A 113,636-nucleotide genomic window follows, 5' to 3' on the forward strand; every position below is an offset into this window, starting at 1 on the left:
ACCTCGACCGGCTATCTCGTCGCGACGATCCCGATCCTCATGTTCTGCATCGCCTTCGGTCTGTCCATGGACTACGAGGTCTTTCTCCTCGGACGTATCCGCGAGGAGTGGCTGGCGTCGGACGGAAGCCGGGCGGCGAGCGACCATGCGGTGGCGGTCGGCCTGGCCCGGACCGGTCGGGTGGTGACCGCGGCTGCGCTCTTGATGAGCATCGTGTTCGCCGGCATCGCGGCGTCCGAGGTCTCGTTCATGCGTATGTTCGGTGTGGGGCTGACCTTGGCCGTCCTGATGGACGCGACCCTGATCCGGATGGTGCTCGTGCCCGCGTTCATGCGACTGGCCGGGCGCGCCAACTGGTGGGCCCCGGGCCCGCTCCGGCGCCTGCACGATCGGATCGGGTTGTCGGAAGCGGTCGTTCCGCAACCGGCCGACCCGACAGGACTCAAGTCGACCCAGGAGAGCAGTGCGCAGCACGACGAAACGAACCCGGTCACCCCGCGGGTCCGGTGAGCTCCTCGCCGAGGAGATCATCGCCTCGGCCACCGCGCTCCTTCTCGAAGAGGGGGATGACGCGGCGGTGTCGATCCGTGCGGTCGCCGGCCGGGTCGGGGTGACCCCGCCGTCGATCTATCTGCACTTCGCCGACAAGGACGCCTTGCTCGACGCCGTGTGCGCGCGTTATTTCGAGCAGCTCGACGGCGTGCTCGGCGAGGTGTCCGAGGGCATCGTCGATCCGCTCGAGCGGGCACTGCAGCAGGGTCTGGCCTACGTGCGATTCGCCGTGGAGACGCCCGTCCTGTACCGGTTGGCGTTTCGGCAGGCGCCGCCCGGCGGGGCCGGGGCCTCGATGGTGGACGAGGTGTTGGCGGCCTCCGCGTTCGCCCGGATGTCGGCGACCGTGACCGAGCTGGCCGACGAGGGGTTCTTCCCGGTGTCCGACGTCACCGAGGTGGTACTCGAGTTCTGGTCGGCAGCACACGGGGTGGCGTCCCTGATGCTCGCCAAGCCGGGTCTGCCATGGGGCGATGACCTGGTTCTCGCCGAATCCCTGATGCGTTCGGTCTGCCTCGGACGTGCTTCGATGGGCGTCCTCGGGGCGGCGAGCGAGCCGTGCGACGTGCGTGCATGGTTGGGCAGGCAACGTTTCGGCAATGCTGACAATGAGGCTGTCGCACGACATGAAAGTCAAGAGAAGGTAAAGTCGGAACTCGATAGCAGTCGTACCCGTTGACAGGGCAGACACCACAAGCAAAAGGAGCACGTACGTGCGAGAGAGCAGCAATCCGGTTATGCGCGGCGTCGTCCGCGATAACCAGACCGGCTACGCCGGTTTCGGCGCCGGAGCGGCCGCCGCCGGTCAGGGTGCCATGTGGAATCAACAGGGGCAGCAGACCGATCCATACACGCGTCCGGCCGCGCCGGTCACCCGCCAGCTGACGATCGACGATGTGGTCACCAAGACCGCGATCACCCTCGGCGTGCTGACCATCTCGGCCATCGCGACCTACTTCCTGGTCGACCAGAACGTCGGACTCGCCTCCCCGCTGATGCTCGTGGGTGCGCTCGGTGGCCTCGCACTGGTGCTGGTCGCCTCGTTCGGCCGCAAGCAGGACAACCCGGCGATCGTGCTCGGGTACGCGGTCTTCGAAGGACTGTTCGTCGGCTCCATCTCGTTCGTCTTCGCGAACATGGTGGTCGCCAACGACACCTCCGCCGGGGCGCTGATCGGGCAGGCCGTGCTCGGCACGTTCGGAGTGTTCTTCGGCATGCTGCTGGTCTACAAGGTCGGCGCGATCCGCGTCACGCCCCGGTTCACCCGCATGCTGTTCGCCGGCATGATCGGCGTCATCGTCTTGATGCTGGGCAACCTCGTGATCGGGCTGTTCAACGGCGGAGAGGGCTTCGGCCTCCGCAACGGCGGACCGCTGGCGATCATCTTCTCGCTGGTCTGCATCGCGCTCGCCGCATTCAGCTTCCTGCTCGACTTCGACGCCGCCGACCGGCTCATCCGGGCGGGTGCACCGGAGCGCGCCGCCTGGGGTGTCGCGCTGGGCCTCACCGTCACGCTGGTCTGGCTCTACGTCGAGATCCTGCGCCTGCTCAGCTACTTCAACTCGGACTAGCCTCACAGACCGGAGACCCCGCGCCGCATGTATTGCGGTGCGGGGTTTTTGTGTGGGGTCGGTGGGATTCGCTGAAAAAACCACTCGCCAGGCCCGATCAGCGTTGATAGCGTTCTGAAACATGTGGTGAGCAGTGGGAGCGCGGCCGATGAATTCCGCCGCCGTAGCCGGTCAAACAATCCATCGCCATCGACCCGTCGGTCGATGGCTTCTTTCCGGAAAGGACTCTCTGTGACTGCCACCGACACGTCGTCACCCACCGACGACCGACTGTCGCGTCAGAACCTGCTCCTGATCGGCGTCCTGCTGGTCGCCTCGTTCGTGGTGATCCTCAACGAGACCGTCATGAGCATCGCGATCCCGGTGCTCCAAGAGGATCTGGGCGTCGATCCCAGTGTGGGTCAATGGCTGACGACGGCCTTCCTGCTGACCATGGCGGTCGTCATCCCACTCACCGGCTTCCTGATCCAGCGCGCGGGAGCCCGGGTGTTGTTCATCGCCGCGATGTCGGCGTTCACCGTCGGTACCTTCATCGCGTTCGCGGCGCCGGGATTCGAGGTGCTGCTGATCGCGCGGGTGATCCAGGCGCTCGGCACCGCCATCATGCTGCCGCTGCTGATGACGACGGTGATGACCGTCGTCCCCGAGGCGCGGCGTGGCGTGATGATGGGCAACATCTCGGTCGTCATCGCGGTCGCCCCGGCGCTGGGCCCGACGGTGTCCGGCTTCATCCTGGATCACTTCGGCTGGCGCTGGATCTTCGGCTTCGTCGGTCCGATCGCGCTGGTGGCGCTCATCGTCGGCGGCGTGCTCGTTCGGCCCGTCGGGGAACGGATCAAGACGCCGATCGACTATCTGTCGATCCCGCTGGCGGTGCTCGGTTTCGGCGGCCTGGTCTACGGGCTTGCCGGGATCGGAGAATCGGCGGAGGCGGGATCGTCGGTGCCGCTGTGGGCCCCGTTCACGATCGGTGGCTTGGCGCTCGCCGCCTTCATCGGTCGCCAGCTCGCCCTTCAGGGACGGGATCGTGCTCTGCTGGACCTGCGAGTGTTCAAGTCCGGGCAGTTCTCGCTCGCGATGGGGGCCATGGTCGTCGCCATGGGGACCATGCTCGGCACGTTCATCGTGGTGCCGTATTTCGCGCAGACCGTCCTCGGGCTCGACCCGCTGACGACCGGTCTGCTGACGCTGCCCGGCGGCCTCATCATGGGACTCGCCGGACCGCTCGTGGGGCGGATCTACGACATGTACGGGCCGCGGGTCCTCGCAGTCCCGGGCGCGATGATCGTGAGTTGCGCGGTCTGGATGCTCGTCTTCGTCAGCCCGTCGACATCGCTCTGGTGGCTGATGGGCGCCAACGCCCTGTTGTGCCTGGGGCTCGCCGCGACCTTCACGCCGCTGATGACGCTCGCGCTCGGGTCCGTCGAGCCGCGGCTGTACTCACACGGCTCAGCCGTGCTGGGCACCTTCCAGCAAGTGGCCGGTGCCGCAGGCACAGCGTTGTTCATCACTGTGATGACCGTGGTGTCGACGGCCGACCAGGGCGCGGGCGTCGCTGAGGCAGAGGCGATCAGTCACGGCGTGCAGCGCGTGTTCACCGTTGCCGGATGCCTGAGCATCGCGCTGATCGTCATCGTGCTGTTCGTGCGGAAACCGCAGGCGCCGCTGGAGTTCGCCGAGGACACGTCCGACGGCGCGCTCGACGCGGATGCGGTACTGCCCGAAAGGGTCTGACAACAAAGGTCCGGGGCCGTCGGAATCATCCGACGGCCCCGGACCTTTGTGGCCGTGAGCCGGGATCAGCTGAGGCGCTCGAGCACCATCGCCATACCCTGCCCGCCACCCACACACATCGACTCGATGCCGAAGGTCTTGTCCTGGGTCTGCAGGTTGTTGAGCAGGGTGGTGGTGATGCGCGCGCCGGTCATGCCGAACGGGTGCCCGAGTGCGATCGCGCCGCCCGAGATGTTCAGCTTGTCGTGGTCGATGCCGAGTTCGGCGGCCGAACCGAGTACCTGGACGGCGAATGCCTCGTTGATCTCGACGAGGTCGATGTCGGAGATCGACTTGCCGGAGATCCGGAGGACCTTGCGGATCGCCTCGATCGGCCCGAGACCCATGATCTCGGGCGACAGGCCGGTGGCCGCGGTCGCGACGACCCGCGCGAGCGGGGTCAGGCCAAGTTCCTTGGCCTTGGTGTCGCTCATGATCACCAGGGCGGCCGCGCCGTCGTTGAGCGGGCAGGCATTGCCTGCGGTGATCGTGCCGTCGGGTCGGAACACCGGCTTGAGCTGCGACACCTTCTCGTAGGTTGTTCCGGCGCGCGGTCCGTCGTCGGTGTTCACCGTGGTGCCGTCGGGAAGGGTGACCGGATCGATCTCACGCTCGAAGAAGCCGGACTTGATCGCTTCCTCGGCACGGTTCTGGCTGAGCACACCCCAGCGATCCTGATCCTCGCGGGAGATCCCGGTGAAACTCGCGACGTTCTCCGCGGTCTGGCCCATCGCCATGTAGACGTCGGGGATCAGTCCGTCCTTGCGGGGGTCGTACCAGGTCGGCGCGCCGCCCTCGGCGGACTTCTCGGTACGCGCCATGGCCTCGTCGAACACCGGGTTCTTGGAGTTCGGGGCGCCGTCTGCGCCGCCGGAGATGCCGAAGCTCGACACACTCTCGACGCCGCCGGAGATGATCACGTCGGCTTCGCCTGCCTTGATGGCATGCAGCGCCATGCGGGTGGTCTGCAGCGACGACGAGCAGTAACGGTTGACCGACACACCCGGCACATGATCGAGGCCGAGTTCGACGGCGATCACGCGGGCGATGTTGTAGCCACCCTGACCACCGGGCTGACCGATGCCCCAATGAATGTCCTCGATGTCGGCGACGTCGAGTTCGGGCACCTTCGCGAGCGCGGCGGCGACCATCTGGCGGGAGAGCTCGTCCGGCCGGACGTCTTTGAGGGATCCCTTGCCGGCGCGGCCGATGGGGGAACGGGCATGGGCGACGATGACTGCTTCAGGCATGCCGCCAGATTACCCCCTAGCAGTTGCTTGGTTCCTCGGCCGTCCCACGAGACGGCGAACCCTGCTGACCAGCCGGTTCTGTTCGACCGCCTCAGAGACCTCGGGCGGCTGCGGCAGCGGCGCCGGTCCCCACTCGCCGATCGCCTCGAGGACCTCGGGGATCAGGATGTCGGCGGCGAGGGCATAGCCGGCGGCCGACGGGTGGTACTGATCCGGCGAGAACATGTGTTCCGGCTTGGCCAGGAACTCCTTGGCGAGCAGGTCGGCCATCGGGACCGGGCGGCCACCGGCCGCGCGCACCGCGCCGCGCTGCGCCGCGGCGAGTTGCAGACCCCAGCGGCGCAACACAGACCGCAGCGGTTGCGGGATCGCGGTGATCACACCGAAGTCGGGGCACGTCCCGACGACGACCTCGGCACCGTTCTCCTTGAGCAGGGTGACGGCTTCGCCGAGCCGTTTGGCCGACGACCGGATGCCGTTGGTGGCCGTGACGTCGTTGGCGCCGATCAGGATCACCGCCACATCGGGTCGCTCGCGCGTGATGAGCATGGCGTCGACCTGTGCCTCCAGGCCCTTGGACGTGGCGCCGACGATGGCCTTGTTGGCGTATCGCACGGTCTTGCCGGTCTCCGCGGCCACCCGTCGGGCCAGCAACACGCCAGGTGTCTGATCCGCGGTCTCGGCGCCGAGACCCGCGGCGGTCGAATCACCGAAGACGACGAGGTAGACGTCCACCGAGGTGCCCCGGGCGGGACGATGCGGCCCGGTCCCGTCCGGCAGGTAGATGCCGTCGCCGTTGGGGGCGTCGTCGGTGCGATGGGGTATCACCGTGCGGGCCTCGGTGGCCTGACCGTTCAGGTAGTTGTATGCCGCCCACGACGCGCCCGCGCTGGCCGCGGTCGCCGCGACGGTCGCGCCGACCTCACGCAGCAATCGGTTGTTGTCCACGGCGACCCGGCCACTCGAATCCATGTGACTCCAATTCGGACACGGCAGCCAGCTTAGTCGGAGTTTCACTCCGGGTTCGATCCGATTCCGGACCTCTGGGACCATGGTCGTATGCGAATCGCTGATCATGTCGTGGACCTGGTGGGCAACACCCCGTTGGTCAAGCTCAACTCGGTGACCAACCCCGGTTCGGGCCTGGTCGCGGCCAAGCTCGAATACCTCAACCCCGGTGGCAGCAGCAAGGACCGGATCGCCGTCCGGATGGTCGAGGCCGCCGAACAGTCCGGGGCGTTGCCGCCCGGCGGCACGATCGTCGAGCCGACCTCCGGCAACACCGGCGTCGGTCTGGCATTGGTGGCACAGCAGCGCGGGTACAAATGCGTGTTCGTCTGCCCGGACAAGGTCGGTGAGGACAAGCGCAACGTGCTCCGCGCCTACGGGGCCGAGGTGGTGGTGTGCCCGACCGCCGTGCCACCGGATCACCCGGACAGCTACTACAGCGTCTCCGACCGGCTCGTGCGCGAGATCGAGGGCGCCTGGAAGCCCGACCAGTACTCGAATCCGGCCGGGCCGCAGAGCCACTACGAGACCACCGGGCCGGAGATCTGGGCGGACACCGAGGGCAAGGTCACGCATTTCGTCGCAGGCGTCGGCACCGGGGGCACCATCACCGGAACCGGCCGCTACCTCAAAGAGGTGTCCGGCGGCGCGGTGAAGGTCGTCGGCGTCGACCCGGAGGGCTCGGTCTACTCGGGCGGCACCGGCCGCCCGTACCTCGTCGAGGGCGTCGGCGAGGATTTCTGGCCGTCCGCGTACGACCCGTCGATCCCCGACGAGATCATCGCGGTGTCCGATGCCGACTCGTTCGACATGACGCGGCGGCTCGCTCGCGAGGAGGGCCTGCTGGTCGGCGGCTCCTGCGGAATGGCCGTGGTGGCCGCGCTGCAGGTCGCCGAACGCGAAGGCCCGGACGCGGTCGTCGTCGTGCTGCTGCCCGATGGTGGCCGTGGCTACCTGGGCAAGATCTTCAACGACAGATGGATGAGCAGTTACGGCTTCCTCCGGTCCCCGCTCGACGGCAAGGCCACCGAGCCGCTCGTCGGTGACGTGTTGCGCGGCAAGGCCGGAGCGTTGCCGGATCTGGTTCACACCCATCCGTCCGAGACGCTGAGGGATGCCATCGAGATCCTGCGCGAATACGGCGTCTCCCAGATGCCGGTCGTCGGGGCCGAGCCCCCGGTGATGGCCGGTGAGGTCGCAGGTGCGGTGACCGAGCGGGACCTGTTGGGTGCGGTCTTCGAGGGCCGCGCCAGTCTGGCCGACCCGGTGTCGGCCCATATGGGTGATCCGTTCCCGCTCATCGGGTCCGGCGAGCCGGTGTCGGCGGCCACCAAGGTGCTCTCGGAGTCGGATGCCCTCATGGTGGTGGAGGACGGTAAGCCGATCGGTGTCATCACCCGCCACGACCTGCTGGCCTTCGTCAGCAGCAACCCCATCGTCGGATAGGAAGTCGAGCCATGAGCGAGAAGCGCAGTGCCGCGGATTCGACCCGCTGGCAAGGATTTTCCACCCAGGCCATCCACGCCGGATACGATCCTGACCCGCAGACCGGTGCCGTGAACGTGCCGATCTATGCGAGCTCGACGTTCGCGCAGGACGGTGTGGGCGGCCTCCGCGACGGGTTCGAGTACGCCCGAACGGGTAACCCGACGCGGCGCGCCCTCGAGGCCAACATCGCTGCGCTCGAACGTGGCGCGTACGGACGGGGCTTTGCCTCGGGCATGGCCGCGACCGACGCGCTGCTGCGTGCGACGCTTCGACCCGGCGACCATCTGGTGATCCCCAACGACGCCTACGGTGGCACGTTCCGCCTCATCGACAAGGTCTTCTCCCAGTGGGGGATCACGTACTCGGCCGCTCCGGTGTCCGATGTCGACGCGGTCCGGGCGGCCATCACGCCCGCCACCAAACTGGTCTGGATCGAGACCCCGACGAATCCGCTGCTGAACGTCGGCGACATCGAGGCGCTCGCCGCGGTGGCGCACGAGGCCGGTGCGAAGCTGGTGGTGGACAACACCTTTGCGTCTCCCTACCTGCAGCAGCCGATCACGCTGGGCGCCGATGTGGTGCTGCACTCGACGACCAAGTATCTGGGCGGACACTCCGATGTGGTCGGTGGCGCACTGGTCACCAACAGCGAGGAACTCGACGAGGCGGTGGCGTTCCTGCAGAACGGTGCAGGTGCCGTGCCGGGCCCGTTCGACGCCTACCTCACCATGCGCGGCATCAAGACCCTGGCCGTGCGAATGGACCGACACAGCGACAACGCCGAACGCGTCGTCGAGTACCTCTCGTCGCATCCCAAGATCGATTCGGTGCTGTACCCCGGACTGGCACAGCACCCCGGACACGAGGTCGCGGCCAAGCAGATGCGGCGGTTCGGCGGCATGGTGTCGGTCCGGGTCAAGGGCGGACAAGTTGCCGCGCAGGAGTTCTGCGCGCGGACCGAGGTGTTCACCCTGGCCGAGTCGCTCGGTGGCATCGAGTCGTTGATCGAGCACCCCGGTGCCATGACACACGCATCGACGGCCGGCTCTCTGCTGGAGGTCCCCGCCGATCTGGTGCGCCTCTCGGTCGGCATCGAGGACATCGCCGATCTCCTCGGCGACCTCGAAAACGCGTTGGGCTGACGTCGGACGGCCCAGGGGCCGATACTGGCGAACATGCTCCTCACCTCCGCCGAGATCGACGACGCAGGGCAGGCCCTGTCCGGTGTCATGCGCCGCACCCCGATGGTGGCCTCGCGTGTGCTCTCCGAACGGATCGGGTGCGAGGTCTGGCTGAAGTGCGAGAACCTCCAGCGCACGGGGTCGTTCAAGCCACGCGGTGCATACCTGCGCATCTCTCGCTTGTCGGCCGAAGAACGATCACGTGGTGTGGTCGCGGCCAGCGCCGGAAATCACGCCCAGGGCGTCGCGTGGTCGGCGGGCACACTCGGCATCACCGCGCGCGTCTACATGCCGCGCGGCGCAGCGCTGCCCAAGGTGGCGGCGACGAAAGCCTATGGCGCGGAGGTCGTCCTCGAGGGGTCGACCGTCGACGAGGCGCTCGTCGCGGCTCGGCGGTTCGCCGATGAGACGGGCGCGGTGCTGGTGCATCCCTTCGATCACCCCGACATCGTGGCCGGGCAGGCGACCGTCGGGACCGAGATCCTGACCCAGATGCCCGACGTCGACGCGATCGTCGTTCCCCTTGGCGGGGGTGGTCTGCTGGCCGGGGTCGCGGCGGCCGTGAAGGCACGACGCCCCGAGGTCACCGTCATCGGGGTGCAGGCCGCGCAGGCCGCGGCCTGGCCGCGATCTCTCGCCGAGGGCCACCCGGTTGCGGCCGCATCGATGAACACGATGGCCGACGGCATCGCCGTCGCGATGCCCGGCGACGTCCCGTTCGCGCACATCAGTGAGCTGGTGGATTCGGTGGTCACCGTCAGCGAGGAATCGCTGAGCACGGCCCTGCTGCTGATGCTCGAACGGGCGAAGCTGGTGGTCGAGCCGGCCGGGGCGGCCGCGGTCGCCGCACTGACGGCCGGTGGCCTCGAGCTGTCGGGCAAGGTGTGCGTCATCGTGTCCGGCGGCAACATCGATCCGTTGCTGCTGAGTCATGTCACGACGCACGGGCTGACCGCCGCAGGCCGGTTCCTCACCGTCACCGCAACCGTCGCCGACCGCCCGGGCGGGTTGATCGCCCTGCTGGAATTGCTCCGCGACCGTGGGGCCAGCGTCGTCGACGTGGTGCACTCCCGGGTTGCCGACGACCTCTACCTCGACGAGGTCCAGGTGACCGTCAGCGTCGAGACCAGGGGACCCGAGCACCAGCGTGAGGTTCGTCGTGCGCTGTCGGAGGCGGGCTTCCTCCGCGAGTGAGCCCACGCTTCACCCCGACAGCAACCAAGATCCCGCCGACAGCAACCGTAAACTCGCCGACGGCAACCAGTATCTCGCCGACAGCAACCTGTGACCACGCGTCGGGGAAGCCCGTCGCCGGCAAATACGGTGCTCTCGGCGGGGAGACGGTTGCTGTCGGCGGGGTACCGGTTGCTGTCGGCGGGGAACGGTGCCGTCGGTCAGGACTGCGGCATCAACTTCGCGAAATGCCGCACCGTGTCGGTTTCGACCGTTTTGAACACGGTCGATGCGGTGGGACCCGAGAACGCGGTGACCGCCTTCGCCGAGGTGGAGAGTTCCAAGGCGAAGGACCAGACGAGTCGGCACCCGACCTCGGCCTGTCGTACCTCGGTGAGTTCCCCGAACCTCTTGAGACCCGGCGTCGACGCGGACACGGCGTAGAAGGCATTGCGGTACTCACCGGCGGCCTCGTCCTCGTCCCAGACGAAGAAGTGTTCGGACAGCCCTGCCACCCCGAGTGATGCCTTGCGGGTGGTGCCGACGCCATACGGCGGCGGCGAGGTGAACTCGATGGATTTGATTGCGCGACACCAGTCGAGCGTGTTCTGCCGGGTGAACTCGGCCCACGCGCGCTGCGGCGTCACGGGCAGGTTCACATCCATGCGGTAGGTGATCGGTGCGGACTCGAAGAAGTCGAGGTCGATGGCCTCGAGAGGGTAACTGCGCGCCATGGTTCCATTCATACACGTAGGGACTGATCGGCTTGCGCCATGTGGCGCTAACCTGACTGGGTGTCCGCGTCCGAGAACATCACCGTGATCGGCCTGCTGGGGCCGGTCGCCGTGGGGCGGGGGTGCGTCGAGCCGGACGGCCTGGTGGCGGTTCCAGGGGTGCGTGCCCGCCGCCTCCTCGCGTCCCTCGCGCTGGCGGACGGACGGACCCGTTCGGCCGAACGCCTGATCTCCGACGTCTGGGGTGACGATCCGCCGCGGTCGCCGATGCCGGCCCTGCACACCCAGATCTCGCGCCTGCGCCCACTGCTCGGCCCCGGTCGCCTCGAAGGTGTCGGCAACGGCTATCGCCTCGTCGGGTGTCGCACGGATCTGGAGATCGTCGCCGACCTCATCGACGACGGCAGCACGGAGGCGCTCGACGCAGCGGCGCGATGGTGGCGCGGTGTGCCCGGCGACGATCTGGACGACGACGGTTCCTTCGGTCTCGACGCCGACGTCCGGACGCGGGCGGATCGGCAGCGAGACGCCCTCGATCAGCGCCGCGTCGGTGTGGCGTTGGCCGCAGGTGATTTCTCCACGGCCCGCGAGATCGCCGACAGGCGTTGTCGTGCAGACCCATTGGACGAGTCCGCGCACATCGACCTGATGCGTGCGCTGGCCGGGGAGGGGCGGACCGCCGACGCGTTGACCGTGTTCGCGCGCCTGCGCCGGTCCCTGTCCGAACAGCTCGGCGTGGACCCCGGACCACAAGCCGTTGCCGTCAATGCCGAACTCCTTGCGACGGAGAATGGTTCGCAATCGTCGAGGGTGAGATCCGATGAACCGGCTCCGCCATCGGTGATCAAACGCGGCCGGACGGTCGGGCTCATGGTGGAGGCGTCGGACCTCATCGGCCGCGACGACGACATCGCTGGCATCGTCGGCTCATTCGACGACCACCGGTTGGTGACCATCCAGGGGCCTGGCGGTGTGGGCAAGACCCGCGTCGCGCACCGGGTCGGTGATGCGCTGGCGCAGTCGGGGAGGCCGGTGTTCTACGTCCCGCTGGCGCCGGTCCGCAACGAGGACGACGTCGTGGCGTCGATCGCCGCATCCCTGGGGGTCGGCGAGACCGACATCGGCAGCGGCGCGCGACCCCGGTTGGCGGTAGGCGACCTCGCCGACCGTCTGGTCGACGCGGTGCGAGGTCAACGCGCGGTGATCATCCTCGACAACTGTGAACAGGTCATCGAACGGTGCGCGCGTGTGGCCGCGGACCTCTTGGCGGCCGAGCCTCAACTGTCCATCCTGACCACCAGTCGCTCGCCCCTGATGTTGGCCGCCGAGCGCATCTATCTACTGCCGGTTCTCGATGTCGGAGTGCATGGTTCAGCGGTCGAACTCTTCGAGCGGCGGGCGCGGGCGATCCGGCCCGACGCGCAGCTGCCGCGGGCCGAGATCGCCGAACTGTGCCGGCACCTCGACGGACTGCCGTTGGCCATCGAGCTCGCCGCGGCCAGGATTCGCGCCATGACCGTGACCGAGATATCGCGGCGACTCGAGGAGCGCTTCGCGCTCCTGCGGGGCACCGATCGAACCGCCCCCGATCGCCATCGCACCCTGTACGCGGTCATCGAATGGAGTTGGGATCTCCTCGAGGCCGACGCACAGTCGGCGATGCGTCGACTGTGTCGCTTCCCGGCCGGATTCACCACCGACGCTGCGGCGGTCGTGGTCGGACAGAGCGGATTCCGGCTCGCCGACACCCTCGAGGCGTTGGTGAACCAGTCACTTCTCACCGTGACCGAGACCGACGGCCACATCCGCTACCGGATGCTGGAGATGGTGCGGGAATTCGGTGAACAGATGCTGACCGGTTCCGACGATCCGACGGAGTCGGGCGACGTCGACCGCGCCATGGCGCAGTGGGCACGAGGGTTCGCCGAGATCGCCGAGGCGAAGTACGAGATCGCGGTGGACGATCGGTTGTTCACCTGGATCGCCGCGGACGTCGACAATCTGGTCTGGGTATTGCGTCGCTGCACCACGATGGCCGACGAGACCGGTGACCCCGGCGCCGTGGACACCGTCGTCACGGTCTTCCCGGTGTTGAGTGCGTTCTGGATGGTCCGCGGCCTGCATGGCGAGGTGATGTCCTGGGGTGCAAGACTTCTCGTAGTTCTGCCGAAACCGCCGTCGGATCTCTCCGACGCCATGCGGCGCCGCTGGCAGTTCACCGTGCTCGCGTCGATGGGGCACCTGGCGATGCAACAGAACTTCCGGGGGGTGGCCACCGGTCGCCACCACATCCGCATGATGCACCGACCGGAACGGACCTTCGACGAACCGACGGAGCTGCTCTCGGCCTGTGTGTTGTGCCGAACCCCGCAGGCCGCGATGCGGTACATCTCGCGTGGGACACGTGCGGCCGACGAACAGGTGCGAGCGGCCGCGCTGTCGATCCGGATGAACACCCGGGAGAACTTCGGCGACCTCGATCGGGCGCTGGCGGACGGCTTCCTGCTGCGCGAGATCGCGCGGCAGCACGACAATGCCTGGATGTCCGGGATGGCCCAAGTGACCATCGGCAGTTTGCACGGACAACAGGCCCAGTGGGACCGGGCGGTCGGTCATTACCGCAGCGCCATCATCAATCTCGTCCGTCTCGGTTCCCGCGACGACGAGTTGCAGACCCGGTGCTATCTGGTGGTGACCCTGGTCGCGCTGGGGCGACTCGACGAGGCCGAGCGCGAACTGCTCGTGGCGGCCGAGGGATGGACACCCGACGACCCCAACCCGCAGGGCAATCCAGAGGTCATCGGCGCGATGATGCTCGGTTACGCCGAACTGGAGTTTGCCCGTGGTCATGTCGACGTCGCAGGTGAGATCTACTGGCGCGCTGCCGATCTCATCAAATCCAACCATCCGCTGGGTGCGCAGGATCCGGGCATGGTGATGCTCATCAGCGCGGCCGTGGCCGGCATCGTCCGGGCGGGGGATCTGGCGCGGGCAGAAGAGTTCCTGACCCTGCTGGCCGACGGTATCAACGATACGTTCGGGCTGGCCGGCTGGCAGGACCAGCCGCAGGCCGGTGCGATGGCGATGGCCGCCGGGTACCTGATCTGCGAGGCCGACCGCCGCGACGAGGACGGAGCGTGGCTCCTCGCGCTGTCACGGCGCCTGGGGGCCCGACAGGACTATCCGTCGCTGCATCACATCTACGCCGGGATGGCGGAGATCTCCGGGCTGCCCACCGCGCAATGGGATGCGCTGGTCGCGCAAGCGGCACAACGGTCGCGGCGCCAGGCGGTGGACGAGGTCCGAACCCGCCTGGCGCCGCGCACCAGTACTCACGTGTGAACTCTCAGATCACGCGTTTCGCATGTAGGCACGCACGGCCAGCGGCGCGAATATCGCTGTGACCACCACGGCGCCGACGAGCGCGTACACGACGTGGATTCCGATGTGCCCGTTGGCGGTGAGTTCGCGCACGGCGGACACCAGTTGGCTGACCGGGTTGACCTTGACGAACGCCTGTAGCCAGCCGGGCATCGTGTCCACCGGGACGAACGCGTTCGACATGAAGGTCAGCGGGAACAGGATGAGCATCGAGATGCCCTGTACCGCAGAGGCCTTGCTCATCAGGCAGCCCATCAGTGCGAAGATCCACGAGACCGCAAAGCTGCAGACGATCACCAGCGCCGCGGCGCCGATCGTTCCCCAGGCGTCAGGGCGCCACCCCATGATCAAGCCCATGACGATGGTCAGGGTCGTCGCGATGAAGTAGCGGATCATGTCGGCGAGCAGTGCGCCCGCCAGGGGGCTGATCCGGGCGATGGGCAGCGACCGGAACCGGTCGAACACACCCTTGTCCATGTCCTCGCGCAGCTGGGTGCCCGTGACGATCGACGTGGTGATCACGGTCTGAACCATGATGCCGGGAATGATGACCGGCAGATAGGCGCTGATGTTCCCGCTGATCGCGCCACCGAAGATGTAGGTGAACATCAGGGTGAAGATGATCGGTTGCAGCGTCACGTCGAACAGCTGCTCCGGGTTGTGCCGGATCTTCAGCACGCCCCGATACGCCATGGAGAAGGACTGTCGGACGGTTTCGGCGAGGCCGATCGACCGTTTGGCTACGGGCCGAGCATCTTTGGTGGTGATCGCGGTCGACGCGGGGCCGCGGTCGATGGTTGTGATGGTCATCAGGCCACCTCCTCTTGGATGGTGTCGGTCTGGTCGTCGGCCGGCCGGCCGGTGATGGTGAGGAAGACCTCGTCGAGACTCGGCTTCTGGACGTTGATCTCATCGATGGCGATCTGGTTTTCGCGCAGTGCGATCAGGATGTCCGGCACCAGATCCGGCTTCTGCAGGCCGACGGAGACACGGGCGGCCTCGGGGCTCAGGGTCGCGGTCTCACCGAGTACCGACTCGACGATCTGGCACACGTGCTGCGCGTCCGTCCGGTTCACCGGGACGAGTTGCAACGTGCTGGCACCGACCGACTGCTTGAGTTCGTCGGCCGTTCCGTCGGCGACCACGATTCCGTGGTCGATGACGGCGATGCGGTCGGCGAGTTGGTCGGCCTCATCGAGATACTGCGTGGTGAGCAAGACGGTCGCGCCCTGCTTCACGAGGTTGCGGATGGTCTCCCACATCTGCGCCCGGGTACGTGGGTCGAGGCCGGTGGTCGGCTCGTCGAGGAACAGCAGAGGTGGGGTGTCGATGAGGCTCGCCGCCAGATCGAGGCGTCGCCGCATGCCGCCGGAGAAGTTCTTCAGCGGTCGATCGGCGGCCTCGGTGAGGGAGAACTCCTCGAGCAGTTCGTCGGCCCGGGAGCGCGCCGCGGGTCGCGACAGGCCCAGCAGCCGGCCGAACAGGACGAGGTTCTGTGTCGCGGTGAGGTCCTCGTCGACCGACGCGTACTGCCCCGTGACGCCGACGAGGGAACGGACCGCGACGGCGTCGTCGACGACGTCATAGCCGAAGACGGTCGCGTGGCCCGCATCGGGACGCAGCAGTGTGGCGAGCATGCTCACCGTGGTGGTCTTCCCGGCCCCGTTCGGGCCGAGCACGCCGTACACCGAACCGGTGGGGACGGCCAGATCCACGCCGTTGACGGCGCGGGTCGATCCGAAATGTTTGACCAGCCCGTGCGCATCGATCGCCAGGCCGGCCGAGGTGGTTGTTGTCATGCCGCTGAGAGTGCCCCGTGCCGCTGTCGTGGGCCTTACACCGGCTTGCGCGGTGATTACAACGGCTGGACGGCCGCTGACGTGGGTCGTCGCCGTGAGTGTTCGGCGGGCCGCGCTTCGGCACGGTGAGCGATGTAGGCCAGGCCGAACATCAACATCGGGATCAGCATGTAGCCGAACCTGCCGACCGGCGCGAGCAGGAAGAAGCACGAGAAGCCTGCGCCGATGAAGGTGGCTGCGGCGGCAAAGGTGGCTGGTGGCCGGCGGACGAGGTATGTCGACAACACCACGGCACACACCGCCAGCAATGCCATGCCGGCGATACGGCCCGCCGGGCCGAGCGATGCGAGGAGCACCCCGGGCATGGGGCTACGCGCGGGTGTCGGGGTGCTGCCGTGGCCGGTGGGGAACTCGAAGACCTGAGCGATCGTGTCCGAGACGGACAGAATCGCCGGGATGACGAAGACTGCCGACGCGGCCACGAAGAACGCGACGAACCGAGCCGCGACGGCCCTGCCATAGCGGGTGATCAACAGCGCCAGGATGATCGGCAGACTGAGCAGTGCCACCCATTTGATCGCGAAGGCCGCGGCGACGAAGACCGCTCCGAGCGCGGGACGACGGGTGGCGGCGAGCGCGAGTCCCAGGAGGAGGAAACCTGCGAGCGGGAGGTCGACACCGCTCGCGCACATCTCCAGGGCGATCGTCGGCGACGCGACCAACAGGATCGCGGCACTGGTCGCCCATCCAGACCGCGCGCGGAGCACTCGCATCGATCCCCACACGCCACCGATTGCGATCGCCGCACACCAGATCCGGGGATCTCCGACGACATTCCACGCGCTCTGCGGATCGATGCCGGAGCGCGCGATGAGAGCTGCGGGGATGCCGAACACTGCCATCACCGGTAGGTAGGGGTTGATGTCCGCAAGGACGGTGGCGTGGTGGACATATGGGATTCCGCTGGTGATCAGCAAATTGCCGGACCGCGAGATGACACCGACCTCGTCCTGCATCTGGTGATGGCCGTTGAGCAGCATGACGAACGGCACGACGAGGGCGCCGGTGACCGCGGCGATGCGGGCGAGGCGTGCGCGCCGGGTACCGGCTGGCAGAGGAACGATCGAGATGAGTGCTGCGACGCCGTAGCCGATGACGGCCGAATGCGCCCAGGTGATGTGGGCGTCGAGGCCCGAGATCCGGAACAGGAAGTACGCTCCCGCGCCGAACACGAGGTACGCGACGCCCTCGACGTGATGTCGCCGCACCTGCGGGTGCTTCCGTAAACCCACGATGACCATTTGATTTCCCCCGGTCTACTGTGGAGTGAACACTTAGTTGAACGTATCAACCACGTCGTTCCGAATTTAATCCGGTGGGGGACGTATGGCCATTGCATGGCGGGATCAGCCGCCTCATCAGGGGCACCCGCGTGTTGCCCGAATGTCGGCGGCCGCGCGTGTGCGATTGGCCGGTGTGATGGCGTATCTGGGGCAGCCGCGATGGTGGGTGGAGATCCTCCTCATCTGGGGGATCTACTCGGCTTACTCGCGGGTTCGCAACATCGGTGGCAAGGACGTCGGCCGCGCGTTCGGGAACGGCCGATCGATCGCGCAGATCGAGCAACACCTGCACATCGCGTTCGAACCGGCGCTCAATCGCTGGGTGCATGTCAACGGCTGGGTGGCCGATCTCAGTGCGCTGCACTATCACACGCTGCACTGGTGGATCACGATCGGCGTGTTCGTCTGGCTGTTCTGGCGGCGACGCGAGATCTATCGACGGGCGTCGCTCGTGCTGGCGCTGACAACCCTCATCGCGCTGGCCGGCTTCTTCCTGATCCCGACCGCGCCGCCGCGGATGTACCCGGGGTATGTCGACATCATGGCTCAGACCGCGTCGTGGGGCTGGTGGGAAGGTTCCGGTTCACCCGGTCCGGAGTCGGTGACGAATCAGTTCGCTGCGATGCCGTCGTTGCATTGCGGGTGGGCGATCTGGTGTGGGGTGATGATCGCGATGTACGCGCGTCGAACGTGGGTGCGCGTGCTCGGGGTGCTCTATCCGATGAGCACCGCCTTCGTGGTGATCGGGACGGCCAATCACTATGCGCTGGACGTGATCGCGATCGTCGCGGTGATCGCCGTGTCGATGGCGATCGTGTACATGCCGTGGCGTCAGGCCGCCGACGCGGTCGCGCGCAGGTCGGCGGTGTCGGGTAGATCCGTCGCGTAGCGGATGACCGATGTCACGCGGCCGAGGCGACGCTCGACGAGGACGATGGCCTCGGCGAGCTGATCGGGATCGTCGACGTCGGCGACGAGCGCGGCCGTGTGGCCGTTGTTGCGCAGCATGAACGGCACCGCGGCCGAGTACTGGCTGCTGACGACGCCCAGCGGGATGTCGCGACGGAACAGTGCGCGGGCGTAGTCCAGGACGGCGGGGTCGTCGTCGAGGACGATCAGTGGGACGGTGGGGGTGCGTGTGCTCTTTCTCATGATCCAAGGATGATGCCGCAGGTTGGAGACGGTCTGAGGCGTTGCTGTGGTTTGACTGTGGATGCTTGTTCGGCCTGTGGATGAATCATCGGCGCCGGCATCGGAACGGTCTATCCTCACGCTCCCTGGGTGACATGATCTGCCGTCCAGGCCCTCGCAGCCGGGTCCGGTCGGCCGGGCTTGTTCTCTGCTGCCGTTTCTAGTATCCAGGGTAGAACATGTTCTAATTCTGGCCGCTGTTGTCGATCTGTCTGTCTGGCGTTGAGGAGCCCCCAATTGCACACCCCGATCTGTGACGAGCTCGGTATCGAGTTCCCCATCTTTGCGTTCACCCATTGCCGAGACGTGGTGGTAGCCGTCAGCAAGGCGGGTGGTTTCGGCGTGCTCGGTGCGGTGGGGTTCACGCCCGAGCAGCTCGAGATCGAATTGAAGTGGATCGATGAGCACATCGGCGATCGGCCCTACGGCGTCGACATCGTCATCCCCAACAAGTACGAGGGGATGGATGCCGACATGTCCACCGAGGAGCTCACCAAGATGCTCCAGGACATGGTGCCGGCCGAGACGTTGGATTTCGGCCGCAAACTGCTGCTCGATCACGGTGTTCCCCTCAGTGAGGACAGTGACAACTCCCTCCAGCTGCTCGGCTGGACGGAGGCCACTGCGACCCCGCAGGTGGAGATCGCCCTGCAGCACCCGAAGGTGAAGCTGATCGCGAACGCGCTCGGCACACCGCCCGTCGACATGATCGAGAAGATCCACGCGTCGGGTCGCAAGGTGGCCGCCCTCTGCGGCTCGCCCCAGCAGGCGCGTAAGCATGCGGACGCCGACGTGGACATCATCATCGCGCAGGGCGGTGAGGGCGGCGGCCATTGCGGCGAGGTCGGTTCCATCGTGCTCTGGCCGCAGGTCGTCAAGGAGGTCGCACCGCGTCCGGTGCTGGCGGCCGGTGGTATCGGCAGCGGACAGCAGGTCGCAGCCGCATTGGCTCTCGGTGCGCAGGGCGCGTGGAGCGGTTCGCAGTGGTTGATGGTCGAGGAGGCCGAGAACACACCCGTCCAGCAGGCCGCCTACGTCAACGCGGGCAGCCGCGACACGGTGCGCAGCCGGTCGTTCACCGGAAAACCGTGCCGCATGCTCCGCAACGACTGGACCGAGGCATGGGAAGACCCGAACAATCCCGAGCCGCTGGGAATGCCGTTGCAATACATGGTCTCTGGTATGGCCGTTGCCGCAACGCACAAGCATCCCGACGAGAGCATCGACGTCGCGTTCAACCCGGTGGGCCAGGTTGTCGGTCAGTTCCAGAAGGTGGAGAAGTCCGCCGCGGTGATCGAGCGTTGGGTGCAGGAGTACATCGAGGCAACCGGAAGCCTGGAGAGCCTGGCGAACGCGACCTGAAGTCGCTGTACCACAACATGATCGGTGGACAACGCCGATAGGTCGCATCAGGCAGCCGCCCCGTTCCGTGAAACGGGGCGGCGAGCTTCGACTCCGACACGACTGCTCAGATCGCCCTCGGGGGGACCGATATCGCGGTGTGGGACAACATCAATCCGGGTAACGCGGTCGAGGTCAAGCTCAGCTACGACATGCCTGCGGGCGCTGTCCCGACAAGCATCGAACTGCACGACTCGATGTTCTCCGGCGGCGAGACGGTGTCGCCGACGTAGTCCGCAGCGTGGTCTCGACCCACACCGTCACAGGCTCGTGCGAACCTTCCCGGACCGCGCCGGGTCGTCCAGAAACAGTTGTAGCGGTGAGTGCGCGATGGCACCCACCGCTACAACGGTGACTCAGTGGATCAGTCGATCAGCTGTGATAAGGCTCGGCGCTGACGAGGGTCACCTTGATCACCGCGCCGCTGGGCACGGAGTATTCACGGGTCTCGCCGACCTTGGCATCGATCAGTGCCGCGCCGAGCGGAGAACTCGGCGAGTAGGTCTCGATCGACCCGTCTCCGGCACTCTCCTCGCGGGTGGCGATCAGGAAGGTCTCGGTGTCGCTCTCGTCGCCGTCGTAGTACACCTTGACCACCGAACCCGGCAGGGCGACACCCGACTGCGTGGGCGCTTCGCCGACCTTCGCGTTGTTCAGCAACTCCTGGAGCTGGCGGATACGCGCTTCCTGCTGACCCTGCTCTTCGCGGGCCGCGTGGTAGCCGCCGTTCTCCTTGAGGTCGCCCTCTTCGCGACGCTCGTTGATCTCCGCAGCAATGACCGGTCGATTGGCGATCAGTGAATCCAGTTCGCCTTTGAGGCGGTCATGCGACTCCTGGGTGAGCCACGTCACCTGTGTGTCGGTCATCGGTCACTCCTTTGTGTTGTCCGCGCCCAGGCGGATTCTTCAACTGGGCATATGGACTGCTCAAAATGCAGCAACACGACCCCTCGCGGAGCCGTGTATCCAATGAGGGTACCAGTCACTGAGAGCTAAAGCACATCAGAGCCGTCGGACCGGGCCTGTCGGAGTGCTTCTGCATAGCTGGGTTCGACCCTCTTGAGCCACCCGACGACCAGGTATGTCACCGGCATGATCACTATCTCCACCAACGTTTTCCAGACAAATCCGACGACCGTGTAGTTGATGAAGTCGCCCCAGCTGGAGATGCCGAGAGCCGTTGCGGCAATCGAGCAGAAAACGAGGGTGTCGGCGAACTCACCGACCACTGTCGAGCCGATGAGGCGTGCCCACAGGTGGCGTTCACCCGCGCGCTCCTTCATCTTGACGAGGACGAACGAGTTCAGGAACTCGCCCGCGAGGTAACCGGCCAGTCCGGCCAGCAGGAACTGGGGTACCACGCCGGCGACCGTCCGGAAGGCCTCTTGTCCGTCGTAGAAGTCCGCGGCCGGTAGCTCGATCGTCAGCCAGAAGCAGATCGACGCGATCAGCAGCACCGCGAATCCGGCGAAGATCGCCCGGCGCATTGCACGGAATCCGTAGACCTCGCTGATCACGTCGCCCAGCACGTAGGCCAACGGGAACAGGTAGAACGCGCCGTCGGTGACCAGGCCGTTCATCTGGATGGGACCGAGCGAGACGTTCAGCCAGTCGTCGAACAGGACGACACCCTTGGTGCCGGTGATGTTGCTGATGAGCATCACGCCGACGAACAACGCCATCAGATACGCGTAATAGGGACTCGACACGGTCGCGAAGACCGCGCGGACACGCGTCGTGCCGGTCACGGTTCAGAAGGTGCGGTCAGATAGGCGGGCACGTCGGTGGTGCAGCCGAACACCTCGCCGATCACCGGAGGCTTGGACGTGCTGACCTCGGTGTGCACCCCGACCTGGGTCTGTGTACCTGCCGGGATGAGAATCTCCCGGCGGCCGGTCTCATCGCCGTCGGCGGAGCGTCCACGCACCACACACGCCGCGGGCAGTCCCGGGTCTCGGCGCGTCACGGTGATCTGGACCGCAACCGTGGAGGGATTCACGATCTGGTAGCCGGCTGCTTCGCCGGACACCACCGGATTGGCGAACTTCGAGTAACCGAGCGCCGCGAGCGCGAGACCGACAACAACCACCAGCGCGGACAGTCCGATGAACCAGCGTCGCCTGCTGGTCGGCGACTGCCCGGAGGGGTACGTCGCGCGAGGCCCGCTGCGCGGTGCATCCGCACCGGCGTCGGTGCCCCCGTCTGAACTGTTCACGCGTCAATACCTACCATGGGAGCAGTACCTATCCGAAGGTGAGGAAGCGTGACCGAATCTCACACAGGTGGACCGCATGCAGGTCTCCGTCTGATGGCGGTGCATGCTCACCCGGATGACGAGTCCAGCAAGGGCGCCGCGACGACCGCGAAGTATGCGGCCGAGGGCCATGACGTGCTCGTGGTCACGCTCACCGGTGGTGAGCGTGGCGACATCCTGAACCCGGCGATGGACCGTCCGGGAGTCAAAGAGCGGATGAGTGACGTCCGCAAGGAAGAGATGGCGAACGCCGCCGCGGCGCTCGGGGTCGAGCAGATGTGGCTCGGCTTTGTCGACTCGGGACTGCCGGAGGGCGATCCGCTCCCGCCCGTCCCCGAGGGTTCGTTTGCCGCGATCCCCATCGAAGACGCCATCGAAGCACTCGTGCGTGTGGTCCGGGAGTTCCGGCCGCACGTGATGATCACCTACGACGAGCGCGGCGGTTACCCGCATCCGGACCATATCCGGGACCACGAGGTGTCGGTCGCGGCATTCGAGCGGGCCGGCGATCCGGACGCATATCCGGGTACCGGCGAACCGTGGACCGTGTCGAAGATCTATTACACGCACGGCTTCATCCGCGATCGGATGGTGCTGTTCTCGGACGAGTTCGAACGGCACGGACAAGAGAGTCCGTTCACCGAATGGCTCAGCAAGTGGGAGCCCGGTCGTGGCGACTTGATGGGTCGGGTGACCACCCAGGTCGAGTGTGGCAAGTATTTCCCACAGCGCGATGATGCGCTGCGGGCGCACGCGACCCAGATCGATCCCAACGGAGTGTTCTTCGCGGTGCCGCTCGAGTGGCAGCAGCGACTCTGGCCGACCGAGGAGTTCGAACTCGCGCAGACGCGCGTGAAGACATCGATCCCGGAGACCGATCTGTTCGCGGGAATCGAGGAACCATGAGTCCGATGAACCCGATGCACGTAGCGGCCGGCTATCAGATCCTGGCAGATCAGCAGCCCGAAGGGCCCGAGTTCGGCAAGGCCTCACCGCTCGGGCTGCTCATCATCATCGTCCTGCTGGTGGCCACCGCGCTGCTGATCCGGTCGATGAACTCACAGCTGAAGAAGCTGCCGAAGACCTTCGACGCCGAGCATCCGGAACCCGATCAGGCATTCGACGACGGAACCGATTCGGTCGTCGACGGCGAGGGCAATCCCGCCGCCACAGACCCCGACACCACAGACCCCGACACCACAGGCAAGGTGCAGGCCGATGAACGGAAGTCCGCCGAGACCTGAACCGACCGAAGCGGGTCGTGACGGGGATCTGCAGCGCAACGTGCTGGATCAATCCACGAGCCCGTATCTCCGCCAGCACGCCCTCAACCCGGTGCACTGGCAGGAGTGGGGGACCGATGCCTTGGCCGAGGCCGTCCGCCGAGACGTCCCGATCCTGCTCTCCGTCGGCTACGCCGCCTGTCACTGGTGCCACGTCATGGCACATGAGTCCTTCGAGGACGCCTCGACTGCCGCAGTGATGAATCGCGATTTCGTGTGCATCAAGGTGGACCGGGAAGAGCGTCCCGACATCGACGCGATCTACATGAACGCGACCGTGGCGATGACCGGGCAGGGCGGCTGGCCGATGACCTGCTTCCTCACCCCGTCAGGTGACCCGTTCTACTGCGGCACCTACTTTCCGTCGTCGCCGCGTGGCGGAATGCCCTCCTTCATCCAGATCATGGGTGCGGTCACCGAGGCCTGGACGCAGCGACGGGACGAGATCGATGCCATGGGGCACCGGGTCCGTGAGCACCTCGAGGCCAACACCGAGGCGTTGCCGGTCGCCGACGTCGGCGTCGACGACCGGTTGCTGGCCCATGCGGTCACCACGATTCTCGACGACGAGGACACCGAATCCGGTGGATTCGGAGGGGCGCCGAAATTCCCGCCGTCGGCGTTGCTGGAGGGGCTGATCCGCGCAAGCGAGCGGACTGCCGACCGGCCGCCGCTCGACGCGGTGATCCGGACCGCCTCCGCGATGGCGCGCGGCGGCATCTACGATCAGCTGGCCGGCGGATTCGCGCGCTATTCGGTCGATAACGACTGGGTGGTACCGCATTTCGAGAAGATGCTCTACGACAACGCGCAGCTGCTGCGGGCCTATGCGCATCTGGCGCGACGCACCGGTGATCCGCTGGCGACACGGATCGTCGAGGAGACCATCGAGTTCCTCGACCGCGATCTGCGGGTGTCGGACGGGTTCGCATCGTCGCTCGACGCCGATGCCGATGGTGTGGAGGGTTCGACCTACGTGTGGTCGCCCGCGGAGCTGACCGACGTCCTCGGCGAGAGCGACGGACGTTGGGCGGCAGACGTTCTCGGGGTGACGGCGGAGGGCACCTTCGAACACGGCAGGTCCACCCTGCAACTACCTCGCGACCCCGACGACCCGGTCCGGTTCGCGCAGATCCGAAGTCGACTGCTGGTGTCGCGCGGCGGGCGTGTGCAACCGGCGCGCGACGACAAGGTGGTGACCGGATGGAACGCGATGGCGATCACCGCGCTGGTCGAGGCCGGTGCCGGTCTGGGGCGCCCGGACTGGATCGATCTGGGAGCCTGGTGCGCGCGGGCACTACTGGACGGGCATGTCGTCGACGGGCACGTACGGCGTTCTTCGCTCGGCGGGGTTGTCGGGCAGCCCGCCGCGGCGCTCGACGATCATGCTGCTCTGGTCACCGCTCTACTCAGCCTCCATCAGGTCACCGGTGAAACGTCGTGGCGGGACGAAGGGTTGGCTGTACTCGATGTGGCCATCGAGTTGTTCGCGGATCCCGAACAGCCCGGGACCTGGTTCGATTCCGTCGGCGACGGGCTGATCACTCGGCCACGTGATCCGGTCGACGGGGCCACACCCGCAGGTGCGTCACTGATGGCCGAGGCCTTGCTGGCCGCGTCAGCACTCGCGCGCTTCGGCCCGGCGACGCGATATGCCGAGCTCCTCGATCAGACGCTCGCGCGCTCGGTGGTGCTCCTGGCCAAGGTGCCCCGATCGGCCGGACACTGGCTCGCGGTGGCGCAGACCAGAGTGTCGGGACCGCTGCAGATCGCGGTCGCCCAGGGGCCGGACAGCATGGGTGAACTCGCCGCGCACGCACGTCTGGTTGCCCCCGGTGGCACGATTGTCGTTGCCGGGGAACGTGATTCGGTACCGCTGCTGGACGGGCGCGGTACCGTGAACGGTGCGGACGCCGCCTACGTCTGCCGTGGCACGGTCTGCGGTTTGCCTGTGACGGACGGCCCGGCGCTCGAGGGGGCGTTGGCGGCCGGCTGATTCCACCTGCCGACCTCCCCGAATGACGCCGCCCCTTCGTCGAGCGGGCGCAGTTTCGACGCGAGCGGGCGCAGAACTCTCGCGAGCGTGCACAGTTTCGACGCGAGCGTGCACTGCGATGGGTTGTCGGTGAGAATCGGTCGGAGAGTGCGCACGATCGGCGGGAAACTGCGCACGTTCGGCGGGGTTGGGCATGTCATCCGGGCGGACCATTGCCCGTGACGCCGGGCGATCAGTATCGTCAGTGCAATGTCGCCTCTACCACGGCGTTCGATCGTGTCGTGGACCGCGCTCCGGGTCGTTCGGATCGCCGTCGCCGTGTTCACCCTGGCCGGTTTGAGTAGCGTCGTGCCGACGGCGCACGGGGCGGCGCCGCTGCGGATGTTCGCCATGGGCAACTCGTATATCTCGGGTCAGGGCGCCGACAACTACCAGACCATTCCGGCAGACATGACCTCCTATCACGCCGGGACGACCGGTCCGCAGAACTATTGCTTCCGCAGCAGACATGCTGCGGTGGAGGTCGTCGCGAAGCGGCTCGGCGCCCGATTCACCAATGTGACATGTGCGAATTCCCAACCGCGACATATCGATCAGGACGCGCAGTTCGACGAGGGTCGCCAGATCGAGCACCTGCCCCGTGACGCCGACGTCGTCGTGATGCAGGTGATCGGCAATCCGGAGTTCATCAAGGTGGTCGAGTGCGTGCAGCTGCGGGAGTGCGATCGGCCGACGGTCGAGCGATCGCTCCGGGCTCTCGACGACGACCAGAAATTCCACGAGCGACGCATCATCGGTGAGGTCCGGGCCCGCGCTCCTACCGCACATGTCTACGTCCTGGGTGCACCTCAGGTGGTTCCGCGCGTGGGGCAGGACCAACGCGGTCGCTGTGGGTGGTTCATGTCCGATCCCGAGGTCGGGATGCTCAACGATTTCATCGGCAAGATCAACGAGATCTCGAGGGACAACGCCCGTCGTGCCGGCGAGACCTTCGTCGACCTGGCTCGTCCGGGATCGCCGTGGAATCAACGCCACGACCTGTGCAGCGCCGACCCGTGGGAGTGGGGCCCGCGGGTGGCGGCTCCCCAGTACGGACCCGACAACGTGAAGTTCCGGAACTGGATCCTGGGTGGATACCACCCGACTCAGGCCGGGCAGCGTGCCACCGCCGTGGTGTTGGAACAGGTCATCCGAGAACGCGAGGCCCCTCGAGGATGATCCGGTGGCGACTTCCTGGAGAAATTCCTCGAGAGTGCTGTCGATCCGTGATGATTGCTTCGTCATAGGGGCAGATGGCGGCAGTGGGCCGGCATCACCTGCCATCCGGCATCCGAGAGAGGACCTGACATGCAATATCTGCTGGCGATCACGATTGACGAATCCGTCCCCATGCCCCAGGAGGGCGATCAGGGATCCGAGGAGATGCGTGCGGCGTGGGCCGGATACGGAAAGGCTCTCGCGGCGGCAGGCCTGCTGGTCGAGGGGGCCAGCCTCACGCCGAGCGCATCGGCCACGACGATGCGGCTGACCCTCGGCCAGAGCCCCACCATCACCGACGGCCCGTATGTCGAGGCAAAGGAACAACTCGGCGGTTATTACCGCATCGACGCCCCGGACCTCGACGTCGCGCTCGAGTGGGCGGGACGGATTCCACTGCCGTTCGGGGTGGTCGAGGTCCGGCCCGTCGCGATCTTCGCGGCCGACGACGGCACCCCGACGCCGGTCGAGGCCTGACCGGCAGTGGCCGACACCGCAGGATCGGCCATTGCGCGTCTGGCACGCGAGGAGAGCGGGCGTGTGCTCGCTCTCCTCGCTGCCCGCTTCGACGACGTCGACCTCGCCGATGACTGTGTCCAGGACGCGCTGTTGCAGGCCGCCGAGACCTGGCCGACCCGCGGTGTCCCCGACAATCCGCCTGCGTGGCTCTACACAGTCGCGCGCAATCGGATCGTCGACCAACTGCGTCTGCGTGCGTCCCGCCGACGTCGGCTCTCTGCGGCCGCACCTGAACTGCTGGCCGAGAGCGAGCCGTCCACCGGACCGGAACTCATCGTCGACGACCGCGAGCTCGATGACGAACGCCTCCGGCTGCTGTTGCTGTGCGCACACCCGGCACTGGATCGCGATGCGCAGGTCGCCTTGACCCTACGGCTCGTCGGAGGTCTCACCACCGCCGAGATCGCTGCTGCCTTCCTTGTGCCGGAACGTACTCTCGCACAACGGATCGTCCGCGCCAAGCGCAAGATTCGCGACGCGCGGATCCCACTCACCATCCCGGCCGACATCGATGGCCGCGTCGGTGTGTTGCTGGGGGTGCTCTACCTGATCTTCAACGAGGGGTATCTGTCCAGGGGCGCAACGCCGTCACTCGTCCGGCTCGACCTGGCTGACGAGGCGATCCGGTTGACCGGACAGTTGATCGAGCTCATCCCGGAAAAGGGTGAGGCCCATGGCCTCCTCGCGCTCGAACTGTTCCATCGAGCTCGGTTCGGCGCGCGGCGCGACGTCGCCGGTGACCTCGTCGTGCTGTCGGAGCAGGACCGAAGTCATTGGGATGCAACGATGATCGACCGCGGGCGCACGGTGTTGCAGACCGCCGTGGCATGTCCGGGTGTCGGCGTCTACCGCATTCAGGCGATCATCGCCGCGTTGCACGCCGGCGCCGAGACGGCAGCCGACACCGACTGGGCCGCCATCGTCGATCTGTACCGCATGCTGGAGCGCATCGATCCCGGCCCGGTGGTCGCCCTGAACCGAGCCATCGCGGTGTCGATGGTCGACGGCCCGGAGACCGGACTGGCCGAGGTCGATGCGATCGACGGGCTCATGGATTACCACCTGTGGCATGCCGCGCGGGGCGAGCTCCTCTACCGGGCCGGTGATCCGACAGCGGCCGCCGAGGCGTTCCGTAATGCACTCTCGTTGGCCGACAATCCGGTCGAACAGCGCCACCTGCGAAGCCGCATCGACATGTGCACTGCGGTGGGAGCGGACTCGGGGACACAGGGCTCGGCGGAATGAACGGCGTTTCGGATCGCCACCGACGAACGCTCAGAGCGCGAGGTGAGTGGCTGCGGCACCTTCCGGTCCGACCAGCGCGCACAGTCGTCGATCCCGGCCCAGCTGCATGAGCAGTGCCGCGCCTGCGGGTCGTAGATCGATCGCGGCGCCCTGCCCGATCGGCCAGCCCAGGAATCGGCAGACGAACGACCGCGAGAAGTGCCCGTGGGACACGATGATCACGTCGGACTCCGCCAGGCGTTGCTCGACGAGCTCGACTGCGCCGTCGACTCGGCGGGTCATGTCGTCGACGGATTCGCCGTGTGGCCCGCCGTGTGTCCAGATGGTCCAGTCGCGATCGCCGTCCGCGTGGATCTGTGCGCGGGTGAGGCCCTCGTAGTCCCCGTAATCCCACTCGGCGAAGCGATCATCGACCTCGTCGACAACCAGCCCACCGAGTTCGGCAGTCCGTTGCGCACGTCGTCGGGGTGAGGCGAAGACATACGGGGCGACGAGGCCGAGGCGGTCGGCGATGCCGGCGAGGGCGCGAGCGTCCTCCTCGCCGCGCGGGGTGAGATCGATGTCGGTGCGCCCGGTGTGCCGGTCGGTCAGCGACCATTCGGTCTGCCCGTGCCGGACGAGGAGCACTCGTCGGTTCGTCGGGATGTCTGCAGCGCCTCGGTCGTCGGTCACCCTGCCGAGCCTACGACCTCCGCCAGCTGATCGACTGCCCAATCGATCTCCGCCTCGGTGATCACCAGTGGCGGCGCGAGTCGGAGCGTCGAGCCGTGTGTGTCCTTCGCGAGCACCCCGCGCTCGGCCAACCGGAGACAGATGTCCTTTCCCGTGCCCACCGACGGTTCGACGTCGATCCCGGCCCACAGGCCGAGGCCGCGGACCGCCACCACGCCCTGTCCGATCAAGTCCTGCAGCCGGGCGTGCAGGTGGCCGCCGAGGTCGGCAGCGCGTGCCTGCCAGGTGCCCTCGGTGAGCATGTCGACGACCGTGTGACCGACGGCCGCGGCGAGCGGGTTTCCGCCGAAGGTGGAGCCGTGCTCGCCGGGGTGCAGGACGCCGAGGATGTCCCGGTCGGCCACCACGGCGGACACCGGCAGGATGCCACCGCCGAGAGCCTTGCCCAGGGTGTAGAGGTCAGCCTCCACGTCCCAGTGCTCCACGGCGAGCGTCTTTCCGGTCCGGCCGAGCCCGGACTGGATCTCGTCGGCGATCATCAGGACATCGCGCTGGGTGCAGAGCGCGCGGACGCGCGGCAGGTAGTCGTCCGGCGGCACGATGATGCCGGCTTCCCCCTGAATCGGTTCGAGCAGGACGGCCACCGTGTTGTCGTCGAGGGCGGCCGACATCGCCGCCGCGTCGCCGTAGGGCACACGCACGAATCCCGGTGTGTACGGGCCGAATCCGTTTCGCGCGTCGGGGTCGTCGCTGAAGCTCACGATGCTGATGGTGCGGCCGTGGAAGTTGCCGTCGGCGACCACGATCTTCGCCTGGCCGTCCGGTACGCCCTTGACGTCGTAGCCCCACTTGCGGCCCACCTTGATCGCCGACTCGACGGCTTCGGCGCCGGTGTTCATCGGCAGGACCATCTCCTTGCCGCAAAGTGCTGCGAGCGCCGCGCAGAAGGGCTCGAGCCGGTCGGATCGGAACGCCCGGCTGGTCAACGTGATGCGTTCGAGCTGGGCCGTCGCCGCGGCGACGATCCGGGGATTGCGGTGGCCGAAGTTGACGGCCGAGTACGCGCCGAGGCAGTCGAGAAAACGTCGCCCGTCGATGTCGGTGATCCAGGCGCCCTGCGCGGTCGCCGCGGTGACCGGCAGCGGTGAATAGTTGTGCGCGACATGGGGCTCGGCGGGAAGGGGTCCAGCAGGAGGGGACACGGCGGGAGGGGACACCAGGACCTCCTTGTCGATGCCTCTCAATTCTAGGGTGCAGCATTTGATGCCGCCGCCGCCTTTGAGCAGTTCGGAGAGATCGATCGCGATCGTTTCGTAGCCGGCAGCGCGCAGCAACTCCGTGAGGTGTGGCGCCGCATCGGTCATCACGACGTGGCGGCCGTCGGAGACGAGGTTCAGGCCGAGGGCCGCGGCATCGCCATCGGTGGCGACGATGGCGTTCGGGAACAACGTGCTCAGCAGCGTTCGCGAGGCCGGCGAGAACGCGGGTGGGTAGTACGCGATGTTCTCGTCGTCGAGCACCCCGAGAGCCGTGTCGAGGTGATAGAACCGCGGATCGACCAGCTCGAGCGTCACGACCGGCAGACCGGTGATCGTCGAGACCTCGTCGTGGGTGTCACGGTGGCTCCGAAAACCCGTTCCGGCGAGGATGCGCTCCCCGACGACCAGGAAATCGCCCTCACCTTCCTGGATGCCGACCGTCCGATGAACCGGACCGAGACCGTTCCCGTCGAACCAGGCCGCGTAGAGATCGCCCTCGGGTCCGCGTTCGGGAAAGGCGAAGCGGGCTGCGATCGTGTGCCCGCCGATGCTGAGACCGCCGTTGGCGGCGTAGACCATGTCGGGGAGGCCCGGGTATGGATCGACGATGTGGACACGATGACCGAGCGATTCGTAGGTCTCTCGCAGGCGGAGCCACTGAGCGATCGCAAGGTCGGTGTCCACGGGTGTCGACGGATCCATCCACGGATTGATCGCGTAGCTGACCGTGAAGTGGACTGGCGGCGTCATGGCATAGGTCCGTAGCCGGGGTACCCGGGCGACCGGAGCGAGAACAGGGCTCGTCAGCGTCATGAATCGACGCTATCCTCCCTTTGTCACGCAAGCAATCGACGTCTGTTGCGCATCAGTGCAACAAAAAATGTCGGCAGTGGCAAGAAACGGAGATACATTGCGTCAGCTGGATGAACTGGACGAAAAGGTGCTCGCCTGCCTGGCCAGGGATGCCCGGGCCACCTTTGCGCAGGTCGGTGACGAGGTGGGGCTGTCGGCGCCCGCGGTGAAGCGACGCGTCGATCGGCTTCTCGGCGACGGCGTGATCAAGGGGTTCACCGCGGTCATCGATCCGCAGGCGATGCAGTGGACCACCGAGGCCTATGTGCAGGTGTCCTGTCGGGGCAACATCTCGCCGGAGTCGCTGAAGGCGGCGTGGGAGCCGATCCCGGAAGTGGTCAGCGCCGCGACCATCACCGGTCAGGCGGACGCGATCCTCCGGGTTCGCGCTCGCGACGTCCGCCATCTGGAGCAGGCGCTGGAACGCATTCGCAGCGCGGGGCCGGTGGACCATTCCGAGTCCATCATCGTGCTTAGTCAGCTCATCGACCGCGGGCACCCGTGATGGTCGACGGGAGTCGGTTCGCGATCATGCGGGCGATCGCCTTGTTGCCCGCCAGGTTCGGATGGAATCCGAGGTACTCGCTCGACGTCACGTAGCCCTCGAACCACTTCTCGTCATCGGCGCAGGCGTCGTGTCCGGTCGATTCGGCCTCGACGTCGACGAAGGCCGCACGGTGACGTTCGGCGACACGTCGCAGGATGTCGTTGTATGGGCCGAAGAAGTCCCGGCGGATGAAGGCGAGATCGGCGGAGCTCGCCGGATTCTCCGGAAAACAACCGCGATCGCCGAAATAGCCACCCTGCCCGACGATCACGACGGTGGCGGAGGGAGACCGCTTCCGGACCGCGCGCACCACCGCGTCGACCCGATCGTCGAGGGGCTCGAGTGCGTTGCGGATGGCGGAGTGATACCAGGCGTTGGACCGGCAGTGCGCGTCGACGCCCGGGATCGGGACGAAGCACACTCGGGAGATGTTTCCCCAGTCCGTGTCGTTGCCGCCGATCGAGATGGTCACGAGGTCGGTGTCGGGGCGCAGCGCATCGATCTGAGGTGGGACGAAGCCCTGCGACCGCAGTTGGGGCGTGGTGGTGATGTTCTGGGCCTTCGCTCCCGCGCACGCCACCGACCGGAAGGTCGTGGTGTGGATGAGTCCCGTCAGCTGATTGGGGTAGGCGACGGATGATCGGCCGCAGCCGATGATCTGAGTCGCGACGGTCGGGCTCGCGGCCCGCGAATCACCCAGTGCCACATAGTGCACCGGTTCACCGGCAGCGGCCGTCACGGGCGCGATGACCACGTGGAGGAGGGTGAGGAAAACGATGCCGAGTGCTGTGATCAGTGCGAATCGGGGTCGCACGACGTGACGCATGCGCGAACCGTATGCGGCTGCGAGGTGAATCGCAATTGGTCGCGCTGCGCGGTCGTGCTAGCCTGGTCGCCGTGATGACCACTGTGCGCGCCTATTGGCGCTTTATCGAGGCTCCGGGTGGGGCCGCGATGAAGCGCTGACACTGCCGCGCGCGCAAACACCCGGAGCCCGAGCAGCGACCGCAAGGTTGCTGCTTTTGTCATATCAAGGGCCTCCGGTGACTCATGAGCAACCAGGGGCACCCGACAACGACCGGGCCAGACCCCGAAAGGCACGACGTGACCACCATTCCCGACTTGACTGCCGCATCGACCTCCGATCGTCGGATCAAGTCCTTCCGTTCCATCCCGTCGCCGGACACGATTCGCAGTGAACTGCCGCTGACAGCACGACGTGCCGTCAGCGTTCAGAATGATCGCGACGAGATCGCCGACATCCTCGCCGGCCGTGACGACCGTCTGCTCGTCGTGGTGGGCCCGTGTTCGGTGCACGACCCGGTGGCGGCGCTCGACTACGCGCGACGCCTGGCGCCATTGGCGAAGGACTACGCCGACCGGCTGAAGATCGTGATGCGCGTCTACTTCGAGAAGCCGCGCACCACCGTCGGATGGAAGGGACTCATCAACGATCCGGGGATGGACGGGACCTTCGACGTCGAACGTGGACTGCGGATGGCGCGTTCGCTGCTGCTGGACATCATCGACCTCGGACTACCCGTCGGGTGCGAGTTCCTGGAACCGACCAGCCCGCAATACATCGCGGACACCGTCGCGTGGGGTGCCATCGGGGCGCGCACCACGGAGTCGCAGGTCCATCGCCAACTCGCATCGGGTTTGTCCATGCCGATCGGGTTCAAGAACGGCACCGACGGCAACGTCCAGGTGGCGATCGACGGCGTGAAAGCCGCAGCGGCGCAGCATGTCTTCTTCGGGGTCGACGACTTCGGCCACGGATCCGTGGTGGAGACCGCGGGTAACGACGACTGTCACGTGATCCTGCGCGGTGGTACCGGCGGGCCGAACTTCGACGCCGAGTCGATCGCGAACGCTGTCGGTGCACTCGCGAAATCGTCACTGCCGCAGCGGGTGATGATCGATTGTTCGCACGCCAACTCCGGCAAGGATCACGTTCGCCAGGCCGAAGTCGCCGATGAACTCGCCGACGCGATCCGCACACACCGGCGGGCGGGCGAGACCGTACCGATCAGCGGAGTCATGCTGGAGAGCTTCCTCGAGCCGGGTGCGCAGTCGTCGGATGCCCGGCCGTTGACCTACGGCCAGTCGGTCACCGACAAATGCATGGGGTGGGAAGCCAGTGTCGCCGTGCTGGCGACGCTTGCCCAGAGCTGACCGGCGCGCGCCGGACGCCTCCGGACCTGCTGCGCCACCTCATCCAGATGCGCACACTCGTCGCGAAAGTGTGCCCGGTCGGCGAGGTCGTGGTGGGACCGGCCCGATCCGATCCCACCGCAACGCTCAGTTTCGATTGCGCCGCAACTGATTCGCGTATCCGACGGCACTGTCGACGAGAATGAACGCAGCAAGGCTGATGCCGAGGAGCGGGACGAACCAGCCGACCGTCACCGCGATCACGATGATCGCCACGATCGTCGGCACCGGCAGTCCTCGCCACGCGCCGCGTAGCGGTGCGGGGCCGACCGCGAGGACACGATCCGATCGCCGGGGGCGGCGTTGCCACCACATCTGGTAGCCGCGCACGATCACGGCCAGGAGGCCGATCGCCAACAGCAGCAGCGCGATCTGGTTGACGAAGCCGAACAGCAGACCCATGTGCAGGGCGATGCCCCACGTGCTCAGCTGCGCGGCGAGTGGCCAGTCGGCGAACCAGGAGACGTCGACGACATGGCCGTTTGCTCCGTCGATCGAGACCGAGTTCGGCGAGAACTGCCACGGCTGGCGCGTCTCCGCCACCGTGAACGCGGTCGTCGTATCCGTCGGTACGGACACCTCGACGTGGTCGGTTACCCCGACCCGATCGGCAACTGCCAGAACAGAGTCCACCTGTCCGACGGCATCGGCGACGGCGGCGTCCCCGGCGCCGGCATGCCCGGCCGCGTGGTCGCCGTGGTCGCTGTGTCCACCGGCAGGCATGGTGGAGTCGTCGAGGGAGGTCGACACACTCGGGGTCGTCCAGCTCAGTGCCTGGCGCAGCTCACCGATGTTGTCGCCGGCCAAGCGCGACCAGGTGAGGCCCGTCGCCGACAGGAACAGCATCCCCACGACGATCCAGACCCCAACGGCACCATGCCAGTTCAGTGTGCGGGCGCGACCCGTGGTGGAGCGGTCGACGCTGATCAGCCGAGCCGTCCGGTCCCGCCTCATGCGTCGATACCGCGCAATCCACAGTGCAAGACCCGCAAGTGCGATCACCCACAGCCACGACGCCGCGAGTTCGCTGTACAGGCGGCCCGGTTCTCCGAGGTGGAGGTGTCGATGCAGCTGGCTGATCCAGGTTCGAAGCGGCAGCGCTGCGGCGCTCCCGTAACTCACCAGTTCGCCGACCGGGCGCGCGGTGGCGGGATCGACGAAGACCGCCATCCGCTCCGATTCTCCCAGCGACGGGTCATCGAACAGCACGCGCGTGGTGTCGCCCGGCGCGGCTGCCGGGCGTACCGCGGACAAGGCGAGGTCCGGTCGGGCGGCCATCGCCGCGCGGATCTGATCGGCGACGGGCCGGGCCGGACCCGTGCTGTCGGTGTGTAGTTGCTCGCGGTAGACGACCTTCTCGAGTCCGGGTGCCAGTGCGTAGAGCCCTCCGCTGACAACCGCGACGATCAGAAACGGTGCGATCAGGATGCCGGCATAGAAATGGAGTCGTCGCACCAATGGCGCCCAGCCGTTGTGGCGCCCACCGGGCGGGCGACCGGCCGGGTCGGTAGGTGGCGAGGAGTCGAGCGGCTGACGGGGTGGTTCTTGGGTGAGGGACACGGAGGTCCGCCTTTCGGGAGCTGGACGCGACGCCCGACAGATGACGTCGTGCGCATACGCGAAGAGCCGACCGCCGCACGTGGTCGACACGCGAGCAGGTCAGCGAGGGTGAGGAATGGTCACATCGCCGAGAGCGGGGGACCCCGGGTGCCCACGGGGCGGACACACCTGCGGCCGGGTCGCAGGCGGTCGTCGGTCGCGGGCAGCACGCTCCAGGACGTCGCGACGTCCACCGGTACCGAGATGAGCGTGAGAACGGTCCGGATCACCACCGACAGAGCGGCTATCACAGCGGTCTCCAGACCGATCGCCAGAGCGACCGCCACCACGGTGGCGACGATGTGAAAGGTCGCCATCGAGGGAGTCATCAGGGTGGCGTGGTGATGAGACAGAGCGGCGAGTGCGAGGTGACCCACGAGCTGTCCGCCGACGAGCATGCCGACGAGGCCCGGCCACCCGGCGCGCTGCGGGGAGACGGCGGATGCGGTCCAGCCGAGCCCCGCACACACCGCGACCAGAAGCGTGAGAGCCGTGGAGTCGGGCAACCCGCCACCCGCGGCTGCGTGCGCGATGATCGAGGTGACCCCCGACGACGCACCGACGACGCAACCCCGAACCTGGTCGAGGGTGCGGGCCTGCGGGTGCATGGCCCGCATCCTATGACGGCACTGCGCCGCTGATCGAGTCGGCTGCTAAGTTCGTGCTGCGTCGGTCTCGCGTCCGGTTCGTCCGGATCGAGCGCAAGAGGGAATCTGGTGAGAATCCAGAGCTGCCCCGCAGCGGTGACCGGAAACGACAGCGGCCAGGAGCACTGGGTCAGCGATGACCTGGGAAGCGGCCGTCAGTAGGTGGCACGAACCGTGCCGTGTCCGGGAGTCCGAAGACCTGCCGACGTGACCGCGGCGGCGTGCCGTGGTCGACATCGACTCCGTGGGACATGGTCGGTGCCGCCGGTCTGTCGGCGTCGCCGTGTGCCCTGGGTATCTGACGAGGTGCGATGACCGGGCAGTGGTGGCGCGTGAATGTGTTGAGCGGACTGTGCGTGTCGGGGCTTCTGGTCGTCTCCGTGCTCGGGCTCGTCTTCGGTACGGCACACGTCCCGTGGCGTGATGCCGTCGGATACGTCTGGGCCGACCTGATCGGCGGAGTGGTCTCCGCAGGTGATGCCGCCGATTACCGGATCATCGTCGATTCGCGGCTCCCTCGCGTTCTCACCGGTGCCCTGGTCGGCGCGGGTTTGAGCACCGTCGGCCTCGTCGTGCAGGCGATGGTTCGCAACGCGCTGGCCGATCCGTACGTGCTGGGCATCTCGTCGGGAGCGTCGGTGGGTGCCACCGCGGTGGTGCTGTTCGGGGTCTTCGCCGGGGCGGGCATCTATGCGCTGCCGACGGCGGCATTCCTGGGCGCGTTGATCGCCACCGTCGTCGTATTCGCCATCGCACGATCGGCCGGTGGTCTCACTCCGCTGCGGCTCGTGCTCACCGGGACCGCTCTGGGCTACGGATTCTCGGCATTGACAACGGTGCTGGTCTTCCTCGCGCCCGCCGGGGATGCCGCTCGTAGCGTGATGTTCTGGTTGCTGGGCAGTCTCGCCGCGACGAGCTGGCGCTCCGTGTGGCTCGTCGCAGTCGTGGTGCTGATCGGGCTCGCGGTCGTCGCCGGACTCGCCCGGCAGCTCAACGCCCTCGCGATGGGCGATGAGGTGTCGGCGTCACTCGGGTTGCGCGCCTCGCGATTTCGCATGCTCCTGTTCGTGGTGGCCGCACTCATGACCGGTGTCATGGTCTCGGTGTGCGGCGCGATCGGGTTCGTCGGGCTGGTGGTGCCGCATGTGGCCCGTCTCTTGGTGGGGTCCGACCATCGCCGTCTGGTGGTGGTGACACCGCTCATCGGCGCGGTGTTCCTCGTCGCCGCGGATCTGCTGGCCCGAACCCTCGTCCCCCCACAGGAACTCCCGCTCGGCGCGATCACGGCAGCGGTCGGCGTGCCAGTCTTCCTGCTCCTGATGCGTCGTCGCGGCACGGAGGCGGTGTGATGCGAGAGGTCGACTACGACCAGGTCGGTGTCGAGATCGGACACACGACGATCCTGCGCGACGTGACCGTCCATGCGCCGCGGGGCAGTTTTCTGGGGATCATCGGCCCCAACGGCAGCGGTAAGTCGACGATGCTTCGTTGCCTGTATCGTGCGCTCGATCCGACCAAAGGTCGGGTGCGGGTGGGGGACCGGGACGTCGCGTCGATCAGCATGCGGGACAACGCTCGTCAGGTCGCCGCCCTGACCCAGCGGATCGCACTCGACTTCGACTTCACGGCCGCCGAGGTGGTCGCGACAGGTCGACTGCCGCATCGGTCGCTGACGACGTCGACTGTCCGCCGCGATCGCGAGATCTGTGTCCAGGCGATGAGCGACGCGGGCGTCACCCATCTCGTCGACCGAGCCTTCACCTCGCTCTCCGGTGGTGAGGCGCAACGGGTCCTGATCGCCCGGGCATTCGCGCAGGAGCCGGAGGTCCTGGTGCTCGACGAACCGACGAACCACCTCGATGTCCGACATCAGTACGCGGTACTGCGCGCGGCGCGCGACCGAGAGGTGACCGTCGTCGCGGCGTTGCACGATCTGAACATCGCCGCGCAATTCTGCGACCGGCTCGTGGTGCTCGCGCACGGTCGGGTCGCGGCCACCGGCACACCGCGCGAGGTCCTCACACCTGCTGCGATCCACCGCTTCTTCGGTATCGGCAGCCATGTGTTCGACCACCCACGACTGAACGTGCCACAGGTCATCTTCGATGAGAAGGAAGCGGAATGAGAACGAGATCGGTGATCGTCTGCCTCGCGGCACTGCTGGTGTTGTCGGGTTGTGGGGCGCAGGTGGAGGAGGCCGCGCCGGAGTCCGGCAGCGCAGCTGTGACCGTGCAGAACTGCCGAGTACCTCTGACCGTGCCCGGACGCCCCGACCGGGTGGTGACCAACGACACCGGCATCACCGAGATCATGTTCGCGCTCGGTCTGTCCGACCGGATGGTGGGCTACACCTCCTACGCCGGCAAAGAACGGGACATCGAATCCTCCCCGTGGCGGGCAGATTTCGGGCGGACGACCTCCCTGGGAGACGGCTTCACACGTGAGGTCGTCCAGTCGGCGGATCCCGACTTCGTCTTCGCGGGGTGGAACTACGGGTTCAAGGAGGCGACCGGGGTCACCCCGGAATGGATTCGCACCCTGGGCGCGACGCCGTACCAGCTGACCGAGGCCTGCCGCCAGCCGGGCACCACCGAGCGCGGCATCATGCCCCCGCTCGATGCGTTGTATTCGGACCTGGCGAACATCGGCGACATCTTCGGCGCCCGCGACCGCGCGGATGCCCTGATCGCCGACTATCGCGCCGAGGTGGCGAAGGCCGACGAGACAGCGCCGCCGATTGATCGCCGCGCGCGTGTGTTCGTCTTCGACAGCGCCGATCCCAACCCGTTCACGTCCGGGCGATATGCCGCACCGCAGCAGATCATCTCGGAGGCCGGCGGTGCGAACATCTTCGCCGATCTGGCGGATTCGTGGATCTCGACCTCATGGGAGGCGGCCGCACAGCGTGATCCGCAGATCATCCTCATCGTCGACTACGGTGCCGGCCCGCAGAACACGGTCGACGCCAAGATCCGGCAGCTCGAGACCCATCCGTTGATGTCCCAGACCGAGGCGGTGCGGGAGAAGCGGTTCCTGGCGTTGCCGTACGCGGCTCTCGTGGAAAGTCCCCGCAATCCGGCCGCGATCACCCAGGTGGCCGGCTACCTCCGCTCGAAGGGATTCTGATCCCCGTCGGCCGTTCTGCCGACAGCAGAACCCGCGGTGCCGGCGGTCGGTGGCGACCTACCATCGGTCCATGGACGCCGGACTGCAGACCGCCGAACCCCTGTGGCGTGAGGTCACCGGACGCGTCATCCGACGGCATCGTCACGACCGCGGCGAACGCCTGGTGGAGACCGCGCGGCGCGCCGGGGTCTCGAGTCAGTATCTCTCCGAGATCGAGCGAGGTCGCAAGGATGCGTCGTCGGAACTGCTCGCCGCGGTCGCCGGCGCTCTCGGACTGACACTGCTCGACCTCACGCGTGAGGTGGCCGTCGAGTTGTCGCGGAGGACCGCGGTGCCCGTGCTGCGTGCCGTGACCGCCCCGGCGCCCGCTGTGGCACCGATGAGCGCGTTCGGGGGGCCGCTCGCGCTGGCGGCCTGAGCAGTCCGACGTCGTCGGCGGTCGGGCGGCTACCCGCGGGTGTCGATGATCCGATCGGCCAGTCCGTAGGAGACGATCTCCTCGGCCCGCAGCACACGGTCTCGGTCGGTGTCTCGCCGCAGCGTCTCGACCTCCTGACCGGTGTGTCGGCTCATCGCCTTCTCGATCTCCTCGCGGACCCGCAGGATCTCCTCGGCCGCCAGGATCAGGTCGGGGATGGTGCCACGTCCCTGACCCGAGGGTTGATGCAGCAGCACCCGAGCGTGCGGGAGCACCGAGCGTCGTCCTGGGCTTCCCGCCGCGAGGAGCAGCGCGGTCGACGAGAGCGCCTGCCCGACACAGGTGGTGGCGATCGGGGCATGGCAGTACTGCATGGTGTCGTACAGGGCGAAGGTCGCCATCACGGAGCCGCCCGTCGAATTGATGTACAGGTCGATCGGCGCGTCGGGGTTGTCGGAGTCGAGGTGGAGGATCTGAGCGATCAACGCGTTCGCGACGCCGTCGTCGATCTCGGTGCCCAGATAGATGATCCGCTCGTCGAGCAGATGACTGTAGACATCCATCACCCGCTCGCCGTTCGGCGTCCGGCTGATCACATTGGGGATCGTGTAGGTACTCACCGAGCCACCCCGAATCCTGTCGAAGCCGGTGTCAGGGGCCGGATCTGCGTCAGGTCGTCGACGACGTGGTCGATGAATCCGTAGTCGATCGATTCCTCGGCGGTGAAGACGTGGTCACGCAGCGAATCCGCGAAGATCTTCTCGACCGGCTGGCCGGTCTGCTGGGCGATGATCGTCAGAACGGTGTCGCGGACATGCCGGAGGTCGTCGGCCTGGAGCTCGATGTCGGGCGCGTAGCCGCCGATGCCCGCCGACCCCTGATGTAGCAGGACCTTGGCGTGGCGGAGCGCGTACCGCTTGCCGCGCGTTCCGTTGCAGAGCAGGAATTGACCTGCACTGTAGGCCATTCCGAGGTCCACGGTGCTCACGTCGTTGGGGATCAGACGCATCGTGTCCATGATGGCGAGCATGGCCGGAACGGATCCGCCCGGTGAGTTGATCCACAGTCCGATGTCGGCCACCGGGTCCTCGGACGCCAGCATGACCAGCTGCGCACACATCTGGCTGCCGATCTCGTCGTCGAGCGCCGAGTCGAGCATCAGGATACGTTGACTCAGAAGGTTTTCCGCGGTCCGCTTGCGAAGGGGGAGGAAGCGTTGGTCATCACTCATGACCTTGATCCTGCGCCGCTCCCGTCGGGTCTCGCATCGGCACGCTGCCTTGCGCAGAACGATGCTGCCGTGAGCAGTGCGCGATTCGGGTGATCAGATCACGTCGACGGCCGGCCGGGCATTCGGGATGGTGATGAGGGCGCGTCGATGGAGCCGCGCCGAGGGTGCCCCGATCGAGTCGGCCACCCGGTACTCGGCCTCCCATCGATCCGGCCGTAGGCGGTTGAGGACGTAACCTCGCTGGGCGTTCCCGAATCGGACGTGTGGTGACGCGGCCTTGATCGCACGGTCGGTCGCGTCGCTGTCTTCGCCATCACCTCCCGACGAAATCGAGGTTCCGGCCAATTCGACTCCGACAGCGGGTGATTCGCGCCGATAGGTCGATCGGAGCTCGGACACCGCGTTCCGGTGGATGTCACCGACGATCGATACGAGATTTGTCACCCCACGCCGGCGAGCGCCGTCGAGCACCCGGGCCCGGGAGGCCTCGTAGCCGCTCCACCCGTCCATGCTGACCTCCCGGACGCCGTTCTCGGCGTGGGCGAGGTCGGCGATGGTCGTCTGATGTGCCAGCACGTTCCACCGATGCCCACTGCGCGAGAATCCGTCGAGCAGCCATCGTTCCTGCGCTGCGCCGGTGATCGTCCGGCGGGGATCGGCGGTGGTGCCGTTCTGCGCGGTGTCGTCGTCGCCGTTGGCCTGGTCCCTGCGGAAGGTCCGCGTGTCGAGGACGTTGAACTCCACGAGGTCGCCGAAACCGAAGCGCCGATAGGCGCGGATGTCGGCCCCATGCGGCTGCTGCGCGACCCGCACCGGCGTGTTCTCCCACCACGCCCTGAGTCCCCGCGCCCGTCGGAGCAGGAACGCCGGGATCGGCTGATCGTCCTCGGGAATCGTTGCCGCCCAGTTGTTGTCCACCTCGTGGTCGTCGAAGACCGTGATGAACGGGCTGGTCCGGTGGATCTCGCGCAGGTGTGGGTCGAGTTTGTAGAGCGCGTAGCGATCTCGGTAGTCGTCGAGGTCCATCGCCTCGCGGTGGGCGGATTCCGGCATCGCGCCGGTCCGGCGCCGCCCGCCGTTGCCGGGTATCGGTTTCTCGTAGATGTAGTCGCCGAGGTGGAAGACCACGTCGGGAGCTTGGGAGGCCATGTCGGCATACGCGACGTAGTGACCGTCGGCCCACGACTGGCAGGAGGCGAACGCGAACGTCAATGCGCCTGCGGGGCCGGCCGGGGCGGTGCGCGTTCTGCCGATCTCGGAGATGTCTCCGGCCGCGCGGAACCGAAAGAAGTACTCCCGCGCCGGCTCGAGCCCGCGGACATCGATGTGGATGCTGTGCCCGTTGCCAGCGGTGGCCGGGGCCCGGCCGCGCCGGACGACACGGCGCATCGCCTCGTCGGTGGCGAGCTCCCATTCGACGGGTATGGGGGACGCACCCATTCCGCCGCCGCGCGCCAGTGGGTTCCGGGCCAGCCTGGTCCACAGCACCACTCCGTCCGGCAGCGGGTCGCCGGAGGCGACCCCCAGGGTGAACAGGTGATCGCCGAGGCGGGGCGTACCGGACGAGGCCGGCGTGTCACCGAGGAGACCGGGGATGACGGCCAACCCGCCGGCGACGCCGGTCCAGGTGAGGAATCTGCGACGTGTCATGCCGACACGCAGTGTCTTGTCGGGGGTGATCGAGACGTCGGGCAGGTCGGTGCTGGGCATGGGGTAAGCCGACCAATGCCGACTGACCGGAGGTCGTCCGGCGGCTTGATGTCCGATGATGCTCGGATGAAGACGAGGTCACCGCGTTCGGCGTGGATTCGCCGCAGCGATGTCGATCAGGCGCGGCTCAGGCGGTGAGCACGAGCCAGACGGCGATGTAGTGCATGAGGGCAGCGACCGCGGTGCATGCGTGGAAGACCTCGTGATGTCCGAACGTGGACGGCCACGGGTTCGGCCAGCGGGCGGCGTACAGGATGCCGCCGACGGTGTAGAACACGCCGCCGACTGCCAGCAGCACGATGACCATCCAGCCGACGTGACGGACCAGGGCGGGGGCGACGGCGATGATCACCCAGCCGAGGAGGATGTAGAGCGCGACGCCGAGCCAGCGTGGTGCCGACGGCCAGACGAGTTTGAGAGCCACGCCGGCGATCGCGCCGATCCACACGATGCCGAGCACCCACCATCGAACATCTTCGGGCAGGGCGAGCGCGCAGAACGGGGTATAGGTTCCCGCGATGAACAGGAAGATCATCGAATGGTCGGCACGCTTCATCCGGACCTGTGCGCGCGGCGTCTTCCAGGGGATCCGGTGGTAACTTGCGCTCACCGCGAAGACGCCGAAGACCGTCACCGCATAGATTGCACAGGCGACAGCCGCGCCGGGGCCGCGCAGCACGCCCGCGCCGATCACCACCGCGAGTCCGGCGCACGCGGCCACCCACGCGGAGTATTGATGGATGACACCGCGTAATCGGGGTTTGATGGCCGTGATCGGGTCATCCGTCAGGGTGCTCACGCAACCTACGGTACCGTAACTTTTGAGCCGATAGGATCAGGCAGCGATGAAACTTCTTCCCGATCGGCTACGGCGACCGATGCTGAGCGTCTACGAACGCCGACTCGTTCAGCTCATGGATGTGTCGCGCCTACCTCGTCACGTCGCGATCATCTGTGACGGCAACCGTCGATGGGCCCGCGACGCCGGGTTCGAGGACGTCAGCCACGGTCACCGCGTAGGTGCGCAGCGAATCGCCGAGATGCTGTCATGGTGTGCCGAGCTGGGGATCTCGACGGTCACGATCTATCTGTTGTCCACCGAGAATCTGCAGCGCGCCTCCGATGAACTCGATGCCCTCATGGAGATCGTGCCCGACATCGTCGAGGAGATCTCCGGCCCCGAGGGGGATTGGCGGGTTCGCATCGTCGGTTCGCTGGCGCAGCTCCCGGATGAGGTGGCCGCTCGGCTGCAAACGGCGTCGGACCGGACACACGAGCGCGACGGGATGAATGTCAACGTCGCGGTCGGATACGGCGGTCGACAGGAGATCGTCGATGCCGTGCAGTCACTGTTGCGCGAGAGTCTCGCCACCGGTGACGGTCCTGAGGAGATGATCGGTGCCGTCACCGTGGATGCGATCGACCGCAACCTCTACACGAAGGGGCAGCCGGATCCGGACCTGGTCATCCGCACGTCCGGTGAACAGCGCCTGTCCGGGTTCCTCCTCTGGCAGAGCGCCTACTCGGAGATCTGGTTCACCGACGCGTACTGGCCGGAGTTCCGCCGGGTCGACTACCTGCGGGCGCTCCGTGACTACTCGGCACGGAGTCGGCGCTTCGGCAAGTGACCGGCTCGGCGGTCGTACTCATCGGTGGACTCGTTCCGCGGCGACGAGGTGGTCGGTGATCAGCGTGACCAGGGCATCGACGTCGGCCGCGAACGTGGAGGCCGCCGGAGTGCCGAAGCCCACGACGATGCCTCCCGTCCGTGAGCCCGCTGGGTCAGCGCCCCCGACGGCGGGGACGGGTGCGGCCGGATGACGGAACAGCGACAGCGGAGCCAGGGCGAATCCGCGTCGCCCGGCGGCGTCGGCGATGATCGGTTCCAGCTCGGCGGGGATCGGGATCACCGCGTGCAGTCCGGCGGCGATCCCCGGTAGCCCGAGACCGGCATCGGCGAGGCGTGCGGTCAGGCGATCGCGGCGTCGCCGATAGTACTGCCTGCTGCGCCGGATGTGGCGGTCGTAGGCGCCGGAGTCGATCAGGTCGGCGAGGACCAGCTGGTCGACGACGCTGGCATCCGGTTCGCGAATCCCCTTGGACCACACCACCGTGTCGACCAGATCTGGTGGCAGGACGAGCCATGCGATGCGCACGGCGGGGGAGAGGCTCTTGCTGACCGAGCCGGTGTGGATCACCACATCGGGGCCGAGGGACTGGAGGGCACCGATCGGCTCGCGGTCGTATCGGAGTTCGCCGTCGTAGTCGTCCTCGACGATCAGCCTGCGTCCGGCGCGGGCCCAGTCGATGACCTCGGCTCGTCTGGTGGGCGACAGCGGGACTCCGGTCGGGAACTGATGACTCGGCGTCAGGAGTACCCCGCACGCGTCGGCAGGAAGTTCGCCGATGACCGCACCCCCGGCGTCGATCGGTACCGGGGTGGTCGCCGTCCCGGCGCGTTCGATCACGGCCCGGTGAAACGGCAGGCCATGGCTCTCGATGGCGAGGGTTCCGTCGAAGACGTTGCGGGACAGTAATTCCAGGGCATGCATCACCGAGGTGGTGAGGACGATCTGCTCCGGGTCGGCCTGGACCCCGCGGACGCGGGACAGGTAGGCCGCCAGGGATCGGCGCAAGGGGGCGCTGCCCTGCGGGTGGCCGGGACCGAAGGCCTCGTCGGGGGCGGCCATGATGGCCCGTCGGGTGGACGCCACCCAGTCGGTGCGCGGGAACAGGGACGGATTCGGTTGACCGAGCGCGAAATCGTGGACCGGTGACGGGGTCGGCGGCCGCGCCGGGCCGGCAGGCCGGGATGCCGGTCGCCGTGCGGTGGCGGCGACCCGGGTCCCCGAGCCCTGCCGGGCCACCAGCCATCCCTCGGCGATCAACTCCTGGTAGACCGCGGAAACCGTCCCGCGTGCGAGTCCGACGTCGGCGGCCAGGGACCGATACGGCGGGAGTCGGGTGCCGGCGGGGAGACGCCCGTCGTCGATGGCGGCGCGCAGGGCGCCGGTCAGCGAGCGGCGGAGCTTGGCACCTCGCCCGCGCGCGCTCGCCGACGGATCCGGTTGCAGGTCGAGGAAGAGATCGGTGCCGAGTCGTTGGGCGACCTGTTCCCACGGGTCCGAATTGGCCTGCTTATTCACCACCGAATTGAACCACTTTTGTGATGCAATGTGCTCCTAATCTGGATATCGACAACATCGGAGAGTGCGACGGGATCGAGAGGACGAGGACATGAGAGTGGTCATACTCGGCGCGAGTGGCGAGATCGGCAGGTCGTTGAGCGACCGGCTTCGAGACCGGGGCGTCGATGTGCTTGCGGCACAACGGTCCAGTGGCGTCGATGCCTACGCGGGCACCGGCCTCGTGGAGAGTTTCGCCGGAGCCGACGCGGTGGTGGACTGCACGAATATCGTGACGACCAAGGCGAAGGCGGCGATCGACTTCTACGCAACCGTGGCCGCCAACGTGGCCGCCGCCGCGATCGAGGCCGGTGTCGACCGCGTCATCTGCCTGTCGATCATCAACGCGGCCGACCCTGCGGTCAACGCGAAGTTCGGCTATTACCAGGGCAAGGCGGCCCAGGAGGCGGCCTACCGCGGCGCTCTCGGGACGGACCGGCTCACGGTGGTCCGATCGGCCCAGTGGTACGAGCTCGCGCGCCAGATGATGGGTACGTTGCGCCTCGGTCCGCTCGCGGCCGTGCCGCATATGCGATGCCGTCCGCTGTCGTCGGCGGACGCGGCGGCGGCGGTGGCCGATGTGGTGATGGCGCCGAACGGCTCCGACGTCGAGGTGGCGGGACCCGAGGTGCTCGATCTCGCCGACATCGGCAAGGCCATCGCCCGGCGGGCGGGGGCACCGAGATGGGTGGTCGGCGTGAAGATCGGTGGACAGGCGATTCGGGACGGCGGTCTGGTACCCGATGCCCCGACGGTGATCGCACCGACGACTCTCGAAAAATGGCTGGACAAGGAGTACGCGGCATGACGACCCTGCAGGACAACGTTCCCGATACCCGACGGATGTGGCTGCCGGGCAACAATCCCGGTGTCTACAAGGCGCTCGTCGCGCTGCAACGTGCCTCGTCGGAAGGGCTCGAGGCCACCCTCGGCGAACTGATCAAGATCCGCGCGTCCCAGGTGAACGGCTGCGCATACTGCCTGCACATGCATCTCTCCGATGCGCTCGCGGCGGGTATGGAGCCGATCGCCCTCGGGATGGTGTCGGTGTGGGCCGAGGCGCCGCATCTGTTCTCGGAGCGGGAGCGGGCGGCGTTGGAGCTCACCGAGGCGGTGACGCGACTGGGGGAGCACGGTGTCCCGGATGACGTCTTCGGCAGGGCCCGCGCGGTTTTCGACGAGTTCGAACTCGGTCAGGTGGTGGCCTCGATCGTGATGATCAACGCATGGAACAGGATTGCCGTGACGGGTCGGTACCCCGCCGGACTTGATGAGCGCCGCGCCCGGTGAGACTACAACTTGCGCAACCGGACCCGATTGATCGAATGGTCGGCGTCCTTGCGTAACACGAGGGTCGCCCGCGGCCGGGTTGGCAGGATGTTCTCGATCAGATTGGGTCGGTTGATCGACGTCCAGAGGTCGCGGGCGGCCACGGTGGCCTGCTCGTCGGTCAACGACGAGTAGTAGTGGAAATGCGATTCGGGGTCGGCGAACGACGTCGTACGCATCTGCAGGAACCGCGAGACGTACCACTGCTCGATGTCGGCCGTCTTCGCGTCGACGTAGATCGAGAAGTCGAAGAGGTCTGAGACCATCAGGGTAGGGCCGGTCTGCAGCACGTTGAGACCTTCGAGGATGAGGATGTCCGGTTGGCGGACATAGTGTTTCACGTCAGGGACGATGTCGTAGGCGATGTGTGAATAGACCGGCGCGGTGACCTCGCGGGCACCCGACTTGACCTCCGTGACGAACCGGAGCAGGGAGCGACGGTCGTAGGACTCGGGGAATCCCTTGCGGTGCATGATCCCCCGGCGCTCGAGTTCCGCGGTCGGCAGGAGGAAGCCGTCTGTGGTCACGAGGTCGACCTTGGGATGCGACTCCCAGCGGGCGAGCAGAGCGGCGAGGACGCGCGCCGTGGTCGACTTCCCGACGGCGACGCTGCCGGCGATCCCGATGACGAACGGCACCTGGCGGTTGGTCTGGCGTTCACCGAGGAACGTCGACGTCGCCGCGAAGAGTCGCTGCCGTGCGGCGATCTGCAGATGGATCAGACGCGACAGCGGGAGATAGACGTCCGCGACCTCGTCGAGGTCCACCTGCTCGCCGAGCCCCACGAGTTGCTGGAGCTCGTTGTCGTTGAGGACCAGCGGCATCGATTCGCGCAGTTCACGCCACTGTCGACGGTCGAGCTCCAGATACAGACTGGGATCGCGCCCGGTCGTGTCGCGTGCCATGGTCCTACAGCTTAGGGCGCACTGTTTCGGCCCGATCGGTAGCCTCCGTTCATGGCCTCCTCACCTGCCGCTCGTTCCGCCGCATCACCCGCATCGGTCACCGAATATCTGCGTCTCGGACTCGCCTTCGACCGTCTCGAGGAAGGTTTCGTCGACGCGTACACCGGGAACCCGGCGCTGCGGACCGACGTGGCGAACGGTCCCGCCCCTGAGCCGTCGGCGCTGGCGGACCGTGCACGCGGTCTGCGTCGCGAGCTACCCGGCGAGCTGTCATCCGACCGGGCCGAATTCATCGGGGCCCACCTGTCGGCGCTCGAATGCTCGGCACGAAAGTTCGCAGGCGAGGAGATCGGTTTCGTCGACGAGGTCCGTGCGTACTTCGACGTCGAGATCACGATGGGCGACCCGCAGACCTACCGGGAGGCACACGCCGCGATGGCGGTCGAACTCGGTGTGCCCGACGCGTCGGGTGATGCGCTCGCCGACGCGTATGCGGCACACCGGCGCTCCGACGAGATCCCGGCCGACCGCGTCGACGAGTGCGTGCGGGCCTTCAGCGGGGCACTGCGTGAGCGTGTCCGGTCGGCGTTCGTGCTCCCCGACAGCGAGCTGGTCGAGTTCGACGTGGTCACCGACAAACCATGGTCGGGTTTCAACTACTACCTCGGCGACTACCGCTCCCGCGTCGCGATCAATGTCGATCTCACGCAGCACATGTCGTCGCTGCCGCACCTGATCGCGCACGAGGCCTACCCGGGACACCACACCGAGCACTGCCGGAAGGAGGAACTCCTCGTCGGCGGTGGACAGCAGGAGCAGAGCATCTTCCTGGTGAACACGCCGCAGTGCCTGATGGCCGAGGGACTCGCCGACCATGCGCTCGTCGCCGCGATCGGACCGGACTGGGGACTGTGGGCCCAGGAGATCTACGCGGATCTCGGCCTGCGCTTCGACGGTGAGCGAGCTCAGCGGATGTCGCGCGCGTCGAGCGGTCTGCTCGGTGTGCGTCAGGATGCGGCACTGCTCCTGCATGACCGGCACGCTGACCAGGACGAGGTTGCCGACTTCCTGCGGCGATGGCTCCTGGCGCCACCCGAGCGGGCCCGTCAGATGCTGCGATTCCTCACCTCGCCCCTGTGGCGCGCCTACATCTCCACCTACGTCGAGGGCTACCGGTTGCTGGGTACGTGGCTCGATGCGGTACCCGACCACGACCGCCTCGCCCGGTTCGGCCGGCTGCTCGACGAACCGCTCATCCCATCGCAGCTGAGAGCCGAACTCGGGGTCTGAGCGCGGGGCCCATAGACTTGTCGACCATGAGCCTGAATTCGATGTCCCTGGCCGAACTCGACCCGGACGTTGCCGCTGCGATGAACGGCGAGCTGAGCCGCCAGCGCGACACGCTCGAGATGATCGCCTCGGAGAATTTCGTTCCGCGCGCGGTCCTGCAGGCGCAGGGGAGCGTGCTCACCAACAAGTACGCAGAGGGATACCCGGGCCGCCGCTATTACGGCGGGTGTGAGTACGTCGACGTGGTCGAGGACATCGCGCGCGATCGTGCCAAGGAGGTGTTCGGTGCCGACTTCGCCAACGTCCAGCCGCACTCGGGTGCGCAGGCGAACGCAGCGGTGCTGATGGCCCTGATGAACCCGGGTGAGAAGTTGCTCGGACTCGACCTCGCCCACGGTGGTCACCTGACCCACGGGATGCGGTTGAACTTCTCCGGCAAGCTCTACGAGAACCATTTCTACGGGGTCAGCAAAGAGGACTTCCGGATCGACATGGACGAGGTGCGCAAGATCGCGCAGGATGTCCGGCCGAAGGTGATCTGCGCGGGCTGGTCCGCCTACCCGCGGACCCTCGACTTCGAGGCGTTCCGGTCGATCGCCGACGAGGTGGGCGCCTACCTCTGGACCGACATGGCCCATTTCGCCGGGCTCGTGGCCGCGGGTCTGCACCCGTCACCGGTTCCGCACTCCGATGTCGTGTCGTCGACCATCCACAAGACCCTGGGCGGTCCGCGGTCGGGCCTGATCCTGGCGAAGCAGGACTGGGCGAAGAAGCTCAACTCGGCGGTGTTCCCCGGACAGCAGGGCGGACCGCTCATGCACGCGATCGCGGGCAAGGCCGTCGCTCTGAAGATCGCCGGGACCGAGGAGTTCGCCGAGCGGCAGCGCCGCACCCTGTCGGGAGCGAAGCTGCTGGCCGAACGTCTCACCGGCACCGACGTCGAGAAGGCAGGCGTGTCCGTCCTGACCGGTGGCACCGACGTGCACCTCGTCCTGGTGGACCTGCGCAACAGTCAGCTCGACGGTCAGCAGGCCGAGGATCTGCTGCATCAGATCGGAATCACGGTGAACCGCAACGCGGTGCCGTTCGACCCGCGTCCGCCGATGGTCACCTCGGGCCTGCGCATCGGCACGCCGGCGCTCGCGACCCGCGGCTTCGGCGACGAACAGTTCACCGAGGTCGCAGACATCATCGGTACTGCGCTCGCGGCCGGACAGGACGCCGACGTGTCGGCGTTGCGTGGCCGCGTCTCCGCTCTCGCACTCGACTTCCCCCTCTACGACGGGCTGGAGGAGTGGGGTCTGATGAGCCGGGTCTGACCCCGGCGCGCCGGACGGGATTGGCCTACCGCACCGGGTGTGCCTATCCTGTCTGACGATGAACGCATTGACCGAGGACGAGCTGATCATCGCGCTGGAAAAGGCGCTGCCCGAGATCGCCGAGGACCATCAGGCGGCGGCCAACCCATGGAACCCGCACGACTGGGTGCCGTGGGAGTCGGGCCGCAACTTCGCCTTCCTCGGCGGTGACGACTGGGATCCGTCGCAGGCGTCGTTGTCCGACGAGGCGCGGGCCGCGGTGCTGGCACTGCTGCTCACGAAGGACAACCTGCCGTCGTACCACCGCGTTCTCGCGATCCACTTCCCGGCGTTCTCCGACTGGCGTCAGCTGGTCGGCGTCTGGACGGCCGAGGACAACCGGCATGCGATCGTGCTGCGTGACTACCTGGTGGTGACCCGCGCGATCGATCCCGTCGACGCCGAGGAACGCCGTCGCATCCACGTGACGGCCGGCTATCGCCAGCACACCGAGGATGTCACCAGCATCGGCCCGCTGGACGTGCTCGCGCTGATGGCGGTACACGAGAACCAGTGCGTCGCGTTCATCGAGAAGCTCTCCGCCGCGACCACCGACGACTCCTTCAAGCAGATCCTCGCGAAGATCGCCGGTGACGACGCACTGCAGGCCAAGACGTTCGCGGCATTCCTGAACGCCGGACTCGTCGCGGACCAGGAAGGCACCGTCCGAGCGCTGGATCGTGCACTGACCGACATCGAGCCGCTCGGTTCCGACGTCGCCGACTTCGATGACGAGCGTGCCCTGATCGCCGGTTACGAGGACGACAGCACGCGCGCAGCGATCGCCGCGACGCTGGTCGACCAGCTCAAGCTGGGCAACGTCCACGAGCTCACCGACGATGCCGAGGCCGCACGCCAGCGCATTCTCGCGATGGCGGGCGTCGCGGGCTGAACAGTCCCGCATCGCTCCGTCCGGTTGCCGGTAGGTGGATCGCCGGGCAATCCGCGTTAACGCATAATTCACGCCGACACACCCCTTTCGGACGCGCCGAGAGGGGTGTGTCGGCGTACGTTGACCAGTGACGGGCCGCGGGGAAGCGGTTCGTCCGGGAGGTTCGATTCGTGGTGTGCACCAGCAACGCGAGGGGGCCGGCCCCGGTCCTCGTCCACCTTGGCTGACCAGCCGAGACGGGCAAGAACCAGCCGGTCGTCGCAACCGGTTTGTGCGGGCGCCGCACAAACGTAGGAGCCCTACGTGACCACTCGCACCTACGTCCTCGACACCTCCGTGCTGCTGTCCGATCCCTGGGCGGTCTTGCGCTTCGCCGAACACCACGTGGTCCTGCCGCTGGTGGTCATCGGCGAACTCGAGGGCAAACGCCACCATCACGAGCTCGGTTGGTTCGCGCGGGAATCATTGCGGATGCTCGACGATCTCCGTCTCGAGCACGGCCGTCTCGACCTCCCGCTGCCCATCGGAGACGAGGGTGGCTCTCTTCAGGTGGAGCTCAACCACACCGACCCTGCGGTCTTGCCCGCCGGCTTCCGTACCGAGACCAACGATTCCCGAATCCTCGCCTGCGCGTTGAACCTGCGCGCGGAGGGCAAGGACGTGACCCTGGTGTCCAAGGACACCCCGTTGCGGGTCAAGGCGGGAGCCGTGGGGCTCGCCGCCGACGAATATCACGCCCAGGACGTGGTGGTCTCCGGCTGGTCGGGAATGACGGAGCTCGACGTGGACTCCACCGTCGTCGACACCCTGTACTCGGAGGGTGTGGTGGATATCGACGAGGCGCGAGAACTGCCGTGCCACACCGGTATTCGCATCCTCGGCAACGGTTCGAGCGCGCTCGGCCGGGTGAACGCGGACAAACGGGTCCAGCTGGTGCGCGGCGACCGGGAGGCCTTCGGTCTGCACGGTCGGTCCGCGGAGCAGCGCGTCGCGCTCGATCTCCTGCTCGACGACAGCGTCGGCATCATCTCCCTGGGCGGCAAGGCGGGCACCGGTAAGTCGGCGTTGGCATTGTGCGCAGGCCTCGAAGCGGTGTTGGAGCGCCGCACGCAGCGCAAGGTCGTCGTGTTCCGGCCGCTGTATGCCGTCGGCGGTCAGCAGCTCGGCTATCTCCCGGGCAGTGAGTCGGAGAAGATGGGCCCCTGGGCACAGGCGGTCTTCGACACCTTGGAGGGGCTCGCGTCGCCCGAGGTGATCGAGGAGGTGCTGAGCCGGGGCATGCTCGAGGTCCTGCCCCTGACACACATCCGGGGGCGGTCGCTGCACGATTCGTTCGTGATCGTCGACGAGGCGCAGTCACTGGAGCGCAACGTCCTGCTGACCGTGCTGTCGCGGCTGGGTGCCGGCTCGCGTGTGGTCCTCACACACGACGTGGCGCAGCGCGACAACCTGCGAGTCGGTCGCCATGACGGCGTCGCGGCGGTCATCGAGAAATTGAAGGGTCACCCGCTCTTCGCGCATGTCACGCTGACACGGAGCGAGCGTTCGCCGATAGCGGCGCTGGTGACCGAGATGCTGGAGGAGTTCGCGCCCGGGGCCGACTGACCTACACGGGCCACGAAGGCCTCGTCCACCCCGACCGCCGCAGCGCTGCCGCACCGGTACCTACCGGTGCGGCAGCATTGCTCAGGACGATCCGAGCGGGATGCCCGCGGCGATCAGTTCTGCGAGCGTCGCCCACAGGGCGGTGATGGTGTCGAACGAGCCCATGGTGTTCCCCTTTCGTGGCAAGTCGGGGGCATATGTCCCCGACCTGCGTCGACCCTACTTGTCGACACCGCGATCTGCTGAGTGGGAGCCGACGACGGCATCCCCGAGGGCCTGTCCTGGTGATTCGATCTATATCGCACCGTGATCATCACGTGACTCATGAGCACTTGCGCACTGGCACACTGATGTGGTGCTGAAGTTACTGATGAGGCGAATGAGGTTATTGGGACTACTGGCGATCGCGGTGCTCGCTGCCGTCGCCGGAGGTGCCGGTCCGGCTCTGGCTGCTCCGGGCACAACGACCCCGACGTCCCCGTCGGCGCCACCGAAGTCGTCCGCGCCGGCTTCGCCGGCGATCCCGGAGACGGGCATCCCGCTGCTCGACACCCTGCTGAACAGCCTTGCCGGAAATCTCGGCGGCAGCAGTGCCGAGGCCGACACACGTCAGATGATCGTCGTCACCGCTCCCAAGGCCAACGACGCAACCGCCACGCTGACGGGCTTCGAGCGCGGTGCCGACGGGTCCTGGAAACCCGTCATCGGTCCGACTAAGGCATTTCTGGGCTCACTCGGGATGGGGGAGCCCAAGGACAACGTCTATCGCACCCCGGAGGGCACCTTCGGGCTCGATCAGGCCTTCGGGCGCCTGGCGAACCCCGGCACCAAGATGCCGTACAAGAAGGTCGACCGCCAGGACTGGTGGGATTCGAACATGAAGTCGCCCACGTACAACACGATGGTCCGGCAGGCGAAGAGCCCCGGCGGCGACAGCGAGAACCTCTACGATTCCGGGCCGGTCTACGACTACGCGGTCAACATCGCCCACAATCCGCAGCGGACCCCCGGTAAGGCATCGGCGATGTTCCTGCACGTCACCAACAACCAGCCGACGCAGGGATGTGTGGCGATCGACAAGGAGCTCATGCGCAAGGTCTTGGTGTGGCTGGACCCGGCGAAGCACCCCAAGATCTCGATCGGCGTCAATCAGAGTGGACCCCCGGCGAGTTCGGCCGCACCGCAGTCGAGCGCACCCAACTCGACCACACCTCACTCGACCACACCGAACGCCGATTCGCCTGCGATGCCCGGTGCCGACGAGCTGACCCAGCTGCTCGGTCAGTTGACCAGCCTGGTGCCGTCGTTGTTCGGGACCACCACCGGCAGTTAGTTCTCTGCTCCTGAGGTCGGGGACCGGTGGTGATTCGTCACTCCGGTCCCCGCTTCAGTTCGAAACAGGCGGCGCGGAGATCGTCGAAGTCGTCGCGCGGCGCGGTCACCATGTCGATCTGGCGACGGGCCTGCTCGACGACCGGGGTGGCCGGATCGAGCACCGAGAGGTACTTCGCGTGGGCGGCAAGGGAGTTCACCGCCACGTCGATCTGATCGGTGACGTCGACCGCATGGGTCGCGCTCGGGCCGTTCTCGAAGAGCCGGCGGGGCCGGGTGATCGGGTCGAGGGCGTCATAGGCCTCGATGACGGCGGCGGCGAACTCCATGTGATCGGACTGATTGGGTTGTCCGGGAGCCCATTCCGGGCCGCCGAAGAGGGACAGGATCAGATCGGGCTTGACCCGTGTGATCGTCTGCTGGATCCGGTTACGCAGCTCCGGGGTGTTGCGGATCGCACTGTCGGGAAATCCCCAGAACTCCACCTCGTCGACTCCCACGATCGCTGCGGACGCGCGCTGCTCGGCCTCGCGTGCCGGGCCGGCCTCCGCGGGGTCCATGCCCTCGATGCCCGCCTCCCCGCTCGACGCGAGCGCGTAGACGATGTGCCGCCCCTGCGCGGTCCAGCGTGCGACTGCGGGCGCCATCCCGTATTCCGGGTCGTCGGGGTGTGCGACGAGGACGAGTCCGGTCTGCCAGTCGGCCGGGAACGGGAGGAGCTGAGTCGTCATGGTGACGAAGCTACGCGCGGATGCGCCGTCCTCGTGGCGTCTCGGCGTATGTGACCGATGCGCCGAGCGGGTACAGAATTTCGTCGAGCGTGCACACCGATCCGTCGAGCGTGCGCGGATGACCACGTACGCGCACGATCGGCGGAGATCTGTGCACGATCGACGGAATTCTGTGCACGATCGGCGGAGAACTGTGCACGATCGACGGGTTTCTGGGCCCGATCGGCGCTTGGGAGGTGCGCCGGATCGGCGTGTGCTCAGCGCTCGCGGTCGAGGTTCGCCATCTTGAGCACGTCGAGGCGCGCGTCGAGTTCGGCCTCGGAGAGCTTGTCACCGATGAGCCCGCGATCGATCACCGTCTGGCGAATCGTCTTGCCCTCCTTGAGAGCCTGCTTGGCAACCGCGGCGGCCTCCTCGTAGCCGATCGCGCTGTTGAGCGGGGTCACGATGGACGGCGAGCTCTCGGCGAGGGTGCGCAGACGCTCCTCGTCGGCGTCCAGGCCGACGATGCACCGGTCCGCGAACAGGCGGGCAACGTTGGCCAGCAGCTTCAGCGACTCGAGCACGTTGCGCGCCATCATCGGGATGTAGACGTTCAGCTCGAACGCACCGTTGCCGCCGCCCCAGGTGACTGCGGCGTCGTTGCCGATGACCTGCGCCGCGACCTGCGTGACCGCCTCGGGCAGAACCGGATTGACCTTGCCGGGCATGATCGACGATCCGGGCTGCAGGTCGGGCAGGTGGATCTCGCCGAGACCGGTCAGCGGTCCCGATCCCATCCAGCGGATGTCGTTGGCGATCTTGGTGAGTGAGACCGCGATGGTCTTCAGCTGGCCGGACAGTTCGACGAGTCCGTCGCGTGCGGCCTGCGCCTCGAAGTTGTCCTTCGCCAGTGACAGCGCGTCGACGTCGGTCAGCGAACGGAGCTCGGCGACGACCTTGGTGCCGAAACCGTCGGGGGCGTTCAGCCCGGTGCCGACCGCGGTGCCGCCGATCGCCAGCTCACCGACGCGGGGGAGCGTGGCCGTGACGCGCTCGACGCCTGCCTCGATCTGACGTGCGTAGCCGTTGAACTCCTGGCCCAGGGTCACCGGGACCGCATCCATCAGATGCGTGCGGCCGCTCTTGACCACGTCGCGCCACTGGGTCGCCTTGTCCAACAGGGCGAGTCGCAAGTGGTCGAGGGCGGGAATCAGGTCGGTGACCGCGGCCTCCGTGGCGGCCACATGAGTCGCGGTGGGGAAGGTGTCATTCGACGACTGCGACATGTTGACGTGGTCGTTGGGGTGGATCTCGACGCCGTTGGCCTTGGCGATGGAGGCGATCACCTCGTTGGCGTTCATGTTGGAGCTGGTGCCCGAGCCGGTCTGGAAGACGTCGATCGGGAACTGATCGTCGTGCTGGCCGTCGGCGATCTCCTTGGCCGCGGCGACGATCGCGTCGGCCTTCTCGGCGTCGAGGAGGCCGAGGTCCTTGTTGACCTGCGCGCAGGCCGCCTTGAGCAGACCCATCGCCCGGATCTGGGTCCGTTCGAGCGGGCGGTGACTGATCGGGAAGTTCTCCACGGCCCGTTGCGTCTGGGCGCGCCACAGGGCGTCGATGGGGACCTGGACCTCGCCCATGGTGTCGTGCTCGATGCGGTACTGCTGTTCGGTCATGTGAAGACAACCATCCTCGTGTGTTCTCGGGAAAGGGTGGGCTGCAGAAGTTTTCGCAGATCGTTGGTGGAAATCTCGGTCAGAGATCGAGTCGGGCGTACTCGCGCAACTTGGACGGCTGGTGGACCGACTCGATGCGGCGGATGGTGCCCGACTTGGAGCGCATCACCAGCGAGCGCGTGGTGGCGCCGTTGGGGCGGTAGGTGACCCCGCGGAGCATGTCCCCGTTGGTCACCCCTGTCGCACAGAAGAAGGAATTCTCGCCACGGACCAGGATGTCGTTGGTCAGGACGCGGTCGAGGTCGTGGCCTGCGTCGATCGCCTTCTGGCGTTCCTCGTCGTTGCGCGGCCAGAGTTTGCCCTGGATCTCGCCGCCCATGCATTTCATCGCGACGGCGGTGATGATGCCCTCGGGGGTACCGCCGACGCCCATCAGCATGTCCACGGTGGAGTAGTCGTCGGCCGCGGCCACCGCACCGGCGACGTCGCCGTCGGAGATGAGACGGATCTTGGCGCCTGCCTGACGGATCTCCCCGATCAGGTCGGCATGGCGCGGACGGTCGAGGACGATGACGGTGAGGTCTGCGACATCGATGCCCTTGGCCTTCGCGACCGAGTTGATGTTCCAGCCGACGGACTCGTTGATATTGATGGCGCCCTTGGCCTCCGGGCCGACGGCGATCTTGTCCATGTAGAAGACCGCGGACGGGTCGTACATGGTGCCGCGCTCGCTGACCGCGATCACCGCGATGGAGTTGGGGCGACCCTCGGCCATCAGCGTGGTCCCGTCGATGGGGTCGACCGCCACGTCGCAGTCCGGGCCGTCGCCGTCGCCGACCTCTTCGCCGTTGTAGAGCATCGGCGCCTCGTCCTTCTCGCCCTCACCGATCACCACGACGCCACGCATCGACACGGTCGACAGCAGTTCGCGCATCGCGTCGACCGCAGCACCGTCGCCACTGTTCTTGTCACCACGACCGACCCATCGACCGGCCGCGAGTGCCGCCGCCTCGGTGACTCGGACCAACTCCATGGCCAGGTTGCGATCAGGGGCCTGTGGGGACGGGGACATGTCGGACTCCTCGGCGTGGCAGCGATGACAATGCGGCAAGTGGTTCTCATCCTTGCATGTCACACCGAGCGTTTGATCAGCCGGGTCAGAGGGGATCGAGCAGTCGGCGCAGAAATTGGCGCGTCCGGTCCTGCGCCGGCTCATCGATCACCTGCGCGGCGGTTCCGCGCTCGCACACCACGCCCTTGTCGACGAAGATGACCTGGTCGGCGACCTGCCGGGCGAACCGGATCTCGTGGGTGACCACCACCATCGTCCACCCCTGGGCCGCGAGATCGTTGAGGACCTTCAGTACGTCGCCGACGAGTTCGGGATCGAGCGCCGACGTCGGTTCGTCGAAGAGCATGACCTTGGGTTGGAGTGCGAGCGCCCGGACGATGCCGACGCGCTGTTGCTGTCCTCCCGACAGCTGGTCGGGGTGATCGTCTCTCTTGCCGGTGAGTCCGACGTCGGCGAGAAGCCGTTCCGCATCGGCCACCGCATCGGCGCGCGGGCGCTTCTGCACGATGACCGGTCCCTCGATGACGTTCTCCAGCACGGTCTTGTGCGGGAAGAGATTGTGGTTCTGGAAGACCATCGCGCTCTGCCGGCGATATCGGGCGATGTCGGCCTTGCCGTACGCACCGCCGAAGTCGATGGTGACGTCCGCGACGCGGATGATTCCGGAATCCGGCCGGTCGAGCGCGTTGAGGGAACGCAGGATGGTGGTCTTGCCAGAGCCGGACGGGCCCAGGATCACGGTCACACTCCCGGCCGGGACCGAGAAGTCGACGCCCTTGAGCACCTCGTTGTCGCCGAAGGATTTCCGGAGCCCGTCGACGTCGATCAGGGTGCCGTCGCCGATCGGCGGAGACGGGACGATGGGGTTGTCGGTCATGTCGTCACGAACCTTCCCAGACGATTCTCGAGCCGGCCCTGGAGACCGGACAGCACGACGCAGACGATCCAGTAGTAGACCGCCGCCGTCGTGTAGAGGGCGAAGAACTCGAAGGTGGGTGCGGCCGCGATCTGGGCGACCCGGAGCAGTTCGGTCACCAGGATGGTCGAGGCCAGCGAGGTGTCCTTCACGAGCGAGATCAACGTGTTCGACAGACCCGGCACGGCGTTGCGGGCGGCCTGGGGCAACACGATGCGGCGCAGCGTGGTCGCGTAGTCCATGCCGATGGTCTGAGCCGCCTCGGTCTGTCCCCTGGGCACCGACAGGATCGCACTGCGGATGATCTCGGCGGCATAACCGCCGACATTCAGCGAGAACGCGACCACCGCGGCCGGGAAGGGTGGCACGCTCACCCCGAGTTCGGGCAGGGCGTAGAAGATGATGAACAACTGGACGAGCAGCGGCGTTCCGCGGATCACCGAGATGTACGCGCGCGCGACCCACGAGACCGCCTTTTTGGTGGAGAGTCTGGCCAGCGCCACCGCCAGCGCGATGACCAGGCCGATGACAAAGCTGATCGCGGCCAGCGGGATGGTCATGGTGATGGTGGCCCGAGCCATCGGCCACAGATTGTCGGCGATCAGCTGCCAGGTGCTCCGGGACGCGGGCTCATCGCCCGACGATGCGGCCGCCGGGGCGCCGCTCGCATCGGCCTTCAGATACTTCTGCGAGATCCGGCTGAGGGTTCCGTCGGCTTTGAGTTCGTCCAGCGCCTTGTTGATGTCGCCGACGATCCGGCTGTCCTTGCGGGCGGCGAACGCCTGCTCGCTGGTGTCGCCGGTCTTCGCGGAGATCTTGACGCTGGTGTCGCCGGTCTCGGCCAGATACGCGTAGACGGCGATGCTGTCGTTCACCGTGGCCTGCACGCGGCCCTGGTTCAGCAGTTTGATCGCCTGCGTGAATCCCTCGACGGACTCGACGCGGGCCCCCGCGTCCCGGGCGACCTGGGCCCAGTTGCTGGTGGAGGACTGGGCGGTGACCTTGCCGCTCAGGTCGGCGAGCGACCGGATGGAGGAGTCGTCGGCGCGAGTGACGATCACCCCTTCACCGACCGAATACGGTTCGGACAGGTCGTATTTCGCCTGGCGTTCCGGGGTGATCGTCACCTGATTGGCGACCACGTCGAATCGGTCGGCGCCCAACGCCGCGAAGATCGAGTCCCATGGTGTCTCCACGAACTCTGCGCGGACGCCGAGTTTCTCGGCCACCGCGTTCGCGACGTCGACGTCGTATCCGGCGAGCTTGCCGGTCGTCGGATCGTGGTAGCTGAACGGCGAGTACGTCCCCTCGGTGCCCACCCGCAGGACTCCGGAGTCGCGGATGCCCTCGATGCCCGTCGACGAATTGCCCCCACAGCCGGACATCGCGACGACGAGCAGCATCACGAGGCACAGGGCGGGTACCGAGCGTCTGAGGCGTCCCATGGGACCACTCAACAGGCTTGCGCGTCCGTTGAACAGGGTTTGCGCCCCAGCCGGTGGGACGGGCGCCGTCGGGTCGCGCGACGGACCTTGGGATACTCGTCGCATGGCCGCCAAACCCCGCATCCTGCACAGCAGCAAGGACATGATCTGGTCGTTGATCCCGCTGCTGGTCATCTGCGCGATCGTCGCGATCGCGTCGGGCAATTGCTCGGTCGGGCTCTCGGGTCAGGCGTCCGACGACAAGACGCCCGGTTTCGACGTGTCGGCCGCCCTGCAGGCAGATGCCCGCGATCTCCCGTTCCCGATCCGTGAGCCGGCCACGCCGGACGGCTGGAAGCCGAACTCGGGATCGACGCAGGCGGTCGGCGGAACCCGGGTGAGCAACGTCGGATGGATCTCCGACGTGGGGGCGTACGTGCAGCTCAGCCAGACCGACGCCAAAGAGGAGGACCTGGTCGTCCACCTCGGGGGCGGTGAGGCGCTGGGGACCGGTACCCGGCAGGCAGGCGGACGGGAATGGGTCACGTACTCGACACCGGACGAGAAGAAGTTCTGGATCACCGATCTCGGGGACGTCCGGATCGCCGTCCTGTCCCGCGGACCCGAGGACGACATGGCCGAGATCGCCACTGCCGTGCTCGCACAGCAACCACTACCGAGCGGGGCCTGACTCGATCGGTGAATCCGATCGGTCGGCGCCGATCGAGGCGTCAGTCGTCGTCGGCGTCGCTCTCGGCCAGGGCGGACTCGATCCGGTCCCGGGCGCCGGCCAGATGTTCCTCGCACCGTGCCGCGAGTGCCTCCCCGCGCTCCCAGAGCGCGAGTGAGGCGTCGAGGTCGAGGCCGCCGTGTTCGAGCGTGGCCACCACATCGACGAGTTCGTCGCGAGCCTCTTCGTAACCGAGCTCCTCGACCGGGGTCCAGTCCCCGTCATCGAGTCCCGGATTCTCTTGGTCCGCATCCCCGTTCACGCTTGCTCTCCTTCGGTCACGCGTGCCGTCGCGGCACCGTCGGCCACCCGGATCCGCAGCCGCGCGCCACTGGGCATGTCGGCGACGGCGCCCACCACATGGGCCGGATCGACGTCGGTGCGCTGCACCACGGCATAGCCGCGGGCGAGTGTCTGTGCGGGACCCAGTGTGCCCAACCGGGCCGACAGATGTTCGCGGCGACGGTCCTCGGCATCGATGTGACCCCGGATGTCGCGGCGGATGTCGCGCCGCATCCGGTCGATCTGCTCGGCGTGGGCGTCGATCACCGTGAAGGGCCTCGCCAGCACCGGTCGGGCGCGTAGCCCGTCGACGACATGCGCCTCCCGCCGCACCCAGTTGCGCAGGGCATGTGCGCTGCGCCGCCGCATCTCGGCGACGCCGGCCAACTCCGCCGCGACATCCGGTACGACACGCTTGGCGGCATCTGTCGGGGTCGCTGCGCGCAGGTCGGCGACCAGGTCGAGCAAGGGTGCGTCGGGTTCGTGTCCGATCGCGCTGATCACCGGTGTACGGCAGGCGGACACCGCGCGCAGCAGGGCCTCGTCGGAGAAGGGGAGGAGGTCTTCGACGCTCCCGCCCCCTCGGGCGATGATGATGACCTCGACATCGGGATCGGCGTCGAGATCGGCGAGATGGCCGAGGATCCGCGGTACCGCGGTCGGCCCTTGGACGGGGGCATCGCGCACCACGAAACGCACCGCGGGCCAGCGACTGCCCGCAACCGCCACGACGTCCCGCTGGGCGGCGCTGGACCGACCGCTGATCAGGCCGACCGCTCTGGGCAGGAACGGGAGTGGCCGTTTGAGGCGACTGTCGAAAATGCCCTCCGCGGCCAGCAGTTGCCGCAGCCGTTCGATCCGGAGCAGCAGTTCGCCCACGCCGACCGGCCGGATGTCGGTGACCCGGAGCGACACCGTGCCACGACCGGTGAAGTACGTCGGCCGACCGAGGACCACCACGTGGCTTCCCTCGGCGAGCGGCACCTCGGTCCGCATGAGCAGGTCGGGGCTGCAGGTCACCGAGATCGAGATGTCGGCGGCCGGGTCACGCAGGGTGAGGAAGGCGACCCGGGTGCCGGGTCTGCGGTTGATCTGGGTCACCTGGCCCTCGACCCAGATCTGGCCCAGCCGGTGAATCCAGTCGGCGATCTTGGTGTTGACGGTCCGTACCGGCCACGGGTGTTCGGCGGAGTTCGACTGCGCCCCCGTGCTCGCCTGGTCTGATGTCACGTGGTCTGTTGCCGCTTGCTGTTCTGCGAGGCGATGCGATTGTCGATCATGGTGACGAACGGCGCGCGCGCCCTGGTCGCCTTCTCGTACGCCGCGAGCTGCTCGAGTTCGTCGATCCCGACGCTGCGCAGTTTGGCGCGCAGCTGGGCGAGGGTCAGGTTCTCGTATTCGATGTACTCGACGATCTCGGGAACCGGGCCGTCGAACGCCGGTGCGGCTTTGGTCGCGGTGTTCTTGTCGGCGTCTGCGTTCACGACTCCATCGGGGGGAGCGCTGTAGAGGGCGAATCGACCCGCCGCGTGGTCGGCGCCGGGCGCGTCGTCGGGAGCTGTCTGTGGGGCAGGCTTCGAGCCCTGCGCGGTGCCCGCCGGTTTCGACGTGGCCTTCTTGGCCACAGGCTTCTTGGCCGACGACTTCTTCGCGGGCGACTTCTTCGCCGGTGCGGCGTGGACGGGTGCATCGGCGGCGTCGGACGACCCGGCGTCGGACAACCCGATGTCGGCTGATGTGTTTTCGGACACAGGTGTGCCCGGGGCGCCGGTGGTGTCCCGGCTCTCGATGGGTGTCCGGTCGGCCTCGGCGTCGATCGCGTCGTCATCGTCGTCGAACCGTGCCCACTCGGGCTGGTCGGAGGGCTTGTCGAACAGCGTCTCGAGCGCGAGGTCGCCCTTGATGGCGAGCTCGGCGATGTTCTGCTGTACCCGCATACCCGCCTGCAACGTCTGGCTGACCGCAGTCATCGGCAGGGTGATCACCAGAGCGGGCAGCTTTCGGGTCTCCTCGATCGCGGTGACGACGAGACCGGCGGCGATGCGGGCCGGATACGGTGCGCGAACCATGACCACACTCTGCCATCCGACCGGGTACTGATCCACCCCGGGACATGCCGGGCCGATCCTGCGCCGGGCGCAGACGGACGGCGACAGCCCGTAGGCTGGACGGCATGGTTGATCGCAAGCGTGTCCTGTTGGCCGAACCACGCGGCTACTGCGCCGGGGTGGATCGTGCCGTCGAGACCGTGGAGCGCGCTCTCGACAAGCACGGTGCCCCGGTGTTCGTCCGCAAGGAGATCGTGCACAACCGCCACGTCGTCGAGACTTTGACCGACCGCGGGGCGGTGTTCGTCGGCGAGACCGACGAGGTACCCGAAGGCGCGATCGTCGTGTTCTCGGCGCATGGTGTGTCGCCGGAGGTCCACCGGACCGCGGCCGAGCGCAGCCTGAGGACGATCGACGCCACCTGCCCCCTGGTCACCAAGGTGCACCAGGAGGCCAAGCGGTTCGCGCGGGACGACTACGACATCCTCCTCATCGGCCACGAGGGTCATGAAGAGGTCGAGGGCACCGCGGGCGAGGCCCCCGAGCACATTCAGCTCGTGGACGGCCCGGATCACGTCGACGATGTCGAGGTGCGCGACGAATCGAAGGTCATCTGGTTGTCGCAGACGACGCTTTCGGTGGACGAGACGATGGAGACCGTCAAGCGGCTACGCGAGAAGTTCCCGCTGCTCGAGGACCCGCCGAGCGACGACATCTGTTACGCCACGCAGAATCGGCAGGTCGCAGTGAAGGCGATGGCGCCGCAATGCGACCTCGTGATCGTGGTCGGTTCGCAGAACTCGTCGAACTCCCAGCGCCTGGTGGAGGTGGCCTTGCAGAACGGGGCGGCCGCTTCGTACCTCGTCGACTACGCGCGCGACATCGACGAGTCATGGTTGGCAGGCGTCACGACGGTGGGTGTCACCTCTGGCGCGTCGGTGCCCGAGGTCCTCGTGCGCGGCGTCCTCGATCTTCTCGCCGAGCACGGATACGACTCGGTGGACACCGTCAACACCGCGAACGAGACGCTGACCTTCGCATTGCCGCGCGAGCTGCGACCCGCGCGCACGGCGAAGTGAACCGGGCCAGGACCTGATCCGCTAGTACTCGTCCGGGTCGAGGCGTCGCACCCGACGATGCGGCAGCGCCACCGCCAGCACCACTGCGATCACTGCGGCACAGAGCGCGGCGCCGATGAGCGCGACGTCGCGGGCGGTGTGATCGACGGCTGGTGGTGAGCTCGGTGCGGCGATCGCCCTGGCCTCGGTCGGATTCGGCAGGCCGTCCGGGATCTCGCTGGTCAGGGCCGCCACCGGATCGATGACCCCGTATCCGATCTGGGTGTCGTGCCCGGTGCCGGGGGCGTGGGCGGTCCGCGTGATGCGCGCCATGACCTCGGCGGGGCGAAGCCGGGGGAACCGGGCCCGCACGAGTGCGACCGCACCCGCCACGTACGGGGTTGCGAAACTCGTGCCCGCGATCGGGATCGGCCCGTTCTGGCCCTGCTGCGCATCGACGAGTCTCGACGATCCGCGGGTGCTGTCGAGACTGACGATGTCGGTGCCCGGCGCGGCCACGCTCACCCAGGGGCCGTGCAGACTGAATCCGCTCGGCGCGCCGGTACCCGCGTCCACGGAGCCGACTGCCAGCACATACGGCGAGAACCAGGCGGGACTGGCGACGGTGGACACCGATCCCCAGGCGTCGGTGTCGCCGGCGGCAGGGGCCGGGTTCTGGTGCTGACATCCGGAGTTCTGCGACAGGTTGCCTGCGGCGACCACCACGACGACGTTGCGGTCGTATGCGTACTTGACCGCGGCGCCGAGTGACCTGTCGTTGAGCCGGGACCCGGCGGAGGCGCACGCGACCTCGGAGATGTTGATGACGGTGGCGCCGAGGTCGACGGCCCGGACCACCGCATTGGCCAGCGTGCGGACGGACCCGTAGCCGGAACCGACGGTGGGATCCGAGTCGTCGGACCTGCGGTCCTTCGCGGAGTACGCACCGCTCGACTGCCTGATCGAGATCAGTGAGGCGTCCGGAGCGACACCGGCGAACGCATCGGTGCGACTCGGCGCCGCGGCGATGATGCCCGCGACCAGCGTGCCGTGCGCATCGCAATCGACGAGCCCGTTGCCCGACGACACGTAGTCGCCGCCCGCCTGAACGCGACCAAGACGCGGGTGCGGAGTGATCCCGGTGTCGATGACGGCGACTTTCTGTCCCTTGCCCCGGCTGAACCGCCACGCTTCCGGAAGGTTCATCATCGATTGCGCGGCAGTGGGTTTGGAGTTGTCGTGACGGCCGGTCGCCAACGGTTTCGCGCAGAGAGTGCGTTGCTCGGTGGTCTCGGGCGGCGCTGTCGGCGCGGAGCGCACCAGTGCTCCGGGGTCGATCGTCGGGGGTGTCATCGCAGCAGCAGGCGAGCCCCCGAACACGGCGATGACCGTGAGACCGGCGATCAGCGCGGCACTTCTGTGGAGTCCGCGGGTCGGCGTGCTCGCGCGCCGGGTTCGGGCCGAAAGACCCAGCCGGCGCACGTCAGATTTCCCGGACGATCCGGTACAGGTCGAGAATCCACAGCAGGAGAGGCACGATCACAACGACGAGGATGTACTCGATGATCTCGGCGGTGCGCCGCATCACCGGTGAGAACTCCTGGTTCGGCGCGACGACGCCCAGGACGAACGCGGCGACCACCATCAGCATGGCCACCGCGAACGCGATGATCGACCAGTTGTCGGCCCCGAATGCGAGACCCGTGACCAGGGCGATCAGGGCGAGCGACCCGCAGGCGACCAGGAAAGCGGCCTGTGCGAGGTCGCTGTGCGACCGGCCGCGCAGACACAGGACCATGGCGATGATGGCGGCGTAGGCAGCCGACTTGGCGTCGAATCCCGACAGCGGAGCCGCCGCGAGGACGGCCGCCACGGCGGTGACGAGTGCGGTCCCCGCGACGATCCCGGTCAGATACGCGTTGGCCACAAAGGACCGGCGCTCGAGGGCGTCCGCCTTCGGCAACGCCATCGCTCCGATCGCACCGATCCCTTCGATCGCAGGCTTCGGCTCGATGTCCTCGGCGTCGATCGCCGCTCCCGCGGTGGGGACCGGGGGAAGCGGCAGCTTCGCCAGCATGATGGTGGCGCGCGGCGCCAGAGCGATCACGAGGAGGCCGACGGCGGCCAGTACCGCCGCCACCTCGGGCACTGTCGCGCCGAGCAAGAGTTCTGCGCCACAACCGAATCCGGCGAGCAGGGTCGCGGTGGTGATCGCGCTGTGTACGGCCGGTCCGACCGCGGTGAGCCGGTAGGAGAGGACGGCGGCGACGAGCGTCACCGCGCAGCCCAGTGTCAGGTGTGCGGCCCCGAACCGTCCCGGGGTGAGGAGCATGCCGGTGACGAAGAACAGTGGCATGGCGGACGAGACGAGAACGGCGGAGCTCGTCTCGTCGCGGTAATGACGCGCGACGATCGTTCCCGCAGTGAGCAGCCCGACGGCGGCGAGGCCGCTGAGTCCGGCGATCCACAGGGCGCCGCTGGTCGAGCGGTGGGCGCCGAGTGCGACGGCTGCGGCGATGGCGGCCGCGACGGCGACGACATGACCGGCGTATCGGGCGGACCGCGGCGACCAACTCGCGAAATGAGATTCATTCAAACGAGCGACGGCGTCGACGACGTCGTCGAACAGCGCGGGCGAGTCGCCTGCACGGGTGGAGCGGAGGACCAGCAGGTCGCCGTCGCGTATCCCGGACTCCGACAACGATCGGTTCGGGGCGATCTGCTCCTGGCCGACCAGGCCGAGCGTCCAGCGGTTCTGACGGTCATACGGACGACCGTCCTCGCCGTCCGGATCGTCGGAGTCGCGACGTGCCGGATTACGTGAGTCGACCTGGGCAACCAGATCGGGAATCAGTGCAGCAATGGGTAACCCTGCAGGTAGAGCCACGTCCAACTGCGTGTTCCCGCCCAACACCGACACCCTGACCAATTCGGGCTCGATACCTGCATCGGCGTGCGCACCGCCTCGTGCGCCGCCGGCCGGCCCCATCGCCGGCGAGGGTGTCGTCATCCCTCGCGAATCCAGAGTCGACATCTGGTGGATCCTCCCCGCCCTGTTCGCGGTTAACATAGCGAACTGCGTCAATTGTGTAGCAGCGCGGCCCGCGCCGACGAACTCGGGGTCGCGGAGTCGGTCCGGGGGGAGATCGAGTGGTGGCAACAACGGAGGGGTTCGTCCGGCGTCCCCGGATCACGCCTCCCCGTACGCCGGGCGGGGAACTGAACATCGCGCCGCCGCCCGACGTGCCGAGGGTCGTCCCGGGCAACATGCTCACCAAGATGCTCCCCGTGGTCATGGTGGTCGCGGTCGTCGGCATGATCGCGATGATGTTCGCGACCGGCGGACGCAACATCCTGTCCAACCCGCTGTTCATGATGTTCCCGTTGATGATGCTGATGTCGATGTTCGGCATGTTCGCCGCGGGCGGGCGCGGCGGCGGCAAGCGTGCCGCCGAACTGAACGAGGAACGCAAGGACTACTTTCGCTATCTCGGTCAGACACGGACCCAGGTTCTCGAGACCGTGGACGCTCAGCGCGCCGCACTCACCTGGAGCCATCCCGATCCGGTCGCCCTGCTCGACATCGTGGGCAGTCGGCGGATGTGGGAGCGGCGACCGACCGACAGCGATTTCGCCCACGTCCGGGTGGGGGTGGGGTCGCAGCGGCTGGCCACACGCCTCATGCCACCGGAGACCGGGCCGCTCGAGGATATCGAGCCCGTGTCGATGGTCGCCCTGCGTCGGTTCGTCCGGACCCACTCCGTGGTGCACCGGCTGCCGACGGCGATCTCGTTGCGGGGCTTCCCGGCGGTGAACATCGAAGGCGCCCGACAGGAGACCCGAGATCTCGTGCGCGCCATGGTGGTCGAACTGTGTGCGTTCCACGGGCCCGACCATCTGCACGTCGCGGTCATCACCGGGGACCCTGCGGGCGAGGCGTGGGATTGGGCGAAATGGCTTCCACACGTTGGCCATCCGACGTTGCGGGACGGCGTCGGTGCCATGCGGATGATCTACCCGACCCTGGCCGACTTCGAGAACTCGATGGCGGCCGATCTGCTCGAACGCGGCCGCTTCAGCCGTTCGGCCCCGCCGACGCCCGGGCGGGCACACCTCGTCGTGGTGCTCGACGACGGCCATGTCGCCGGCGACGAACGGCTGATCAACGACGCAGGCATGGAGGGTGTGACCATCCTCGACCTGACGGCCCCGCCGGACGGCCTGGCCGCGCGCCGCGGCCTGCAGCTGGTGGTCCGAGACCGAAAGGTCGCTGCCCGCAGTGCCTTCGGTGTCGAGGAGTTCGCCGACATGGATTCGCTCACGATCCCCGAGGCCGAGACGCTGGCGCGGCGGATGGCGCGGTACCGCCTGGCCACGGCTGCGGCGCTGGCGAACCTGGAGTCCGAGGCGACCTCGAGCGATCCAGGTCTGCCCGCTCTGCTCGGCATCACCGATGCGGCCAGGTTCGACCCGGCGGTGTACTGGCGCGGACGTACCGGCCGAGATCGCCTCCGGGTGCCGATCGGTTACACCCCGAGCGGCACCCCGGTCGACCTCGACATCAAGGAGAGCGCGCACGGCGGTATGGGGCCGCACGGGCTGTGCATCGGCGCCACCGGATCGGGCAAGTCCGAGTTCCTGCGCACCCTGGTGCTGGCCATGCTCGCCACCCATTCGCCGACCGAGCTGAATCTCGTGCTGGTGGACTTCAAGGGCGGTGCGACCTTCCTCGGGCTTGAGTCGGCACCTCATGTCGCGGCGATCATCACGAATCTCGAGCAGGAACTCTCGATGGTCGACCGGATGAAGGATGCGCTGTCCGGCGAGATGAATCGACGGCAGGAACTGCTGCGTGCGGCGGGCAACTTCGCCAATGTCAGTGACTACGAACGTGCCCGCGCATCGGGCGTCCGGCTCGAGCCGCTGCCCGCGCTGTTCATCGTCGTCGACGAATTCTCCGAGTTGCTCGCACAGAAGCCGGATTTCGCCGAACTGTTCGTCGCGATCGGGCGGCTCGGGCGATCGTTGCAGATTCATCTGCTCCTGGCGTCGCAGCGGCTCGAAGAGGGCAAGCTTCGCGGCCTCGACAGTCACCTGTCCTACCGGATCGGTCTGAAGACGTTCTCCGCCAATGAATCCCGATCGGTTCTCGGCGTCCCAGACGCCTATCACCTGCCCAGTGTCCCGGGCTCGGCGTACCTGAAATGCGACTCGGCCGAGCCGGTTCGCTTCAACACATCGTATGTGTCCGGTCCCTACTACTCGCCGATCGCGCCCGACGGTGTGATCGACCAGGGCCCGGCCTACAACGGGCCGCGCGGGCGGATGAAGGTCTTCACCGCCTTGCCGGTACCGCTGGACACGGGCGCGGCGAGTTCATCGGTGCTCGACCAGGCGCAGGCCCTCCTGGACGAAGAACCGCCGCAGGACACCGACATCCCGGTCTACGACGATCCGGCCGCGGCGTCGGTGCCCACCCTCCTCGACACCCTGGTGACGCGGATGGCCGGGCACGGGCCTGCTGCGCACGAGGTCTGGCTGCCGCCGCTCGACCGGTCGCCGACCGTCGACGGACTCGTCGGACGTCGGGACTGGTCGGTGCCCGCGGATGTCGGCGATCTGCGCATCGCCGTCGGTGTGGTCGACCGACCCTACGATCAGCGACGCGACGTCCACACCCTCGATCTGTCCGGTGCGGCAGGCAATGTCGCGGTCGTCGGTGGCCCCCAGTCCGGTAAGTCGACCGCCCTGCGCACCATCATCATGTCGGCCGCGGCCACTCACACCCCGGAGCAGGTGCAGTTCTACTGCCTGGACTTCGGCGGCGGCAGCCTCGCGAGCATCGTCGGCCTCCCGCACGTCGGTTCGGTGGCCTCGCGCGGTGACATGGACGCGGTGCGACGCACGGTCGCCGAGGTGAGTGCGATCGTGCGCAGCCGCGAACTGCTGTTCGCCCGGTTCGGGATCGAGTCCATGCGCGACTACCGGGCGCGGCGTCAGGAGTGGTTCGCCGGCGGCGGAACGGATCCGGCCGATCCGCTGGCGGCGGATCGGCACGGCGACGTCTTCCTGGTCCTCGACGGCATCGGTGTGCTCCGCAACGAACTCGACTTCCTCGAGGAGCCGATCAACGCGATCGTCGCGCAGGGTCTGTCGTATGGCGTGCACGTGATCGTGACCGCCTCGCGGTGGGCCGAGGTGCGGCCCGCGGTCAAGGACCTGATGGGCAGCCGGATCGAGTTGAAGCTCGGCGACGCAATGGATTCGGAGATGGGGCGCCGCGCAGCCGCGCTGGTTCCGCACGGCAGGCCAGGTCGTGGCCTGACCCCCGACGAGCTGCACATGCTGGTCGCTCTGCCGCGCCTCGACGGCGTCAGCGCGGCCGAATCCCTCCCGGCCGGTGTGCAACTCGCGATCGACAGGTTGGCCGGCGGCTATGGCGGTCGTGCGGCGATGGCCGTCCGCAAGCTCGGTGTGGAGATACCTCAGCGTGAGGTCGACGACCTGGTGTCGGCGAAGGGTGTTGCGCTGGGCGCCAACCAGGTCGCGGTCGGCGTCGGCGAGCTCGAACTCGCGCCGGTGGTCCTCGATTTCGGGACGCAGCCCCACTTCATGGTGTTCGCGGACGTCGAGCACGGCAAGACCACGTTGTTGCGCAATATCGTGCACGGCCTGGTGCGCGATTCGACTCCCGACCAGGTCAAGGTCGTGTTCGTCGACTACCGACGCACGATGCTCGGCATCATCGACGGTGATCACCTGGGCGGCTACGCCAGCTCGGCGAACAAGGCGATCCCGATGATGCAGCAGTTGGCGCAGATCCTCACCGACCGACTGCCGCCCGAGGACGTGACCCCGCAGCAGCTGCGCGACCACTCCTATTACACGGGCCCGGACGTCTACCTGGTCATCGACGACTACGACCTGGTCGCGACCGCCTCGGGTAACCCGCTGTTGCCGCTGGTCGACCTCGCGGCCCAGGCCCGCGACATCGGCTTCCACATCATCCTGGCCCGGCGCTCGGGCGGCCTCGGGCGGGCGATGTTCGACCCGTTGATCGGCCGCCTCAAGGACCTCTCCTGCGACATGTTGCTGATGAGCGGCGACCGTGACGAGGGGTACATCACCGGCCGGGTTCGCATGCAGCAACTGGTCCCGGGGCGCGGTGAGCTGGTCTCGCGGACGCGGGCGCAGGAGATGATCCAGGTCGGTTACGTCGAGCCCGAGGTCTGATCGGGTGATGCCAACCGCACTGCGACCGACAGTGGTCGACCTCGCCTTCGGTCAGGTGTCGGTCTCGGGTGGGCGATCGGCGGACGTGACCGATTTGCTGGAGGGGGCCGATGCGCCGACGGTGATGGTCGCGGGTACCCGCAGATACGGTCACCAGGCGTGGCAGGCCGTACTGCGCGATCTGCACCTGCCCGATGCCGGCCCCGATGGTCCGCTACCGATGGTGATCGGGTACCCCAGCACCTGGGGGCGTGTGCGTTCGTCGGTGCTCGACCGCGCGACTGCGGAGTTCGGCGCAGCGGTCACCCTCGTCCCTCGGGCGGTACTGATCGCGCGGAGCCACTCCGACGGGACGATGCAACGGTGCGCAGTCGTCGAGACCACGCATTTTCCCGGCGTGGCGGTGGATCCGGCCCGGCCGAGACAGGCGTGGTGGGACGTAACCCGACTGCGTCGCACGTCGGGCGGATGGGAGATCGAGGCCGTGGACGTCCTCGAACCGGAGTCCGACGGTGTCGCCGGCCGGACCGAGGCCATCGTCGACGACTCGGTCGAGGCGGTCTTCGTCGACGGTTCGGAGCCCGCGGAGGTGACCCGGGCGATCGACGTCGTCGCCACGCATGCGCTGGCCGGGCGGGTGGTGGCGGTCGATCGGGAACTGATCCGACGCTACGGATGGCGGAGCGGCCGACCCGAGGGCGCCGACCCGCCGATCGGTGCGATCGAACGGCCCGCGCAGGATTCGGCCGGGCCGACGCGCGGTCGCACCGGCCGGTGGATCGTGGCCGCGGGGGTGGCGGCGGTCGGGGTGGCGCTGGTGGCCGGTGTGGTCGGCTTTCTCCAACGCGGCGGCGAGGGTCCGCCCGTCGAGCAGACGGTGACACTCGGGCGTACCGACATCGACATTCCCGCCGACTGGCGGCGAAGCGAGCTCGGGCGACCTGACGCCGGGGGCACGGACGAACCCTTGCGCTCGGTGTTCGCCGACCCTGCGGACGGTCGGCGGATTCTGGTGGTCCAGAGCGAGGTGCGGACCGACTCGACCCTGGCGTCGGTGGCGACCAGTCTCGGCAACCGGATCCGCCAGCGTGGCGACGATGTGGTGACCGAGTTCTCGGCCGTCACGAGGTTCATGGGCCGTGAGGTGATCAGCTATCGCGAGGCGCCCGCGTCGGGCAGCGCGATCCGCTGGTACGTGCTCGTCGAGCACGGACTGCAGGTGTCGGTCGGGTGCCAGGCGGGTACGGCCGGGGAGTCGGTGGACGCCGAATGCGCCCATGCCGTGTCGTCGGTGCGGATCGCCCCGCGGTGATCGCGACGCGTTTTGACCCTGATCAGGGCCTTCGCGTAGTCTGGACCGCTGGTGCGTGACATCTCCACACCGGGTGACCGGGAGGAGATAGCCGAGGCCCGGGTCCCCACTGGTCGCCGGGAGTTCCCTCTGTCATGGCACCTGACCAGCACCCATCGACAGAGTTGAGGACAACTGTGCCCACCTACACCCCGAAGGCCGGTGACATCACGCACGCGTGGCATGTCATCGACGCCACCGACGTGGTGCTCGGCCGGCTGGCCGTGCAGAGCGCGAATCTGCTCCGCGGCAAGCACAAGCCGACCTATGCGCCCCACGCCGATGGTGGTGACTTCGTCATCATCATCAACGCCGAAAAGGTCGCGCTGACCAGCAACAAGGCCGAGCGCAAGCTGAACTACCGCCACTCCGGGCATCCGGGTGGGCTCAAGGTCCAGACGACCGCCGAGCTCCTCGAGAGCCACCCCGAGCGCGTGGTCGAGAAGGCCATCAAGGGCATGCTGCCGCACACCAAGCTCGGTCGCGCCATGGCGTCCAAGCTGAAGGTCTACGCAGGCCCGAACCATCCCCACGAGGCTCAGCGGCCCGTGCCCTTCGAGATCAAGCAGGTGGCCCAGTGACGAACGAGAACATCAACGACCCGGCCGTCGAAGCTGCCGTGGAGAACGCCGAAGAGGTCCAGGCTGCCGTCGGTGACGACACCGCCGCCGCCGAGACCGCTGTCGAGCAGGCCGTGGAGGCCGTCGAAACCGCTTCCGACGACTACGACACCGATGTCGAGGCCGCTCCGGCCGCCGACTCCCGGGGTCCGGTGGTCATCGATCGTCCGATCCAGACCGTCGGCCGCCGCAAGGAGGCCGTCGTGCGCGTGCGCCTCGTCCCGGGCTCCGGCCAGTTCCAGCTCAACGGTCGCACCCTGGAGGAGTACTTCCCCAACAAGGTGCACCAGCAGCTGATCAAGGCTCCGCTCGTCACCGTCGAGCGCACCGAGTCGTTCGACATCTTCGCCAAGCTCGTCGGCGGCGGCCCCTCGGGCCAGGCCGGTGCTCTGCGCCTGGGCATCGCCCGCGCGCTGATCGAGGTCACCCCGGACGATCGTCCGGCGCTGAAGAAGGCAGGCTTCCTCACCCGTGACCCGCGTGCCGTTGAGCGCAAGAAGTACGGCCTGAAGAAGGCTCGCAAGGCGTCGCAGTACTCCAAGCGCTGATCTTGGCACGCCTTTTCGGAACCGACGGCGTCCGGGGCCTGGCCAACGACGAGCTCACTCCCGAGCTCGCGTTGGGCCTGGCCTCGGCCGCCGCGGTTGTTTTCGGACACGATTGCGCCCGCGACGCGCGTCCGCGTGCGGTGGTCGGCCGTGATCCGCGCGCTTCCGGCGAGATGCTCGAGGCCGCGGTGTGCGCGGGCCTCGCGGCCACCGGCGTCGATGCGATCCGCGTCGGCGTGGTGCCAACGCCGGCCGTCGCCTTCCTGACCGCCGATTACCGCGCCGACTTCGGTGTGATGATCTCGGCGTCGCACAACCCCATGCCCGACAACGGGATCAAGTTCTTCTCCGGTGGTGGCCACAAGCTCGACGATGCGGTCGAGGACCGGATCGAGGCCACGATGGCCGAGGAGTTCGCCCGTCCGATCGGTGCGGCCGTGGGCCGTGTGGTGGACGCGGTCGATGCGGGCGACCGCTATCGTGCGCACCTCGCCGCGTCGATCGGGAATCGCCTCGACGGTCTCACCGTGGTCGTGGACTGCGCCCACGGCGCCGCTTTCGAGTTGGCGCCGCAGGCGTACGCGGACGCGGGCGCCGAGGTGATCGCGATCCATGCCGAGCCCGACGGCCTCAACATCAACGAGGACTGCGGATCCACCCACATGGACAAGCTCCGCGCAGCGGTGCTCGAGCACGGTGCCGATCTCGGCCTGGCCCATGACGGTGACGCCGACCGCTGCCTCGCGGTCGACTCGACAGGGCAGGTCGTCGACGGGGACGCCATCATGGCCATCCTCGCGACCGCGCTGAGGTCACGGGACCGCCTGCGCGACAACGTCCTCGTCACGACCGTGATGAGCAACCTCGGCCTGCACATCGCGATGCGCGAGGCGGGGATCGCGCTGCGGACCACCGCCGTCGGTGACCGGTACGTCCTCGAGGAGTTGCGTCGCGGCGGCTATTCACTCGGCGGGGAACAGTCGGGGCACATCGTGGTTCCCGGCTCCGGCACCACCGGTGACGGCATCCTGACCGGTCTGCTCCTGATGGAGCAGATGGCCGCGACGGGGGAGCGCATCGCCGACCTCGCAAGCATCATGACGGTGCTCCCGCAGGAACTCATCAACGTCCGGGTCGCGGACAAACACGCGGTCGCCCAGTCGCAGACGGTCAAGCAGTCGGTCGCCGACGCGGAGGCCGAACTCGGCGACCACGGCCGGGTGCTGTTGCGTCCGTCGGGAACCGAGCAGCTCGTGCGCGTGATGGTCGAGGCAGGCTCCGCCGACACCGCGCGCACGGTGGCGCGTCGGATCGCCGACGTGGTCGAGGCAGCGGGCTCGTGAGCACTCCGAAAGCGGTCCTGTTCGACTTCTCGGGCACCCTTTTCCGGTTCGAGGCACGTGACGATTGGTTCGACGACCTGCACGACGAGGACGGCAACCCGCTGCACCTCGATGCCCAGGCGGTCCTGATCCGACGGATGACCCAACCCGTCGGTTTGCCGACGGTGATCGAGGATGACGACCGGATTGCCTGGGAGCAAAGGGATCTCGACCCGCAGCAGCATCGGCGCGCATATCTGGCGATGCTGCGCGCGTCGGGGCTGACGGCGCCGGGCCACGCCGAGCAGCTCTACGCCAGGGTCCTCGACCCGCATTCGTGGCAGATCTTCCCGGACACCGAAGCGGTGCTGCGTGGTCTGCGCGCTGCCGGCATCCCCGTCGGCGTCGTCAGCAACATCGCCTTCGATCTGCGCGCCGTGCTCGCGCTGCACGGTGTCGCCGACCTCGTCGACGAGTACGCCCTGTCCTATGAGGTGGGTGCCATCAAACCCAACCCGCGGATCTTCCATGCGGCACTCGACCCGCTCGGCGTCGCGCCCTATGACGCGCTGATGGTGGGGGACAGCGAGGAGGCCGACGGCGGTGCTCGCCACCTCGGCTGTGCATTCGAACTGGTCCAGGACGCTCCGGCAGCCGAACGCCCGTCGGCGCTCATCGATGCCGTGACGCACCACGGCGTGGTTCTCCCGAACTGACTTTCTCGGCCGGGAACCGGCCCTGCGCCTCGCGCGTCTAAACTTCGACGCCACACCCGTGTTCGTGTGATCGGATTCATGCGACGCGTGTCGCGCGGGGCGAGAAGGGGGACCAATGGCCGATTCACGGATGTCTGTCGACGTCGACGAGGTCTCGAAGGTGGTGGCGTTCTATCGTCGGGCCGCCGATGTCGTCGGCTCGGCGGCCGAGGACATCCGGACGCACGAGCTCGGTCGCTGGGCGATCGGCGAGGAGTACCGCGAGATGGGCGAGCGGTATCGGGAGATGGGCCGCGTCATCACGGAACGGCTCACCGACCAGGCGCACGCCGCCGACCGACTGGCCGACGCCCTCGGGCGGGGCATCGCGATCATCGAGACCGCCGATGCAGACAACGCGACCGGCCTGACCCGCACTGTGGGCCGGCACCGCGCCGACGGATCCGGTGCCGCGTGACGGGGGATTCGCTTGCGGCGCTGCGCGACCAGGCCGTCTCCGGGATCGAGGATCTGGTCGAGGTGCTGGCGCTCGGGGCGGCGCTGGGAGCGCAAACGGCAGGTGAGGACGACGTGCACAGGCCGTTCCGGAGGGTCGGGTCGTTCGACGTCGCGGGTCTCGCCGCCGACAGCCGTCGCCTCGACGCGGCCCACCGTGCCGTCGCCGAACACCTGCACCGACTACCCGAACAGCAGGTCCGGCTCGGGCGCGGCTGGGTGAGCGAATCGGGCGCGCGGGCGGTGGCGGCGGTGGTCGATCACCAGCGGCGCGCCGAAGCCGACCTGCACGTGTTGCGGACCCTGGCCGAGGCCACCGGATCCGCGGCCTCGGGGATCGATCAGCTGTTGCGCACGTGGTATCTCACGGTCGCCCAACTGGCGTCGCCCTTGGTTGCCGGTGTTCCGGTGGCCGCCGTCCCCGGAGCGATCGTGGCGGGAGAACTCCCGGCCGCAGTCGTGATCGACGACGTCGTGTCGAGGGCAGGCCTGTATTTCACCACCGCTCATGCCACGGTCTCCGGGATCGACGAGATCCTGGAGCATCTCGATCGCGTCACCGAGGCGATGGATGTGGAACCGTACCCGCAGGCCGGAAGCCGTCCTGAAGCGCAGCGACCGGCAGAGCAGACAACGGCCACACCGGAGCAGGCGGCAACGACGTCCGGCCAAGCGGCCGCTGGTGGCGAGGCGCCAGACGACGACGTGCCGAGACCGTCCGGCCATCGTCCCGACGTCCCGCTGCAACTCACACCGGACTCCGCGGGCGATCCACCGCAATCGCAGGCGCCGGAACCCGCCGACCCACCCGCCGAGGACGCCGCCCTCGCCCCGAGGACCCGCGCTCCCGAGCCGGACGCCGCGGCCCCGGCCGGCCCCCAGACGCATGGCTCCCCGCCACCGTCGGCGGGCGACCTGGCTCTGGCCGGCGACGAATGAGAGCGAGCCGATCGTGAACCTCGCAGATCAGATCGAGGCCGTTGCACGGCGAGCGACGGCGGAGGTGGTCGCGGCATCCCATGCGTATGCGGCGACCCAGCGGCGTCTCGCGTCGGACCTCGCCGACTTCCGGTCCGCGAACGCCGCCCCCGACCAACGACTGCGGGCGAAGCTGCAGACGGATGCAGACATCGCCGATACCGCCACGCCGCGAATACTGTTACCTGCCGACGTGGCCGAGGCCAGTCCACATCGATCGGCTCCGGACGAATAGGCTGTCGGTGTGCCGGCAGCGAAACCAGGGCAGACGAGATCTCAGCGGACGACACGCGGCGCGAAGCCGTCCCGATCCGCCGACAAGCTGATGGCGCCGTTGTCGCGTCGCGGGCCTTACCGCGTCCTGCGCGGCGATCTCGGGATCGTCGGCATGCGCGGGCAGGTGTTCGCCCCGGAGTCGGGGCACAGGGTGCCCGCGATCGCCGTCGGACACACCTGGATGGCCGACAGTCGCAGGTACCGGGATCTCCTCTATCACTTCGCATCCTGGGGTTTCGTGACCGTCGCGCCGGACGACAACACCGGCTTCTTCGCCTCCGATGTCGGCTTGGCGGCCGACCTGCGGTCGGCCCTCGCGGTCGTCTCGCGAGTCCCCCTCGGATCCGGTGCGGTGACCGTCGATCCGGACCGGATCGGACTCGTGGGCCATGGTTTCGGCGCCGCTGCCGCCGTCATGGCGGCCGCGGATCAACCGATCCTGGGGCAGCCGGCACCCGCGGTGGCGGGCGTCGCCGCACTGTTCCCGGCACCGACGACGTCGATGTTGTTGCCGGCCGCGGGCCTGGTCACCGCGCCCGGACTGATCGTGGCGGGCGCCGGTGAACTCAACACACTGGAGGCCAACGCACTGCCCCTGGCACAGGCCTACGCGGGCGATGTGGCGTTGCGCACTGTTCCGAAGGGGAACGCGCGGGATCTGCTGGAACGTCGGACGGTCAAGTCGCTGATCGGGATGAACGGATCCGACCGTGCCGTCCACGGCCTCGTTCGCGCAGCATGTACGGGATTCCTGCTGCACACCGTGGCCGGCGACGCCGAGTACCGGGCGTTCTCCGACGCGGATTCCAGCCTGGGCAAACTGGGTGTGATCGATCTGGACGACCCACCCGTGCAGCCGGTGGATCCGGTGTCACACCTGCTCGGGGTCAAACCGCGCAAGCGGCGCACCCGGAAGAGCTGACTTCACAGGTACGCTGACTGTCTATGTGTGGAATCGTCGGATACGTCGGTCGGCGCGATGCGCTGGACATCGTGGTCGAGGCACTTCGGCGGATGGAATACCGCGGATATGACTCGGCCGGGGTGGCCATTCTCGACGGGCACGGCAACACCGTGGTCGAGAAGAAGGCCGGTCGGCTCGAGAACCTCGACAAGCAGATCGCCACGGTCGGCCCGGACAACCTGGTGGGCAGCACCGGGATGGGGCACACCCGCTGGGCGACGCACGGCCAGCCCACTGATCGCAATGCGCATCCACATCTGAGCAGCGATGGCAAGATCGCCGTGGTCCACAACGGCATCATCGAGAACTACGCCGTGCTGCGGGCCGAACTCGAGGATGCCGGGATCGAGTTCCTCTCCGACACCGACACCGAGACGGCGGTGCACCTGCTCGAGAGTTACTACGCGAACGGCCCCACCGCCGGGGACTTCGTCTCCAGTGCCTACGCCGCGCTTCGTCGCCTCGAAGGCGCCTTCACCCTGGTCTTCACGCACTCCGATCACCCCGACACCATCGTGGCCGCACGCCGATCCACACCGCTGGTGGTGGGTGTCGGTGACGGCGAGATGTTCGTGAGTTCGGATGTGACCGCGTTCATCGAGCACACCCGAAATGCGGTCGAGCTCGGGCAGGACGAGGTCGTGGTGATCACCGCCGACTACTACCGGATCTCCGATTTCGACGGAGACCCGCGCGCGGGCAAGCCTTTTCACATCAACTGGGACCTCGCCGCGGCCGAGAAGGGCGGCTACGACTTCTTCATGCTGAAGGAGATCGCCGAGCAGCCCGCCGCGCTCGCCGACACCCTCCTCGGCCACCTCGAGGGCGGACGCATCGTCCTCGACGAACAACGTCTCACCGACGACGACCTCCGCGACGTCGACAAGGTGTTCGTCGTCGCCTGCGGCACCGCGTATCACGCCGGGTTGCTTGCCAAATACGCCATCGAGCACTGGACGCGGCTCCCGGTGGAGGTCGAGCTCGCGAGCGAGTTCCGCTACCGCGACCCGGTGCTGGACCGTTCGACGCTGGTCGTCGCGATCTCGCAGTCCGGGGAGACCGCCGACACGCTGGAAGCGGTCCGCCACGCCAAGGACCAGAAGGCCCGGGTGCTGGCCATCTGCAACACCAACGGCGCGCAGATCCCACGGGAGTCCGACGCCGTGCTCTACACCCACGCGGGTCCCGAGATCGGCGTCGCATCGACGAAGTGTTTTCTCGCGCAGATCGTCGCGGCCTATCTGGTCGGTCTCGCCCTCGCCCAGGCCCGTGGCACCAAGTACGCCGACGAGGTCGCGCGCGAGTTCGCCGCGCTGGAGCTGATGTCGAAGGCCGTCGAGGAAGTCCTCACGACCATGGAGCCGGTCCAGGATCTGGCACGGTCACTCGCGCACCACAACACGGTTCTCTTCATCGGCAGGCACGTCGGATATCCGGTGGCGCTCGAGGGGGCCCTCAAACTCAAGGAACTCGCCTACATGCATGCGGAGGGATTCGCGGCGGGCGAACTGAAGCACGGTCCGATCGCCCTGATCGAAGACGGCCTGCCGGTGATCATCGTGATGCCGTCTGCGGACGGCCGGGCGCTGCTGCATTCCAAGATGGTGAGCAACATCCGGGAGATCCAGGCGCGCGGAGCTCGCACGATCGTGATCGCCGAGCAAGACGACCTGTCGGCCGCGAGCGTCGCCGACCACCTGATCCCCATCCCGAAGACACCGACTCTCCTGCAGCCGCTGGTGTCGACCATCCCTCTGCAGGTCTTCGCCGCCACCGTCGCGCAGACGCGTGGCTACGACGTGGACAAGCCGCGGAACCTGGCCAAGTCGGTCACCGTCGAGTAGTCCCGACCGATGCCGACCCGCTACCTCACCGCCGACGCCGTCCGGCAGGCGGAACAGGCGACCGGGGATCTGCTGACCGGCGGCACACTCATGCGGCGCGCCTCGTCCAGCGTGGCGCAGGTGGTGATCAGCGAACTCCGGGCGACGGGCGGCTGTTACGGACGTCGCGTCGGAGGAGTGATCGGGGCGGGTGACAACGGCGGCGACGCGCTCTATGCGCTGGCAGTGCTCGCGCACCGCGGTGTGGCGTGTACCGCCGTGCTGCTGGACCCGGACAGAGCCCACCCCGGCGGTCTCGCGGCGTTCTGTCGTGCGGGCGGTCGCATCGCCGAGACCCTCCCGTCCGGACTCGACCTGGTGATCGACGGGGTCGTCGGGATCGGCGGCCGTGGACCATTGCGGGCGGCGGCCGCCGCGCAGTTCGCCCGTCTGGAACGTGCCGACATCGGGGGACCGGCGATCGTGGCCGTCGACCTCCCGTCCGGAGTCGACGCCGACACCGGCGAGGTCCACGACCCGGCCGTGCAGGCCACCATCACCGTCACGTTCGGCGCTCCCCGAAACGCCCACCTCCTGGCCGCGCCGCAATGCGGTCGGGTCGAGGTGATCGAGATCGGCATCGACGGGCCCGGGCCCTCCGATGGTCCCGCGCCCCGGCTCGCGGCACTCGCCGACGATGACGTCGCGCGGCTGTGGCCGGTCCCCGGCCCCCGCGACGACAAGTACAGCCAGGGCGTGGTCGGGGTGATCGCCGGGTCGGCGCGGTACCCGGGAGCGGCGATCCTGGCGACGGGTGCGGCGGTGAGTGCGACGTCGGGCATGACCCGTTATGTCGGAACGGCCGCCGACGAAGTGGTCTCGCATTTCCCGGAGGTGGTCGCGGCCAGGTCGCTCGACGATGCGGGACGTGTGCAGGCGTGGGTGGTGGGCCCCGGCATGGGAACCGACGACGACGCTCTGGACCTTCTCCGCACGGTGCTGGCGACCGATCTACCGGTGCTCGTCGATGCCGACGGTCTCACTCTGGTCGCAGCTCATCCGGAGCTCGTGGCGGACCGTCCGGCCCCGACGCTGCTGACCCCGCACGCGGGCGAATACGCACGCCTGGCGGGTGACGACGTCGGCGCCGACCGATTGCAGGCAGCCGCAGATCTGGCGGAGAAGTGGCAGGTCACGGTGCTTCTCAAGGGGCGGATCACGCTCGTCGCGGACCCCTCGGGCGACGTGTTCGGCAACGACGCCGGTTCCTCGTGGGCGGCCACGGCCGGGGCCGGTGACGTGCTCTCGGGAATCGCCGGCGCCCTGATGGCGTCGGGGCTCACCCCGTCCCTGGCCGGCGCCGCCGCGGCGCGGGTACACGGGCACGCGGCCGATCTGGCCGCCCGAGGCGCACCGATCGGGGCGTCTGCCCTCCTGGGCGCGGTCCGATCGGCGGTGCGGGCGATCCGCTAGGCCTCTGCGATCGGGTGAGTGTGGTCCTCACACGGCACTGGCGCGGCAGTGATCCCGGACACATCGGTGGCCGCGCACACGTGCAGGGCACTCGTGCCGATCTGGGACAATGGACGCGATGACCTCACCTGCCCTGGCCGCGACCATCGATCTCGACGCGATCGCCCACAATGTCGGCGTGGTGCGCGATGCCGCGCGCGCCGATGTCCTCGCGGTGGTGAAGGCCGATGCCTACGGGCACGGCGTCCTGCCCGTCGCGCGAACTGCGCTGGCGGCAGGCGCCGCCGAACTGGGTGTGGCGCACGTCGACGAGGCGGTCGCGCTGCGGGCCGGCGGGATCAGTGCTCACATCACCGCGTGGCTCCACACTCCCGCCACCGATTTCGGCGCGGCGATCGCCAACGACATCGACATCGCCGTGTCATCGTCGCGTCAGCTGGCCGCGGTCGTCGCCGCGGCGGCGGCCCGGTCCACCACGGCCACGGTGACGGTCAAGGTGGACACCGGGCTCAATCGGAGCGGGATCGCGGTCGACGAGTGGGCCGACTTCGCCGAATCGCTGGCAAAGGCGAAGGCCGACGGTGCCGTGTCGGTCCGGGCGATCATGTGTCACCTCGCTCGTGGTGACGAGCCCGACCATCCGCTGAATTCCGAACAGGCGCATCGTCTCGACCTCGCCGCCGACGACCTGCGCAGGCTCGGCGCCGGACCCGAGGTGATGCACATCGCCAATTCTCCTGCCGCACTGACACGTCCAGACCTTGCGCGCGATCTGGTCCGGCCCGGGATCGCCCTCTACGGGCGGACGCCGGTGCCCGAGCGCGGTGACTTCGGCCTGATTCCCGCGATGACGTTGACCGCCCAGGTCTCGCTGGTCAAGAAACTCTCTGCGGGAGAAGGGGTTTCCTACGGACACACCTGGATCGCGCCTGCCGACACGACCATCGCGATCCTGCCTGCCGGCTACGCCGACGGCGTGCCGCGGCTGCTCTCCGGCAGGTTCGCGGTCCGGATCAACGGACGATCGTTCCCGGGCGTCGGCCGGATCTGCATGGACCAGATGGTCGTCGACCTCGGTTCGGATGGCGGAGGAGTGGCCGAGGGCGACCGGGCGGAGCTGTTCGGCACCGGTCGCGACGGCGGGCCGACCGCCAAGGACTGGGCTGACACGATCGGCACCATCGACTACGAGATCGTCTCGGGTATCGGTCGTCGGGCGATGCGGGAGTACGTCGGGGGCGCCCGTGGATGACTCGGAGCGCATCGGCTGGATGGCCGGGGTCACCGGTGTCGCCGCGCTCGGGGCCGTCGCTGCCGGCGGGGTCGCCCGCAACGTGGCACGCCGTCGGACCGCGAACCGCGCGGATCCGTTTGCGGGCGTGGACTTCACCACGATCTACGACGACACCGCGAGTACGGTCACCACCGACGACGGGATCGATCTCGCGGTCCGCACGGTGATCACCGGCCCGGCGGGAGCCGATCCGGATGAGATCGACCCGGAGCTGACCGTGATCTTCGTCCACGGGTTCAGCCTGCGTATGGCGAGTTGGCATTTCCAGCGTCACGAGTTGGCGCAGCGCTGGGCCGATCGATCCATCCGGATGGTGTTCTTCGATCATCGCGGTCACGGCCGCAGTGGTCCGGCGCCGGCCGAGACCTGCACCATCACCCGCCTCGGCGACGACATCGGCGCGGTGATCCGCGCCGCCGCTCCGACAGGTCCGCTTGTCCTGGTGGGTCATTCGATGGGCGGGATGGCGTTGATGGGACTGGCGCGGCGCGACCCGGCACTCTTCGCCCCCGATGGCCGGGCCAGTGGCGTCGCCCTGGTGGCGACGGCCTCGCGCGGTCTGACCGAGGCCGGCCTCGGCGAAGGACTGTCGAACCCACTGCTCGACGCGTTCCGGCTGTCCGTCCGTCATGTCCCGGCTCTGGTGCGGGCCGGCCGCGGGATCACCCGTCAGGTGTTGGAACCCGTACTGGTCGCGGCGAGCTTCGGTCCCGACTTCTACAGCCCGAACGTGGGGCGTGCCGTCGAGAAGATGATCCAGAACACGCCCATCGAGACCATCGTGAACTTCCTGCACGCCCTGGAGAACCACGACGAATCCATGGCACTGCCGGTCCTCGCCCGGGTGCCGTCGGTGGTGGTGTGCGGCAACGCGGATCGGCTGACGCCCTTGCCCAGATCGATGCGGATGTACGGGGAACTCAGAGAGGACTCGCGACTCGTCGTGGTCGAGGGGGCAGGTCACATGGTGCAGATGGAGAGGCCGGACGTGGTGACCCAGGCGATCGTCGACCTGGTGGATCGTGCGCGGACGGCGACGCCGCAGCCGCGCCGTCGCCGGTGGTGGCGAAGGAGGGTGTCGGGATGAGCGGACCCGTGGAGGCAGGTGCGGCAGGCGCGCGAACGCTGGCCGAGGTCGCCGACACCGAAGATCTGGGACGGGAACTGGCCGCCACCCTGCGAGCCGGGGACCTGGTGATCCTCGACGGCCCGCTGGGCGCAGGCAAGACGGCGATGGCCAGGGGTATCGGGGCCGGGCTGCAGATTCTCGGTAGGGTGTCGTCGCCGACGTTCATCATCGCGCGTGAGCATCGGCCGTCACGGCCGGGACTGCCCGGCATGATCCACGTCGACGCCTACCGGCTCGGCGGCCTCGACGAGCTCGATGCGCTGGACCTCGATTCCGACCTGACGGGGGCGGTGATCGTGGTGGAGTGGGGTGAGGGAGTCGCCGAGCGTCTCGCCGATCGGCACCTGCGGGTGCGCCTGCGGCGGGAGCCCGAATCGGATGTCCGTCGCGCCGAATGGGAATGGGTGGATCACTGATGTGGGTATTGGCCATCGACACCGCGACCGACTCGGTGGTGACCGGCGTCGCGTGCCTGCGCCCCGACGACAGTGGTGCGCCCGAGGTGGCGGCCGAGCGCGTCGTGTCGGACGGGCGCCGGCATGCCGAGGTGCTCACCACACTCATCGCCGAGGTCCTGACGGAATCGGGAGTCGCGCGCACCGATCTCGCCGCAGTGGTCGTCGGGTGCGGGCCGGGCCCCTTCACCGGATTGCGTGTGGGCATGGCGACCGGGGCGGCCTTCGCCGACGCGCTGGGGCTGCCCGCGTACGGCGTGTGTTCGCTGGACGCGGTCGCCGGACAGGAGCTCATGGACGGGGCGGCTGACGGCTCGATGCTCGTGGTCACCGATGCCCGACGTCGGGAGGTCTATTGGGCCCGGTATGTCGACGGGAGACGTGTGAGTGGGCCGGAGGTCGTCGCGCCTGCCCGGCTCGTCGACGACCTCGCCTCGACGCCCATCGATCTCGTGGCCGGATCACCGGCGCACGCCGAGCTCTTCGGCCGCGCTGTCGGGACCGCGACGGTACCGTCGGTGGCCGGTCTCGTGGCGGCCGCGTCCGACGAGCTGCGTACCGGAGCGCATCCGGAACCACTGGTGCCGCTCTATCTCCGGCGCCCGGACGCCGTGGAGTCCAAGGGCCGTCGGCTATCGGCGGGACAGAACACGGAGGTGCGACGATGACGACGTCGGAGCTGCTGATCGACGACCTCGACTACTCGGACATCCCCCGCTGCGCCGCGCTGGAGAAGGAGATGTTCGCCGACGATTCACCCTGGCCCGCAACGGCTTTCCGAGCCGAGCTCAACGCCCCGTACAACCGGTACTTCGCGGCCCGCGAACGGCCCGGCGGAGACGTCGTGGGCTACGCGGGAGTCTCGACACTGGGGTCGGCCGGCTCGTTCGAATGCGAGGTCCACACAATCGCCGTCGCGCCGTCGCATCGCGGACGGGGTTACGGACGCGCGTTGCTGGTGGCGATGCTCGACGTCGCCGACGATTGTGGCGCGCCGGTTTTCCTCGAGGTGCGCACCGACAACGACACCGCGATCGACCTCTACGCGCGACACGGGTTCGTCCGGTCGGGCATCCGCCGCAATTACTATCAACCGTCGGGTGCCGACGCGTACACGATGATCCGACCGGCCACGCCGGAGTCAGCCACGCCGGAGTCAGGGAGTACCCCATGATCGTGATGGGAATCGAGAGCTCGTGTGACGAGACCGGAGTCGGGATCGTCCGGTGGGATCCGGACGGCGTCGGCGACGGCGGGAAGGGCACTGCGGCACTGCTCGCCGACGAGGTCGCGTCCAGTGTCGATGAGCATGCCCGGTTCGGCGGCGTGGTCCCCGAGATCGCGTCACGAGCACACCTCGAGGCGATCGTGCCGACCATGCAGCGTGCCCGAGAAGTTGCCGGAATCGACCGCCCCGATGCGATCGCGGTGACGATCGGCCCGGGTCTGGCCGGCGCTCTGCTGGTCGGTGTCGCGGCCGCGAAGGCCTACGCATTGGCCTGGGACGTCCCACTCTTCGCCATGAATCACCTGGGCGGTCATGTCGCGGTCGACACGCTGGAGCACGGGCCGATGCCGGAGTGCGTCGCCCTCCTGGTCTCCGGTGGCCACACCCACCTGCTGCACGTGACGGACCTGGCGTCGCCGATCACCGAACTCGGGACCACGGTCGACGACGCGGCGGGGGAGGCATTCGACAAGGTGGCGCGCCTTCTCGATCTCGGATTCCCGGGCGGTCCGGCGCTGGATCGTGCTGCAGCCGAGGGTGATCCGAGTGCGGTCGCGTTCCCACGCGGGATGACCGGACCTCGTGACGCGCGCTACGACTTCTCGTTCAGTGGTCTCAAGACGGCGGTGGCACGCCACGTCGAGAAATGCGATCGCGACGGCGTCGAGGTGCCGATCGCCGACGTCGCCGCGTCGTTCCAGGAGGCGGTTGCCGACGTCCTGACGATGAAGGCGCTCCGTGCCTGCACGGACCTCGACGTCGACACCCTGGTGCTCGGCGGTGGTGCCACCGCGAACTCTCGCATTCGATCGCTGGCACAGGAAAGGTGCGAGGCGGCGGGCATCACCCTACGGGTGCCCCGGCCTCGCCTCTGCACCGACAACGGAGTGATGATCGCGACGCTGGGCGCGCATGTCATCGCGGGGGGAGCCCAGCCGTCCCCGCTGACCGTCGCCACCGACCCGGGGATGTCGGTGCAGGTCAGTCAGCTCTGACGCTGCAACAGTTCGCGGCAGCCCAGTGAGTGGTCGGCCAGTACCGCCCGCTGGGTCGGGCGCGCGCGCCGGTAGCGGTCCTCGCCGCTCTCGGTGAGCTGGGCGAACACCGACCGTCGATCCGACTCACACATCGTCCTGCTCGCGAGCCCGTCCTTCTCCAGGCGCGCGACCACGCGTGACAGAGCGCTCTGGCTGAGATGGACGTGCTCGGCGAGCTCGCTCATCCGCAGACTGTGTTCATCTGCTGCCCAGAGCAATTCGAGGACCTCGAACTCACTGGCGGAGATCTTGTGATTGGCCTGCAGTTCACGGTCGAGGGCGCAGGAGACCCGGTGATACCGAACCGACAGGTCATGCCAGGCCGCGGCCAGCGCATCCTGATCGGTTCCCTCGGTCATGCCGAACACCTTACCACATGCAAATACATGTAATGCATACGCAATAAATGCCCTGACATTAGATGTAGACGCATTACATGCAAACGCATATAGTCAACGCTCATGACCCAGACACACGATCTCGTCATCACTCAACGCGCCACCGATCCGTCCACCGCGCCGCCCGCACCGACCGACCCCGCAACGCACATCACCAGCGCCTCCGGGTGGGGCTCGCGTACCTGGCTGTTGCTGGTGGTCCTGGCCGGGGCGCTCTTCCTGGACGGCCTCGACATCTCGATGGTCGGTGTCGCGCTGCCGTCCATCGGCGCCGACCTCGGCATGGGGCAGTCGCAATTGCAATGGATCGTCAGCGGCTATGTCCTCGGCTACGGAGGACTGCTCCTGCTCGGCGGGCGGACCAGCGATCTGATCGGCCGGCGGCGCGTGTTTCTCATCGCTCTCGGCGTGTTCGGGGTGGCCTCGGTGGTCAGTGCGGTCGTCGACGTCGACGCCCTGATCGTCGCGCTCCGATTCGTCAAGGGCGTGGCCGCGGCATTCACCGTGCCGGCGGGCCTGTCGATCATCACCACCACTTTCGCGGAGGGGCCCGCGCGCAATCGGGCCTTCTCGATCTACACCGTCTGCGGTGCCAGCGGGTTTTCCCTCGGCCTGGTGTTCGGTGGCCTGCTGACCGAGATCTCCTGGCGCGCAACGCTGATCTTCCCCGGGCCGGTCGCGCTGCTGTTGCTGTTCGCGGGCCTGCGGGTGATCCCGAAGATCGGTGCCGCACCGTTCAGGTGGGCACAGTTCGACGTCGTCGGTGCGTTGACGAGCACGGGTGCACTGCTGCTGCTCGTCTTCGGGGTGGTGCGTGCACCCGAGGTCGGCTGGGCATCCGCGGTCACCATCGGGACCCTGGTCGTGTCCGGCATCCTCGCCGTCGCATTCGTCCTGGTGGAACGCCGGCATCGGCATCCGCTCGTGCGCCTCGGACTGCTGCGGTCGCCGCTGCTCGTGCATGCCAACATCTCGGCGGCCCTGATGTTCGGTTCGTATGTGGCGTTCCAGTTCGTGGTGACCCTGTACCTGCAGGATTCCCTTGGATGGTCGCCCCTCGCGATGGCGCTCGGATTTCTGCCTGCCGGCCTGATCGTCGCCGCCAGCGCCATCCGGATGGACCGCGTGCTGGATCGAGTGCCGACGCCCTGGCTGCTCGTCGGCGGATTCGCGGCTTTCCTGGGTGGCTACCTTTGGTTCGCACGAGCGGAGCCGGGAATGGCCTACGCCGACTTCCTGCTGCCGACGATCATCTTGCTCGGCATCGGTTTCGCCGTCACGTTCCCGTCGGTCACATCTCAGGGCACCGCGGGTGTCGACGACGCGGAGCAGGGACTTGCCTCGGGGCTGGTCAACACCAGTGTCCAGGTGGGCGGGGCGGTGATGATGGCGGTGGTCACCGCGATCCTCACGAGCTCAGACGAACCGTCCGGTCCCGGCGAGCTCCTGGGCGGGATGTCGACGGCGATCTGGGTTGTGGCGGGCCTGTCGATCGTCGGTCTCGCCAGTGCGATCGCGATGGCGACATGGTCGCGAAAGAGCCGTACGCAGGTGCTACCGGGCCCGGTACCGGCGCTCGAGAGCCCGCTCGCGGGCGGGGCCGACTGATTTTGCAGCCTCCGCCCTTGAGTGCTGGCACTCTCGTGTATAGAGTGCTAGTCGGCACTGCGTGAAGCCTCGGCACCCGCGACGACGGGGCTTCGTCCAGCGCCATGAACATCCGAACCACCGTTCGAACTCACTCAGTACGAAAGTTGAGGACTCACATCGTGGCGAGCGTGAACATCAAGCCGCTTGAGGACAAGATCCTGGTGCAGGCCGTGGAGGCAGAGACGACCACCGCGTCCGGTCTGGTCATCCCGGACACCGCCAAGGAGAAGCCGCAGGAAGGCACCGTCATCGCCGTCGGCGAGGGCCGGGTTACCGAACAGGGCAACCGCGTCCCGGTCGACGTCAAGGAAGGTGACACCGTCATCTACAGCAAGTACGGAGGCACCGAGATCAAGTACGCCGGCGAGGAGTACCTGATCCTCTCGGCGCGCGACGTGCTGGCCGTCATCGGCAAGTAAGACCCGCGAATCACACCGCGTGTCCACCGCCCCGGAGCCCTCGTCGGGCGCCGGGGCGGTGCTGATTCTCCAAGCTGTCCCGCACTCTGAAAGAGACCCATGTCCAAACAGATCGAATTCGATGATGTAGCGCGCCGCGCGCTCGAGCGCGGTATCAACCAACTGGCCGACACGGTGAAGGTCACCCTCGGCCCCCGCGGCCGGCATGTGGTGCTGGCCAAGGCGTTCGGCGGACCGAGCGTCACCAACGACGGCGTCACCATCGCCCGGGACATCGACCTCGAGGATGCCTTCGAGAACCTCGGTGCCCAGCTCGTGAAGTCGGTGGCCACCAAGACCAACGACGTTGCCGGCGACGGCACCACCACGGCGACCGTGCTCGCACAGGCGATGGTCTCGGCCGGTCTGCGCAACGTCACGGCGGGCGCCAACCCGATCGCGCTCGGCATCGGGATCGGAAAGGCCGCGGACGCGATCAGCGCCGAACTGCTCCGGGTGGCAACCCCGGTCGACGGTGAGAAGGCGATCGGCCAGGTCGCGACCGTCTCGTCACGTGACGAGGAGGTCGGCGTGATGGTCGGCAAGGCGATGACCCGGGTGGGTGGCGACGGCGTCGTCACCGTCGAGGAGGGCTCCGGTCTGGAGACCGACCTCGACATCACCGAGGGCGTCCAGTTCGACAAGGGCTTCCTGTCGCCGTACTTCGTCACGGATGCGGACAGCCAGGAGGCCGTGCTGGAGGACGCATTTGTGCTCCTCTACCGCGACAAGATCAGCTCGCTGCCGGACTTCCTGCCGCTGCTGGAGAAGATCGCCTCCGAAGGCAAGTCGGTGCTGATCATCGCCGAGGACGTGGAGGGCGAGCCGCTCTCGACTCTCGTCGTGAACTCCATCCGCAAGACCATCAAGGCCGTTGCGGTCAAGGCCCCGTTCTTCGGGGATCGTCGCAAGGCGTTCCTGGAGGACCTGGCGGTCGTCACCGGCGCGACAGTGATCTCCTCCGACATCGGCATGTCCCTCGCCGAGACCGGACTCGACGCGCTCGGCTCGGTCCGCCGCGTGGTCGTGAGCAAGGACACGACGACCTTGGTCGAGGGTGCGGGCACCAAGGACGACATCGCCAAGCGTGCCGAGCAGCTCCGTCGTGAGATCGAGCAGAGCGATTCCGACTGGGACCGCGAGAAGCTGGCCGAGCGCCTGGCCAAGCTCGCCGGCGGCGTGGCAGTCATCCGCGTGGGCGCTGCCACCGAGACCGCGCTCAAGGAGCGCAAGCATCGCGTCGAGGATGCCGTGGCGGCGGCCAAGGCCGCAGTCGAGGAGGGCATCGTCATCGGCGGCGGCTCCGCGATCGTGCAGGCGGCGTCAGTGCTCGACGCGCTGGCGGCGGACCTGCCCGACGACGAGGCGCTCGGGGTGCGCGTCGTGCGTGACGCGGCCCGCGCCCCGCTCTATTGGATCGCCAGCAACGCGGGCGTCGACGGTGCCGTCGTGGTCGCGAAGGTGACCGAGTCCGATCAGGGCCTCGGCTTCAACGCAGCCACGCTCACCTACGGTGATCTGCTCGCCGACGGGATCATCGATCCCGTGAAGGTGACGCGATCGGCCGTGGTGAACGCGGCATCCGTCGCGCGGATGGTGTTGACCACCGAGACCGCGATCACGGACCGGCCCGAGGAGGCCCCGGCCGGCGGTCACGGTCACGCCCACTGACATCGGCGACGTATCCGCAAAACCCCTCGGGGGCATCGATCCTGCTGGATCGATGCCCCCGAGGGCGTTGGGGAGGGGTCCGCGTGTCGGCTAGCCGGCCATCCGGCGTCCGACACCGCGCTTCATCAGCATGCTGCGTTCGGATTCGGAGAGTCCTCCCCAGATGCCGTAGGGCTCGGCGACCGCGAGGGCATGCTCACGGCATTGGGCGATCACCGGGCACTGGTGGCACATCTCCTTGGCACGGCGCTCCCGCTGGGCGCGCGCACGGCCGCGCTCACCGTCGGGGTGAAAGAACATCGAGGATTCCACTCCGCGGCAGAGACCCTTCATTTGCCAGTCCCAGATGTCGGCGTTCGGGCCGGGAAGAAGATTTGGCTGAGGCATGACAGCGACTCCTTGTCTGCGAGTGGCACTCGTATTCATCAGTGCATCCACACAGTAGGCAAGCAAAAGAAATGGAGTCAATCCCGCCAAATACCTGCTCAATGATGGTGAAACTTCGGGAAATGTTAACTCTGTGTTGTGGAAACGGACCGGACTAGCATATACCCGGAACTGGGTGGATCAGGCCCCTGCTGCGGGACGGTTTGCCCTATCTGAACTGCGAATTCCCTTGCCCGGGGGAGTGTTTCGGCAGCCGCGGCAGCTCGTTTCAGGGAGGTTCCGTGACGGGCGTCGCGTAACACGGAAGAAATATGCAGAATATGCCTGCGTGATCTGGGGGCGGAATTAATGTTTGTGACGGCAGGTTAAATTCATGCAAACTGGAACCGGTTACATTCCATTCGGCGTTGACGTGATCGCGAGAAAATAGGGTCTGATATGGGCAAACGTACGGATGGGTATGCGTTGTGGGACCGCGCGGTGCACCGGGGAGGTATAGGTCACACCGCAGCCGCGTTCGCGTTGCTCGACGGTGCGGACCGCGTGGGGCGGGAACGCGGTGACGATGTGCTCTCTTCGCTGGCCTCCTCGACCCGGGCCTCGCTGCTGCGGCAGGCGGGCCGTCACCGGCAGGCTGCGACGTATGACGGACGCGCCCTGCTGTTGGTTGGCGTGGGGTCGCCCGATGGCGGGCAGCGGCGAATGGCCGCCGGGGGCCGGTGGCGCCAGGCCGCCCTGTTGGACGCGTTGGTCGGGCTCGCCGCCGATCATCTCGGCCGGCTCCGTCTGTCGGACGCTGCACGCCTGCTGGACCGTGCCCGCGACCACGCCGACCCCGACGACGGCGGTTGGCTCGCCGGTCGTCGTCCTCGGCTGCGCATCGAGTGGGTCTCGGCCGAGTTGGCCATGTACGGCGGCGACGCGGCGAAAGCGGTCGGACACGCCGAGGCGGGTTGTCGATTGGCCGAACTCGGCGACACCCCGGAGCGCCACCGCGTGAAGACGACCCTCATCGCGGCCGCCGCCGCGGCGACCGCGGGTGACTCGCGTCACGCCGCGGAGCTCGCGGGTGAGGTGACCAGGCGCGCAGCCGACGCGGGCCTGATGCCGTTGCAGTGGGCTTCGCTGGCATTGCGGAACGGGCTCGACGCGGGAGATGAGCAGGTCACGAAGGAACTGGCGCGGACTCGATCCGAACTCATCTCTCGAGGTGTGCCATTCGACAACGCGTGATGGCAGTGGGTGCGTCGAGCGTCGGGTCCGATCGCTAAGGTGACGTGGGGGAAACGGCGCACCGGCAACACCACGACACATGTAACACGGGGATCTCAACTGACGATGAAACTGACGGGTGTTGAGCTCGACGAGGCTGTCCGTGCCGCGGGGCACGGCGATCGCGCGGCGCTCACGTCAGTTCTCGAAAGTGTGCAGGACCCGATCCTGCGCTACTGCCGAGGGCGAATTGGAGTCGGAGAACGCCATCTGTTCTCCGCCGACGATATCGCGCAGGAGGCGTTGATGGCGGTGATGACAGCGCTGCCCCGGTACAAGGACCAGGGCAGGCCGTTCATGGCATTCGTCTACGGGATCGCTGCACACAAGGTGGCCGATGCCATGCGCGTGGCAGGCCGGGTCAAGGCCGATCCGGTGGAGACCTTGCCGGAGGCGGTGTCGTTCACGGGTGGACCCGAACAGTCGGCTCTCGACGCCGATGCGAGTCGCCGGATGCGCGCACTGCTGACGATCCTCCCGGAGAAGCAGCGTGAGGTGCTGGTCCTCCGACTCGTGGTCGGACTGTCGGCCGAGGAGACCGCCGATGCCATCGGCAGCACCGCAGGCGCGGTGCGGGTGGCCCAGCATCGCGCGCTGGCGAAGTTGAAAGACCAATTGAGGAAGGCAGGTGAGGTCGATGAACGACAAGCATGATCCTGCCGAGCCCGGTTGGGATCTGACCCAGCCCATCGACATGACGTCGGTGCATGTCGACGACGAGTTCATCGACGCGCTGTCGCAGGATCTTCCTGTCCCCACCCACGACGACACCGAGTACCAACTCGCGGAACTGCTGTCGGGCTGGCGGCACGAGACGCTCACCGCACCGCTCCCGGAACTGCCGACCGTCGACGAGGTCGAGGCGGCGATCGCCGCCACCGAGCGTGCGCGTCGCGGCCGCGGCGTCATCCGCCACCTCCGTGTCGCGTCCGGTGCGGCCGCGATCGTGGTGATCGCAGGCGCTGGGCTGACCGTCCTCGCCGAGGGATCCTCGCCCGGCGACCCGCTGTGGGGCGTCAAGCGGGTGGTGTTCTCCGAGGCGGCGAGCCAGACGCAGGCATCGATGGATGTGCAGTCGAATCTGGAGAAGGCCGAGGCCGCCATGGCCGCCGGTGATCCGGAGCAGGCGGCCGAGCTGATCGCGAAAGCGCAGAAGGACCTCGGGCCCGTACGCGACAACGAGACCCTCAACCGCATGAAGGACTGGATCGAGCGGCTCCGCGCGCAGACCGCGACGTCGGGTGCATCGTCCACCTCGGCGTCGATCTCGGTCTCGCAGAGTCAGCGACCGAGCGAGGGGGCCGGTGGGCCCACGACGCCGCCTCGTGACCTGCGCCGTTCGCGCGTCGACGACGGGTCGTCGTCCGTCACCGTCACGAAGCCCGCACCCCCTCCGCCCGTCACCTCCGATGTACCGACCAGCGATGGTGGCCACCAGAGTCCGGGGAACCCGGAACCATCGACGCCACCCGATGTCCGGGACACCACCCCGAGCACCACCGCCACGTCGTCACCGGTCGAACGGAATGACGGGGCAGGCGGGCAGCAGTCGGGTTTCCCGACCACGACATCGCCGTCGTCGTAGGACCGGCTCAACGGTTCGATTTGGCTTCAGCGTTCGGTTGAACCCAGCGTTCGACCCGGCTCAGCGTTCGTCATCGACGTGACTGTGCGCATCCGCATAGCCACGGCAGTAATCCCAGGTCACATAGGCGTCAGGTCGCGGGTCCACCGCCGGCTCATGCGGCCGGACGGTTCCGTCGATCAGTAGCTGCAGCAGGTTGGCGCGCAGCATGTCCCAGTCGTGATAGTGGTCCTCGTGGCAGTCGTCGCACACCACGACGAGTCCGCGGATTCCGCGATGGGCGAGAAGTGCCTCATAGACCGCAAGGTCGGCCAGATCCTCCTCGACCGCCATCCGCTCGTTCTCGTCGAGCGGGATACCGGGTTCCACCGAGTCGAGCGCCGAGGCCGGATCGCTGGGGTCATCAGCGAACGGGTCTGGCGGGAGGCCGGGTGGTAGGTGGTCACGCACACAACCACGGTAACCGATGAAACGGTCAGGGTGGGGTGAGGACTCCACAGTCTCCCGGCGTGTGGAACGAACCGTGCGGGGTGACCCTCACCACTGCGGCACTGCCGATACGATGGACAGATGACGCACGTTCGCACCGGAGGAGACGACCCCGGCAAGGTCGCGATGCTCGGCCTCACCTTCGACGACGTCCTGTTGCTTCCCGCGGCCTCCGACGTCATCCCCAGTGACGCGAACACGTCGTCGCGGGTCACCAAGAACATCACCCTCAAGGTGCCCCTGGTGAGTTCGGCGATGGACACCGTCACCGAGGCGAGAATGGCCATCGCGATGGCCCGCGCCGGTGGTATGGGGGTGCTGCACCGCAACCTGTCGATCGAGGATCAGGCCGGTCAGGTGGAGACGGTCAAACGCTCGGAGGCCGGCATGGTCACCGATCCGGTCACCTGCTCTCCGACCGACACGCTGGCCGAGGTCGACGCCATGTGCGCCCGGTACCGGATCTCCGGTCTTCCCGTGGTGGACGAGGTCGGCGAGCTCATCGGCATCATCACCAACCGTGACATGCGGTTCGAGGTCGACCTGTCGCGTCCGGTCTCCGAGGTCATGACGAAGGCCCCGCTGATCACCGCGCAGGAGGGGGTGTCCGCCGAGGCCGCCCTCGGCCTGCTGCGCCGGAACAAGATCGAGAAGCTGCCGATCGTCGACGGCAACGGGAAACTCACCGGTCTGATCACCGTCAAGGACTTCGTCAAGACCGAACAGCATCCGCTGGCGACCAAGGACGCCGACGGCCGACTGCTGGTCGGCGCGGCGGTGGGCACCGGAGACCCGCAATGGGACCGTGCGATGGCGCTGGCCGACGCGGGCGCCGACGTGATCATCGTCGACACCGCGCACGCCCACAATCGGGTGGTGCTCGACATGGTCTCGAAGCTCAAGGCGGAAGTGGGCGACCGGGTGCAGGTTGTCGGCGGCAACGTCGCGACGCGCGAGGCCGCCCTCGCACTGGTCGAGGCCGGTGCCGACGCGGTGAAGGTCGGCGTAGGGCCCGGCTCCATCTGCACCACCCGGGTGGTAGCGGGTGTCGGCGCCCCACAGATCACGGCGATCCTCGAGGCCGTGGCCGTGTGCAAGGAGCACGACGTGCCGGTCATCGCCGACGGTGGGCTGCAGTACTCCGGCGACATCGCCAAGGCGCTGGCTGCCGGCGCATCGACCGCGATGCTGGGCTCGTTGCTGGCCGGGACGGCCGAGGCTCCCGGTGAGCTGATCCTCGTGAACGGCAAGCAGTTCAAGAGCTACCGCGGTATGGGCTCGCTCGGGGCGATGCAAGGGCGTGGACAGGCCAAGTCGTTCTCCAAGGACCGTTACTTCCAGGACGACGTCCTCAACGAGGAGAAGCTCGTCCCGGAGGGCATCGAGGGGCGGGTGCCGTTCCGAGGACCGCTCAACCAGGTGATCCATCAGCTCGTCGGCGGTCTCCGCGCGGCGATGGGCTACACCGGGGCGTCGTCGATCACCGATCTCCAGCACGCCCAATTCGTGCAGATCACCTCGGCAGGGCTCAAGGAGTCGCACCCACACGACATCACCCTCACCACCGAGGCGCCCAACTACTATTCTCGCTGAAGCTCGTAAGATGTCGGCGGATCGGTCCGGTCGGCCCGACCGGCGATCGGTTCGCGTAGCAGAAAGGCGCAACGGTGCGTGATCTCGTGGACATCGGTATGGGCCGAACGGCCCGCCGCACGTTCGAACTCGATGACATCAGTATCGTCCCGTCCCGTCGGACCAGGTCGTCCAAGGATGTCTCCACCGCGTGGCAGATCGATGCCTACCGTTTCGAGTCACCGATCCTCAGTCACCCGACCGATGCGCTGGTGTCGCCCGCGGTGGCGGTCGAACTCGGCAAACTCGGTGCGCTCGGTGTGATCAACGGCGAGGGGCTGTGGGCCAGGCACCGCGACGTCGACGCGAAGATCGCCGAGCTCATCGCCGTGGCCACCGAGAATCCCGATCCGCTGGCGGCGATTCGTCATCTGCAGCAACTGCATTCGGCGCCGTTGGACACCGGGCTGCTGCGTGAGGCGGTGTCCACCGTGCGTGACGCCGGGGTCACCACCGCGGTCCGGGTGAGTCCGCAGCACGCGCCGGAGCTGACGCCCGCGCTGTTGGAGGCCGGTGTGGAGATCCTGGTGGTGCACGGCACGATCATCTCGGCCGAGCATGTCGCGCAGGTGGATTCCGACGGCGCCGCCCGAGAACCGTTGAACCTCAAGACCTTCATCGCCGAGCTCGACATCCCGGTGATCGCCGGCGGTGTGCACGACCACCGGACGGCTCTGCATCTGATGCGGACCGGAGCCGCGGGCGTGATCGTCGGATACGGCTCCGCCGCGGGTGCGACCACGACCGGGGAGGTCCTGGGTATCGGCGTCCCGATGGCCACGGCGATCGCCGATGCGGCCGCCGCGCGACGTGAATACCTCGACGAGACCGGCGGACGGTATGTACACGTCATCGCCGACGGCGACATCCACGGTTCCGGGGATCTCGCCAAGGCGATCGCGTGCGGCGCCGATGCGGCCGTCCTCGGCACCCCGCTCGCGGCTGCTGCCGAATCGCCGGGCCTCGGCTGGTACTGGCCGTCGGCGGCCGCGCATCCGGACACGCCGCGTGGTGCGCTGCTACAGGTCGCGACCGACGACGATCGACCCAGCCTGGAGTGTGTGCTCACCGGGCCTTCCCAGGATCCGTTCGGCGAGCTGAACCTCGTGGGAGCGCTGCGGCGGTCGATGGCCAAGGCCGGCTACAGCGACCTGAAGGAATTCCAGAAGGTCGGACTCTCGCTGCATTCCTGATCCCTCGAGACCCCAGGGCCGGAGTCAGTCCAGCCCGCGGGCGATGAGGGTGTCGGCGAATCCGTCGGCCGTACGCAGCGCGGCAACGACCACCGGTGCGACCAGAATCCTTGCGCCGGGACGCAATCCGCGGGCCTGCCGGGCCTCGTCGACCTGGCCGACGACCTCCACCATCAACGGGATCGACCGGATCGCCAGCGCCAGCGCGAGGGCGATGTGATCGGTGCGTACGCCGATGCGCAGCAGCGGACTCAACCCGGCGACGATGGCGTCGAGGATGGCCGATGTCCGGGTGGTGAGAGTGACGGCCGCGGCCAATGCGACCGAGGCGGCGAGTACCGCGCAGACCAGCAGGGCGCGCTGCCAATCGGTGAACACCACCTGGAACACGAACACGAAGGCCAGCACCCAGGTCACCGGGCGCATCTGTCGCCATGCCTCCCGCGGGCCGATCCCGCCCATCGCGAAGACCACCGCGACCCCGACCGCGAGGATGCCGACCGCAGGCAGGGTGCGGACGGTGAGGCTGATGGCGAGGATGCCCGCCGCCAGCCCGAGCAGCTTGAGGCCGGTCGGAAGGCGGTGCAGCGGTGACCGTCCCGGACGGTAGACGCCGAGTGCGGTCATGACATCAACGCGCGGTATGCGGCGACCGCGGCCGCCGGCTCGTCGTCGGCCACGACCCGTCCCTCGTCGAGCACGATGACCCGGTCATAGTCGGCCAGCAGCTCGAGGTCGTGGGTGAGCACGATCAATTGCTCGTCGAGGGTCGAGAACACGTCGCGCAACATCGAGCTGTTGCGGAGATCGAGAAGGGTGGTCGGTTCGTCGGCGACCAAGACCGCCGGGCCGGTCACCAGGACCGACGCGAGTGCGAGGAGTTGCTTCTGTCCGCCCGACAGCAGGTGCGCCGGATGGTCGGCATGGTCGGCCAGCCCGAACTGTGCCAGCACCGCGCCAGCCCTTGCCGAGCGTTGCGCCTTGTCCCGTTCGATCCGGGTCAGGGACAGTTCGATGTCCTCCGAGACGGTCGGCATGATGATCTGGCGGTCCGGATCGCTGAAGATGAAACCGACCTCGCGCCGCACCTGACGTTTGTGGCGTGCGGCGTGGATTCCGTTGACATGCACCGAGCCCCGGTCGGGAACGACGAGCGCATTGATCATCCGCGCCAGGGTGGACTTGCCGCTGCCGTTGGCACCGATGATGCCGATCCGTCGCTCGGACAGTTCGAGATCGATGTCGGCCAGCACGACGCGATCTCCGAAGGAGTGGCCGATTGCCCGGAACTCGATCATCGGCAGAACCCGATCACCACGAGAACTCGACCATCATCGTGACCCGGTCACCGTGCGCGGCGCAGCCGCAGCGGCGTGATCAACCCCGGGTGGGCGCGGTGGACCTGCGCCGCGACCAGGGCGGTGATGACCGCCTTCGCGATGTCGCCCGGGATGTAGGTGCCGTTGGTGGAGATCGCCGCCCACAACGAGAGGTCGGTGCGCAGCAGCAGGCCGATGATGCCGCAGGCGTAGACCACGACCATGCCGCCGACGATGTTGATCACGATGCCCCAGACGATCCGGTAGCGAGGCATCATCAGCGCCGTCGCCACGCCGATGGCGATCACGCCCGGGAGGAATCCGACGAAGAAACCGGCGGTGGGGGAGGCCAGCGCCACGAGCCCGCTGCGTCCGCCCGCCAGGATCGGCAGTCCGGCGATGGCGAGCACGTCGAAGATGATCACTGCCAACGTCCCCTTGCGCGGGCCGATGATCGCGCCGGCGAGCATCACGCCCAGCGACTGCAGGGTGATCGGCACCCCGGCGGAGCCGATGGTGATGGTGCCGGGGAGACCCAGCGCCGCGATCAGGGCCGCGAAGACGGCCGCCTGCGTCAGGTCGGTCACCGACAGCGAGAATCGCCGCGACGACGAGGGCGTGTCGGTGGTCTGGGACATTCCGACATTATGGCGGGTCGGAGTGCGCGCACGGCTGCCGGGTGCGGTGGTGGGTGCCATTAGACTCGACGGGGTGACAGACACCTCTGCAGACTCATTCTTCGACGGTCCCCGGCCGGTGCTGGTGCTCGACTTCGGTGCGCAGTACGCGCAGCTGATCGCCCGGCGGGTCCGCGAGGCGCGGATCTACTCCGAGGTGATCGCCCACGATGCGCCGCTGGAGGAGCTGAAGGCGCGCAATCCCGTCGCGCTCATCTTCTCGGGCGGCCCCGCCTCGGTCTACGCCGACGACGCGCCCGCACTCGATCCGGGGGTGTTCGATCTCGGGGTGCCCGTGTTCGGCATCTGCTACGGGTTCCAGGCGATGGCGAGGACGCTCGGCGGCGAGGTGGCGAACACCGGCGGTCGTGAGTTCGGGCGGACGACGTTGTCGATCACCGGCGAAGGCGTCCTGCATCAGGGCCTGACCGAGACCCAGCCGGTGTGGATGAGCCACAACGACGCCGTACAGGCCGCGCCGGACGGATTCATCGTCACCGGCTCGACGCCCGGTGCGCCGGTCGCCGCGTTCGAGTGCGTGGATCGCCGGATGGCCGGGGTGCAGTACCACCCGGAGGTGCTGCACACGCCGCACGGCCAACAGATCCTCACCAGGTTCCTCTACGAGATCGCCGGACTCGAGGCGACCTGGACGGCCGCCAACATCGCCGACCAGCTCATCGATCAGGTCGCCGACCAGATCGGTGACGGCCTCGCGATCTGCGGGCTGTCGGGCGGCGTCGACTCCGCGGTCGCAGCCGCACTCGTGCAGCGGGCCATCGGGGACCGGTTGACCTGCGTGTTCGTCGATCACGGACTCCTGCGGGCCGGCGAGCGTGAGCAGGTGCAGCACGATTTCGTCGGTGCCACCGGCGCGAAGCTGGTGACCGTGGACGCTGCCGACACCTTCCTGGGCGAACTCTCCGGGGTCAGCGATCCGGAGGAGAAGCGCAAGATCATCGGGCGGGAGTTCATCCGATCGTTCGAGGGAGCGGTCACCGATGTCCTCGGCGATCGGGCGTCCGACGGCGACAAGGTCGAGTACCTGGTCCAGGGCACCCTCTACCCGGATGTCGTCGAGTCCGGCGGCGGCAGTGGTACGGCCAACATCAAGAGCCACCACAACGTGGGCGGGCTACCGGACGATCTCGAGTTCTCCCTGGTGGAACCGCTGCGGCTGCTCTTCAAGGACGAGGTCCGAGCGGTGGGCCGCGAACTGGGCCTGCCGGAGGAGATCGTCGGCCGTCAGCCGTTCCCCGGACCGGGTCTGGCCATCCGGATCGTCGGCGAGGTGACTGCCGACCGTCTCGCGATGCTCCGCAAGGCGGACCTGATCGCCCGTGAGGAACTGACCGCGGCTGGCCTCGACGGCCAGATCTGGCAGTGCCCGGTGGTGCTCCTCGCCGATGTGCGCAGCGTCGGGGTGCAGGGTGACGGCCGCACCTACGGGCATCCGATCGTGCTGCGACCGGTGTCGAGTGAGGACGCGATGACCGCCGACTGGACGCGCGTGCCCTACGAGGTCCTCGAGGTGATCTCGACGCGGATCACCAATGAGGTCCCGGACGTGAACCGTGTGGTGCTCGACGTCACGAGCAAGCCGCCGGGCACCATCGAGTGGGAGTAGGCGTCTGAGGCAGGCGATCCGATGCCGTCACCGGCGTGACGATCGCGCCCCGGTCAGGATCAGGATCAACCCGATCACCAGGCCCAGCCCGACCGCGAGCCATCCCAGGTCCGCGGCCGACGGCAGATCCGGTCCGCCTGCGAGACCCCAGCCGGCGACGAGGAGTGCCGCGAGCCCGAGGATCGCGAGTCCCGGCGCGCGATGTCCGGTGTCGCGGCCGGTCGTCTCCGGGGTCATCGAGCCACCTCCACATGTCCGACGTTTGTTCGTGCATCGAGATTCAGGACGGGGCCGTCGGTACCGTCATCACCACCGGTGAGGCCGTCCGGGCAGGTGTAGTCGCCGACCCCGGAGTCGCAGGAGGCGCGGACGTTCATGTCCTTGGGCACCTGGACCTCGATCTCACCCACACCGTTGCGCAGGGTGACGGTGCGATCGGCGGTGAGGTCCAGATCCCGTAGGTCGAGCACCATCCGTCCCATGGTCAGCGAATACTCGCCCTTGATGTCGTTCTCGGTGACCGGTGTGTAGATCCGTTCACCCACACCGCCCGACGGAAATCCGTCGAGATGTCCGACCATGGAGGTCGCCACCACCGCGACGCCCAGCGCGAGCGCGATGGGGACAAGGCCGGAACTGTGCCGCCCGGTCGTCCGGCGGCGGAATCCCGCGTAGATCAGACCCGCACCGACGACGGCGAGCGCCAGCGACAGGATGCGTGCCGGGGTGAACCAGTCGACGCCGACCTGATGCAGTGCGGCTCCGGCGGCCGCGGTGATGACCGCGAGGCCGACGACGATGAGCGTCAACGGTGATCGCCGCTCGGGCGGTTCGACAGGGCTCCGGTCGGGTGCGGGATCGGGGAGGTCCCAGGCGAATTGCGCGGTACCCAGTGGGTCCCAGGCCGGTGGGGTGCGTTGCATGAACTCGGTCGGTGCGGCCTCGGTGGTTCCGCTCCCGGGAGGCCTGCCGGGGGAGGTGGTCGTGCCCGCCGACATCGCCTGCGCCGTCGGCAGATCGGGGTACGTGCCCCCCGGATGCCCGGCCGGCGCGTTCGCCGTCAGGGCCCGGGGGATCCACGGCTGCAACCGATCCGTCGACGCAGCGGCTTCGACGTGCTCGGGCTGCAGAGTGTCGACGCTGGTACCGACCGGTGGTTCGGGAGTCCGCTGATAGAGCAGCCACCATCCGACGAGCATCAGCGCGGCGCCGAGGAGGCCGCCCGAGCTCCAGGTGCGACTGGGGCCGAACGAGGTCAGCACGATGATGGCGAGCACGATGAGCAGGATGAACTGCGGATTGCGGTGCCGCAGATGCCGCGGCCGACGGCCGGCCGCGGAAGAGGCGTGCCGGATCGATCCGAGTTCGTCGCGTGAGCGGCTCTCCGCAGGCATTGCGACCCACGCGGCGATGTACAGGACGAGCCCGCTGCCGCCGAACAACGTCGCCACCACGAATGCGATCTTCACCAACGTCGGATCGACCCGATAACGCGCCCCGATACCCGCACACACGCCCGCCACCGTGCGATTGTGGTTCGGCCGGATGGGCCTCGTCGCCCACATCCCTTCGAACTGCTTCGTGTCCATGAAATCCATCTTGGCGGTGCGATCGGGCCCGCACATCGGGGGAAGACCCTGAGAACGTCCCTGATGTGCACGATGACCTCGACGTGCCAGTATCGAGATGTGAGTAGTGGTGTGCCCGTGCCCGCGTCACCGCCTGCGTCACCCCCGACGCCGCGGCTGGTGCGACGCGACGGCGGCCGCGTCATCGCGGGTGTCGCGGGCGGTATCGCCGACCACCTCGGCGTCGATGCGTTCCGCGTGCGTGTGGTCTTCATGGTGCTGGCCGCTCTCGCCGGAGCGGGAGTGCTCGCCTACGGACTGCTCTGGTTCTTCTGCCCGCCGGGTCAGGACACCGCTCCGCCTCCACCCGGCGAGCGACGGCAGGCGTACGGGCTCGCGCTGGTCGGCCTGGTCGCCATGTCGGTGGTCGGCTTCGCCGCATCCGGCACCCCGGCCGCATATCTGGTGCCTTTCGTCTTCGTCGTGGTCGGTGCCAGCCTGGTCTGGCGTGAGTTCGACACGTCACGTGCCTCGCCCGGGACCCCGCTGCTGACCTGGACCCGTCTGATCGGTGGCGCACTGCTGGTGATCGGCGGGCTGGTCGTGATCGTGCTCGCCGGGAACCAGAACTTCGGCGGTCTGTCCACCACCCTGTTGGCCGTCCTCGCGACGCTGATCGGTGTCCTGCTGCTCACGGTGCCGCTGTGGATGCGGATGTGGCGAGCACTCAACGAGGAGCGCGCCGCGCGCATCCGCAACGCCGAACGCGAGGAGATCGCCTCGCATCTGCACGATTCGGTGCTGCAGACACTCGCGTTGATCCAGAAACAGGCAGGCAGGCCGGAGGAGGTGGTGCGACTCGCCCGCAGTCAGGAGCGCGAACTGCGTGGCTGGCTCTTCGGTGATCCCGCGCAACGAGCGGGATCGCTCTCGGCGAGCCTGCAGGGAGTCGGCGCCGAGGTGGAGGACGACTACGGCATCGAGGTCGAGGTGATCACCGTCGGCGACCTCCGTCCGGATGACGAGCCGGCGGCCGAGCGTCGTCGATGGTCGGCGTTGGTGGCCGCCACCCGTGAGGCGCTGATCAACGCGGCGAAGCACTCCGGCGAACGCAAGGTCGATGTCTATGGTGAGGTGACCGACGAGCAGGTCGAGGTGTTCGTCCGTGATCGTGGTGTTGGCTTCGAGCCGGAGCACGTCGACGACGACCGCCAGGGCATCGCCCGGTCCATCCGGGCACGCATGGAGCGCGCGGGCGGTGACGTGGCGATCGACTCGGCACCGGAACGCGGCACGAATGTCCGTCTGACCATGCCACGGGGAGCGGCCGGTGGCCCGGACCGGACGGACAAGGCGGACAAAGGCGATGTGGACGTGGAAACCGTTGTGATGGTCGAACACTCACGTGAACAGGAAGGGCATCGATGACCGACACGGGGGTCTGCCGGATCTTTCTCGTCGACGACCATGCGGTGTTCCGGTCGGGTGTGCGCGCCGAACTGGCATCGGAACCGGGACTGCTGGTGGCCGGCGAGGCCGGCACCGTGGCCGAGGCGGTCGAGGGAATCGTGCGGATACGTCCGGACGTCGTCCTGCTCGACGTCCACATGCCGTCCGGCGGTGGCGTCGCGGTGTTACGCGGTGTCACCGATGCGATGCCCGAAGACGACGCGCCGGTCTTCTTGGCGCTCAGCGTGTCCGATGCGGCCGAGGACGTCATCGCGACGATCCGTGCCGGCGCACGTGGCTATGTCACCAAGACCATCGGCGGGAAGGAACTCGCGGACGCCGTGCGGCGGGTCGCCGACGGCGACGCGGTCTTCAGCCCGCGTCTCGCCGGATTCGTCCTGGACTCCTTCACCGGTCGGTCCACCGCCCCGGAGCCACCGCTCGACCCCGAGCTCGACTCGCTCACCAGGCGCGAACTCGAGGTGCTCCGCCTGCTCGCCCGCGGCTACACCTACCGGGAGATCGCCGACGAGCTGTTCATCTCCATCAAGACGGTCGAGACGCACGCCTCGAACGTGCTGCGAAAGACGCAGCAGTCGAACCGGAATGCGCTGACCCGGTGGGCGGCTACCCGGCACATCGGCTGACCCGCACCCTCGCCGATCGTGCGCAGTTCCCCGTCGACTGTGCGCAGTGTCGCGCCGATCGTGCGCGGTCGTCAGCCGGCGAGCGCGATCAGCAAGATCACCACGATCGCGAGGATCACGAAGAACGCGAGGATCGCGATCGCCAGTGCCGTGGTCGATGTCGAGGCCTTCCCGGCATGGCCCGGCCGGGGCTCGTCCGGCTTCGGCTGGTATCGGTTCCCGGACTCGAAGGTGGTGTGTGGCGGCTCGGTCGACAGGGTCGGTGCGGGCCCGTGGAGCGTCGGTCCGGGACGCCCGGGCGCCGACGGTCCGCCGACCGGCAGGTGCGTACCGGTCGGGTGGGTCCGCGGTGGCCGGGGCGCTCGTTGCGCCCACACCGGGACTCCGCCGTCGGGCTTGGTGAGCGGGCTGGTCAGCGCCTGATGCACCGACCCACGCGGACCCGCGGCCACCTGCGCGAGCAGATCGCGGGACTCGCTCATGGTCGGTCGCTTCGCCGGATTGGGTTCGAGCATGCGCAACAGGACCGGACGCAGCTCGCCCGCCTTTGTCATCGGGTTGATCTGTGCACGAGCGACCTTGTGCAGCAACACCAATGAGTTGTCGTCGACCCCGAACGGTGGCTGTCCCTCGACGACGGTGTACACCGTCGCTCCCAGGGAGTAGACGTCCGATGCTTCTCCGGGCTCGGCGCCGCGGGCGACCTCGGGCGCGAAATATGCAGGGGTACCGGTGATCACGCCCGTCTGTGTGAGGCTGACGTCGTCCTTCACGCGGGAGATGCCGAAGTCGGTGATCTTCACGAGGCCTGCGTTGCGGCCGGTCGTCGTGATCAGGATGTTGCCCGGTTTGATGTCGCGGTGGATGATGCCTGCGACATGTGCCTCGGTCATCGCGTCGGCCACCTGGGCGCCGATCTGAGCGGCCTGCTGGGGCCCCAGAGTTCTTGTGGTGTGCAGGATCTGGGCGACACTCCGCGAGGGGAGGTACTCCATCACGAGCCACGGTTCACCGCTGTCGAGGGCGACGTCGTGCATGGCGACCGCATTGCGATGCGAGAGCCTGGCCGCGATCCGGCCCTCCCGCATCGCGCGCTTGCGGACGTTCTCGGCCGTCTCGTCGCTGAGGCCTTCGGTGGAGACCACCTGCTTCACCGCGACGTCGCGGGCCAGCAGTTGGTCGCGGGCCAACCACACCGTGCCCATACCGCCGCCGCCGATACGCGACTGTAGGCGGTAGCGCCCGGCCACCAGGTACTGCGGCCCTGGCGTGCGGTGGCCCTCATGGGTGGTCGACATAGGCTGCATGATAGTCGTGCCGGTCGGGGTTGGGTGCGCCCGCGCTTGACAGGGCGATCGCACATATGTTCGACTCTGGGTATGCGGTGGTCCGACCAGGGGGTCGAGGTCGACGACGGCGCGCTGCCCGGTCTGGGCAAGGCGGGTCTCGTGCGCTCGGTGCAGACCCCCGAATTCGAAGGTGTCACCTTCCACGAGGTGCTGGCCAAGAGTGCCCTCAATCAGGTTCCGGATGCCGCGAACTTGCCGTTTCGGTTCACGGTCAACACCTTTCGAGGCTGCACCCATGCGTGTCGGTACTGTTTCGCGCGGCCGACACATGAGTATCTCGATCTCGATGCCGGTCAGGACTTCGACAGTCAGGTCGTGGTCAAGCTCAACGTGGCGGCCGTGCTCCGCAAGGAACTGCGGCGCCGGTCATGGAGTCGGGAGACGGTCGCGTTGGGGACCAACACCGATCCTTATCAGCGGGCCGAGGGGCGTTATCGGCTGATGCCGGGGGTGATCTCGGCGCTCGCGGAGTCGGCGACCCCGTTCTCGATCCTGACGAAGGGGACGTTGCTGCGCCGGGACCTGCCCTTGTTGCGACAGGCGGCGCGCAAGGTCCCGGTGAGCATCGCGATCTCACTGGCGATGCACGATGTCGAGTTGCAGAAATCGCTGGAGCCGGGCACCCCGTCGCCGAGGGCGCGGCTGGAACTGATCCGCGCGGTCGCCGATGCGGGCTTCGCCCCGCACGTGATGGTGGCGCCGGTGATCCCCTATCTGAGTGATTCCACCTCGCACCTCGACGACTTGTTGTCGGCGCTCGCCGATGCGGGTGCGGCCGGGGTGACCGCGTTCCCCATGCATCTGCGTGGATCCACCAAGCCGTGGTTCATGGAGTGGTTGGCCGAGCATCACCCGGCCCTGGTTCGCCGGTACCGCGGTCTCTACGGGCGAGGTGCCTACGTGACGCCGGAGTACTCGGCATGGTTGCGGGACCGGATGCGGCCGCTGGTGCAGCAGTACGGTCTGGCGGGAGCCCAGGGCCTGCGAGGGTCGGCGACGCCGGCGGAGCCGGTCGCGAGGCCCGAGTTGCAGCAGACCCTCACCCTCTTCTGACCCACCCCACCCATCCCAACCACCCCACCCTCTCCCGACACACCCCACCCGCAGCCGCGACGGTTCCCGTCATCCGCGCCCCCTTTTTCCCGTCGCGGATGACGGGAACCGTCGCGGCTGCGGGTGGTGGGCTGGGGGGGGTGGGGGGGGGGGTGGTGCGGGTGTGGGGGTTGGGGGTGCGTTGACGGTTGTCGGTGGGCCGTCCTAGGATGAAATCGAATCGAAAACATGTTCGAACAGCATGCATCTTCCCTGCGCGCTGATTGCGGAAAGTCGCAGTTCAGGAGGGTGTATGGGTACGTCTGCGGGTGTTGTCACAGATGGGGCGGTCAGCCACGATCTGGATCGTCTCCGACGGCAGATCGCGGTGATGTCGGGACGCCCCGATCACCACTCTGTCGAGGTTGCCGACCGATCGGCCGGGGTGTTGCCGGTGCCGGGCGCGCTGGCCGATCTGCTGCCCCGACGTGGCCTGGCCCGGGGGAGTGTGGTCACGATCTCCGGCGCCCGATCGATCCTGTTGTCGGTGATCGCATCGGTGAGCGGGTCGGGTTGCCAGGTGGGAATCGTGGGTCTGCCCCAGCTCAACTACGGGGCGGTCGCGGAACTCGGCGGCGATCTGTCGCGGATCGCCACGGTGCCGAATCCGGGGGTCGACCCGATCGAGGTGGCGGGGGTGCTGCTCGACGGGATGGATCTCGTCGTGCTCGGCCTGGGCGACGTCGCGGTGCCGCCATCCCGGACCCGGGTGGTGATGGGTCGGGTGCGCAAGCAGTTGTCGACATTGATCACTGCCGGCGGAACGTGGCCCGGGGCGCAGCTCCGCCTGGACGCGGAGGTGGTGACCTACCGGCATCTGCCCGGCGGCATCGGTTCGATCGACCTCGCCACTGCCCGGGCGGGGTATGGCCGGATCGGCGGGATGTCTCTGCAGGTGTCCGTCACCGATCGGGGTCATCAACGTGAGACAGGTGAGATCGATGTGGTGGCAGGAGGTTTCGGTGCCACCGGACAGGTGGATCTGGTGCCGTCGCCGACGCGTCCGAGTCTTGCGGTGGCCAACTGATGGCGGCGCCGATGACCTCCCCGGTCATCCCCGCCGGCCGTGTTCTCGCGCTGTGGTGTCCGGACTGGCCCGCGACGGCCGCCGCGATGGCCGACGACCTCCCGCCACAGCATCCGATCGCGGTGCTGCACGCCAACCGCGTGATCGCCTGCTCGGCGCCGGCGCGCAGCGTGGGCGTACGGCGCGGGATGCGTAAACGGCAGGCGCAGTCGGCCTGTCCGGAGATGACCGTCGTCACCACCGACGATCACCGCGACGGCAGGTTCTTCGAGCCGGTGGTCGCGGTGGTGGCCGACCTGGTGCCGGTCGTCGAGGTGCTGCGTCCGGGACTCCTGGTGGTGCCCTCGTCCAATGCCACCCGGTATTTCGGTGGCGAGGACGTACTGGCCGAGAAGCTGATCGATGCGGTGGCCGCATCCGGTGTGGAGGCGCATGTGGGGGTGGCCGACGAGCTGTTCACCGCAGTGCTGGCGGCACGGCACGGCGCTCACGTCGAGCCGGGTGGCGATGCCGTCTATCTGGCCGGCCGCCCGGTCGCCGACCTCGCCGTCGAACCCAGCCTGAGCGATCCGACCAGGACCGAGTTGGTCGATCTGCTCCGTCGCCTGGGGATCTCGACGATCGGCGCCTTTGCCGATCTGCCGGCAGGCGATGTCGCGACCCGCTTCTCCGCCGATGCAATGACCGCGCACCGACTGGCCAACGCCGTACCGGGCCGACCGCCGTCGGGGCAGATCTCCCCGGTCGACCTGGTGATCGAGCATCGCTGTGATCCGCCGATCGACCGTGTCGATGCGGCGGCGTTCCTCGGCCGTCGCCTGGCCGATGCGTTGGCACGACGGTTGGCTGCGGCATCAGTTGCCTGCACGCGGCTCACCGTGGAGGCGGTCACCGAACGGGGACAGCGTCATTCCCGGACCTGGAGATGTGCCCAGCCGCTGACCCCGGAGGCCACCGCGGACCGCATCCGCTGGCAGCTCGAGGGGTGGCTGACCGGTGGCCGGGCCGGTGCGGAGGGTCGGCCGGATGCGCCGATCGATGTACTGCGCCTCGAGCCGGTCGAGGTGGTCGCTGCCGGAGCGCTGCAGTACTCGTTGAACGGCAACGGATTACCCGAAGATCCGGAGGTCGACGAGCGGGCCCGTCGATCCCTGGTCCGGGTACAGGGGCTGCTCGGTGGTGACGCCGTGCAACTCCCGATCCGGAGTGGCGGACGTGGTCCCGGAGACCGGATCACGATGGTGTCCCTCGGGGACGAACGGGTCCCGGCGCGCAATCCCGATGCGCCGTGGCCGGGTCGGCTGCCGCAACCGACCCCAGCGGTGTTGCTGGACACCCCGATCCAGATGCTCGACCTGACCGGGAGCCCGGTGGAGGTGACCGCCCGGGGTTGTTTCTCCACCGAACCCACCACGATTCGGATGGAACGTCGCGGTCGGACACGAGGCGGCGCCTGGGAACTGCGCTGGTGGGCCGGACCCTGGCCCACCGGCATCGATACGGATACGGGCGGGATCACCGCGCGGGCACAGGTCCTGCTCGACGACTCGCGTGCGCTGCTGCTGAGCTATCGGGCGGAGAAGTGGGTGGTCGAGGGGGTGTACGAGTGACCGGTCATCACGAGTTGGCGCCGCGGCCGATCACCGACCACCCGGTCGACGCTCCGTCGGGCATCTCGGCGATCAATTCGTCGACCAGATTGACGGCGGTACACACGTGATTGGGTATCACCCGCAACCGGTCGCCGAGGACTGGTATGGCGGCAGGGGCGGTGTCCGACGGGAACCGGATCACCGCATGGTGTTCCGAGAGCGACGTGATGGTCGCATCAGGTGTGTCGAGCAGACGTCCGAACCCCGACGTCCACGGCGGACGGTCGGCGCCGAGGATCTTGCTGCCCGCATCCACGACGATGCGATCGCCGGTTCGGTGGACCACGGTGGCCACGGCGCACAGCGCGACATCTGCGAAACCGCACGATCCGAGTTCCACCTGCTGTGCGTCGTTGAACGGGTAGACGCCCGGACGGATCTCGGTCAGCACCCCTGGCTCGGCGAACTCGATCGTGGGCGTGGATCCGCCACTGCGCACCACGGGCTCGATCCCGCTGTCCCGCAGTCGTTCGGTGGCCACCGACAATGCGGTCACCTCCTGCTGCGCGGCCCGGTGACGTGCATCGCCGGGGCCGTATCCGTGGCCGGGGAAGGTGAACACACCGACCACCCGCAGGCCCACATCTGCAGCTGCGGCCGCGATCACGCCGGATTCCCCGGGGTCGGCGCCGGTTCGGTGCTGGCCGGAGTCGACCTCCACCACGACGTCGGCATCGGCATCGCCGATCTCTGCGGCCAGTTGTCGTGCACCCTGCGCGGAGTCGACGGCCAGGCGAAGTCGGGCCTGCTCGGCGAGGGCACGAAGCCGAGGTCCCTTGTCGCCGGACACCCAGAGTGGATACGCGATGAACAGATCCGCGCGGTCCGGTGCAATCGAGGCAAATGCCTCCGCCTCACCGATGGTCGCGACCGTCAACCCGACCGCGCCTGCCGCAAGCTGCCGTCGAGCGATCTCGGCGCACTTGTGGGTCTTCGCGTGTGGCCGCAGGTCGATGCCGGCGGCCCGTGCGCGTTCGGCAACTGCTCCGATGTTGCGGTCGAGCCGCGCGACGTCGACCGAGAGGAACGGTGTGTCGGTCACGCGCTGCCGTCGTCATCAGAGTTGGACTTTCCCAGTGCGGCAGCCGATTCCCCGAAGGCGAGATACTCCTGGTGCAGGATTCGGGTGGTCAGCCCCGGAGCGAACCGGTGGCCGATCTCGGCCAGGGTGCCCACCGCCGAACCCGCGCGCCGGGGTCGGTCCAAGATGCCGTGCAGCACCCGGGACGCCGCCTTGTCCACACCCCACACGCCTGCCTGATTCTCGTAGGCCTCCGTGGGCGCGATCATCCGTGTCCGCACGAGGGGGAGCCGCACGTTGGTGAACGTGATGTGGTCGGAGAGGGTTTCGGTACTCGTCACATCGCTGAACGCCTCGAGAGCGGCCTTCGACGCGGCGTAGGCACCGAACCGGCCACCACGGGACTGCACGGCGATCGAGGTCACGTTCACGATGTGGCCGGACTGGCGCTCCACCATATGCGGGAGCAGACCCAGCACGAGGTTGACCGCGCCGAAGTAGTTCACCGCCATGAGCCGCTGGTAGTCGTGCAACCGGTCGGTCGAATTGATGGTGGCCCGACGGATCGAGCGCCCGGCGTTGTTGACCAGGACGTCGACGTGATCATGTTCGGCGAGAAGCGTTTTGACCAACCCGGCGACCGACTCCTCGTCGGTGATGTCGCACTGGTAAGTGTGTACCCGGCCGGGAGGCACGCCGTCCTTGCTCGCGGTCGCCGAGAGTTCGGCCGCCGCGGCATCGAGGCCGTCGGCGTCACGGGCGACGATGAACACGTTGGCCCCGCGCGCCACGCACATCCGCGCGGTGGCCTTGCCGATCCCGCTGGAGCCGCCGGTGATGAGGATGTTCTTGCCGACCAACGGTCCACGCGAATCGTTGTGACGATGCCGGGCGGGGTCGAGGTGCGCGGCCCAGTATTTCCAGAGCCGGGGGCCGTAATCGTCGAGGTCCGGCAGCATGATCCCACGCTCACGGAGTGCGGCGACCGTGTCGTCGGATCGGAAGTCGACGGTCAGTGACACGGTGTCGAGGAGTGCGGGCGGGATGCCCTGCTGGGTGGCGAGGAGATCCCGACCCACCCGTAGCGGTCCGGTACCGGCCAGCGTGAGCAACGGCTCGACGAGCCCGTTGGGAATCACGTTGCGACCTTGTGGCCCATGGAATCCGGGCGCGATCGCGTTGTACATCCCGGTGATCGTGCGCCGTCGGGGATCGGCGAGGTGATAGACGATCCCACTGCGCTCCGGATCGAGGCTGCAGAGCGCGACGATCGAGCCGGCCACGTAGTCGACGGGAACGATGTTGGTGTTGCCGAGATCTGGCATCGGGAGGGGAAGTCCGGCGGGCAGGTGGCCCAGCATCGCGAGGTGGCCGAAGAAGTAATACGGGCCGTCCACCTTGTCCATCTCGCCGGTGCGTGAATCGCCGACGACGATCGACGGTCGGTAGACGCGCCAACGCAGTCCCTCGCGCTCGCGGACGACTTTCTCGGCCTCGAACTTGGTCCGGTGGTAGGGCGACGGAAACCCTTGTCCGGCATCGAAATCATCCTCGGTGAAGGTTCCGCGATGGTCGCCGGCCACCGCGATCGAGGAGACGTGGTGCATCATCGCGCCCGCCGTGAGGGCGAAATCGGCCACGCGGGCCGTGCCCTCCACGTTCGCGGCCTGCTGGGCGTCGGCATCGGCGGTCATGTCGTAGATCGCCGCGAGGTGGATGACGTGGTCGATGTCGGGGAGTTCGGCGCCGTCGACCGCGAGTCCGGGGGTGGTCACGTCACCGATGACCGGTGTGACCTGGCCGGTGGCGTCCATGTCGGTGAGCATCTGGCTGAACCGCGGCAGCGTCTGCGCACGCACCAGGGCGTGAATGCGGGCATCCGGCTCGACGGTGAGGAGGCGTTCGATGACCCGGCGGCCGATGAATCCGCTGCCGCCGGTGATGAAGTATGTCGTCATGGCTGTGGTGTCCGATCTTCTCCGAGCGTGACTTCGACCAGCGTGACTCGGTTCTTACTTGACGGTAAGAAGCCGGTTTCTACC

The 113,636-nt window shown here is 67.7% G+C and carries 105 protein-coding genes, 2 pseudogenes and 1 riboswitch (1 of these 108 cut by a window edge); of the genes and pseudogenes, 65 read left to right on the plus strand and 42 right to left on the minus strand.

The window, feature by feature from the left end:
- The 4 genes and pseudogenes from OVA31_RS18630 to OVA31_RS18645 all read left to right on the plus strand — a co-directional run.
- Positions 1 to 510: pseudogene (locus OVA31_RS18630) on the plus strand (MMPL family transporter); it begins 1,798 nt to the left of the window's first position.
- On the plus strand, positions 464 to 1,231 hold the full coding sequence (locus OVA31_RS18635; RefSeq protein WP_267628095.1) for a TetR/AcrR family transcriptional regulator: 768 nt from the start codon (positions 464 to 466) through the stop codon (positions 1,229 to 1,231). Before OVA31_RS18630 ends, OVA31_RS18635 begins: the two are co-directional and overlap by 47 nt.
- A gap of 34 nt (positions 1,232 to 1,265) precedes the next feature.
- Positions 1,266 to 2,123, plus strand: a complete 858-nt coding sequence (locus OVA31_RS18640) for a Bax inhibitor-1/YccA family membrane protein (protein ID WP_164306958.1) — start codon at positions 1,266 to 1,268, stop codon at positions 2,121 to 2,123.
- 204 nt (positions 2,124 to 2,327) lie between these two features.
- Positions 2,328 to 3,857 (plus strand): MDR family MFS transporter, encoded by a 1,530-nt coding sequence (locus OVA31_RS18645; protein ID WP_420714076.1) that lies wholly within the window; start codon positions 2,328 to 2,330, stop codon positions 3,855 to 3,857.
- Between the two features lie 65 nt (positions 3,858 to 3,922).
- Here OVA31_RS18645 and OVA31_RS18650 read toward each other — a convergent pair whose 3' ends face one another.
- Positions 3,923 to 5,146: an acetyl-CoA C-acetyltransferase gene (locus tag OVA31_RS18650; RefSeq protein ID WP_267628097.1), complete on the minus strand. Its 1,224-nt coding sequence runs from the start codon at positions 5,144 to 5,146 to the stop codon at positions 3,923 to 3,925.
- Between the two features lie 9 nt (positions 5,147 to 5,155).
- Positions 5,156 to 6,118: an SGNH/GDSL hydrolase family protein gene (locus OVA31_RS18655; RefSeq protein ID WP_267628098.1), complete on the minus strand. Its 963-nt coding sequence runs from the start codon at positions 6,116 to 6,118 to the stop codon at positions 5,156 to 5,158.
- Positions 6,119 to 6,205: 87 nt separating this feature from the next.
- Here OVA31_RS18655 and OVA31_RS18660 point away from each other — a divergent pair, with 87 nt between their 5' ends.
- From OVA31_RS18660 to ilvA, 3 genes are read left to right on the plus strand one after another with little or no spacing between them, the layout of a single operon-like run.
- Positions 6,206 to 7,600 carry a cystathionine beta-synthase gene (locus OVA31_RS18660; protein WP_267628099.1) on the plus strand — a complete coding sequence of 465 codons (1,395 nt, stop codon included), beginning with the start codon at positions 6,206 to 6,208 and terminating at the stop codon, positions 7,598 to 7,600.
- Between the two features lie 11 nt (positions 7,601 to 7,611).
- A complete protein-coding gene (locus OVA31_RS18665) occupies positions 7,612 to 8,784 on the plus strand; it encodes a cystathionine gamma-synthase (RefSeq protein WP_267628100.1) in 1,173 nt (390 codons plus the stop codon).
- Positions 8,785 to 8,817: 33 nt separating this feature from the next.
- Positions 8,818 to 10,017, plus strand: coding sequence for a threonine ammonia-lyase (gene ilvA, locus OVA31_RS18670; RefSeq protein ID WP_267628102.1), 1,200 nt, complete (start codon positions 8,818 to 8,820; stop codon positions 10,015 to 10,017).
- Positions 10,018 to 10,217: 200 nt separating this feature from the next.
- On the opposite strand, the gene OVA31_RS18675 is transcribed toward ilvA, so the two are convergent.
- Complete coding sequence (locus OVA31_RS18675; protein WP_267628103.1) at positions 10,218 to 10,730, minus strand: SRPBCC family protein; 513 nt, start codon at positions 10,728 to 10,730, stop codon at positions 10,218 to 10,220.
- 60 nt (positions 10,731 to 10,790) lie between these two features.
- On the opposite strand from OVA31_RS18675, the gene OVA31_RS18680 reads away from it, so the two are divergent.
- Positions 10,791 to 14,072, plus strand: a complete 3,282-nt coding sequence (locus OVA31_RS18680; RefSeq protein WP_267628104.1) for a BTAD domain-containing putative transcriptional regulator — start codon at positions 10,791 to 10,793, stop codon at positions 14,070 to 14,072.
- Between the two features lie 9 nt (positions 14,073 to 14,081).
- Here the strand turns inward: OVA31_RS18680 and OVA31_RS18685 are convergent, their stop codons facing one another.
- Genes OVA31_RS18685 through OVA31_RS18695 form a run of 3 tightly spaced genes read right to left on the minus strand, consistent with a single transcriptional unit; the run spans position 14,082 to position 17,202 of the window.
- Complete coding sequence (locus OVA31_RS18685) at positions 14,082 to 14,921, minus strand: ABC transporter permease (protein WP_267628105.1); 840 nt, start codon at positions 14,919 to 14,921, stop codon at positions 14,082 to 14,084.
- The gene (locus OVA31_RS18690) at positions 14,921 to 15,910 is read right to left on the minus strand and encodes an ATP-binding cassette domain-containing protein (protein WP_267628106.1); all 990 of its coding nucleotides are present in this window, start codon (positions 15,908 to 15,910) and stop codon (positions 14,921 to 14,923) included. Before OVA31_RS18690 ends, OVA31_RS18685 begins: the two co-directional genes overlap by 1 nt.
- Positions 15,911 to 15,966: 56 nt before the next feature.
- Positions 15,967 to 17,202 carry a hypothetical protein gene (locus tag OVA31_RS18695; protein ID WP_267628107.1) on the minus strand — a complete coding sequence of 412 codons (1,236 nt, stop codon included), beginning with the start codon at positions 17,200 to 17,202 and terminating at the stop codon, positions 15,967 to 15,969.
- A 94-nt stretch (positions 17,203 to 17,296) separates the two neighbouring features.
- Between OVA31_RS18695 and OVA31_RS18700 the strand changes: the two genes are divergently transcribed.
- The gene (locus OVA31_RS18700; RefSeq protein ID WP_267628108.1) at positions 17,297 to 18,142 is read left to right on the plus strand and encodes a phosphatase PAP2 family protein; all 846 of its coding nucleotides are present in this window, start codon (positions 17,297 to 17,299) and stop codon (positions 18,140 to 18,142) included.
- Here the strand turns inward: OVA31_RS18700 and OVA31_RS18705 are convergent.
- Positions 18,085 to 18,405 (minus strand): hypothetical protein, encoded by a 321-nt coding sequence (locus OVA31_RS18705; RefSeq protein WP_267628109.1) that lies wholly within the window; start codon positions 18,403 to 18,405, stop codon positions 18,085 to 18,087. The two genes, OVA31_RS18700 and OVA31_RS18705, sit on opposite strands and share 58 nt — an antisense overlap.
- 276 nt (positions 18,406 to 18,681) lie before the next feature.
- Between OVA31_RS18705 and OVA31_RS18710 the strand changes: the two genes are divergently transcribed.
- Entirely contained in the window at positions 18,682 to 19,806 is a 1,125-nt protein-coding gene (locus OVA31_RS18710) for a nitronate monooxygenase (RefSeq protein ID WP_164306969.1), read from the plus strand.
- 83 nt (positions 19,807 to 19,889) lie between these two features.
- Positions 19,890 to 20,078: pseudogene (locus OVA31_RS18715) on the plus strand (DUF4352 domain-containing protein); the annotation flags it as partial.
- Between the two features lie 139 nt (positions 20,079 to 20,217).
- On the opposite strand, the gene greA reads toward OVA31_RS18715, so the two are convergent.
- The 3 genes from greA to OVA31_RS18730 all read right to left on the minus strand — a co-directional run bounded on the left by greA (position 20,218) and on the right by OVA31_RS18730 (position 22,060).
- Positions 20,218 to 20,712, minus strand: a complete 495-nt coding sequence (gene greA, locus OVA31_RS18720; RefSeq protein WP_164306971.1) for a transcription elongation factor GreA — start codon at positions 20,710 to 20,712, stop codon at positions 20,218 to 20,220.
- A 125-nt stretch (positions 20,713 to 20,837) separates the two neighbouring features.
- Positions 20,838 to 21,593, minus strand: a complete 756-nt coding sequence (locus OVA31_RS18725; RefSeq protein ID WP_267628110.1) for a queuosine precursor transporter — start codon at positions 21,591 to 21,593, stop codon at positions 20,838 to 20,840.
- Positions 21,590 to 22,060: a DUF4307 domain-containing protein gene (locus tag OVA31_RS18730; protein ID WP_267628111.1), complete on the minus strand. Its 471-nt coding sequence runs from the start codon at positions 22,058 to 22,060 to the stop codon at positions 21,590 to 21,592. The genes OVA31_RS18725 and OVA31_RS18730 overlap by 4 nt, the downstream gene beginning before the upstream one ends.
- Before the next feature lie 48 nt (positions 22,061 to 22,108).
- Here OVA31_RS18730 and mca point away from each other — a divergent pair, with 48 nt between their 5' ends.
- The 6 genes from mca (at position 22,109) to OVA31_RS18760 (ending at position 28,399) form a co-directional block, all read left to right on the plus strand.
- Positions 22,109 to 23,005: a mycothiol conjugate amidase Mca gene (gene mca, locus OVA31_RS18735; protein WP_267628112.1), complete on the plus strand. Its 897-nt coding sequence runs from the start codon at positions 22,109 to 22,111 to the stop codon at positions 23,003 to 23,005.
- A gap of 5 nt (positions 23,006 to 23,010) precedes the next feature.
- Positions 23,011 to 23,343, plus strand: coding sequence for a hypothetical protein (locus OVA31_RS18740; RefSeq protein WP_267631598.1), 333 nt, complete (start codon positions 23,011 to 23,013; stop codon positions 23,341 to 23,343).
- Positions 23,318 to 25,378, plus strand: coding sequence for a thioredoxin domain-containing protein (locus OVA31_RS18745; protein ID WP_420714077.1), 2,061 nt, complete (start codon positions 23,318 to 23,320; stop codon positions 25,376 to 25,378). Before OVA31_RS18740 ends, OVA31_RS18745 begins: the two co-directional genes overlap by 26 nt.
- A gap of 249 nt (positions 25,379 to 25,627) precedes the next feature.
- Positions 25,628 to 26,596: a GDSL-type esterase/lipase family protein gene (locus OVA31_RS18750; protein WP_267628113.1), complete on the plus strand. Its 969-nt coding sequence runs from the start codon at positions 25,628 to 25,630 to the stop codon at positions 26,594 to 26,596.
- Positions 26,597 to 26,725: 129 nt separating this feature from the next.
- A complete protein-coding gene (locus tag OVA31_RS18755; protein ID WP_267628114.1) occupies positions 26,726 to 27,112 on the plus strand; it encodes a YciI family protein in 387 nt (128 codons plus the stop codon).
- A gap of 6 nt (positions 27,113 to 27,118) precedes the next feature.
- On the plus strand, positions 27,119 to 28,399 hold the full coding sequence (locus tag OVA31_RS18760) for an RNA polymerase sigma factor (protein WP_267628116.1): 1,281 nt from the start codon (positions 27,119 to 27,121) through the stop codon (positions 28,397 to 28,399).
- A gap of 30 nt (positions 28,400 to 28,429) precedes the next feature.
- On the opposite strand, the gene OVA31_RS18765 is transcribed toward OVA31_RS18760, so the two are convergent.
- Positions 28,430 to 29,071, minus strand: a complete 642-nt coding sequence (locus OVA31_RS18765) for a histidine phosphatase family protein (protein WP_267628117.1) — start codon at positions 29,069 to 29,071, stop codon at positions 28,430 to 28,432.
- Positions 29,068 to 31,143, minus strand: coding sequence for an ornithine--oxo-acid transaminase (gene rocD, locus OVA31_RS24720; protein ID WP_324290128.1), 2,076 nt, complete (start codon positions 31,141 to 31,143; stop codon positions 29,068 to 29,070). The genes OVA31_RS18765 and rocD overlap by 4 nt, the downstream gene beginning before the upstream one ends.
- Before the next feature lie 97 nt (positions 31,144 to 31,240).
- Here rocD and OVA31_RS18775 point away from each other — a divergent pair, with 97 nt between their 5' ends.
- Positions 31,241 to 31,687 carry an Lrp/AsnC family transcriptional regulator gene (locus tag OVA31_RS18775; RefSeq protein WP_267628118.1) on the plus strand — a complete coding sequence of 149 codons (447 nt, stop codon included), beginning with the start codon at positions 31,241 to 31,243 and terminating at the stop codon, positions 31,685 to 31,687.
- On the opposite strand, the gene OVA31_RS18780 is transcribed toward OVA31_RS18775, so the two are convergent.
- Complete coding sequence (locus tag OVA31_RS18780; protein ID WP_267628119.1) at positions 31,665 to 32,555, minus strand: SGNH/GDSL hydrolase family protein; 891 nt, start codon at positions 32,553 to 32,555, stop codon at positions 31,665 to 31,667. The two genes, OVA31_RS18775 and OVA31_RS18780, sit on opposite strands and share 23 nt — an antisense overlap.
- Before the next feature lie 278 nt (positions 32,556 to 32,833).
- Between OVA31_RS18780 and OVA31_RS18785 the strand changes: the two genes are divergently transcribed.
- Complete coding sequence (locus OVA31_RS18785) at positions 32,834 to 33,904, plus strand: 3-deoxy-7-phosphoheptulonate synthase (protein WP_267628120.1); 1,071 nt, start codon at positions 32,834 to 32,836, stop codon at positions 33,902 to 33,904.
- 126 nt (positions 33,905 to 34,030) lie between these two features.
- Here OVA31_RS18785 and OVA31_RS18790 read toward each other — a convergent pair whose 3' ends face one another.
- On the minus strand, positions 34,031 to 35,503 hold the full coding sequence (locus tag OVA31_RS18790; RefSeq protein WP_420714078.1) for a PepSY-associated TM helix domain-containing protein: 1,473 nt from the start codon (positions 35,501 to 35,503) through the stop codon (positions 34,031 to 34,033).
- A gap of 119 nt (positions 35,504 to 35,622) precedes the next feature.
- On the minus strand, positions 35,623 to 36,150 hold the full coding sequence (locus tag OVA31_RS18795; RefSeq protein WP_267628121.1) for a hypothetical protein: 528 nt from the start codon (positions 36,148 to 36,150) through the stop codon (positions 35,623 to 35,625).
- A 45-nt stretch (positions 36,151 to 36,195) separates the two neighbouring features.
- Positions 36,196 to 36,411, plus strand: a riboswitch (cobalamin riboswitch).
- 89 nt (positions 36,412 to 36,500) lie between these two features.
- On the opposite strand from OVA31_RS18795, the gene OVA31_RS18800 reads away from it, so the two are divergent.
- The 4 genes from OVA31_RS18800 (at position 36,501) to OVA31_RS18815 (ending at position 39,733) form a co-directional block, all read left to right on the plus strand.
- The gene (locus tag OVA31_RS18800; protein WP_267628122.1) at positions 36,501 to 37,538 is read left to right on the plus strand and encodes a FecCD family ABC transporter permease; all 1,038 of its coding nucleotides are present in this window, start codon (positions 36,501 to 36,503) and stop codon (positions 37,536 to 37,538) included.
- Positions 37,538 to 38,314: an ABC transporter ATP-binding protein gene (locus tag OVA31_RS18805; RefSeq protein ID WP_267628123.1), complete on the plus strand. Its 777-nt coding sequence runs from the start codon at positions 37,538 to 37,540 to the stop codon at positions 38,312 to 38,314. The genes OVA31_RS18800 and OVA31_RS18805 overlap by 1 nt, the downstream gene beginning before the upstream one ends.
- Complete coding sequence (locus OVA31_RS18810) at positions 38,311 to 39,315, plus strand: ABC transporter substrate-binding protein (RefSeq protein ID WP_267628124.1); 1,005 nt, start codon at positions 38,311 to 38,313, stop codon at positions 39,313 to 39,315. Before OVA31_RS18805 ends, OVA31_RS18810 begins: the two co-directional genes overlap by 4 nt.
- Positions 39,316 to 39,385: 70 nt before the next feature.
- Complete coding sequence (locus OVA31_RS18815) at positions 39,386 to 39,733, plus strand: helix-turn-helix domain-containing protein (protein ID WP_267628125.1); 348 nt, start codon at positions 39,386 to 39,388, stop codon at positions 39,731 to 39,733.
- A gap of 29 nt (positions 39,734 to 39,762) precedes the next feature.
- Here the strand turns inward: OVA31_RS18815 and OVA31_RS18820 are convergent, their stop codons facing one another.
- The 4 genes from OVA31_RS18820 to trhA all read right to left on the minus strand — a co-directional run bounded on the left by OVA31_RS18820 (position 39,763) and on the right by trhA (position 43,473).
- The gene (locus OVA31_RS18820) at positions 39,763 to 40,353 is read right to left on the minus strand and encodes a ClpP family protease (RefSeq protein WP_161059717.1); all 591 of its coding nucleotides are present in this window, start codon (positions 40,351 to 40,353) and stop codon (positions 39,763 to 39,765) included.
- Positions 40,350 to 40,964 carry a ClpP family protease gene (locus tag OVA31_RS18825; protein WP_164306987.1) on the minus strand — a complete coding sequence of 205 codons (615 nt, stop codon included), beginning with the start codon at positions 40,962 to 40,964 and terminating at the stop codon, positions 40,350 to 40,352. The genes OVA31_RS18820 and OVA31_RS18825 overlap by 4 nt, the downstream gene beginning before the upstream one ends.
- Positions 40,965 to 41,057: 93 nt before the next feature.
- Positions 41,058 to 42,674, minus strand: a complete 1,617-nt coding sequence (locus tag OVA31_RS18830) for an alkaline phosphatase D family protein (protein WP_267628126.1) — start codon at positions 42,672 to 42,674, stop codon at positions 41,058 to 41,060.
- A gap of 127 nt (positions 42,675 to 42,801) precedes the next feature.
- A complete protein-coding gene (gene trhA / locus OVA31_RS18835) occupies positions 42,802 to 43,473 on the minus strand; it encodes a PAQR family membrane homeostasis protein TrhA (RefSeq protein ID WP_267628127.1) in 672 nt (223 codons plus the stop codon).
- Positions 43,474 to 43,519: 46 nt separating this feature from the next.
- On the opposite strand from trhA, the gene OVA31_RS18840 reads away from it, so the two are divergent.
- Positions 43,520 to 44,302 carry an isoprenyl transferase gene (locus OVA31_RS18840; RefSeq protein ID WP_267628128.1) on the plus strand — a complete coding sequence of 261 codons (783 nt, stop codon included), beginning with the start codon at positions 43,520 to 43,522 and terminating at the stop codon, positions 44,300 to 44,302.
- An 18-nt stretch (positions 44,303 to 44,320) separates the two neighbouring features.
- On the opposite strand, the gene OVA31_RS18845 is transcribed toward OVA31_RS18840, so the two are convergent.
- A complete protein-coding gene (locus tag OVA31_RS18845) occupies positions 44,321 to 45,823 on the minus strand; it encodes a PLP-dependent aminotransferase family protein (RefSeq protein ID WP_267628129.1) in 1,503 nt (500 codons plus the stop codon).
- A gap of 88 nt (positions 45,824 to 45,911) precedes the next feature.
- On the opposite strand from OVA31_RS18845, the gene OVA31_RS18850 reads away from it, so the two are divergent.
- Together OVA31_RS18850 and OVA31_RS18855 are read left to right on the plus strand one after the other, a co-directional pair.
- On the plus strand, positions 45,912 to 46,667 hold the full coding sequence (locus tag OVA31_RS18850; protein ID WP_267628130.1) for an SDR family oxidoreductase: 756 nt from the start codon (positions 45,912 to 45,914) through the stop codon (positions 46,665 to 46,667).
- On the plus strand, positions 46,664 to 47,149 hold the full coding sequence (locus OVA31_RS18855; protein ID WP_267628131.1) for a carboxymuconolactone decarboxylase family protein: 486 nt from the start codon (positions 46,664 to 46,666) through the stop codon (positions 47,147 to 47,149). The genes OVA31_RS18850 and OVA31_RS18855 overlap by 4 nt, the downstream gene beginning before the upstream one ends.
- Before the next feature lie 2 nt (positions 47,150 to 47,151).
- Here the strand turns inward: OVA31_RS18855 and coaA are convergent, their stop codons facing one another.
- The gene (coaA, locus tag OVA31_RS18860) at positions 47,152 to 48,093 is read right to left on the minus strand and encodes a type I pantothenate kinase (RefSeq protein ID WP_164306993.1); all 942 of its coding nucleotides are present in this window, start codon (positions 48,091 to 48,093) and stop codon (positions 47,152 to 47,154) included.
- 51 nt (positions 48,094 to 48,144) lie between these two features.
- Here coaA and OVA31_RS18865 point away from each other — a divergent pair, with 51 nt between their 5' ends.
- The 5 genes from OVA31_RS18865 (at position 48,145) to OVA31_RS18885 (ending at position 54,571) form a co-directional block, all read left to right on the plus strand.
- On the plus strand, positions 48,145 to 49,383 hold the full coding sequence (locus OVA31_RS18865; RefSeq protein ID WP_267628132.1) for a DUF885 domain-containing protein: 1,239 nt from the start codon (positions 48,145 to 48,147) through the stop codon (positions 49,381 to 49,383).
- Positions 49,384 to 49,424: 41 nt separating this feature from the next.
- Positions 49,425 to 50,702, plus strand: coding sequence for a serine hydroxymethyltransferase (glyA, locus tag OVA31_RS18870; RefSeq protein WP_267631602.1), 1,278 nt, complete (start codon positions 49,425 to 49,427; stop codon positions 50,700 to 50,702).
- Positions 50,703 to 50,760: 58 nt separating this feature from the next.
- Entirely contained in the window at positions 50,761 to 51,633 is an 873-nt protein-coding gene (locus tag OVA31_RS18875; RefSeq protein ID WP_267628133.1) for an acyl-ACP desaturase, read from the plus strand.
- A gap of 303 nt (positions 51,634 to 51,936) precedes the next feature.
- Positions 51,937 to 53,238 carry a PhoH family protein gene (locus OVA31_RS18880; protein WP_267628134.1) on the plus strand — a complete coding sequence of 434 codons (1,302 nt, stop codon included), beginning with the start codon at positions 51,937 to 51,939 and terminating at the stop codon, positions 53,236 to 53,238.
- Positions 53,239 to 53,617: 379 nt separating this feature from the next.
- Positions 53,618 to 54,571 carry a L,D-transpeptidase family protein gene (locus OVA31_RS18885; protein ID WP_267628135.1) on the plus strand — a complete coding sequence of 318 codons (954 nt, stop codon included), beginning with the start codon at positions 53,618 to 53,620 and terminating at the stop codon, positions 54,569 to 54,571.
- Positions 54,572 to 54,608: 37 nt separating this feature from the next.
- On the opposite strand, the gene OVA31_RS18890 is transcribed toward OVA31_RS18885, so the two are convergent.
- From OVA31_RS18890 to OVA31_RS18910, 5 genes are all read right to left on the minus strand, one after another.
- Positions 54,609 to 55,301: a PIG-L deacetylase family protein gene (locus OVA31_RS18890; RefSeq protein WP_267628136.1), complete on the minus strand. Its 693-nt coding sequence runs from the start codon at positions 55,299 to 55,301 to the stop codon at positions 54,609 to 54,611.
- Positions 55,302 to 55,558: 257 nt separating this feature from the next.
- Positions 55,559 to 56,959, minus strand: a complete 1,401-nt coding sequence (locus OVA31_RS18895; RefSeq protein ID WP_267628137.1) for a class II fumarate hydratase — start codon at positions 56,957 to 56,959, stop codon at positions 55,559 to 55,561.
- 79 nt (positions 56,960 to 57,038) lie between these two features.
- Complete coding sequence (glpX, locus tag OVA31_RS18900) at positions 57,039 to 58,031, minus strand: class II fructose-bisphosphatase (protein WP_267628138.1); 993 nt, start codon at positions 58,029 to 58,031, stop codon at positions 57,039 to 57,041.
- 85 nt (positions 58,032 to 58,116) lie between these two features.
- Positions 58,117 to 58,908, minus strand: a complete 792-nt coding sequence (locus OVA31_RS18905; protein ID WP_324290131.1) for an amino acid ABC transporter ATP-binding protein — start codon at positions 58,906 to 58,908, stop codon at positions 58,117 to 58,119.
- Positions 58,905 to 60,332: an ABC transporter permease subunit gene (locus tag OVA31_RS18910; RefSeq protein ID WP_420714222.1), complete on the minus strand. Its 1,428-nt coding sequence runs from the start codon at positions 60,330 to 60,332 to the stop codon at positions 58,905 to 58,907. The genes OVA31_RS18905 and OVA31_RS18910 overlap by 4 nt, the downstream gene beginning before the upstream one ends.
- Positions 60,333 to 60,495: 163 nt before the next feature.
- Here OVA31_RS18910 and OVA31_RS18915 point away from each other — a divergent pair, with 163 nt between their 5' ends.
- Entirely contained in the window at positions 60,496 to 61,062 is a 567-nt protein-coding gene (locus OVA31_RS18915) for a DUF4245 domain-containing protein (RefSeq protein ID WP_267628140.1), read from the plus strand.
- Between the two features lie 40 nt (positions 61,063 to 61,102).
- Here OVA31_RS18915 and OVA31_RS18920 read toward each other — a convergent pair whose 3' ends face one another.
- The 3 genes from OVA31_RS18920 to OVA31_RS18930 are packed head-to-tail and all read right to left on the minus strand — an operon-like array spanning position 61,103 to position 63,452.
- Positions 61,103 to 61,363: an exodeoxyribonuclease VII small subunit gene (locus tag OVA31_RS18920; RefSeq protein WP_267628141.1), complete on the minus strand. Its 261-nt coding sequence runs from the start codon at positions 61,361 to 61,363 to the stop codon at positions 61,103 to 61,105.
- On the minus strand, positions 61,360 to 62,613 hold the full coding sequence (gene xseA / locus OVA31_RS18925; protein ID WP_267628143.1) for an exodeoxyribonuclease VII large subunit: 1,254 nt from the start codon (positions 62,611 to 62,613) through the stop codon (positions 61,360 to 61,362). Before xseA ends, OVA31_RS18920 begins: the two co-directional genes overlap by 4 nt.
- Complete coding sequence (locus tag OVA31_RS18930) at positions 62,610 to 63,452, minus strand: lipid droplet-associated protein (protein ID WP_267628144.1); 843 nt, start codon at positions 63,450 to 63,452, stop codon at positions 62,610 to 62,612. Before OVA31_RS18930 ends, xseA begins: the two co-directional genes overlap by 4 nt.
- A gap of 104 nt (positions 63,453 to 63,556) precedes the next feature.
- Between OVA31_RS18930 and OVA31_RS18935 the strand changes: the two genes are divergently transcribed.
- Positions 63,557 to 64,510 carry a 4-hydroxy-3-methylbut-2-enyl diphosphate reductase gene (locus OVA31_RS18935; protein WP_190267667.1) on the plus strand — a complete coding sequence of 318 codons (954 nt, stop codon included), beginning with the start codon at positions 63,557 to 63,559 and terminating at the stop codon, positions 64,508 to 64,510.
- Positions 64,511 to 64,531: 21 nt separating this feature from the next.
- Here the strand turns inward: OVA31_RS18935 and mycP are convergent, their stop codons facing one another.
- Both mycP and eccD read right to left on the minus strand, forming a co-directional pair.
- On the minus strand, positions 64,532 to 65,842 hold the full coding sequence (mycP, locus tag OVA31_RS18940; protein ID WP_267628145.1) for a type VII secretion-associated serine protease mycosin: 1,311 nt from the start codon (positions 65,840 to 65,842) through the stop codon (positions 64,532 to 64,534).
- 130 nt (positions 65,843 to 65,972) lie between these two features.
- On the minus strand, positions 65,973 to 67,523 hold the full coding sequence (eccD, locus tag OVA31_RS18945) for a type VII secretion integral membrane protein EccD (RefSeq protein WP_420714079.1): 1,551 nt from the start codon (positions 67,521 to 67,523) through the stop codon (positions 65,973 to 65,975).
- Between the two features lie 116 nt (positions 67,524 to 67,639).
- On the opposite strand from eccD, the gene eccCa reads away from it, so the two are divergent.
- The 18 genes from eccCa (at position 67,640) to tsaD (ending at position 87,389) form a co-directional block, all read left to right on the plus strand.
- Positions 67,640 to 71,722 (plus strand): type VII secretion protein EccCa, encoded by a 4,083-nt coding sequence (gene eccCa, locus OVA31_RS18950; RefSeq protein ID WP_267628146.1) that lies wholly within the window; start codon positions 67,640 to 67,642, stop codon positions 71,720 to 71,722.
- 7 nt (positions 71,723 to 71,729) lie between these two features.
- On the plus strand, positions 71,730 to 73,034 hold the full coding sequence (locus OVA31_RS18955; protein WP_267628147.1) for a type VII secretion-associated protein: 1,305 nt from the start codon (positions 71,730 to 71,732) through the stop codon (positions 73,032 to 73,034).
- 176 nt (positions 73,035 to 73,210) lie between these two features.
- On the plus strand, positions 73,211 to 73,654 hold the full coding sequence (gene rplM / locus OVA31_RS18960) for a 50S ribosomal protein L13 (protein ID WP_164307012.1): 444 nt from the start codon (positions 73,211 to 73,213) through the stop codon (positions 73,652 to 73,654).
- Positions 73,651 to 74,241, plus strand: a complete 591-nt coding sequence (gene rpsI / locus OVA31_RS18965; protein WP_267628148.1) for a 30S ribosomal protein S9 — start codon at positions 73,651 to 73,653, stop codon at positions 74,239 to 74,241. Before rplM ends, rpsI begins: the two co-directional genes overlap by 4 nt.
- A 2-nt stretch (positions 74,242 to 74,243) precedes the next feature.
- The gene (gene glmM / locus OVA31_RS18970) at positions 74,244 to 75,584 is read left to right on the plus strand and encodes a phosphoglucosamine mutase (protein WP_267628149.1); all 1,341 of its coding nucleotides are present in this window, start codon (positions 74,244 to 74,246) and stop codon (positions 75,582 to 75,584) included.
- Positions 75,581 to 76,279, plus strand: coding sequence for an HAD family hydrolase (locus tag OVA31_RS18975; RefSeq protein ID WP_267628150.1), 699 nt, complete (start codon positions 75,581 to 75,583; stop codon positions 76,277 to 76,279). The genes glmM and OVA31_RS18975 overlap by 4 nt, the downstream gene beginning before the upstream one ends.
- A gap of 115 nt (positions 76,280 to 76,394) precedes the next feature.
- Positions 76,395 to 76,736 carry a hypothetical protein gene (locus tag OVA31_RS18980; RefSeq protein WP_267628151.1) on the plus strand — a complete coding sequence of 114 codons (342 nt, stop codon included), beginning with the start codon at positions 76,395 to 76,397 and terminating at the stop codon, positions 76,734 to 76,736.
- Positions 76,733 to 77,713 carry a hypothetical protein gene (locus tag OVA31_RS18985; protein WP_267628152.1) on the plus strand — a complete coding sequence of 327 codons (981 nt, stop codon included), beginning with the start codon at positions 76,733 to 76,735 and terminating at the stop codon, positions 77,711 to 77,713. The genes OVA31_RS18980 and OVA31_RS18985 overlap by 4 nt, the downstream gene beginning before the upstream one ends.
- 13 nt (positions 77,714 to 77,726) lie before the next feature.
- Positions 77,727 to 77,987, plus strand: a complete 261-nt coding sequence (locus OVA31_RS18990; protein WP_267628153.1) for a hypothetical protein — start codon at positions 77,727 to 77,729, stop codon at positions 77,985 to 77,987.
- A gap of 90 nt (positions 77,988 to 78,077) precedes the next feature.
- Positions 78,078 to 78,950, plus strand: coding sequence for an alpha/beta hydrolase (locus OVA31_RS18995; protein ID WP_267631605.1), 873 nt, complete (start codon positions 78,078 to 78,080; stop codon positions 78,948 to 78,950).
- A 23-nt stretch (positions 78,951 to 78,973) separates the two neighbouring features.
- Positions 78,974 to 80,836 (plus strand): glutamine--fructose-6-phosphate transaminase (isomerizing), encoded by a 1,863-nt coding sequence (glmS, locus tag OVA31_RS19000; RefSeq protein WP_267628154.1) that lies wholly within the window; start codon positions 78,974 to 78,976, stop codon positions 80,834 to 80,836.
- Positions 80,837 to 80,845: 9 nt separating this feature from the next.
- Positions 80,846 to 82,288 carry an NAD(P)H-hydrate dehydratase gene (locus OVA31_RS19005; RefSeq protein WP_267628155.1) on the plus strand — a complete coding sequence of 481 codons (1,443 nt, stop codon included), beginning with the start codon at positions 80,846 to 80,848 and terminating at the stop codon, positions 82,286 to 82,288.
- Between the two features lie 118 nt (positions 82,289 to 82,406).
- Complete coding sequence (gene alr / locus OVA31_RS19010; protein WP_267628156.1) at positions 82,407 to 83,540, plus strand: alanine racemase; 1,134 nt, start codon at positions 82,407 to 82,409, stop codon at positions 83,538 to 83,540.
- Positions 83,541 to 83,559: 19 nt separating this feature from the next.
- Positions 83,560 to 84,669, plus strand: a complete 1,110-nt coding sequence (locus OVA31_RS19015) for an alpha/beta fold hydrolase (RefSeq protein WP_267631606.1) — start codon at positions 83,560 to 83,562, stop codon at positions 84,667 to 84,669.
- Entirely contained in the window at positions 84,666 to 85,127 is a 462-nt protein-coding gene (gene tsaE / locus OVA31_RS19020) for a tRNA (adenosine(37)-N6)-threonylcarbamoyltransferase complex ATPase subunit type 1 TsaE (RefSeq protein WP_267628157.1), read from the plus strand. The genes OVA31_RS19015 and tsaE overlap by 4 nt, the downstream gene beginning before the upstream one ends.
- The gene (tsaB, locus tag OVA31_RS19025; protein WP_267628158.1) at positions 85,127 to 85,834 is read left to right on the plus strand and encodes a tRNA (adenosine(37)-N6)-threonylcarbamoyltransferase complex dimerization subunit type 1 TsaB; all 708 of its coding nucleotides are present in this window, start codon (positions 85,127 to 85,129) and stop codon (positions 85,832 to 85,834) included. The genes tsaE and tsaB overlap by 1 nt, the downstream gene beginning before the upstream one ends.
- Positions 85,831 to 86,340 carry a ribosomal protein S18-alanine N-acetyltransferase gene (gene rimI / locus OVA31_RS19030; protein ID WP_267628159.1) on the plus strand — a complete coding sequence of 170 codons (510 nt, stop codon included), beginning with the start codon at positions 85,831 to 85,833 and terminating at the stop codon, positions 86,338 to 86,340. The genes tsaB and rimI overlap by 4 nt, the downstream gene beginning before the upstream one ends.
- Positions 86,337 to 87,389: a tRNA (adenosine(37)-N6)-threonylcarbamoyltransferase complex transferase subunit TsaD gene (gene tsaD / locus OVA31_RS19035; RefSeq protein ID WP_190267654.1), complete on the plus strand. Its 1,053-nt coding sequence runs from the start codon at positions 86,337 to 86,339 to the stop codon at positions 87,387 to 87,389. Before rimI ends, tsaD begins: the two co-directional genes overlap by 4 nt.
- On the opposite strand, the gene OVA31_RS19040 is transcribed toward tsaD, so the two are convergent.
- Positions 87,380 to 87,790: a MarR family winged helix-turn-helix transcriptional regulator gene (locus OVA31_RS19040; protein WP_164307025.1), complete on the minus strand. Its 411-nt coding sequence runs from the start codon at positions 87,788 to 87,790 to the stop codon at positions 87,380 to 87,382. The genes tsaD and OVA31_RS19040 overlap by 10 nt on opposite strands.
- Positions 87,791 to 87,892: 102 nt before the next feature.
- Here OVA31_RS19040 and OVA31_RS19045 point away from each other — a divergent pair, with 102 nt between their 5' ends.
- From OVA31_RS19045 to groL, 3 genes are all read left to right on the plus strand, one after another.
- Positions 87,893 to 89,437, plus strand: coding sequence for an MFS transporter (locus tag OVA31_RS19045; RefSeq protein WP_267628160.1), 1,545 nt, complete (start codon positions 87,893 to 87,895; stop codon positions 89,435 to 89,437).
- Between the two features lie 161 nt (positions 89,438 to 89,598).
- Positions 89,599 to 89,898, plus strand: coding sequence for a co-chaperone GroES (gene groES / locus OVA31_RS19050; RefSeq protein WP_006334733.1), 300 nt, complete (start codon positions 89,599 to 89,601; stop codon positions 89,896 to 89,898).
- 99 nt (positions 89,899 to 89,997) lie between these two features.
- On the plus strand, positions 89,998 to 91,608 hold the full coding sequence (gene groL, locus OVA31_RS19055; protein ID WP_267628161.1) for a chaperonin GroEL: 1,611 nt from the start codon (positions 89,998 to 90,000) through the stop codon (positions 91,606 to 91,608).
- Positions 91,609 to 91,698: 90 nt separating this feature from the next.
- On the opposite strand, the gene OVA31_RS19060 is transcribed toward groL, so the two are convergent.
- Positions 91,699 to 91,995 carry a WhiB family transcriptional regulator gene (locus OVA31_RS19060; protein ID WP_164307028.1) on the minus strand — a complete coding sequence of 99 codons (297 nt, stop codon included), beginning with the start codon at positions 91,993 to 91,995 and terminating at the stop codon, positions 91,699 to 91,701.
- Positions 91,996 to 92,433: 438 nt separating this feature from the next.
- On the opposite strand from OVA31_RS19060, the gene OVA31_RS19065 reads away from it, so the two are divergent.
- The 3 genes from OVA31_RS19065 (at position 92,434) to OVA31_RS19075 (ending at position 94,852) form a co-directional block, all read left to right on the plus strand.
- On the plus strand, positions 92,434 to 93,228 hold the full coding sequence (locus OVA31_RS19065) for a hypothetical protein (RefSeq protein WP_267628162.1): 795 nt from the start codon (positions 92,434 to 92,436) through the stop codon (positions 93,226 to 93,228).
- 105 nt (positions 93,229 to 93,333) lie between these two features.
- Positions 93,334 to 93,921 carry an RNA polymerase sigma factor ShbA gene (shbA, locus tag OVA31_RS19070; RefSeq protein ID WP_267628163.1) on the plus strand — a complete coding sequence of 196 codons (588 nt, stop codon included), beginning with the start codon at positions 93,334 to 93,336 and terminating at the stop codon, positions 93,919 to 93,921.
- Positions 93,905 to 94,852 carry an anti-sigma-D factor RsdA gene (locus OVA31_RS19075; protein ID WP_267628164.1) on the plus strand — a complete coding sequence of 316 codons (948 nt, stop codon included), beginning with the start codon at positions 93,905 to 93,907 and terminating at the stop codon, positions 94,850 to 94,852. The genes shbA and OVA31_RS19075 overlap by 17 nt, the downstream gene beginning before the upstream one ends.
- Positions 94,853 to 94,912: 60 nt before the next feature.
- Here OVA31_RS19075 and OVA31_RS19080 read toward each other — a convergent pair whose 3' ends face one another.
- On the minus strand, positions 94,913 to 95,302 hold the full coding sequence (locus OVA31_RS19080; RefSeq protein ID WP_267628165.1) for a DUF5319 domain-containing protein: 390 nt from the start codon (positions 95,300 to 95,302) through the stop codon (positions 94,913 to 94,915).
- Positions 95,303 to 95,422: 120 nt separating this feature from the next.
- On the opposite strand from OVA31_RS19080, the gene guaB reads away from it, so the two are divergent.
- Positions 95,423 to 96,934 (plus strand): IMP dehydrogenase, encoded by a 1,512-nt coding sequence (gene guaB / locus OVA31_RS19085; protein WP_267628166.1) that lies wholly within the window; start codon positions 95,423 to 95,425, stop codon positions 96,932 to 96,934.
- 74 nt (positions 96,935 to 97,008) lie between these two features.
- Positions 97,009 to 98,166: a GuaB3 family IMP dehydrogenase-related protein gene (locus OVA31_RS19090; RefSeq protein WP_164307034.1), complete on the plus strand. Its 1,158-nt coding sequence runs from the start codon at positions 97,009 to 97,011 to the stop codon at positions 98,164 to 98,166.
- A 24-nt stretch (positions 98,167 to 98,190) separates the two neighbouring features.
- On the opposite strand, the gene OVA31_RS19095 is transcribed toward OVA31_RS19090, so the two are convergent.
- The 3 genes from OVA31_RS19095 to OVA31_RS19105 are packed head-to-tail and all read right to left on the minus strand — an operon-like array spanning position 98,191 to position 100,123.
- Positions 98,191 to 98,793 carry an energy-coupling factor transporter transmembrane component T family protein gene (locus OVA31_RS19095; RefSeq protein ID WP_267628167.1) on the minus strand — a complete coding sequence of 201 codons (603 nt, stop codon included), beginning with the start codon at positions 98,791 to 98,793 and terminating at the stop codon, positions 98,191 to 98,193.
- On the minus strand, positions 98,790 to 99,464 hold the full coding sequence (locus OVA31_RS19100) for an energy-coupling factor ABC transporter ATP-binding protein (RefSeq protein ID WP_267628168.1): 675 nt from the start codon (positions 99,462 to 99,464) through the stop codon (positions 98,790 to 98,792). The genes OVA31_RS19095 and OVA31_RS19100 overlap by 4 nt, the downstream gene beginning before the upstream one ends.
- A gap of 47 nt (positions 99,465 to 99,511) precedes the next feature.
- Positions 99,512 to 100,123 carry a biotin transporter BioY gene (locus OVA31_RS19105; RefSeq protein WP_267628169.1) on the minus strand — a complete coding sequence of 204 codons (612 nt, stop codon included), beginning with the start codon at positions 100,121 to 100,123 and terminating at the stop codon, positions 99,512 to 99,514.
- Positions 100,124 to 100,196: 73 nt separating this feature from the next.
- On the opposite strand from OVA31_RS19105, the gene guaA reads away from it, so the two are divergent.
- Positions 100,197 to 101,789, plus strand: coding sequence for a glutamine-hydrolyzing GMP synthase (gene guaA / locus OVA31_RS19110; protein WP_267628170.1), 1,593 nt, complete (start codon positions 100,197 to 100,199; stop codon positions 101,787 to 101,789).
- A gap of 27 nt (positions 101,790 to 101,816) precedes the next feature.
- Here guaA and OVA31_RS19115 read toward each other — a convergent pair whose 3' ends face one another.
- Entirely contained in the window at positions 101,817 to 102,026 is a 210-nt protein-coding gene (locus OVA31_RS19115) for a hypothetical protein (protein ID WP_267628171.1), read from the minus strand.
- Positions 102,023 to 103,378, minus strand: coding sequence for a PspC domain-containing protein (locus OVA31_RS19120; RefSeq protein WP_324290133.1), 1,356 nt, complete (start codon positions 103,376 to 103,378; stop codon positions 102,023 to 102,025). Before OVA31_RS19120 ends, OVA31_RS19115 begins: the two co-directional genes overlap by 4 nt.
- 111 nt (positions 103,379 to 103,489) lie before the next feature.
- On the opposite strand from OVA31_RS19120, the gene OVA31_RS19125 reads away from it, so the two are divergent.
- Positions 103,490 to 104,785: an ATP-binding protein gene (locus tag OVA31_RS19125; RefSeq protein WP_267631608.1), complete on the plus strand. Its 1,296-nt coding sequence runs from the start codon at positions 103,490 to 103,492 to the stop codon at positions 104,783 to 104,785.
- Positions 104,782 to 105,453, plus strand: a complete 672-nt coding sequence (locus OVA31_RS19130; protein WP_267628172.1) for a LuxR C-terminal-related transcriptional regulator — start codon at positions 104,782 to 104,784, stop codon at positions 105,451 to 105,453. Before OVA31_RS19125 ends, OVA31_RS19130 begins: the two co-directional genes overlap by 4 nt.
- Before the next feature lie 71 nt (positions 105,454 to 105,524).
- Here the strand turns inward: OVA31_RS19130 and OVA31_RS19135 are convergent, their stop codons facing one another.
- Positions 105,525 to 106,751 (minus strand): serine/threonine-protein kinase, encoded by a 1,227-nt coding sequence (locus tag OVA31_RS19135; RefSeq protein WP_267628173.1) that lies wholly within the window; start codon positions 106,749 to 106,751, stop codon positions 105,525 to 105,527.
- An 81-nt stretch (positions 106,752 to 106,832) separates the two neighbouring features.
- Here OVA31_RS19135 and OVA31_RS19140 point away from each other — a divergent pair, with 81 nt between their 5' ends.
- The 3 genes from OVA31_RS19140 to OVA31_RS19150 all read left to right on the plus strand — a co-directional run bounded on the left by OVA31_RS19140 (position 106,833) and on the right by OVA31_RS19150 (position 110,531).
- Positions 106,833 to 107,855, plus strand: a complete 1,023-nt coding sequence (locus tag OVA31_RS19140; protein ID WP_267628174.1) for an Rv2578c family radical SAM protein — start codon at positions 106,833 to 106,835, stop codon at positions 107,853 to 107,855.
- Between the two features lie 292 nt (positions 107,856 to 108,147).
- Positions 108,148 to 108,921, plus strand: a complete 774-nt coding sequence (locus tag OVA31_RS19145) for a hypothetical protein (RefSeq protein ID WP_267628175.1) — start codon at positions 108,148 to 108,150, stop codon at positions 108,919 to 108,921.
- An 11-nt stretch (positions 108,922 to 108,932) separates the two neighbouring features.
- Complete coding sequence (locus OVA31_RS19150) at positions 108,933 to 110,531, plus strand: DNA polymerase Y family protein (protein WP_267628176.1); 1,599 nt, start codon at positions 108,933 to 108,935, stop codon at positions 110,529 to 110,531.
- Positions 110,532 to 110,538: 7 nt separating this feature from the next.
- On the opposite strand, the gene OVA31_RS19155 is transcribed toward OVA31_RS19150, so the two are convergent.
- Positions 110,539 to 111,615 (minus strand): alanine racemase, encoded by a 1,077-nt coding sequence (locus tag OVA31_RS19155; protein ID WP_267628177.1) that lies wholly within the window; start codon positions 111,613 to 111,615, stop codon positions 110,539 to 110,541.
- A complete protein-coding gene (locus tag OVA31_RS19160; RefSeq protein ID WP_267628178.1) occupies positions 111,612 to 113,552 on the minus strand; it encodes an SDR family oxidoreductase in 1,941 nt (646 codons plus the stop codon). Before OVA31_RS19160 ends, OVA31_RS19155 begins: the two co-directional genes overlap by 4 nt.
- Positions 113,553 to 113,636 lie beyond the last annotated feature (84 nt).

Origin of the sequence: Gordonia sp. SL306 (assembly GCF_026625785.1) — a bacterium.
Lineage (GTDB): Bacteria > Actinomycetota > Actinomycetes > Mycobacteriales > Mycobacteriaceae > Gordonia.

What these genes read in the sequence shown, in the direction of transcription:
- OVA31_RS18645 (WP_420714076.1), top strand. Translation starts at nt 2,328, where the DNA reads ATGGCTTCTTTCCGGAAAGGACTCTCTGTGACTGCCACCGACACGTCG.
- OVA31_RS18650 (WP_267628097.1), bottom strand. Translation starts at nt 5,146, where the DNA reads ATGCCTGAAGCAGTCATCGTCGCCCATGCCCGTTCCCCCATCGGCCGC.
- OVA31_RS18655 (WP_267628098.1), bottom strand. Translation starts at nt 6,118, where the DNA reads ATGGATTCGAGTGGCCGGGTCGCCGTGGACAACAACCGATTGCTGCGT.
- OVA31_RS18660 (WP_267628099.1), top strand. Translation starts at nt 6,206, where the DNA reads ATGCGAATCGCTGATCATGTCGTGGACCTGGTGGGCAACACCCCGTTG.
- OVA31_RS18665 (WP_267628100.1), top strand. Translation starts at nt 7,612, where the DNA reads ATGAGCGAGAAGCGCAGTGCCGCGGATTCGACCCGCTGGCAAGGATTT.
- ilvA (WP_267628102.1), top strand. Translation starts at nt 8,818, where the DNA reads ATGCTCCTCACCTCCGCCGAGATCGACGACGCAGGGCAGGCCCTGTCC.
- OVA31_RS18675 (WP_267628103.1), bottom strand. Translation starts at nt 10,730, where the DNA reads ATGGCGCGCAGTTACCCTCTCGAGGCCATCGACCTCGACTTCTTCGAG.
- OVA31_RS18685 (WP_267628105.1), bottom strand. Translation starts at nt 14,921, where the DNA reads ATGACCATCACAACCATCGACCGCGGCCCCGCGTCGACCGCGATCACC.
- OVA31_RS18690 (WP_267628106.1), bottom strand. Translation starts at nt 15,910, where the DNA reads ATGACAACAACCACCTCGGCCGGCCTGGCGATCGATGCGCACGGGCTG.
- OVA31_RS18700 (WP_267628108.1), top strand. Translation starts at nt 17,297, where the DNA reads ATGGCCATTGCATGGCGGGATCAGCCGCCTCATCAGGGGCACCCGCGT.
- OVA31_RS18705 (WP_267628109.1), bottom strand. Translation starts at nt 18,405, where the DNA reads ATGAGAAAGAGCACACGCACCCCCACCGTCCCACTGATCGTCCTCGAC.
- greA (WP_164306971.1), bottom strand. Translation starts at nt 20,712, where the DNA reads ATGACCGACACACAGGTGACGTGGCTCACCCAGGAGTCGCATGACCGC.
- OVA31_RS18740 (WP_267631598.1), top strand. Translation starts at nt 23,011, where the DNA reads ATGAACCCGATGCACGTAGCGGCCGGCTATCAGATCCTGGCAGATCAG.
- OVA31_RS18745 (WP_420714077.1), top strand. Translation starts at nt 23,318, where the DNA reads ATGAACGGAAGTCCGCCGAGACCTGAACCGACCGAAGCGGGTCGTGAC.
- OVA31_RS18750 (WP_267628113.1), top strand. Translation starts at nt 25,628, where the DNA reads ATGTCGCCTCTACCACGGCGTTCGATCGTGTCGTGGACCGCGCTCCGG.
- OVA31_RS18755 (WP_267628114.1), top strand. Translation starts at nt 26,726, where the DNA reads ATGCAATATCTGCTGGCGATCACGATTGACGAATCCGTCCCCATGCCC.
- rocD (WP_324290128.1), bottom strand. Translation starts at nt 31,143, where the DNA reads ATGACGCTGACGAGCCCTGTTCTCGCTCCGGTCGCCCGGGTACCCCGG.
- OVA31_RS18780 (WP_267628119.1), bottom strand. Translation starts at nt 32,555, where the DNA reads ATGCGTCACGTCGTGCGACCCCGATTCGCACTGATCACAGCACTCGGC.
- OVA31_RS18795 (WP_267628121.1), bottom strand. Translation starts at nt 36,150, where the DNA reads ATGCACCCGCAGGCCCGCACCCTCGACCAGGTTCGGGGTTGCGTCGTC.
- OVA31_RS18800 (WP_267628122.1), top strand. Translation starts at nt 36,501, where the DNA reads ATGACCGGGCAGTGGTGGCGCGTGAATGTGTTGAGCGGACTGTGCGTG.
- OVA31_RS18805 (WP_267628123.1), top strand. Translation starts at nt 37,538, where the DNA reads ATGCGAGAGGTCGACTACGACCAGGTCGGTGTCGAGATCGGACACACG.
- OVA31_RS18810 (WP_267628124.1), top strand. Translation starts at nt 38,311, where the DNA reads ATGAGAACGAGATCGGTGATCGTCTGCCTCGCGGCACTGCTGGTGTTG.
- OVA31_RS18815 (WP_267628125.1), top strand. Translation starts at nt 39,386, where the DNA reads ATGGACGCCGGACTGCAGACCGCCGAACCCCTGTGGCGTGAGGTCACC.
- OVA31_RS18825 (WP_164306987.1), bottom strand. Translation starts at nt 40,964, where the DNA reads ATGAGTGATGACCAACGCTTCCTCCCCCTTCGCAAGCGGACCGCGGAA.
- OVA31_RS18830 (WP_267628126.1), bottom strand. Translation starts at nt 42,674, where the DNA reads ATGCCCAGCACCGACCTGCCCGACGTCTCGATCACCCCCGACAAGACA.
- OVA31_RS18840 (WP_267628128.1), top strand. Translation starts at nt 43,520, where the DNA reads ATGAAACTTCTTCCCGATCGGCTACGGCGACCGATGCTGAGCGTCTAC.
- OVA31_RS18850 (WP_267628130.1), top strand. Translation starts at nt 45,912, where the DNA reads ATGAGAGTGGTCATACTCGGCGCGAGTGGCGAGATCGGCAGGTCGTTG.
- OVA31_RS18855 (WP_267628131.1), top strand. Translation starts at nt 46,664, where the DNA reads ATGACGACCCTGCAGGACAACGTTCCCGATACCCGACGGATGTGGCTG.
- coaA (WP_164306993.1), bottom strand. Translation starts at nt 48,093, where the DNA reads ATGGCACGCGACACGACCGGGCGCGATCCCAGTCTGTATCTGGAGCTC.
- OVA31_RS18865 (WP_267628132.1), top strand. Translation starts at nt 48,145, where the DNA reads ATGGCCTCCTCACCTGCCGCTCGTTCCGCCGCATCACCCGCATCGGTC.
- glyA (WP_267631602.1), top strand. Translation starts at nt 49,425, where the DNA reads ATGTCCCTGGCCGAACTCGACCCGGACGTTGCCGCTGCGATGAACGGC.
- OVA31_RS18875 (WP_267628133.1), top strand. Translation starts at nt 50,761, where the DNA reads ATGAACGCATTGACCGAGGACGAGCTGATCATCGCGCTGGAAAAGGCG.
- OVA31_RS18885 (WP_267628135.1), top strand. Translation starts at nt 53,618, where the DNA reads ATGAGGTTATTGGGACTACTGGCGATCGCGGTGCTCGCTGCCGTCGCC.
- OVA31_RS18890 (WP_267628136.1), bottom strand. Translation starts at nt 55,301, where the DNA reads ATGACGACTCAGCTCCTCCCGTTCCCGGCCGACTGGCAGACCGGACTC.
- OVA31_RS18895 (WP_267628137.1), bottom strand. Translation starts at nt 56,959, where the DNA reads ATGACCGAACAGCAGTACCGCATCGAGCACGACACCATGGGCGAGGTC.
- glpX (WP_267628138.1), bottom strand. Translation starts at nt 58,031, where the DNA reads ATGTCCCCGTCCCCACAGGCCCCTGATCGCAACCTGGCCATGGAGTTG.
- OVA31_RS18905 (WP_324290131.1), bottom strand. Translation starts at nt 58,908, where the DNA reads ATGACCGACAACCCCATCGTCCCGTCTCCGCCGATCGGCGACGGCACC.
- OVA31_RS18910 (WP_420714222.1), bottom strand. Translation starts at nt 60,332, where the DNA reads ATGTCCGGCTGTGGGGGCAATTCGTCGACGGGCATCGAGGGCATCCGC.
- OVA31_RS18915 (WP_267628140.1), top strand. Translation starts at nt 60,496, where the DNA reads ATGGCCGCCAAACCCCGCATCCTGCACAGCAGCAAGGACATGATCTGG.
- OVA31_RS18930 (WP_267628144.1), bottom strand. Translation starts at nt 63,452, where the DNA reads ATGGTTCGCGCACCGTATCCGGCCCGCATCGCCGCCGGTCTCGTCGTC.
- OVA31_RS18935 (WP_190267667.1), top strand. Translation starts at nt 63,557, where the DNA reads ATGGTTGATCGCAAGCGTGTCCTGTTGGCCGAACCACGCGGCTACTGC.
- mycP (WP_267628145.1), bottom strand. Translation starts at nt 65,842, where the DNA reads ATGACACCCCCGACGATCGACCCCGGAGCACTGGTGCGCTCCGCGCCG.
- eccD (WP_420714079.1), bottom strand. Translation starts at nt 67,523, where the DNA reads ATGTCGACTCTGGATTCGCGAGGGATGACGACACCCTCGCCGGCGATG.
- OVA31_RS18955 (WP_267628147.1), top strand. Translation starts at nt 71,730, where the DNA reads ATGCCAACCGCACTGCGACCGACAGTGGTCGACCTCGCCTTCGGTCAG.
- OVA31_RS18980 (WP_267628151.1), top strand. Translation starts at nt 76,395, where the DNA reads ATGGCCGATTCACGGATGTCTGTCGACGTCGACGAGGTCTCGAAGGTG.
- OVA31_RS18995 (WP_267631605.1), top strand. Translation starts at nt 78,078, where the DNA reads ATGGCGCCGTTGTCGCGTCGCGGGCCTTACCGCGTCCTGCGCGGCGAT.
- glmS (WP_267628154.1), top strand. Translation starts at nt 78,974, where the DNA reads ATGTGTGGAATCGTCGGATACGTCGGTCGGCGCGATGCGCTGGACATC.
- OVA31_RS19005 (WP_267628155.1), top strand. Translation starts at nt 80,846, where the DNA reads ATGCCGACCCGCTACCTCACCGCCGACGCCGTCCGGCAGGCGGAACAG.
- alr (WP_267628156.1), top strand. Translation starts at nt 82,407, where the DNA reads ATGACCTCACCTGCCCTGGCCGCGACCATCGATCTCGACGCGATCGCC.
- OVA31_RS19015 (WP_267631606.1), top strand. Translation starts at nt 83,560, where the DNA reads ATGGCCGGGGTCACCGGTGTCGCCGCGCTCGGGGCCGTCGCTGCCGGC.
- tsaE (WP_267628157.1), top strand. Translation starts at nt 84,666, where the DNA reads ATGAGCGGACCCGTGGAGGCAGGTGCGGCAGGCGCGCGAACGCTGGCC.
- tsaB (WP_267628158.1), top strand. Translation starts at nt 85,127, where the DNA reads ATGTGGGTATTGGCCATCGACACCGCGACCGACTCGGTGGTGACCGGC.
- rimI (WP_267628159.1), top strand. Translation starts at nt 85,831, where the DNA reads ATGACGACGTCGGAGCTGCTGATCGACGACCTCGACTACTCGGACATC.
- tsaD (WP_190267654.1), top strand. Translation starts at nt 86,337, where the DNA reads ATGATCGTGATGGGAATCGAGAGCTCGTGTGACGAGACCGGAGTCGGG.
- OVA31_RS19040 (WP_164307025.1), bottom strand. Translation starts at nt 87,790, where the DNA reads ATGACCGAGGGAACCGATCAGGATGCGCTGGCCGCGGCCTGGCATGAC.
- OVA31_RS19045 (WP_267628160.1), top strand. Translation starts at nt 87,893, where the DNA reads ATGACCCAGACACACGATCTCGTCATCACTCAACGCGCCACCGATCCG.
- groL (WP_267628161.1), top strand. Translation starts at nt 89,998, where the DNA reads ATGTCCAAACAGATCGAATTCGATGATGTAGCGCGCCGCGCGCTCGAG.
- OVA31_RS19060 (WP_164307028.1), bottom strand. Translation starts at nt 91,995, where the DNA reads ATGCCTCAGCCAAATCTTCTTCCCGGCCCGAACGCCGACATCTGGGAC.
- OVA31_RS19065 (WP_267628162.1), top strand. Translation starts at nt 92,434, where the DNA reads ATGGGCAAACGTACGGATGGGTATGCGTTGTGGGACCGCGCGGTGCAC.
- shbA (WP_267628163.1), top strand. Translation starts at nt 93,334, where the DNA reads ATGAAACTGACGGGTGTTGAGCTCGACGAGGCTGTCCGTGCCGCGGGG.
- OVA31_RS19075 (WP_267628164.1), top strand. Translation starts at nt 93,905, where the DNA reads ATGAACGACAAGCATGATCCTGCCGAGCCCGGTTGGGATCTGACCCAG.
- guaB (WP_267628166.1), top strand. Translation starts at nt 95,423, where the DNA reads ATGACGCACGTTCGCACCGGAGGAGACGACCCCGGCAAGGTCGCGATG.
- OVA31_RS19095 (WP_267628167.1), bottom strand. Translation starts at nt 98,793, where the DNA reads ATGACCGCACTCGGCGTCTACCGTCCGGGACGGTCACCGCTGCACCGC.
- OVA31_RS19100 (WP_267628168.1), bottom strand. Translation starts at nt 99,464, where the DNA reads ATGATCGAGTTCCGGGCAATCGGCCACTCCTTCGGAGATCGCGTCGTG.
- OVA31_RS19105 (WP_267628169.1), bottom strand. Translation starts at nt 100,123, where the DNA reads ATGTCCCAGACCACCGACACGCCCTCGTCGTCGCGGCGATTCTCGCTG.
- OVA31_RS19115 (WP_267628171.1), bottom strand. Translation starts at nt 102,026, where the DNA reads ATGACCCCGGAGACGACCGGCCGCGACACCGGACATCGCGCGCCGGGA.
- OVA31_RS19120 (WP_324290133.1), bottom strand. Translation starts at nt 103,378, where the DNA reads ATGGACACGAAGCAGTTCGAAGGGATGTGGGCGACGAGGCCCATCCGG.
- OVA31_RS19130 (WP_267628172.1), top strand. Translation starts at nt 104,782, where the DNA reads ATGACCGACACGGGGGTCTGCCGGATCTTTCTCGTCGACGACCATGCG.
- OVA31_RS19135 (WP_267628173.1), bottom strand. Translation starts at nt 106,751, where the DNA reads ATGTCGACCACCCATGAGGGCCACCGCACGCCAGGGCCGCAGTACCTG.
- OVA31_RS19140 (WP_267628174.1), top strand. Translation starts at nt 106,833, where the DNA reads ATGCGGTGGTCCGACCAGGGGGTCGAGGTCGACGACGGCGCGCTGCCC.
- OVA31_RS19145 (WP_267628175.1), top strand. Translation starts at nt 108,148, where the DNA reads ATGGGTACGTCTGCGGGTGTTGTCACAGATGGGGCGGTCAGCCACGAT.
- OVA31_RS19150 (WP_267628176.1), top strand. Translation starts at nt 108,933, where the DNA reads ATGACCTCCCCGGTCATCCCCGCCGGCCGTGTTCTCGCGCTGTGGTGT.
- OVA31_RS19160 (WP_267628178.1), bottom strand. Translation starts at nt 113,552, where the DNA reads ATGACGACATACTTCATCACCGGCGGCAGCGGATTCATCGGCCGCCGG.